Genomic DNA, 112,499 nt, shown 5'->3' with positions numbered 1-112,499 from the left:
GCCACCGGCACGCGAAGAACGGCGTTGGTGCCCGTGTTTTCCAGCGCGATCAACTGGTTGCGGATGCCGGCGGGGTCCCACGGCCCGTGCTCGCCATCGATCAGGCACCAGTCGAAGCCGGCGCGTCCGGCGATTTCGGCCGTCAGCGGGCTGTCGAGATTCAGCCAAAGGCCGCGTTGCAACTGGCCCGCCGCAAGCGCGCCTTTCAAGTCGTTTCTGGGTGCCGGCATATGTCCCTCCCTGCCCGTTTCCTACAATGCGCCGCCCGTGACGTCGCGATACCAGGCACGGATCGCGGCGCGTTCCTCGTCCTCGATGAAGGACAGGTTGCCGGGCGGCATGGCGTGGGTCACGCCCGCCTGCAGGTAGATGTCGCGGGCATGGGACGCGATCCGGGCCTCGCTGTCCAGCATGACGCCGCGCGGGGCCACCGCGATGCCGGGCCAAAAGACCTCCTCGGCGTGGCACATCGAACAGCGGCTTAGCACGATATCGGCCACCTGGGTGAACCCGTCATGCGCGGCGAAGCGTTCAAAGGCGGGGCTCAAGGCGGCCTCGTCCTCCGCCCGATCGGCCAGGGGCAGAACCGACAGCCACACGATCACGGCAAAGATCGCCGCCGTCGCCCCCCAGGTCCACCACCGATAGCCGCCGCGGGCGTGCATCGTGTTGAAGAAATGCCGGATCGTCACGCCCATCAGGAACACCAGCGACGCGATCAGCCAGTTGAACTCCGACGCGAAGGCCAGCGGATAGTGATTTGACAACATAAGGAAAATCACCGGCAGCGTCAGGTAGTTGTTATGTGTGCTGCGCAGCTTGGCGATCTTGCCGTATTTCGGGTCCGGCGTGCGCCCGGCCCTGAGGTCGGCGACGACGATCTTCTGGTTCGGGATGATGATCATGGCCACGTTGGCGGTCATGATGGTCGCCGTGAAGGCCCCCAGATGCAGCAAGGCCGCCCGCCCCGAGAAGACCTGCGTGTAGCCCCAGGCCATCGCGACCAACAGCGCGAACAGCAAAAGCATCAGGATTGTCGGGCTGTCCCCGAGCTTCGATTTGCACAGCAGGTCATAGATGATCCAGCCGATGGTCAGCGACAGGGCCGAGATCAGGATCGCCTGCCATGGTGCAAGCTCCCTCACCGTCCAGTCGATGAGGTAAAGCTCGGCCCCGACCCAGTAGAGCAACACCAGCAGCGCAAAACCGGACAGCCATGTCCAGTAGCTCTCCCATTTGAACCAGGTCAGGTGCTCGGGCATCTGCGACGGGGCGACCATGTATTTCTGGATGTGGTAGAACCCGCCGCCATGGACCTGCCATTCCTCGCCATCGGCGCCGCTGGTCGGTTTCGGATCCCGTCTCAGCCCAAGGTCGAGCGCGATGAAATAGAAACTCGACCCGATCCAGGCGATCGCAGTGATGACATGCAGCCAGCGGACCGCGAATTCGGCCCAGTGCAGCAGGATGGTGGTGTCCATAACTGTCCCTTCGCCCCGCACCTCGGGCACGGGTTTGTTCGTTTTAGAGGCATTTCGGACAAAAGCCGGGCGCTCTGCAAGGCCATGAGCGATGGAAACCGACGGCGCCCCTTGCCCTTTTCATGAAAACGGGCTTATTCGGCGGGCATCTGCTTCAATCGCGGGCACTTGACGCATCGGCGCGCGCCCGGGGCTTTTTCGCTCCGATGACGCCCCTGCGCTTGCCCCTTGCGCCAACCGGACCCGACATGACCAGCATCGAGAGCCTGAACCCCGACATCCCGCTTTTCGCCCGTACCGGGATCAACCTTGCCTCGGCGGGCCTTGGCGCGCGGGCGATCTGGGCCACGAACCAGTTCTTCGCCCCGCTGGAGCGCATGTTGCAGGACAGCGATCCGGTCTTCGTCGAGGGCAAGTTCGACGATCACGGCAAATGGATGGATGGCTGGGAAACGCAGCGCCGCCGCGACGGGGGCCATGACATGGCCATCGTCAAGCTGGCCGGTGCGGGACGGATCATCGGCTTTGACGTGGACACGAGCCATTTCACCGGCAACTACGCGCCCGCCTGCAAGGTCGAGGCCTGTTCCTTCAAGGGCGAGAGGCCGCCGGAAGACCAGCGTTGGGTGACGATCCTGCCGCACAAGCCGCTCGGCGCCTCGGCGCATCACTTTTTCAAATGCGACAATTTCGAAAGCTGGACCCATCTGCGCGTGCATATCTATCCCGATGGCGGCATCGCGCGGCTGCGGGTCTACGGCGTGCCGGAACTGGACCATGCCAACGCCAAGGGCGAGATCGACCTCGCCGCGGCCCTGAATGGCGGCCGCATCCTCGGGTTTTCGGACGCCCATTACGGCGATTACAACCGCCTGCTGGCCCCGGGGCGTGGCATCAACATGGGCGATGGCTGGGAAACGCGCCGCCGGCGCGAGCCTGGATATGACTGGATGATCATCGCCCTTGGTGCGCGTGGCGTGGTTGAGAAATGCGTCATCGACACCGCGCATTTCAAAGGCAACTACCCCGACAGTGCGTCCATTCAGGCCGCCGACCTGCGCAGTTTCGGCGACGGGCTGACCGACGCGTTGATCACCGACTCGATGTTCTGGAAAGATCTTCTGCCGCAACAGAAACTCGGCCCCGACGCCGAGCACGCCTATCGCCACGAACTGATCAACCTGGGTCCCGTGACCCATATCCGCTTCAACCTTTTCCCCGATGGCGGTGTATCGCGCCTGCGTTTGTTTGGCACCACCGCCCCGTGATGGGCAGCGCGAGGCATACAACCCAAAGGCGAAAGCCGGGACCAGTCGGTCAGATTTTCTGACCGAAACCCCGGATTCGCCCTTGGCATGGGCAGATTGCCGCGTCTAACCTCTGCGCAAGCGGCCCCGACGTTCAATGGGTCGTGTTCTGTGGGAGGAACATCAATGAAGCATCTGACGACAACCGCCATCGGGGCGGTTCTTTCCGTGTCTTTCGTCGGCGAAGCGCTCGCCACTGAATGGAATGTGTCGGTCTGGGGCCAGCGCCGCGCCTTTACCGAGCATATCCATTACCTCGCCGATGCCGTGGCCGAGGCCACCGATGGCGAGTTCACCATGAACATCAGCTATGGCGGCCTGTCGAACAACCGCGAGAACCTCGACGGGATCTCGATCGGCGCGTTCGAGATGGCCCAGTTCTGCGCCGGTTACCACCCGGACAAGAACCGCGCGATCACCGTCCTTGAGCTGCCCTTCATGGACGTGCGCAACCTCGACGAAGAGGTCGCGGTCAGCCATGCCGTCTATGCCCACCCCGCCGTGGCCGAGGAAATGGCCCAGTGGAACGCGCGCATGCTGATGACCAGCCCGATGCCGCAATACAACCTTGTCGGCACCGGCGAGCCGCGCGACGAGATCGCCGAGATGGACGGCATGCGCGTGCGCGCCACCGGCGGCCTGGGCGAACTGTTCTCGGCCATGGGCGCAGTGCCGACCTCCGTGACCTCGTCCGAGGCCTACAGCGCGATGGAAGGCGGCACGGTCGACACCGTGGCCTTCGCCCAGCACGCGCACCTGTCCTTCCGCACCATCGACATTGCCGATTGGTGGACGGAAAACCTCAACCCCGGTACGGTGAACTGCCCGGTCGTGGTGAACATCGACGCCTACGAGGCGCTGTCGGACGAGCATCGCGAGATCCTCGACGCCGCCGTGGATGACGCGATCGACTATTACCTCGAGAACTATGGCGAGCTGCTCGCCCGTTGGGACGCGGTTCTCGAAGAGCGCGGCGTCGAGCGCATCACCATCGCAGATGAGCAACTGGCCCAGATGGCCGAGGCCGCCGCGCCGATCCATCAGGCCTGGATCGAAGAGATGAATGCCGCCGGCCTTCCGGCGCAGGAACTCTACGACCTTGTCGGCGCGACCCTGCAAGAGGTGCGGTCGGGCAACTGAGCCCTGCCCCTTCCCTGACCAAACCCACGGCCCGGAGCGTGCCTCCGGGCCGTGGCCCAAATGAACCGGGCGGTCCCTTATGTCTTCTTCGAATGTCCTCAGCGATGACAGCCTGCTGTCACGGATCGACCGCGCCGTGCTGCGCGTCGAGGCCGCGCTGAACCTGATCGGCGGTGCCACGATCATCATGCTGGTGCTGCTGGCGGTCTGGAACGTGGTGGGGCGCAAGCTCTTCAACGCGCCGGTGCCGGGCTATGTCGACTGGATCTCGCAATTCATGATCCTGTTCGCCTTTCTCGGCTTGTCCTACTGCCAGCGCGAGGGCGGGCATATCCGCATGGATATCGTCGTGATGCGGCTCAAGGGGCGGCCATTGTGGTTCGCCGAATTCCTTTCGGTCCTGTTCATGCTGATCCTGACGACCGGCCTGATCTACGGCAGTTGGCACCATTTCCTGCGCAGCTTCGACTGGGACATGGCGCTGTATTCGCGCGACAGTTCGATCGACATCGGCCTGCCGCTCTGGCCCGCGAAACTGGTGGTTCCGGCGGCCTTTACCCTGCTCTGGGTGCGGCTTGTGCTGCAACTCTGGGGCTATGGACGCGGGCTGGTCCAGGGCGGCGATGCCCCGGTCGCGGTCCCGCTGCCCGAAGACCCGATGGAACAGGCCCTTCACGAGGCCGAAACCGTCAGCGGACACGACGAAAGGTAAGGCGTCATGGATGAGTATATCGACATGCGCGCCCTGCTCGACGGCGTGGACATCTTCGACGTCTCGCTTTGGCTGTGCGGGCTGCTTCTGATCCTCGTGCTGATCGGTGTGCGCGTGGCCTTTGCCGCGGCCTTCGTCGGCATCGTCGGGCTGTGCGTCTTCTTCATGCAGCGGCAGGGCTTTGACCGGGGCCTTGTGACCGCGCTGAAACTGGCGGGCCAGGTTCCGCATTCGAAATCTTCGGGCTACGCGCTCAGCCTGATCCCGACCTTCATCGTCATCGGCTATCTCGCCTATTACGCGGGCCTAACCCGGACGCTGTTCGAGGCTGCGAAACGCTGGGTCGGCTGGGTGCCGGGCGGCCTCGGTGTCTCGACGGTCTTTGCCACCGCCGGCTTCGCCGCGGTTTCGGGCGCCTCGGTCGCCACCTCGGCCGTTTTCGCGCGCATCGCCATCCCCGAGATGCTGCGCCTGAATTACGACAAGGCCTTTGCCGCGGGCGTGGTCGCGGCGGGCGGCACCCTGGCCAGCCTCATTCCGCCCTCGGCCATCCTCGTGATCTACGCGATCATCGTCGAGGAGTCTGTGGGCAAACTCCTGCTCGCGGGCTTCCTGCCCGGCTTCGTCTCGGCGCTGATCTACGCCGCACTGGTGATCGGCTTGGCCAAGTGGAAAAAGAACCTTGGTCCACCCGTCACGGGCTACACCTGGGGCGAGCGTTTTGCCTCGCTGCCCGGCGCGATGCCGATCATGTTCGTGATCTTCATCATCATCTTCTCGATCTACTATCGCGGCGAGGACGGGGCATGGGCCACGCCGACCGAGGCGGGCGCGCTTGGGGCCTTCGTGGTGCTGGTCATGGCGCTGTGGAAGGGCATGAAGTGGCGCGAGCTGAAAGGCGCGCTGATGGAGGCCGCCAAGCTCACCGCCATGATCTTCGCGATGATCTGGGGCGTGCTGATCTTCGTGCGTTTCCTGGGCTTTGCACAACTGCCGGATGTCTTTGCCAACTTCATCGGCGGGCTGGAGTATTCGCCCTACCTGATCCTGCTGGCCATCCTTCTGGTCTACGTGGTGCTGGGCATGTTCATGGACGCGATCGGGATGCTGATCCTGACGCTGCCCGTGACCTTCCCGGCGATCATCGCGCTGAACGGCGGGCCGGACGTCACGCGCGAGGCCTCGGCCTTTGGCATGACCGCCGAGGAATGCGCGATCTGGTTCGGGATCATCGTGGTCAAAATGGCCGAGCTTTGCCTGATCACGCCGCCCATTGGCCTCAACTGCTTCGTCGTCGCGGGCGTCGCCAAGGACAGCAAACTGCCCATCTCGGTACAGGACGTTTTCCGGGGCGCATCGCCGTTTTTCGTCGCCGACGTGGTGACCGTTGCGGTCCTGATCGCCTTCCCCGGCATCGTGCTGTGGCTGCCCTCGCTGATCTAGGCAAATGCCTCTTTTCACCGAAATTGCGCGTGGTAGTGTTCGCGCGCAACGATCCGAATGTCCATTAGGGAGACATCAGATGAAAAAGATCCTTCTCGCCTCGGCCGCGACCATGGCCATGACCGGCGGCGCGTTTGCCGAGGCCCATGGCGGCGGCGAAGTGCCGCTCGGCATCCTGCTCAGCTTCACCGGCCCGATCGAAAGCCTCGTGCCGCCGATCGCGGGCGGTGCCGAACTGGCCATCGCCGAAGTCAACGAGTCGGGCGCCTTCATGGACGGGATGACCGTGACCGCGGTGCGCGCCGACACGTTCTGTTCGGATGCCGCAGGCGCCACCGCCAACGCCGAGCGCGTGATCACCACCGAGGGCGTCGTCGGCATCATGGGCTCGGACTGCTCGGGCATGTCCTCCGCGATCCTTGCCAACGTGGCCGTGCCGAACGGTGTTCCGATGATCTCGCCCGCCTCGACCAGCCCCGCGCTGTCGAGCGCCGAGGATAACGGCCTGTTCTTCCGCACCGCTCCGTCCGACGCGCGCCAGGGCGAGGTGCTGGCCGGCCTGTTGCTGGAGCGTGGCATCGAATCGATTGCCATCACCTACACCAACAACGACTACGGCCAGGGCTTTGCCGACGCATTGCAGGCGGCCTATGAAGAGGCGGGCGGCGAAGTGACGCTGGTGGCCGCCCACGAGGATGGTCGCGCCGACTATTCGGCAGAGGTCGGCGCCCTTGCCTCGGCCGGCGGCGACGTGCTGGTGGTGCTGGGTTACGTCGACCAGGGCGGTTCGGGTGTCGTGCAGGCGGCGCTTGATACCGGCGCGTTCGACACCTTCGCCTTCGGCGACGGCATGGTCGGCGACACGCTGGCCGAGATCTTCGGCGGCGACATCGACGGCAGCTTTGGCACCGCGCCCGGCGCACAGGGCGATGGCGTCGCAATGTACCAGGCAGCAGCAGAAGGCGCCGATTTCGATAATACTTCGGTTTTTTCGGCCGAAGCCTATGACGCCGCCGCGCTGCTGATGCTGGCCATGCAGGCCGCAGGCTCGACCGTGGGCACCGAATACGCGCCCTCCATCATGGACGTGGCCAACGCCCCCGGTGAGCCGATCATGCCCGGCGAGTTGGGCCGCGCGCTGGAGATCCTCGCCGAGGGTGGCGAGATCGACTACCAGGGTGCCACCGGTGTCGAGATGATCGGCGCGGGCGAGGCCGCGGGTTCCTACCGCGTCGTCGAGATGCAGGACGGCGTGCTGGAAACGGTCGAATATCGCTAAGATCCCGGCCCATTGGGCTTGAGATCAGGTCGCAGCCCGGTTAATCGCCGGGCTGCTTCGTTTATGGGGGTGAGCCGCACATGATCTCGGTCGAGAACCTGCACAAGCACTTCAGCGGCTTCCATGCCGTGGACGGCGCCAGCCTGACCATCGAAACCGGGTCGATCACCGGGCTGATCGGTCCGAATGGCGCGGGCAAGTCGACCTTGTTCAATGTCATCGCCGGTGTCCTGCCGCCCACCTCGGGGCGTGTCGTGATGGATGGGGAAGATATCACCGGCCTCCCGCCCCATACGCTGTTTCACAAGGGTCTTTTGCGGACATTCCAGATCGCGCACGAGTTTTCCTCGATGAGCTGCCGCGAGAACCTGATGATGGTGCCCGCCGGCCAGTCGGGCGAAAGCCTGTGGAACACGTGGTTCGGCCGCAAACGCATCGCCGACGAGGAACGCGCGCTCAAGGCCAAGGCCGACGAGGTGCTGGAGTTCCTGACAATCGAACATCTCGCCGATCACCCCGCGGGCATGGTCTCGGGCGGGCAGAAGAAGCTGTTGGAACTGGGCCGCACGATGATGGTGGACGCCAAGATCGTCTTCCTCGACGAGGTCGGCGCGGGCGTGAACCGGACCCTTCTGAACACCATCGGCGACGCGATCCTGCGCCTGAACCAGGAACGCGGCTACACCTTCTGCGTGATCGAGCACGACATGGATTTCATCGGCCGCCTTTGCGACCCGGTCATCTGCATGGCCGAGGGCCGCGTGCTGGCCGAGGGGTCGATCGCCGAGATCAAGGCCAACGACCAGGTGATCGAGGCCTACCTGGGCACGGGCCTCAAGAACAAGGACAAGCTGGAGGCGGGGGTATGAGCGGCGGAAGCGGCTACGAGGATCGCGGCAACAACGACCGTTCCGTCACCGGCGAGCCGGTGGATCACATGGGCGACCCGGTGCCCGCCGGTGGCCATGCCGAACGGGTCGAGGGTGCCGACGCCTTCCTGATCGGCGAGGCCATGACCGGCGGCTATGGCGGCGGCGCCGACATCCTGCATGACTGCACCATCGCGGTGAACCCCGGCGAGATCGCCGTGATCGTCGGCCCGAACGGTGCCGGCAAATCCACCGCGATGAAGGCGGTCTTCGGCATGCTGAACCTGCGCAAGGGGCGCGTGGTTCTCGATGGCGAGGATATCACCCACCTCACCCCGCAGGCGCGCGTGCAGAAAGGCATGGGCTTCGTGCCGCAGACGTCGAACATCTTCACCTCGATGACGGTGCAGGAAAACCTGGAGATGGGGGCCTTCACGCGCCGCGACGATTTCCGCGAGACGATGGAGCAGGTCTATGACCTGTTTCCCATCCTGCGCGAGAAACGCGACCAGGCGGCGGGCGAATTGTCGGGTGGTCAGCGCCAGCAGGTCGCCGTGGGGCGCGCGCTGATGACAAAGCCCAAGGTGCTGATGCTGGACGAACCCACCGCGGGCGTCTCGCCCATCGTGATGGACGAGCTTTTTGACCGGATCATCGAAGTCAGCCGCACCGGCATTCCCATCCTGATGGTGGAGCAGAACGCCCGCCAGGCGCTTGAGATCGCCGACCGGGGCTATGTGCTGGTGCAGGGCGCGAATGCCCATACCGGCACCGGCAAGGACCTGCTGGCAGATCCCGACGTGCGCCAGAGCTTCCTCGGGGGCTGACCGGAATGCACGCCCCTGCCCTCGCCCTGTCGATCCTGCTCGCCGCGCCGCCTGCGCTGGCGCAGCCCGTTGCCTGCGCCTTCACGCTGGTCTGCGCGCCCGAGATCGACTGCGAGGCGCATGAGGGCATTCCGTTCGACCTGTCCCATGCCGATGGCACCTACAGTTTCGAAGCCGACGGCACCGTCCTGACGGGCCAACCGCTGGACGGGTTCGATCCGCGCGGCCTCGCCCTTGCGTTCCAAACCGACACTGAAACGATGCTCTTCACCCTGACACCGGGCGATGAAGGCGTTCTGACCCGTCACAGGATCGGGCCGGGCGGTCGCCTCAGCGTTGCCAGTTTCATCGGCCCCTGCGTGAGAGGATACCCATGACCCGCCTGTTTCTTGCCGCCGCCCTCTCCGCCCTGTCGGTTGCGCCCGTTTCCGCGCAGGAGCCGGGCCAGGAGATCACCTGCGATCTGTCCGTGATCTGCCTTGGCGTCGCGCCATGCCAGGATTGGGAACAAACCATCACCGTCGTCACGCCCGAGGACGAGGCGGGCGATTGGACCGTCGACTGGGCCGGCGAGCGCCGCGCCGGCTATGCGCTGGTGGCGGATATCCCCGCCCCCGAAGGCTCGCTGCGTCCGGCGCGCATTCGAACGCTGGTCCATGCCGCCGACGATACGCAAGCGGTGCAGATCGTGACCCTGTCCGATATCGGCCATATCGCCGTGACGTTGCACCAGCCGCACCTGACGCCGCCGTCCGTCACCGCCGGGGGCGTGTGCCCCGCGCTGATCCCCGAGGGGGCCGATCAATGAAACCCGTCGCCCTGCCCTTCGCCCTTGCGCTTTGCGCGGCAACGGCGCAGGCCGAGCCGTGGGACTGCGAGTTGACGGTGTCCTGTGGCATCGGTGCGGCCTGTGAAGCGACGGCGCTGCGCCTTGCGCTTCTGCCCGCCGATCACGCGGGCGATCTGTTCGTGACGGGCCTTGGCGCGGATATCCCGGTCGCCCGGCTGTCGGCTGGCCCCTCTGCGCCGCGCCACTATGCGGGGCATGGCGGGGAGATCGCCCTGCTTTTGACAATCGAGGCTGACACGCGCACGCGCCTGACCCTGCATGGCGGGGACGAGCGCGGCGCGGCGACCAGCTACTTCGGAACCTGCGAGGAGTTGACCTGAATGGATTTCCTCAACGCCCTGGTGGCGCTTGCCAATTTCGTCCTCATCCCCGCCACCGCCTATGGCGCGCAACTGGCGCTTGGGGCGCTCGGGGTGACGCTGATCTACGGCATCCTGCGGTTTTCCAACTTTGCCCATGGCGACACGATGGCCTTCGGCACGATGGTGGTGATCCTCGTGACCTGGTGGTTGCAATCGCTGGGGGTCTCGTTGGGGCCGCTTCCCACCGCGCTGCTGGCCCTGCCCGTCGGGATCGCGGTGACGGGCCTTCTGCTGATCGGCACGGACAAGGTGGTCTACCGCTTCTACCGCCAGCAAAAGGCTAAGCCGATCATCTACGTCATCGCGTCGCTCGGCGTGATGTTCGTGATGAACGGGATCGTGCGCTTCATCATCGGCGTGGATGACCAACGCTTTGCCGATGGTGAGCGCTTCATCATCTCGGCCCGCGATTTCCGCGAGATGACCGGCCTCGACGAAGGGCTGGCCTTTCGCACCAGCCAGGGGCTGACCATCGTCGTGGCGATCATCGCCGTGGCGCTGCTGTTCTGGTTCCTCAACCGTACGCGGACGGGCAAATCCATGCGGGCCTTCTCGGATAACGAGGACCTGGCGCTGCTGTCGGGGATCAACCCCGAACGCGTCGTGCTGATCACCTGGCTGATCGTGGCGGCGCTGGCGACGACGGCGGGGGTCCTTTACGGCCTCGACAAGAGCTTCAAGCCCTTCACCTATTTCCAGCTGCTGCTGCCGATCTTCGCCTCGGCGATCGTGGGCGGCCTGGGCAACCCGCTTGGCGCGATCCTCGGCGGGTTCGTCATCGCCTATTCCGAGGTCGCCGTCACCTACGCCTTCCGCAAGGTGGTGGGCTATCTCCTGCCCGAAAGCCTGGAGCCCGAGGGGCTGCTGCAACTCCTGTCCACCGACTACAAGTTCGCGGTCAGCTTCGGCATCCTGCTGATCGTTCTCTTATTCAGACCAACCGGCATCATGAAGGGGAAATCGGTATGAGCGGAGCCGTGAACATCCGGGCCGTCGCCCTCTTTGCCCTTGTCGCCATCCTGTTCATCGGGACCGGTGTCGTGCAGTCGTGGAATACCTCGCTTACGATCCTGAACATGGGCCTGATCAGCGCGATCATGGCGCTTGGCGTGAATATCCAGTGGGGCTATGCGGGCCTGTTCAACGTCGGCGTCATGGGCTTTCTGGCGCTTGGGGGGCTGGCCACGGTGCTGGTGTCGATGGACCCGGTGGGCGAGGCCTGGTCCGCAGGTGGCCTGGGTGTCATCCTCGGGCTGATCCTGGGGGCCGCGACGATCATCGCGGCGATCCTGACGTATCAGAAGATGCCCGCTGGCCGGATGCGCGGCATCGCCTTGCTGGTGATCCTTGTCGGTGGGTTCTTCCTCTTCCGGGGTGTCTTCGATGCGGGCGTCGAGGCGGTTGAATCCGTCGATCCCTCGGTCAGCGGCTACCTGGGGGGGCTTGGCCTGCCGGTGCTGGTCGCCTGGCCTGTCGGCGGCCTGCTCGCGGCCGGGGCGGCCTGGATCATCGGCAAGACGGCGCTCGGGCTGCGGTCCGACTACCTGGCCATCGCGACCCTCGGCATCGCCGAGATCATCATCGCCGTTCTCAAGAACGAGGACTGGCTGGCGCGGGGTGTGAAGAACGTGATCGGCATTCCGCGTCCTGTTCCTTACGAGGTCGATCTGCAAGCCTCCGAAAGCTTCCGGAACTTCGCCGCCTCGATGGGCTCGGACCCGGTGGGCGCCTCGACGATCACTGTGAAACTGCTCTATGCCGCGTTGTTCGTGACGGTCCTCCTGATCCTGATCTGGCTGAGCCAGAAGGCGCTGAACTCGCCCTGGGGCCGGATGATGCGCGCCATCCGCGACAACGAGGTCGCCGCCGAGGCGATGGGCAAGGACGTCACCCGACGCCACTTGCAGGTCTTCATCCTGGGCTCGGCCGTGATCGGCGTCGCAGGCGCGATGATGACCACACTCGACAGCCAGCTCGTGCCATCCACCTACCAGCCGCTGCGCTTCACCTTCCTGATCTGGGTCATGGTGATCGTAGGCGGGTCCGGCAACAACTGGGGGGCCGTGCTGGGCGGGTTCCTGATCTGGTGGCTGTGGGTGATGGTGGAGCCGATGGGCTTCTTCGTGATGGAAACCATCACCGCGGGCATGGACGAGGGCTCGGCCCTGCGCGAGCATCTCCTCGGGTCGGCGGCGCATATGCGCCTGATGACGATGGGCATCATCCTGCTGCTGGTTCTGCGGTTCAGCCCCAAGGGCCTGATCCCCGAGCGTTGAGCACACCAAACAGTCAAACGCAAAGGGCCGCCCCGAAAGGCGGCCCTTTTTCTATCCGGGGCGTGGCTGTGTCAGCGCCCCTCGAATTTCGCCTCGCGCTTGTCAAGGAAGGCCAGAACCCCTTCCTTGAAGTCGCGCGTCTTGCCGCATTGGCCCTGCAATTGCCCTTCCAGCAACAGCTGTTCCTCCAGCGTGTTGCCGAAACTGGCCTTCATCGCCGCTTTCACGCGCTTGAGCGCCTCGGTCGGGCCATTGGCCAGATACGCCGCGCGGGCACGCCAGTGCGCTTCGAACGCCTCGTCCGGGACCGCCTCCCAGATCATGCCCCAGTCGCTGGCCTGCTGCGCGCTGATCTTGTCGGCAAAGAGCGCCGCCCCCATCGCCTTGGCCAGACCCACCTGCCGTGGCAAGGCCCAGGTGCCCCCCGCATCGGGGATCAGGCCGATCCGCGTGAACGCCTGGATGAAGCTGGCGGACTCGGAGGCGATCACCACGTCGCACACCAGCGCAAGGTTCGCCCCCGCCCCGGCCGCCGTGCCATTGACCGCCGCGATCACAGGCACCGGGCACTCCACGATGGCCATCAGCATGGGGATATATTCGTCGCGCAGGGTCCGCTCGATATTGAGGTTCGCGATGTTGGCCCGGTCGCCAAGATCCTGCCCCGAGCAAAAGGCCCGCCCTTCGCCGGTCAGAACCACCACCCGCGCCTCCTGCGCGGCATGGCTGACGGCGTGGGTCAGTTCGGCCCGCATCTGCGTGTTGAGCGCGTTCATCACCTCCGGGCGGCGGAAGGTAATGGTGGCGATCCCATCCGCATCCTCGCGGGTGATCGTTTCGTAGTGCATGGGCCGGTGCCTCCCCTGATCCTGTCGGGGCGGAGACTAGACAGGCCCGGGCGGCTGCGAAAGCTGAAACGCCACGTCACGCAAGGCGCGGCATGGGCGTCAGTCGCCCATGATTTCCTTCAGACGGGCCTCTTCCTCGGCGCTGAGTGCGCTCTCGGTCGGGGCCTCGGCGCGCGACCGGCGGCGCAGATAGCCAATCGCCAAGCCAAGCCCGATCAGCAGGAGCAGCGGCCCGGCCCACCAAAGCAGGATATTCGCGCCGCCAAACGTGGGCCGCAGAAGCACGTATTCGCCGTAGCGATCCACGACATAGGCCATGACCTCTTCGTCCGTGTCGCCCTCGACCAGCCGTTCGCGCACCAGAAGGCGCAGGTCACGGGCCACGGTGGCGTTCGACTCGTCGATGGATTCGCCACGGCAGACCACGCAGCGCAGGTTCGCGCTGATGTCGCGGGCCCGCTCTTCCAGCACCGGGTCATCCAGAACCTCGTCGGCCTGCACGGCCAGCACAGGCGTGGCCGCGACCATCATCAGGACGACCAGATGCGGCAGGCCCCGCCGCAAAAGCGCGCGGGCGCCATGAACAAGGCGGGCGAGGAAACGCGACAGGCAAATCATTCCGCGGGCACCCCCTCGCTCGGCGTGCGGCGCTGCTTGGCCGCGCCGGCGGCCACGCGATAGCGGCGGTCGCTCAGGCTGAACAGCCCGCCAAGCGCCATGATGATCGTGCCGCCCCAAATCCAGTTCGCGAAGGGTTTGATCCATGTCCGCACGGCCCACCCGCCATTGTCCTGCGGATCGCCGAGCGTGACGTAGACATCGCGGGTGAAGCCGTTGTTGATCCCCGCCTCGGTGGTGGGCATGCCCGCCACCGGGTAGACCCGCCGCTCGGGGTTGAGGACCGAGATCAGCCGCCCGCTATCGGCCTCGCGCACGGCGATGGTGGCCATCGTGGACAGGTAGTTCGGGCCGCGCATATTCTCGTCCACGCCCTGCAACTCGATCTCGTAGGCGCCGACCGTGTACGGCTCTCCGATCTGCGCGACGCGGATATCCTCGCGCTCGTAGCCGGTCAGGGTCGCGATCCCGAACAGCGTGATGCCAACGCCGGCATGGGCCAGCGTCTTGCCCCAGTCGGCCCGCGGCAACCGCGTCAGGCGCGACAGGCGGCTGCCGACCGAACCACGCCCCGTGCGCGACCACAGGTCCACGAAGGCGCCCGCCACCAGCCAGACGGCCAGCGCCACGCCGATGGGCGCAAGGATGGAGTGACCGGTGTAGATCGTGAAGGCCAGCAGACCCACGGCAATCGCCAGGATCATTGCGGGAAGCAGGGTTTTCACCACGCGCCCGATCCGCGCCCGTTTCCACGGCAGCATGGCCCCGATGGGCAGCACCGCCGCCAGACCGAAGCCGAAGGGCGTCACCGCCGCGTTGAAGAAGGGCGCGCCCACCGACAGCGTTCGCTCGAAGAACAACTCGGCCAGCAGCGGCCAGATCGTCCCGATGAACACGACGAAGGTCGACACCGCCAGCAGCAGGTTGTTCACGACAAGCCCGGACTCGCGGCTGACCAGCCCGAAGACCCCCTTGGCCTCCATCGCGCTGGCGCGCAGCGCGAACAACAGCAGCGACCCGCCCATGAAGAAGGCGAGGATCAGCAGGATGAACACCCCGCGTTCTGGGTCATTGGCGAAGGCGTGGACCGATGTGATAATGCCCGAGCGCACGATGAAGGTCCCGATCAGCGAGAAGCCGAAGGCAAGGATCGCAAGCAGGATCGTCCAGCTTTTCAGCGCCTCGCGCTTCTCGACAACGATGGCCGAGTGCAGCAGCGCCGCCGAGATCAGCCACGGCATGAGAGAGGCGTTCTCGACCGGGTCCCAGAACCAGAAACCGCCCCAGCCCAGTTCGTAATAGGCCCACCAGCTGCCCAGGCCGATGCCGATGGTCAGGAAGACCCAGGCCGCCAGCGTCCAGGGGCGCACCCAGCGGCCCCACGCGGCGTCGACGCGCCCTTCGATCAAGGCGGCCACCGCGAAAGAGAACGCCATGCTCAGGCCGACATAGCCGAGGTAGAGGAACGGTGGGTGGAACGCGAGGCCCGGATCCTGCAGGAGCGGGTTCAGATCCTGCCCGTCAAAGGGCGGTACGGCGAGCCGGATGAACGGGTTCGACGTGAAAAGGATGAAGGCGAAAAAGGCCGCCGAGACCGAGCTTTGGACCGCCAGAACGCGCGCCTTGAGGGTCGGCGGCAGGTTGGCCCCGAACCACGCCGCGCAGGCTCCGAACAGGGTCAGGATCAGCACCCACAGCAACAGCGAGCCTTCGTGGTTCCCCCAAACGCCACTGATCTTGTAGAGAAGCGGCTTCAGCGTGTGCGAGTTCGACACGACAAGGCTGAGCGAGAAATCCGAGGTGACGAAGGCGTATGTCAGCGCCCCGAAGGAAAAGGCGGTCAGCAGAAACTGCGTCGTGGCTGCCGGTTCGGCCACGGCCATCCAGCCGGGAAGCCCGCGGGCTGCGCCGATCATCGGCACGATCATCTGGAAGATCGACACCATGAAGGCGAGGATCAGGGCGAAATGTCCGAGTTCTACGATCATGGGGATGCCTTTTGGTCTGTAGACCGGACCATAAGCCGACCGGCTCCGCAGGCCAAGTGGATGCGTCAGTGCGGCGCATCGGATTTGCCTAAGAAAACCGCTGCAATCGCGGGTTCGTGATCACGCGGCCAGCCTAGCGTCCCCGGAACAGCCCGCCCAGGATCCCGCGGACAACCGCCCGGCCGCTTTGGGTGCCCAACTGGCGCGCGAAACTTTTGGCGAAGGCGGTGCCGACCGAATCCGACCGCGACGACCGGCTGCGGCTGGAGATGCTGCGCGAACTTGACCGCGAGACGCGCGCCCCCGAATAGCGCCGCGCCGAGCGATACTCGCGTTCTGCCATCTCTGCCTCTTCCTCGGCGCGTTCGGCCTCCTCCGCCTCGGCGGCGGCCTGGGCCGCCCGCGCCTGAAGGATCTCGAAGGCGCTTTCCCGGTCCACGGTCCGATCGTACTTGCCCGCCACCGGGGAGCCCGCGATCAGCGCCGCGCGCGTGCCCTCGTCAATCGGCCCCAATTGGCTGGACGGGGGGCGGATCAGGGTGCGTTCGGCCATGCCGGGGATGCCCTTGCGCTCCAGCATCGAGGTCACGGCCTCGCCCACGCCGACCTCGCGGATCGCATCCTCGATGACGAAGCGCGGATTGTCGCGGTAGTTCTCGGCCGCATGGCGCAGGTCGCGCCGGTCCTTAGCGGTAAAGGCCCGAAGCGCGTGCTGCACCCGGTTGCCCAACTGGCCGAGAATGTCGTCCGGCACATCCGCCGGGTTCTGGGTGATGAAATAGACCCCCACCCCCTTGGAGCGGATCAGGCGCGCCACCTGTTCGACCTTGTCGACCAGCGCCTTGGGGGCATCCTCGAACAGCAGATGGGCCTCGTCGAAGAAGAAGACCAGCTTCGGCTTGTCGGGGTCGCCCACCTCGGGCAGTTCCTCGAACAGTTCCGACAGCAGCCATAGCAGGAAGGTCGCGTAAAGGCGCGGGCTCTGCATCAGGGTGTCGGCGGCAAGGATGTTGATCCGTCCCAGCCCTGCGTCATCGGTCAGGAACAGGTCGTGCAGTTCCAGCGCCGGTTCCCCGAACAGCTTGTCACCGCCCTGCCCTTCCAGCACCAGGAGCCGCCGCTGGATCGCACCGATCGAGGCAGTGGATACGTTGCCATAGCGCAGCGACAGATCCTTGCGGTTCTCACCCACCCAGACCAGCAGGGCCTGCAAATCCTTCAGATCCAGAAGCGCCATGCCCTGTTCGTCGGCCACACGGAAGGCGATGTTGAGGATCCCTTCCTGCGCTTCGGTCAGTTCCAGAAGCCGCGCCAGCAGAAGCGGCCCCATCTCGGCCACGGTCGTGCGCACCGGGTGGCCCTTTTGGCCGAACAGGTCCCAGAAAGTCACCGGAAAGGACCGGTAGGCATAGTCGGAGAACCCGATCCTGCCCGCCCGGTCCATGAATGCATCATGGAGCTTGAACCCCTCGCTCCCGGACTGGCCGAGGCCCGCCAGATCGCCCTTCACATCGGCAAGGATGACGGGCACGCCCCGCGCCGAAAAGCTTTCAGCGAGGATCTGGAGGGTGACGGTCTTGCCCGTGCCGGTGGCCCCGGCGATCAACCCGTGACGGTTGGCGTAATTCAGCAGCAGATGCTGCGGCTCGGCATAGTCCGCGCCGCCGCCGCCAATGAAAATACCGTTCTCCATCAGGCCCCTGCCCCCGTGTCGATCATTCTTCGCCGGTCACAATACAAACTTAACCACGCCATGCCAGCATGAACCCGGTCCCAAGGACCATTCGGTCGTTGGGCACCGTCCTTCCTGTCCACTGGCCGCGCCTTCGGGCGCGTTTTTTTCGGCCTCGCGCCCGGCGAGTCCGACGAATCCCAAAGCGTTTTGAAAAGGGGTTGCAAACCTTTGCAACAAAAGCCCGCATTGCCCTGTTGACGGCTGGGAAACTCTGGCATAGCGTCCTGCCCACAAAGTCGGCCAGTCCGACAGGGAGAGAAAAATGCAAAGGGTCCGTTCGTCGGACCCTTTCGCTATTGCGACCGATCGAGGGGCCGCTTCAGCCCCAGCCGGACCGCGCCCAAACGCGCTTCGCAATCACGATGGCGGCACTCCGCTTGGCAGGTCAAAAACGCCCTGACAGTTGGCGAACTTCGTGCTAGCGAACAGCCGAGGTTGCCGGACGGCAACGGGCAAACGCCAACAAGAAGGGACATCGCATGATCCAGATCCGCACCATTTCCCGCTTGATCGCCGCAGCCGGGCTGCTTGCGGTCACCAGCCCCGCCGCGATCGCGCAAGAGCGGTCCGAAGTCGAACCCGGAGAAGCCTATGTTGCGGCCGAGCACAGCGATTGGGATGTTCGCTGCATCCGCTCCGCCGAGGATGCCATCCCGGAACGCTGCGAAATGTTCCAGCTGCTGCGCGATCCCGAAGGCAATGCGGTGGCCGTGTTCCGGGTCAACGCCCCGCTGAACCCGACCGAGGGCCACGTTGCCAGCGCCATGTTCATGACGCCGATCGAAACCTTCCTGCCCCCCGGGCTGCGTCTGCGGGTGGATGACGGTGAACCGGGCGCGGTTCCCTTCGCCATGTGCGATGCATCCGGCTGTATGGCGCGTGTCCAGATGGACCAGGAAACGGTCGACATGTTCCAGGCCGGTGGCGACGCGACGATCCAGCTATTCGCACTGATCCGGGACGGTTCGGGTGATATCGCCGGAGCCCCGGTTGAACTGACCGCATCGCTCCGCGGCTTCACGGCGGCCTATGACGACATGCAAGCCAGCCACGAGATCCTGATGTCCTTCATCCGGGAGCGGCAGGCAGAAGCGGCCGGCGAAGGCGAAAGCGACCAGTAACGCCGGTTTCGAGTGATTGCAGAAGTGGCCCGCCGGTTCGGCGGGCCTTTTCTTTGATCAAGGCGCCTTGCGCAGCGCCAGCACGGCGTTCAGGCCACCGAAGGCAAAGGCGTTCGACAGTACGGCGGACACCTCCGCCTCGCGCGCCTCGTTCGGCACCACGTCGAGCGCGCATTCCGGGTCCGGTTCCTCGTAGCCGATGGTGGGCGCGATCACCCCGTCCTTCAGGGCCATGATGCAGGCCAGAAGCTCCACCGCGCCGGTGCCGCCGATCAGGTGGCCGTGCATCGACTTGGTCGAGGAAATCATCAACTCGTCGGCATGGTGGCCGAACGCATCGGCGACAGCGGCGCATTCGACCTTGTCATTGGCCGCCGTGCCGGTGCCATGCGCGTTGATGTAACCGACTTCTTCAGGGTTCAGCTTGCCGTCGGCCAAGGCCCCGGCAATGGCTCGCGCCGCCCCCTGTTTCGAAGGCATGACGATATCGGCCGCGTCCGAAGTCATGTTGAACCCGACGACCTCGGCCAGGATCTCGGCGCCGCGCTTTTTCGCGTGCTCGTATTCCTCGAAGATGAAAACCGCAGCCCCTTCGCCCTGCACCATGCCGTTGCGGTTGGCACTGAACGGGCGGCAGGCATCCTTGGACATGACGCGCAAGCCTTCCCAGGCCTTCACGCCGCCGAAACTCAGCATCGCCTCGGAGCCGCCCGTCACCATCACGTCGCAAGCCCCCGAGCGCAGGCATTGAAACGCCAGCCCCATCGCGTGGTTGGACGAGGCACAGGCCGTCGCCACCGAGAAACTCGGCCCCTTGAGGTTCCACTCCATCGAGACATGGCTTGCGGCGGCATTGTTCATCAGCTTGGGCACGACGAAGGGATGAACGCGGTTCTTTCCTTCCTCGTAGACCGAACGGTAATTCTCGTCCCAGGTGTTCACCCCACCCCCGGCGGTCCCGAACACCACGCCCGAGCGTGTCGCGAGATCGCCGGTGAAGCTCAGGCCCGAGCCGTCCAGGGCCTGGTGCGCGGCGATCAGCGTGAATTGCGTGAAACGATCGTAAAGCGCGATCTGCTGGCGGTTGAACAAGGCCTCGGGATCGTATCCCTTGACCTGCCCGCCGATCTTGACCGACAGGCGCTCGACATCGCGCAACTCCAGCGGGCCGATCCCGCAGCGGCCTTCGCGCATCGCCTCCAGCGTCGAGGGCACGTCATGCCCAAGTGCGTTGATCGTGCCCTGCCCGGTAATGACGACGCGGCGCATGATGGCTCAGTCGCCCTTCTGCTCGGCGACCAACCCTTCGACCGCACCGACGATGGCGGCGACCGAGGAGATATCGAAATCGCTCTGCTCGGGTTCGTTGGCGTTGAACGGCACCTGGATGTCGAAGGCCTCCTCGATGGCGAAGATCGACTCGACCAGCCCGAGGCTGTCGATTCCCAGATCTTCCAGCGAGGCGTCCATCTTGACGTCCCCCACCTCCAGAACCGCCTGTTCCGCGATGATCTTGATCACCTTGTCGCGCACGTTCTCGGTCATTGGCCCTTCCTCGATGCCGCCTTCGCGCGTCGTTTACGGCGTCCCGCCGGACTTGAAAACGGCTTTCTGCAACTCTGCGACGGTCTTGGCCAGGCGCGGCAATCGGCGCAGGGCTTTGTACATCTCGACATGGGTGTCCATCTTGACCGCCGGGCTGCCCATCAGCATGCGGCCCGCGGGCACGTTGGAATAGATCTTGGTGGCGCCTGCCGCGACCACGTCCGATCCGATCTCGATATTGTCGGACACGCCGCATTGCCCGCCCAGGACCACGCGATCCCCCAGCGTTGCAGACCCGGCAAACCCCACTTGCCCGCATAGCAGGCAATCGCGCCCGATGCGGCAGTTATGGCCGATATGGACAAGGTTATCGACCTTGGTGCCATCCCCGATCACCGTGTCGGCCACCGTGCCACGGTCGATGGCGGCATTCGCGCCGATCTCGACATCGTCGCCGATCCGAAGGCCGCCGAGCGAATGGATACGGGTCCAGCTTTGCGCCTCGATCTCCTCGGCGCTGGCCTTGCCGAGGCTTTCGCGCGTCGCCTCGACACGGCTTTTCTCGGGCGTGACGAAGGAAAACCCGTCGCCGCCCAGAACCGCGCCCGGCTGCACGATCACCCGATGGCCGATATGCACCCGCGCCGCGATCCGCACCCCGGCATGGAGCAGCGCATCATCGCCGATCACCGTGCCCTCTGCGATGCTGACATGGGAGGCGATCCGCGCGTTGCGCCCGATCACCACGCCTGCGCCGATCACCACGAAGGGTCCGATCGCCGCGCCAAGGTCAATGCTGGCCGAGGGGTCAACAACGGCGGTCGGATGAATGCCCGGCGCGATCTGCGGTCCGGGGTCGAGGGCCGAGGTCAGATGCGCCATCGCGTAGCGTGGGCGCGGCGCGACGATGGCGGCCTCAAGCCCGAGCGCCTGCCAATCCATGCCCGGTCCGATCACCGCGGCCCGCGCCGCCCCTTCCGCCAAGCCCGCGGCGTATCTCTCGCTCATCGCCAGGGCCAGGTCGCCCGGGCCGGCCTTGGCCGGTTCCGCCACGCCGGTGATGGAAATGTCAGCGGCGCCCAAGGCTTCCGCCCCGAGCGCCGCCGCGATGTCCTTGATCCTATGGGCCATGCCGGCCGCTCCCCGCGCCTCGAACTGCGGGGACAGCCTTAGCTTGCCGTGTCGGGCATGACCACCCCCAGGCTCCGGATCGCCTGGCTCAGCCGCGCGTTGCGTCCATAGACGTCGTCGCGGAAGTTGAGCGTGCCGTCATCATCGACCCACGAGGTCCAGTAGACGAGGTGGACGGGGATATGTTCCTCCAGATCGACCTGCGTTTCCTGGCCCGTGTTCAGGATGCGGTTGAACAGGCCCTCGGGATCGTCCGTCTGGCGCGCCAGCAGGTGATAGGCGAAATCGAACGGATCGTCGAGGCGGATACAGCCCGACGAGAAGGTGCGCACTTCACGCTCCATCAGGTATTGCTCGGGCGTGTCATGCAGGTAGATCGCGTGACGGTTCGGGAACATGAACTTCACCCGGCCAAGCGCGTTGCGCGGCCCCGGCGGCTGGCGCAGGTCGAACGGGAAGCTCGACACCGAGTAGCGGCTCATGTCCACGGCGGCGGGGTTGATGACCCGACCGTTCGACAGAACCTGCATGTAGGTCGATCCGCCCGCCAGGATGTTCGGGATGTAGCTGCGCATCGCGATCGAGCGCGGCACGTACCAGCTTGGGTTGATGACCATGTGCTCCATCTCGTCCGAGAACTCGGGCGTCTGGCGGTCCCGGGCCCCCACGACCGAGCGGGTGACGAAGGTCGTCTCGCCATCGTCGATCACGCGGACGTGGAAATCGGTCAGGTTCACGAAGATCATGCGCTCGGGCACGTCGCCGCCGGTGTTCAGCCAGCGGTGGCGTTCCATCCCCAGAACAACCTCGTTCCAATGATCCTCGACCGAGCGGTTGACCGCGCGGATCGTGTCGCCCCCGGCCACACCGTCGGGGGTGATGCCGTTATCCATCTGGAATTCGACCACCGCGCTCTGCAACAGCGCGTCATAGGTCGCCGTGACCGAGCGGTCGAGATAGCCCATGGCCATCAGGCGGTCGCGCAGCGCGATCACGGCAGCACCCGTATCGCCCGGACGCAGGGAACCGGCCTGCACCGTCGGCCCGTAGCCACCTTCCCGCGCCAGTTGCTCAAGGCGCAGCTTCACGCGCATCAGGCGGGTATAGCCCGGATCCTGCGGCGCCAGGTGGGCGATGAACGAATAGGGGTTCGACTCGACCAGTTCGGTCATCAGCTCGTTCGGGTCGGGACGCGGCAATTCCTGAAAGATGTCCGAGATGATGTCGCCGGGTTCGAGGAAACCGGAATGCACGTCGCTGGCGTATTGCAGGAACATGCGCGACGCCATCACGTCGGCCTGACCGCGCGCATAGGGGTTGTCGGCCGCGCGGAAGGTCTCGATCAGGGCGTCGATGTCATAGCGATCCGTGGGCAGGCCATGATTGCCCGCTTCCTGCAGGGCCGCGATCAGGGCGTTGCGACGATCTATGGCCTCGGAACTGGTCCAGACCGGCTGAAAATCGCGTTCCCGGTAAAAGGCCGCCAGCCCCTCGATCTCCGAGGATGCCTCGGCGATGGCCTGACGCTGCGCCGAAAAGGCCTGTGCCTGGGCAGGTGCGGCCCCCAGCGTGACCGTCAGCCCGCCTGCAACAGGCGCGGCCAACGGCAGGGCCGCCAACGCCAAGGCGAAGAGCGGTCGTGTCGCGAATGTCATTGCCATAGTGTCAAACCTCGTCCTGTAAGAATGCGCGCCGTCAATTCTGCATGTTCCCTCAACACACTACAGAATCATTTTCTTCGCGAGTCGATTCACAATTTAGCAAGTTTTGTCCTGTACACCGGGGGACACAATGGGGGTTTCCCGCCAGACCTTGACCAGACCGCCGCACAAGCGACCCTGCCGGACAGCGACAAGATCGACCGGCCGTGAGCGTGCGATCCGCGTCAAACAGCCGGCGATTCCCTGCCAAATGGGCGAAATCCCGCCTAAATTCGGAATGATCAACAGGAGGCGCCGTTCGGCACTTTAAGAAAGATTTCGATTGTGTCATTCATCCCACACAGCCTGCGGGGAAGGCACTGACAAGTAACAAGGTCGCGACAACAGCGGCCAGTGCTGATGGAACGGGCAAACAAGGGGCAAACGAACTCATGACGGACATGACTTTTTCGCGACGCGCAGTCTTGCGCGCCTTCGCCGCGAGCACTGTTGCCGCGGCACCTGTGATGGCAAACGCGACGGGGTTCTTGCGCGGCGCGGGCGATATCCGCCGGATCCGCATGTACAACGGTCGCGCGGGCGAAAGCCTGAACATGATTTACTGGATCGAGGGCGAATACGTCGCCCCGGCCCTGGAAGAGATCAACTACTTCATGCGCGACTGGCGCAACGATCAGGTGCACACGATCGACGCGCGCACCATCGACATTCTGGCAGCAGCGCACAGCCTGATGGACACGTCCGAGCCTTATACGCTCCTGTCGGGCTACCGCAGCCCGGAAACCAACGCGATGCTGCGCCGCCGGTCCTCCGGTGTCGCGCGCAACTCGCTCCACATCCAGGGTCAGGCCGCCGACATCCAGCTGCAATCGCGCTCGGTCGGGCAGATCTATCAGGCCGGTCGTGCCTGCAACGCCGGTGGCGTCGGGCGGTATTCGGGCTCCAACTTCGTGCACATGGATTGCGGCCCGGTCCGCAGCTGGGGGTCCTGAACGGACTCACTCGAAGGAAGGCCACCGTCAGGCCCGCCCATCAAGACCCATGACGTTCCTTTCGAGCCTCGGCACCCTGCCGGGGCTTTTTTCATACCAGTGCGCCGAGACGTGATCGTCGCGCGCTTGGACAATCACCCGCCGTCCCCCATATTTCGGGGGAACGGAGGAAAGGACGACACGCGCATGTCACGCTACACGAAAGACCCCGACGCCATTGCCGCGCTGGACCCGGAGGAATACCGCGTCACCCAGCAAAACGGCACCGAACGCCCCGGAACGGGCAAGTATCTCGACAACAAGGAACCTGGCATCTACGTCGACATCGTCTCGGGCGAGCCGCTCTTCGCGTCGTCGGACAAGTACGAGTCCGGCTGCGGCTGGCCCAGCTTCACCAAGCCCATCGAACCGGCCCATGTCACCGAACTGCGCGACCTCAGCCACGGCATGATCCGCACCGAGGTCCGCTCGACCCATGGCGACAGCCACCTGGGCCATGTCTTTCCCGACGGTCCGCGGGATCGGGGCGGGCTGCGGTACTGCATCAACTCGGCCTCCTTGCGGTTCGTTCATCGTGACGACATGGAGGCGGAAGGATATGGCGACTATCTCGACCAGGTGGAGGACATCGCATGAGCACCCAACTTGAACGCGCGGTTCTGGCGGGCGGCTGCTTCTGGGGTATGCAGGATCTGATCCGGCGCATGCCCGGCGTGGAAAAGACCCGCGTGGGCTATACCGGCGGCGATGTGCCCAACGCCACCTACGGCAATCACGGCACCCACGCTGAAGCCATCGAGATCTGGTTGGATCCCGCCAAGACCAGCTACCGCCGTCTCCTGGAGTTTTTCTTCCAGATCCACGACCCGACCACCAGGAACCGGCAAGGCAACGATATGGGCATGAGCTATCGCTCGGCGATCTACTACGTCGACGAGGATCAGCGCCAATGCGCCCTCGACACGATTGCCGATGTCAACGCGTCCGGCCTCTGGCCCGGCAAGGTCGTGACCGAGGTCGAACCGGTCGGCGATTTCTGGGAGGCCGAGGATTACCACCAGGATTACCTGGAGCGGGTTCCGAACGGCTATACCTGCCACTTCCCCCGGCCCGACTGGGTTCTGCCCAAGCGCGACGCGGCGGAATAGGCGCGCGTCACACAGGCCGCGCGGCGCAGAGCGGCAGAAGCCGTTCATAAACCGCGCGGTCGCAAAGCTCTGTCGCCTCGGTGGTGACGGCGGAACTGGCCGCCGCGACACCACATTGCAACACCTCCGGCAGGGGGTGCCCCCGCGACAGCGCGAGCACGGCCCCGGCGACGAAACTGTCCCCTGCCCCGGTCACCGAGGCGACGGGCACATCGGCGGCCGGGGCGAACCAGCGCCCCTCTTTCGAGACCAGGACCGAGCCTTCGGCCCCGCGTGCGAGAATGACGATCTCGGCCGCGCCGTCCTGCACGAGGCCTTCGGCCATCTTCGCGCTGTCCAGAGGATGCGGCAGGTCCCGCGACAGCAGCTCCTCGGCCTCGGCGCTGTCCATGCGCAGCATGGCGAGGTTCAACCGTGCCGAGGCCAAGGCGGTCAGCGCCGGACCGGACGTGTCGGCGATCACGCGCACGCCACGCGCGGTCAAGACGCGCGCCAGTTCGACCAGCACACCCGCTTCGACCCCCGGCGGCAGCGATCCCGACAGCACCACGTAATCGCCCGCAAGGGCCAGGCCCGGCAGGGCGACCATCAGCCGGTCGACATCGCTTGCCGACCACTCGGGACCGGGGAAGATGAAGCGGAATTGCTGGCCTGTTTCGGTTTCGATCACCGACAGGTTCTGCCGGGTTTCGCCCGGGGCGGGCAGATGGTGCACCCGGATTCCCTGCTTCTCCAATCGCTGGACGAGCCCCTGCCCGACCGGGCCGGCCAAGGCGATTGCCGCATCCGCTTGCCCGCCAAGGATCGCGATCCCGCGCGCCACGTTGATCCCGCCGCCGCCCGGATCACGACGCGGCGCGGCACAGCGCAATTTGCGCCCCGGCACGAGACGCGGGGTTTCGGTTTCAAGATCCAGCGCGGGGTTGAGCGTGATGGTCAGGATAGTCATGCTGCCCTTCTAGGGGGAAATCCGCCCGCGCAAAACCGCCTTTCTTTTCTGGCTTCAAAGCGATTGCAACGACCGGCGGAAGGGTCGGCGGATCAGCCCGGCGTCTTGCGCAGCAAATAGGTATCCATGATCCAGCCATGCCGCGCGCGCGCCTCGGCCCGTGTGGCGATGATGCGCGGGCCGGCCTCGGCCAGTGGACCGGACTGGAGCACCTGCTCGGCCATGCCAAGGAACCCGCCCCACCAGATATGCAACCCCTCGGGCGGCAGGTGCTGGAAACTGCATTCCCCGTCCAGCATCACCACGACCGTCTCGGCACCTGCGGGCCAGCCATGGTCACGCAGCCGCCGCCCGGTGGTGACCGTCACCGTCCCGTTGACCGTGTTGAACGGGATCGCATGCGCCGCCGTCAGCGCTTGCAAGGCGGTGATCCCCGGCACAACGCGGAGAGTGGGCCGGGGCGACAGCCGGTCCGCGATCCGCAGGGTCGAGTCGTACAGCCCCGGATCGCCCCACACCAGCAGCGCAACGGGGCCATCCGGCTGGTTGGCGGCGATGGTGTCGGCCCAGATGCGCGCGATCTCGTCGTGCCAGCGCGTGACCCGGTCTGCATAGGGCAGGCTTTCGTCACGCACCGGCATGTCGAACTCGGCCACCGGTGCGGTACTGCCGCTCTCGGAAAGAATCTTGTGCCGGAGATCCGCGAGATCGGCCTTGCCCGGCCCCTTGCGCGGCACCAGCACCAAGCCCGCATCCCGCAACGCGGCCCGCCCCTCCAGCGTCACATGAGCCGGGTTGCCGGTGCCGATCCCGATCAGCCAGAGGTCAATCACGGTCATAGCCCTCGGCCAGCGCGCCGTAGAAGATCAGCGCGGGCTTGTCGCTGCGCCCGGCGGCCAGTTGCCTGGCCAGGGTCGCCAGCGTGCTGCGGCTATAGGCGGCGTCGGGCGTGCCCACGGCCTCGGCCAGCATGGCGGGTGTGTCGGGGGACATGCCATGCGCCATCAGCATGTCGGCCAGCAGCGGAAAGGTGCGTTTGCCCATGAAGACCACGGTGCAGGCCATGGGGTCGGCCAGCGCCGCGAGGTTCAGATCCTTGGGCAAGCCGCCGGAGACATCGTGCCCGGTGATGAACTGCACCCGCCGGGCGCTCATCCGCCGGGTCAGGGGGATCGCGGCGGCGGCGGCGGCCGCGAAGGGAGAGGCCACGCCGGGCACGATCTCGAAGGGGATGTCCGCGGCGCGCAGCGCGATCAGCTCTTCTTCCAGCCGCCCGAACAGGGCGCTGTCGCCGGATTTCAGGCGCACGACCCGCCCCCCGGCAAGCGCATGATCCACCAGCAACTGGCTGACATGCTCCTGCTTGGGCGATGGCCGCCCGGCCCGCTTGCCGACAGGCACAAGCTCCGCATCCGGCCTTGCATGCGACAGGATCGGACCGGCAGACAGGTCGTCATACAGGATCGCGTCCGCGCGCTTCAGCCGGTCCAGCGCCTTCAGCGTCAGAAGCTCCGGATCGCCCGGACCGGACCCAACGAAACTGACGAACCCGGTCATGCGGTCCCTCCTGCGGTCAGGTGAGGTCTGAGCGCCGTGGCCATGACGGTAAAGCGCACCGTTTCGGGGGCCAAATCCACCCGGCCCGGACGAAAGTGACTGTCAGTCATCTCCATCGCTCCATCCTGCCCATGGGCTGTCGGCCGATTGCGGACGGTAGCGGCGGTCGTAATCCGGCGCGTAGAGACGGCTTTCGGCAAATCCCGTTGCCCCGATCGCCCGCCCCACGAGGATCAGTGCGGTGCGCTCGATCCCGTCGGGCATCGCGTCTTCGATGGTCGAAAGCGTCCCGCGCACGATCCGCTCGTCCGGCCAGCTTGCACGCCAGATGACGGCGATGGGACACTCCGCGCCGTAATGCGGGGTCAACTCGGCCACCACGCGGCCCAGGTTCTGGATCGACAGATGGATGGCCAGCGTCGCGCCCGTGGCGCCGAAAGCGGCCAGCGTCTCTCCCTCGGGCATCGAGGAGGCGCGGCCTTGCGTGCGGGTCAGGACCACCGATTGCGCGATGCCCGGCAGCGTCAGTTCCGCGCCAAGGGCGGCTGCGGCGGCCGAGAAGGACGGCACGCCGGGCGTGACGGTATAGGGGATCTGCATGGCGTCGAGGCGGCGCAACTGTTCCCCCATCGCGGACCAGACCGACAGGTCGCCGGAATGCAGCCGCGCGATATTCTGCCCCGCGTCATGGGCGGCCGCGATCTCGGCCATGATCGCGTCGAGGTCCATCGCCGCCGTGTTCACGATCCGCGCCCCCTCGGGGCAATGGGACAGCACGGCCTCGGGCACCAGCGACCCGGCATAGAGGCAGACCGGGCATTGCGCGATCAGGTCACGACCCCGGAGTGTCAGAAGATCGGCAGCGCCCGGCCCGGCGCCGATGAAATGCACGGTCATGTCTCGTCCCTTTTCGCCAGAGCGCAGGTCGCAAGGCCATCCTGCGACACCACGCGCGGGGCCAGCAGGCGCGCGCCCGGCCCCGCTGCAGCCAGCGCCGCCGCTTCGGCCACGCTGCCGGTTCCGCGCGCCGCGCGCGACGGCTTGGATTGCGTGCGCGTCTCCTGCCGCGAGAGGGTGGCCGCGTCAACCGCATGGACCGGCAGGCCGAGCTCCGTCGCGAAACTGGTGAAGGCCGCCGTTTGCGCCTTGTCCTCGGCGGTGGCGAGAGCCGACAGGCCGGTCTGGCCACCCGCCCGGCTCAGCGCATCCGCGAGGCTGTCGCGGGTGGCAGACGCCCGAAATCCGAACCCCGCGACGATCACAGTACGACCTGCCATTGCACCACCGGATAGGCCGATTTCCAGCCGCGCTTCGGCCCAAGGGGCGCGGCCTCGGACAGCGCGATGCGCAGGAGCGTTCCGCCCAGGCGGCCCGACCACCCCGTCAGCAGCGCCTCGGACTCCAGCGTGACCGCATGGGCCACAAGGCGCGTGCCCGGCGCGAGCCGGGTGGTCAGGTCGATGAGGAGATCGTTGGACAAGCCGCCCCCGATGAACACCGCCTGCGGCAAGGGAAGGCCGTCCAGCGCCGTCGGGGCCTCCCCTTCGACGATCTGCAGACGGTCCACGCCCAATCGGTCGGCATTGTTGCGGATGCGCGCGGCACGGTCGGAGCGTGCCTCGATGCTGATGGCCTCGGTCGTCGGATGCGACAGCAGCCATTCGATGGCGACAGAGCCCGACCCGCCGCCGATATCCCAAAGCGTTTCGAACGGACGCGGCGCCAGCGCCGACAGGGCCAGCGCGCGGACCGGGCGCTTGGTGATCTGGCCATCGCTGTCGAAGACATCGTCCGCGAGTCCGGAGGCGCAGGGCAGCGGTGCGCCCTCGCCGGCCACCTCGACCGCAACGGCAACCGGGTGGACGAACCCGGCATCCGTCAAGGTCTCGGCCTTGGCCTCGGTCAGGCGTTCGCGCGGGCCGCCCAAGGCCTCCATGACCGTCAGGTCGCTTGCCCCGAACCCTTCTTCCGCCAGGTAGCGGGCGAGGTCCATGACGCTCTCGCCATCCCGCAGCAGGACAATCGCGCGCACACCCGGCGCGAGATGCGGCTTCAGCCGGGAGAGCGGCGCGGCATGCAGGCCAAGGCAAAACGTGCGCTCCAACGGCCAGCCGAGGCGCGCGGCGGCCAGCGAAAAACTCGAAGGCCCCGGCACGGCGCGCCACTCGTCGCGATCCAGCTTGCGCGCGATGACGGCGCCTGCGCCGAACCAGAACGGATCACCCGAGGCCAAAACGACCACGCGCCGCCCTCGCAAGCGCATCAGGATGGGCAGGCCATCGGCAAAGGGCACCGGCCACTCGATCGTCTCGGCGGCCAGATCGCCCAGCAGTGCAAGATGCCGCCTTGCGCCCATGACCACCTCTGCCGCATCCAGCGCGCGACGGCTTGCGGGCGGCAACCCGTCCGGGCCATCTTCGCCCAGACCCACGATGGTAAGCCACGGAGCCTCAGCCATGACGCAGACCCTCCTGATCCTTGCCGGCACGAGCGAGGCCACCGCGCTCGCCCGCGCCGTGGCGGAGCGTGGCATGGTCGGCACGGTCTCCTTCGCGGGCCGGGTAGAGCGCCCCTTGCGCCAGCCTCTGCCGCAGCGCGTCGGCGGGTTCGGCGGGGCCGAGGGGCTGGCGCGTTACCTTGCCGAGGCGGGGATCACCCATGTCATCGACGCGACCCACCCGTTCGCGGTGCAGATGAGCCGCAATGCCGTCGAGGCCTGCGCGATGGCCGATGTTCCGCTTCTTGCGCTGACACGGCCCGAGTGGCAGCCCATGCCCGGCGACCGCTGGCAGCGCGTGCCTGATATCGCGGGCGCGGTGGCGACGCTCGACCGGCCCCGGATGACCGTCATGCTGGCCGTGGGACGGATGCACCTGGCCGAGTTCGCGCCCAACCCGCAGCATCGCTACCTGCTGCGGCTGGTCGATCCGCCCAGCCACCCCCTGCCCTTTCCCGAGGCCGAGGTCATCGTCGATCGCGGCCCCTTCGACGAGGCAGCGGACCGCGCCCTGATGGAACGCTACGGCGTTGACCTTGTCGTGTCGAAAAACGCGGGGGGAACGGGCGCCTATGCCAAGATCGCCGCGGCCCGTGCGCTGGACCTGCCCGTGCTGATGATCGACCGGCCGCCCCAGCCGGAGCGGCACGAGGCCCATGACGTGGAGGAGGTCTTGGGCTGGCTGGCTCATTCCGGCACCGACCTCGGGGTATAGACGAAGGGCGTGCCGTCGCGGTCGATGATCCGCGTCGCGGAGGAGCCGATCAGGACCACGGTGCGCATGTCCGCCATCTCCGGCGCGGCATCTTTCAGGCGGACAACGCGCAACTGTTCCTCCGGTGTCGACACGGCCCGGGCGAACACCAGAACGCGCGACGGCTCGCAAACCTCTCGCAACAGGTCGAGCGCGCGGCCCATGCCCTCGGGCCGGGCCTTGGAGCGCGGATTGTAAAGCGCGATGGCGAAATCCGCCTCGACGGCGAGCCGAAGGCGCTTTTCGATCAGCGCCTGCGGTTTGAGGTTGTCGCTGAGGTTGATGGCGCAGAAATCATGGCCCATCGGCGCCCCGATCCGCGCGGACGCGGCCAGCATCGCGGTGATGCCGGGCAAGACCCGGATGTCGAGGGCGCGCCAGCGGTCTGGCCCGGTCTCGACCGCCTCGAACACGGCGGAGGCCATTGCGAAAACACCCGGGTCGCCCGAACTGACGACGACGACGCGCCGGCCGTCTTCGGCCATCTGCAGCGCGTGGCGCGCCCGGTCCAGCTCCTCGCGATTGTCGGTCTCGTGGCGCGTCAGGCCGGGGCGGGCCGGCACACGCCGCACATAGGGAATGTAACCCACGATATCCGTCGCCTCGGACAGGGCTTGCCGCACCTCCGGCGTGACCAGGTCTTCGTCGCCCGGCCCCAGACCCGCGATGACGACCCAGCCGCTCATGGCCGCCGCCCCTGGCCATGGACGATGACGATGGAGAAATAGGGCGCCGCACGGTTGCCCGCCTCGACCAGCGGAACGGCGGTTTCGTCATCCATGCTGGCGCATTCCACCAGCCAGGCGCGGTCGAGCTTCCCCGCCGTTTCCAGCGCGGCGCGCACCTTGGGCAGGTTGCGCCCGACCTTCATGACCACGATGGCGTCGGAATCTCCCATGCGCCGCGCAAGCTCTGCCTCGGGCATGGTGCCGAGCAGAACCGTCAGCACGTCGTCGCCCCAGGTCACGGGAATCCCCGTCGCCGTCCAGGCCGCCGACATGCCGGTGATGGCAGGCACGACCGTGACCGGAACGTCATCCTTCAGCCGCGTGTAGAGGTGCATGAACGAGCCGTAGAAAAACGGATCGCCTTCGCACAGAACCACGACATCCTCGCCCGCCAGTGCGATGTCGCGCAGCCGGGCCGCGACATGTTCATAGAACTCGGACAGGCAGGCGGCATAGGCCGGATCGTCCAAGGGGATTTCGGTCGTGACCGGGTATTCCATCGCGATTTCGGAGGCATCGGCACGCAGCATCCCCTCGACGATGGCGCGGGCGCGCCCCGCCCGTCCGGCCTTGCGGAAGAACGCCACATGGGCGGCCCCGCGCACAAGGCGGTCGGCGCGAACGCTCATCAACTCCGGATCGCCGGGGCCAAGCCCGACGCCATGGATCGTGCCGATTTTCCGTCCCACGCTCATTCCGCGCGGCTCGCGATGGCGTTGATGGCGGCGACGGTAATCGCGCTGCCCCCCAGGCGCCCCTCGATGATCAGACAGGGCGCGGGCTGAGCGGCCCAAAGGGCATCCTTCGACTCCGCCGCCCCGACGAACCCCACCGGGCAGCCGATGATCGCGGCGGGGCGCGGGCACTCGGGGTCCTCCAGCATCTCGAGCAGGTGGAACAGCGCCGTGGGGGCATTGCCGATGGCCACGACGCTGCCCGCCAGATGCGGCCGCCACAGCTCCAGCGCCGCCGCCGACCGGGTGGTGCCAAGGCGCGCGGCCAGATCCGGCACCTGCGGGTCGTGCAGCGTGCAGATCACCTCGTTGGCGGCTGGCAGGCGTTTTCGCGTCACGCCCTCGCTGACCATGCGCGCGTCGCACAGGATCGGCGCGCCTGCCTCCAGCGCATCTCGGGCCGCTGCGACCATGCCGGGCGAGAACCGGGCGTGCTTTTCCAGCCCCACCATCCCGGCGGCGTGGATCATCCGGACGGCGACCTGCTCTTCGTCCCTGTCGAAGCGCGCCAGATCGGCCTCGGCACGGATGGTCGCGAAGCTTTCGGCATAGATCGCCGCGCCGTCTGTTTCGTAGCTGTAGGGCATGGGTCCGCCGCCGATGAGGTCTGTCACGCGCCGCGGGGCGATGCCACGGCGCATGGGGTCATCCCATGGCACGCCGGTGGTGACAAGATCAAAGCGCCCATCCCGGCCCACCTATGTCAGATTAAATGGACAGCCATGCGCAGAATGCGCGGAGCAGTCGCAGAAAACGCAACGCCCATTGTGGAGTCCTGTCGCATTCTCCTATGTCCTGCGTCATGACAGCGACCAGGGCGCCCCGCATCGGGCACTTGTGAGATATCGGCAATCCAGAGGCACCAAGGTGGGCAGCGAACCGAAAGCATTCGACAGAACCTGGCCGCAGCGCGGGTTTCTTGCGGCGGCGGCCCGGCCCATGTTCCTGCTCGCCGCGCTCTGGGCAGCGGGTGCGGTGGCGCTTTGGCAATGGGCGCCGTCGGTCATCGCGCGCCTGCCCGATCCGCTGTCGTGGCACATTCACGAGATGACCTTCGGGTTCGGCGGCGCGGCGCTTGCGGGCTACCTGTGCAGCGCGATCAGCAGCTGGACCGCCCGCGCCCCGATCCAGGGCCTGCCCGTGGCCCTGCTCGCCCTGCTCTGGGTCGGCGCGCGCGTCGCGCTCCTGCTCCCGGCCTTGCCCGCATGGATTGCCGCGCTGTGCTCGGTCGCGTTCTTCTGGAGCGTGGCGGCCCTTCTTTTCATCGAGGCTAGGCGGGCGGGCAAGGGCTGGCAACCCATCTTCATCGCCGTTGCCATGGTTGGCGGCGCGATTTCCGGCACCTGGATTCTGTTCATGGCAACCGGCGCGTTTCATCCCGCCTTTCCCGCCATCGCCGTTCTCGGCTTTGCCGCCATGCTGATCCATATCGGCGGGCGCATGGTGCCGGCCTTTCTCGACTACGCCGCGAAATGGGAGGGACGCACGGTGCGCGCCGTTCCCGCCCTGCCGCGCCGCCTTACCCTTGTCGCGGTCGCGGCGGCGGCGGCCTCGCTTTCCTATGGCGCGATCGACGCTGCCTCCTTCGCCCTTATCGCTGCGGGGCTTTTGATGCTCCTCTACATCGCCACGTGGCCCTTGGCCCCGGCGGGCCGGGACGTGCTCCTCGCGATCCTGACGATTGCCTGCGTCTGGGTGCCCGTGGGCCTTGTCCTCTGGGGCCTCTCGCTGCTTGGCATCGGCCTTGCGCCAGCCGAGGCACAGCATGCCCTCGTCCTCGGGGCGATGGGGGGGCATTTCATGGGGCTGGGCGCGCGGGTCTTCGCCCACCGCACCGCGGAAGGGTTGAAGGCGCGCGCAGGCGTTGGCATGGCCTATCTGCTGATCCTTTGCGCCGTACCGGCCCGCATGGCTGGCCTGCTCGACCTGTCCGCGGCGCTCTGGTGCCTCGGCTGGCTGGGCTTTGCACTGGTCATGGCCCCGCATCTGACCAGCCCGTTGCCGCGCCCCGTCTTCAGCGGATCGCGCCTCTGACGGTGATTGCGCGACGCAAGGGCCGCGCTATGTTCCACCCGGCACGACCAGCCATGCCGAAGGAGCTGGGAATGACCGACCGCAGCAGCCACATCGCCACGACGCAGATCCGCGCCCGCGACGGGGCTGCGCAATGACGCTCGAGGCCCGGCGTCCACCAACCACCCCCTGTCTCGGGGTTTGTGTCTTCGACGCGGCGGTCGGGCGTTGCATCGGCTGCGCCCGCACGCTGGACGAGATCGCGGAATGGGGCCGCGCCAGCGACGCTTATCGCGAAAGCGTCTGGGCCGAATTGCCCGGGCGTGCGGCCGAAATGGGTCTGACCGTCCGACGCCTCGACTGGCAGGGCGAGCGCCTTCTGGACGAGGTGGCGGCCCGGTTCGCTGCCGCCGAGGGCCGCTTCGCGGTCGGCGTCCATGGCGCGGTGGCCGAGGTCCTGCGCGCCCCGGACGAGCCGTTCGAGACGGATCGCGCCGCCTCTGTCCTGACGGTGAAAACGCCCCGCGCGGCCCTGCGCGTCAAGGCGGCGACTTACCTGACCGCGTTCGAGATCCAGCGCCCCGAGGACGCGCCGGTGATTGCCCTGGCCGTGCCCAAAGGGCGCGCCGGGCAGCGCGGCCCGGCGGAACTAACCGACCTGGGGCCGGACGCGGAGAGCCTTCTGGCGCGTGACGCAGGCGGGCGTCGCTTCGATCTTGGCCTCGGGCGGCGTGTCGCCCGGTTCACCCTGCGCTGCTCGGCGGAGCTGTCCGACGCCATCGCGCCCCAGTGCGGGACGCCCTGGCCGGATTGCCTTGAGCGCATCGGACCAGCGGTGCTGTCGGCCAGCCCCGTGCGGGTGGTCGAGGCCCCTTGCCTGCGCGCCGAGGTCGACACGCCCATGTCGCCGCCCGGCACCACCCCGCCCGAAGGGCCGCACACGGGGCTTCTCCCTGCGCAGATCGCGCAGGGCCGTAGCATGCCGCCAAACCTGTCCTTGCCCGACGACTACGTTCTGTCTGCCCTGTTCTACCCGTCCTGACCCGTCCGACCCTTCGCCATGTCGTCGGCTTGCCCGACGGCGTGATAAATGCCTTTCGTCAGGTCACAAGCAGCGCCCTCCAAGGGCTGTTAGAGACGGCACAACAGGCTGGACCGGAGAGCCTTGGATCTCAGAAAATCATGGCTTGGAGTCGGGTGGCAGGAATGGCATCTCCGACACAACACCGACGCAGCGTTCCACCGAGTGGGGAGAAACCGATTTGAGCCAGATCATCCTTGTCACCGGCGGCGCGCGCTCGGGCAAAAGCAGCCATGCCGAGGCCCGCACACGGTCGTTTCCGGGCGAGCGCATCTATATCGCCACCTCCCGCGTCTATGACGACGAGATGCGCGATCGGATCGACCGCCATATCGCCGATCGCGGCGACGGCTGGACCACGATCGAAGAGCCGGTGAACCTTGCCGAGGTACTGGATCAGACCGACGGCCGCGGCCCGAGGCTTGTCGATTGCATGACGCTCTGGCTGTCGAACCTGATGCTGGATGGGCGGGAGTGGGAACCGGCAGCCAAGACCCTGATCGAGACCCTGTCGCGCCAGACCAGCCCGGTGATCCTTGTCAGCAACGAGGTGGGCATGGGCATCGTGCCGGAAAACGCGCTGGCCCGCGCGTTCCGCGATGCGCAGGGCTGGTTGAACCAGCGCGTGGCGGTCGTGGCGGACGAGGTGCAGTTCGTCGTCGCGGGGTTGCCCTTGCAGATCAAAGGCCCCGCGTCCGATTGACGTCGCCTTGCCAAGGCCTGCCGCGCTAGCGCGCAAGGGCCAGCAAGGCGTCGAGGTCGAGATCGGCGGCGATCTCGTCCGCGAAATCATCCAGCGCCTGATCGAGCCGCGCGCGATGCCCCGCGCCCGAGGCCTGCCCGCCCATTTGCGTCAGCCAATGCTGTCGGAAAGAGTCCGACGCGAACAGCCCGTGCAGGTAGCACCCTGACACGAGGCCATCGCCCGACACAGCGCCTTCATCCCGGCCCTCCAGCCTGAGCCATGGCTTGGTCAGGCCCGGCCCCTCCGTCCGGCCCATATGCATCTCGTAGCCGGTGACGCGCGTGCCGCTGATGCTGTCCTGCGCTTCGACCTCGACCAACCGTTTCTCGGCGGCGATCGTGGTCTCGATCTCCAGCAGGCCCAGGCCCGGGGTATCGCCCGGCGCGCCCTCGATCCCGTCCGGGTCGCGCACCACCTGGCCCAGCATCTGGTACCCGGCGCAAAGCCCCGCCACCCGGCCACCACGCCGCAGATGCGCGCGCAGGTCGATGTCCCACCCCTCGGCCCGGAAGGCCTCAAGCGCGGGGCGCGTGGTCTTGGACCCCAAGAGCAGGACCACGTCGGCATCGCCGGGGATCGCTTGCCCGGGTTTGACCCAACGCAGATCGACACCCGGCTCGGCGATCAGCGGGTCCAGATCGTCGAAATTCGCCATCCGCGACAGTTCGGGCACGGCGATGACAAAGCCGCCCCCTGCCCCCGTCTTGCGCCCGTAGCCAAGCGAATCCTCCTCGGGCAGCGCGCGGGCGGCTTGCGACCAGCGCAGCAGGCCAAGGACGGGCCAGCCGGTCTCGGCCAGGATGTCCGCCGCCGCTGGGGCAAAGATCGACGGATCGCCGCGAAACTTGTTCACGATCACGCCACGCACGCGCGCGCGGTCCTCGGCGCTCCACAGGCGGTGGTGCCCGATGGCCGCTGCCGTGACCCCGCCGCGCGACTCGTCGCCCAGCAGAACGGCGGGCAGATCGGCGGCTTCGGCCAGCCCCATGTTCGAGATATCCTGCGGGCGCAGGTAGCGTTCCGCGGCGCAGCCCGCCCCCTCGACCAGCACGAGGTCATGCTGCGCCGACAGCCGGTCGAGGCTGTCGCGGACGGTCGCGCGCAACTCGGGCTTCAACCGCTGGTAGGCGCTGGCGGAGTAGCGGCCAAGGACGCGGCCCTGCACCACCACCTGCGCATCGACATCCGTCTCGGGTTTCAGAAGGACGGGGTTCATATGCACGCTGAGCGGCACCCCGGCGGCATGGGCCTGCAAGGCCTGGGCGCGCCCGATCTCTCCGCCATCGGCGGTCACGGCAGCATTGTTCGACATGTTCTGCGCCTTGAACGGCGCCACGCTCAGACCCTTGCGCGCATAGGCGCGGCAGAGGCCCGCGACCAGCAGGCTCTTGCCCACGTCCGACCCGGTGCCGAGCACCATCAGCCGCCGACCAGTCATCGCGCGAGCGCCAGCAACGCGTCGAGATCCATGTCGTCTTCGAGTTGATCGGCCAGCGCATCGAGCGTCGCTTCGATCTGCGCCTCGTGATCGAGCCCCGAGGCCCGCCCGCCCATCGCCTCCAGCCAATGGCCGCGATACTCGACCGTTCCGAAGATCCCGTGGATATAGGTCCCCATGACGCGGCCATCAGGCGACACCGCGCCTTGGTCCTGCCCATCGAGGCGCAGCCAGGGACGCGACAGGCCCGGGCCGTCCGTCCGGCCCATATGCATCTCGTAGCCCGTGACGCGCGCCCCGCTTTCGGTGTCGACGGCATCCACCTCGACCAGGCGCTTGTCGTCGGTGATCGTGGTCTCGACATCCAGCAGGCCGAGGCCCGGCGTCTCGCCCGGCGCGCCTTCGATCCCGGCGGGATCGCGTACAACGCGGCCCAGCATCTGGAACCCGGCGCAGATGCCGACAACCCGACCGCCGCGCCGCACATGGGACAGGATGTCGATATCCCAACCCTGCTTGCGCAACGCTTCCAGCGCCGGGCGCGTCGTCTTGGACCCCGGAAGAAGCACGACATCGGCATCCACGGGGATCGTCTGGCCCGGCTTCACCCAGACAAGGTCCACCCCCGGCTCGGAGGAAAGCGGGTCGAGATCGTCGAAATTCGCCACCCGGTCGATCTGCGGCACCGCGATTTTCAGGGCACCCCCGGCAGAACGTGACGGCCGTTCGAGCGCCAGCGCGTCCTCGGCGGGCAAAAGCGCCGCCCCCTCGAACCAGCGCGCCACGCCAAGGAAGGGCCAGCCAGTCATCTCGGTGATTGTTTGGCAGGCCGGTTCGTAAAGCGAGAAATAGCCCCGGAACTTGTTCACGAGATAGCCCACGATCCGCGCGCGCTCCTCCTCGGTGTGGAGCATCCAACTCCCGACCATCGCGGCAAGCGCGCCGCCCCGGTCATTGTCGGTCAGCAGGACCACGGGCAGATCGACGGCCTCGGCAAAGCGCATGTTCGCAATGTCGGAGCGTCGCAAATGCGTTTCCGTGGCGGCCCCGGCGCCTTCGACCAGCACAAGATCAGCCTCGGCCGCGGTGCGGTTGTAGCTGTCGACCACGGCGGGCATCAGCATTGGCTTGAGATTATGGTAATGCCGCGCGGGCCAGTTGCCGAGGGCGCGGCCCCGCAGCACCACCTGCGAGCCCACCATGGCCTGCGGCTTCAACAGGATCGGGTTCATGTGGATCGAGGCGGGCCGTCCTGCCGCGCGCGCCTGCAACGCCTGCGCGCGCCCGATCTCGCCGCGCGGCACGGTGCCGTCCGGTCCGGGCGGCAGATCGCCATCGGCCGCGACGGCGGCGTTGTTCGACATGTTCTGTGCCTTGAAGGGCGCGACCGTCAGGCCCCGGCGCGCATAAGCCCGGCAGAGGCCCGCGACCAGCATGCTCTTGCCCACGTCCGAACTGGTGCCCTGGATCATCAGCGACCGGGCCCGTCGCGGCGGCGCGGGGTCGAGAATGGGCACGTTGATGTCGGGCATCGGCGGCGGTGCATCGTCGGGCGGCAGGTCGTAAGTCATGGCACCTCGCAGAACGGTTGGGCACAGGGTGATGTGCCTGTGGCGCAGAGCTTGTCAAGCGGCGGCGCGGGCGGTCGGCCCGCGCGGCGATGCGGAGCACCGGGGTTTCCAACGCCGGCCTGTGGTTCTATCTGTTTCACAACACCCTGCCGCGCTTTGACCTCGAAAAGGAAAATCCGAAATGACCACCGAGACCCCATCGACCGCTCCAACCCTCGTGGTCACCCGCACGGGCGACTCCGGCGAAACGGATATCGGCACGGGCCGCGTGCTGAAATCCGCGCCGCGGATCGAAGCCTACGGCACCGTCGACGAGGCCAATGCCGTGATCGGCGTTCTGCGCACCGCCGCACGCGATGACAGCGACCTCGACGGGTGGCTGCGCGAAATCCAGACCGATCTGCTGAATATCGGAACCGATCTTCACATGGCGGGAGAGGCCAACGAGGCGCAGCGGTTCAAATCCGCGCCCACCGAGCGGATCGAAGGGTTGCTGGAATCTCTGAACGCAAGCCAGCCGCCGCTGACGAGTTTCGTTCTGCCGACCGGGGTGAATGCCGCCGGGGCCTACGCCCATCTGGCGCGAACCGTCGTGCGCCGGGCCGAGCGCCGCGTTGTGGCGCTTTCGCAGGTGGAGGCGGTGAACCCGGAGGTTCAGGCCTATCTCAACCGCCTTGCGGATTTCCTGTTCGTGGTCAGTCGCGCGCTGAACGAGCATGGCACCAAGGACGACGTCTGGGCGTCGTAAGAGACTTCTGACAAGGCAGGGCGCCCGGCAAGTGCCGGGCGCCCCCCTTTTTTCAACGGGTCAGGCGTGCCGCGTCTCAGCGCAGCGCCGCTGCCTGTTCCTCTTCGTCCATTTGCGGGTTGCCGGCCACCTGGCTCGGGTTCGTCGTGGCGGCATGGACCCGCGACAGCGCCGCATCCATCTCCGCTTCGGACATCTGCTGATCCCCGCCGCCGCCGCAGGCCGCCGCGGCCAGGGCTTTCTCGCGGGCCCGCAGATCGGCCACCACCTCGGCGCGCTCATCCTCGGACAGGGGCTGCTTGACCGCGCCATTGGCCGAGGCCTTGGCCGCGCCATTGCTCAGGCCCAGACCTTCCTCGGCGGCCTTCATGCGCGCCTCGGCTTCTTCTTCCTTCCGCTTGGTGCGCGCCTTCCAGGCGTTCACGTCGCCGAAATCGACCTTTTCTTCCAGCTTCTTGGTGCTGTCGAAGTTCCACTTGAGCTTCTTGATGGTCTGCGGTCCCCAGTAGCCGAACTTGCCGAGGTCATAGAACTTGCGTTCCAGCGCACTCTTGATGAAGGCCTTGAGACAGCCCATCAGGTAGCGGCGCTTCAGCGGGTCCTTCTGCCACGGGTAGTGGAACAGCGACCGGCGCATGTAGAACCGGCGATAGTTGTTCATCACCGCGTCCAGCAACTCGCCCCGATCCATGTTCTTGGGCTTCATGATCGGTGTCACGAAGTTGTATTTCTCGAAGTCGAAGACTTCGACCTGGTCCTCCATCTCGCGGTAGAGGTCGGAATAGGGCCAGGGCGTGAACATCGACCAGTTCGCCATGTCGGCGCCCCAGTCCATGACCATCTCGTAAGTTTCGTTGATGGTTTCCGGCGTCTCGCTGTCGATGCCCATGATGAACTGGGCCTCGGTGACGATGCCGTTTTCCCGCAGAAGCCGGATCGCCTTCTTGTTCTCGGCGACCGAGGTTTCCTTGTTGAACAGGTCGAGGTTGAGCTGTGCCGCCGCCTCGGTCCCCAGCGAGATGTGGATCAGGCCGGCCTTGCGATAGAAGGGCAGATCCTCTTCATCGCGCAGGATGTCGGAGACGCGGGTGTTGATGCCCCAGTGGATGCCGAGGTCGCGGTCGATCAATTCCTGGCAGAAAGCGACGAAGGCCTTCTTGTTGATAGTCGGCTCCTCGTCGGCGAGGATGAAGAAGCCAACATCGTGCTCCTTCATCAGGTGCTCGATCTCGTCGACCACCAGCTTGGGATCGCGCACGCGGTAGTCGCGCCAGAATTTCCACTGCGAGCAGAAAGAGCAGGTGAACGGGCAGCCGCGCGACATGGTCGGCGTGGCCACGCGCACGTTCAGCGGGATGTAGATGTATTTCGGCCAGTCCAGCACCGACCAGTCGGCCACGATCGAGTCGACATTCTTGATCGGCGGCTCCGGCTTGGTCGCGATCACCTTCTCGCCTTCGCGATAGGCGATGCCGTTGATCTGGCCGCGATCGTTGGGCCAGCGGCCGGCATGCACGGATTCGACAAGGTTCAGCATGACCGCTTCGCCCTCGCCGCGCACCACGGCGTCGATCCAGGGGGCTTCCTTCAGCACCTGGTTGTACATGAAGGTGCCGTGGATGCCGCCAAGGACGCAGACGGCCTCGGGGTGCATTTCCTTGGCGATCTCAAGCGCGCGTTCGGCCTTGTAGATCGAGGGCGTCATGGCGGTGCAGCCGATGACGTCGATGTGGTCTTCCTTGGCCAGTTCGGCGCGGAGCTGATCTTCGGTCAGGTCATCGGTCATCGCGTCGATGAACCGGATATCGGTATATCCACCCGACTTCAGAAAGCCGGCAAGATAGGCGACCCAAGCGGGCGACCACTTGCCCGCGATCTCGGCCCCGCCGGAGTGATAGTTCGGATGAATCAAGACAATGCGCATCGGCGGTTCCTCCACGGCGCGGTCCAGAGGCGCCGGTCAATGTTCACGCAGATAGTTGTCAGGCAAACTTGACAGATCGATGCGTCGGAGGAATTGACATGAATCAAGCGCGAGCGCGCTGTCGCCTCAATTCATCGCCATTCCGCCGTCGATATTGAGGGTTTGGCCGGTGATGTAGCCAGCTTCCCATCCCAGCAGGAACCGAATCGCGGGAGCGACCTCTTCCGGGGCGCCGAAGCGACCGAGGGGAATATCGGCGAGCAGGCGATCCTTGGACTCGGTCACCAAGGGCACCGACATATCCGTCATGATGACGCCCGGCGCGATGGCGTTGACGGTCGCGCGGCGGCGCAGACGGCGGGCCAGCGCGCGCGTCATCCCGACAAGCCCGGCCTTGGCCGCCGAGTAGGCCACGTAATCCCTGGCCCCGCGCCGGTACGCGACAGAGGAGGCGAAAACCATGCGCCCCATGCGACCGGGCGGCAGGCGGTCTTCCATCGCGGTGGCGAAGTCATAGGCATTCGCGAGGTTGTCGGCCATCGTCCGCTCCCACACGCCGGGCGTGTCGGCAAGTTCGCGGTCCGGGGTAAATGTGCCCGCCAGGTGCACCAGCCCGTAGATCGGCCCCTCGACGGAGGCGAGGGCGGCGCGGGCGGCCTCGACCCCGTCCGCTTCGAGCGGAAAGATGGGCGATTCGAGCGGGGTGGCCATATCCTCAAGCGCCGATCCGGGGCGGTCGATCAACAGCAGGTCATACCCGGCGGAGCGCAAGGTTTTCGCCGTGACGCGCCCGATCCCACCAGCCGCCCCCGTGATTGCGATCCGATCCGCCATGCCCGATCTCCTTCTTGCTTCCGTGACCGCGCCTTTCTGCACCGCATCCATCCGGGAAGGAACCCCTCTGGCCCCGCCGATGCCCTTGACACCCTTGGCCCGGCCAAACCAAGTGGGCCGGATGCCAGGCAAGAGGGGCGCAATGACCGAGTCACACAGATCCGGCGAAGGACCAGCGGCGGTGCCGGGACATGACCCGTCCCGGTCAACCATGCCGCCGGGCCTCGTGATCGCGGCCCCGGCCTCGGGCATCGGCAAGACCACCGTGACCCTCGGCCTTCTCCGGGCGCTCCGCGACAGCGGACTGACAGTGCAGGCCTTCAAGAACGGGCCCGACTATATCGACCCCGGCTTTCACGCGGCGGCCGGGGGGCGGCCCTCGTTCAACCTCGACCTCTGGGCAATGGACGCGCCGCTGCTGGACGCAATCCTGGGCATGTCGCAGGGGGCCGACCTGGTCATTTCCGAGGGCGCGATGGGCCTTTATGACGGCAGCGCCGCGCCGGGCGTCAGTGGCCGCGGCTCCAGCGCCGAGGTGTCGCAGCGGTTCGGCTGGCCCGTCGTCCTGGTCCTCAACGTCGCGGCCCAGGCCCAGACGGCGGCGGCGATTGCCTATGGTCTGTCCAAGCACCCCAATGCACCGCCGCTGGCGGGCGTGATCCTCAATCACATCGCGGGCGCCCGCCACGAAATGATGATCCGCGAGGAGATGGCGACGCTCGGCATCACGGTGTTCGGCGCCCTGCCCCGCCGCAGCGACCTGGAGCTGCCCTCTCGGCACCTCGGCCTCGTGCAGGCCGAAGAGCAGCCCGACATCGAACGGGTGATCGCGCGGCTCGGGGCCTTCCTGCGCGACCATGTCGATATCGCGGGCCTGACCGCCGCCGCGCGCCCTGGCGCGTCAAAGGACAAGGGCACCTGGCCCAAGCCGCCGGCGCAACGGATCGCCTTCGCCCGCGACGCGGCCTTCTCCTTCGCCTACCCGCACCTCCTCGAGGCGTGGCGCGCCGCGGGCGCCGAGATCCTGCCCTTCTCGCCCCTGGCCGACGAACCGCCCGATGCCACGGCTGACCTCGCGTGGCTCCCCGGAGGATACCCCGAACTGCATGCCGGCCACCTTGCCACCTGCGCGGGCTTCCGCGACGGCTTGATCCGCTTTGCCGAAACCAGGCCGGTCCACGGCGAATGCGGCGGCTACATGGTTCTGGGCGAAACGCTGATCGATGCGGATGGTGTGGGACACCCGATGGTCGGCCTGCTGCGCCACACCACGAGCTTCCGCCAGCCCCGCCTGCACCTCGGCTACCGTCGGGCCGAGTTGCACGCCCCCTTGATGGGCCACACGCCGGGAACGGCCCTGGTCGGACACGAATTTCACTACGCGACCCTGTCCGACCAGCGCGATGCGCCACTGGCCAAGATCCATGACGCCCAGGGTAACCCGATGCCCGAGACGGGCTCTGTCCGCGGCACGGTCACAGGAAGCTTCTTTCACATGATTGCCACCACGGATTGATCTGGCCGCCGGCCCCGTCCGATGCGCGCCGAAGTCATGTCCCGGCGGACAATCCACTCGACGCGGGCGATCGGCAGTTTATCTTTCCGGTAGCCATTCAGGGACGCCACTCAGAAGAGCAGAGGGACACGAGCATGCAACCGAAGGACACCACCAACAACGAAGCCTTCAAGGGCTTTACCAATACGTCCTGCCCCTTCCTGCCCTGCCACAAGGGCGTGCAGCGCGAATTTAACTGCCTGTTCTGCTATTGCCCGCTGATCGCCTATGAATGCCCCGGCCCCTACGAGGTGTTCACCGACAAGAACGGGGTGAAGCGCAAGGATTGTTCGGCCTGCACCCTGCCCCATGACGGCTATCACCAGTCGTGGAATTTCATCCAGCGCTGGCTGGAATACCCCGTCCCGTGGTCCGCCAACGAGCAGACCGACCCGCCGACCCGCCGCCCGAAGCCGCCGGGGTCCGACGAGTTCGAGGACTGACCCTCACCGCATCGGTCCGCCTGCCCGGGTATCCTCAATCCGGGGCAAGCGGGTTTCGCGCAAGCTCATCTGCAATCGCGTCATCCAGGGGCGGCTCGAAGCTGTTCAGGATGAACCCGAGGGTCGTGTAGAACCCGACTGTGGCGATCAGGTCCATCATACCGTCCGTGCCGACAAGATCGACAAGGTCACTCTGCATCTCCGCGTCGAGGGTCTTGGCATCGAAGAGTTGATCAACGGCCCGCGCCAGGATCGCATCCTCCGGCGCCATCCCTTCGGTCGGCCCCTGCATCGCGCGAATGCGCGCATCGGTCAGGCCGCAGTTGCGCCCGCGCACGACATGCTGCGCCCATTCATAGCGACTGCCCAGCCGATAGCCCGCCCGAAGGATGACGATTTCGCTCCGCTGTAGCCCCAGCGCGGTGTCGAGGACCACGTGCTGACGCAACCCGGCCCATGCCTCCAGAAGCGCGGGATGATGCGCCATCACCCGGTAGACATTCAACGTGCCGGCAAAACCGGACCGCAGTGTCGCGATGCGGTCGGGCCAGTCGGCATCCGGGATCGGCGGGAGGTGTACGGTCTGGGTCAAACGCGGCGGCCTTTTCTGGTTTTGCCGCAAACTCGGCGATCAGCGCACCAAAGACAATGCCGGACGTTGGTTTGTCCGCGGTTTGACCGATCCGCCGGGCCTGGACCGGCCGCGCTGAGAAGCCGCACCGACAAACCAGCCGCAGAGGGCGTCGGAAAAACCGAGCGCCAGCAGCTCGAAAACGACAGGAGTGAAGTGGCGCACCCGATAGGATTCGAACCTATGGCCTCTGCCTTCGGAGGGCAGCGCTCTATCCAGCTGAGCTACGGGTGCCGCGCCAAGGCCGTATAGGCGATTGGAGAAATCGCTGCAATGGGCCTTGAGGCGAAAACCGGGCACTTCAAGCCCTCTTGCGCTGGCCCGCGTGGTGGTCTTGCATGCCGTCGCGAACGGGGAGGACCAAACACCATGACACGTGCGACACCGCTTTGGTTGCTGGTGCTGCTTCAGGGCGGCATCTCGGCGGCTTCCCTCGTGGTCGAGATCGTGGCCGGGCGGATGCTGGCGCCGCATGTGGGCATGTCGCTCTACACCTGGACGTCGGTCATCGCGGTGGTGCTGGCGGGCTTCTCGGCGGGCCATTGGTGGGGCGGGCGCCTGGCCGAAAGGCCCGCGGCCTCGGCGCTGGCCTGGACCGGCGGGGCGCTGCTGGCCGGGGCAGTGACGACGGCGGGTGCTGTCCTGATCCTGCCGGCGGTGGCGGGGCCGGTCCTGGCGGCGCTGCAAGACCCGGTCAGCGGGATCACGGCGCTGACCATGGCCGCGTTCTTCCTGCCGTCGTTCTTCGCCGGGGTCCCTGCCCCGGTTCTGGCCCAGATCGCGGTGACGACGGCCAGCCGCTCGGGCCCGGCACTTGGCGCGATGTTCGCCTCGGGCGCGGTGGGGGCGATCGCGGGCACGCTGCTGGCCGGGTTCTTCTTCATCTCGTGGCTGGGGTCGGCAGCGACCCTCGTCGTGGTGACGATTGTCTACGTCCTGTCCGGCCTGTTGTTCTTCTGGCTCGCGCGCTCTCGCGGCCTGCCCATCGCCTTGATCGCCGGGGCCGCCGCCGCCGGGCTTGGCGGCCTCGCGCTCGCCGCGCCCGATCCCTGCGACGTGGAAAGCCGCTATTTCTGCATCCGGGTCGATGACCTTTCGGCCAACCCCGAACGCCCCGTCCACCTGATGGTGATCGACCATCTCGCCCACGGCATCAGCGCGCGTGACCTGCCGGAGGTGCAATTCACCGAACACGCCGCCATGCTGGCAGAGCTTTCCGAGCGGCGCGCGCCGCGACCGGATTTCACCAGCTACCATATCGGCGGCGGCACCTATTCCGTCCCCCGCGCCTTCGCCGCGGGCGAGGCCGGAGAGATCACGGTCGCCGAAATCGATCCCGCCGTGACCGCGTTCGCCGAGCGGGAATTCTGGTTCGACCCGGCCAGCGCCACGATCCTGCACGAAGATGCCCGCCGCGCGCTGCTGACCCGCCCCGAACGGCACTATGACGTCATCATTGGCGACGCTTTCACCGACGTGGTGGTGCCCGTGCACCTTGTCACGCAGGAGTTCTTTCAACTCGCCGCCGACCGACTGACTCCCGGCGGCAGCTACCTGATGAACGTGATCGATTACGAGGATCGCCTCTATGCGCTCTCCTCGATCGTGGCGACGATGCAGACCGTCTTTCCGGTGGTCGAGGTCTGGACGCATCTGACCCAGCCCGCGCCGGGGGCCCGGATGGTCTTTGTCGTCGTGGGGGGCGACAGACCGACCGCCGTGGGGGATTTCTCGGTGCCCGCCCCCGACCTGATGCGCTTCGGCGCCCTGGCCGATGGCATGGTCGCCCAACTGGCCGAGGCGCGCGGCCAGGTCCTGACCGACGATTACGCCCCCATCGACCGCCTGATCGGGCGGCCCGACTAGGAAAAAGTCCAGTCAGGCGGGCTTGCGCGCCTCGGCCAGCATGGTCATTTCGGGGATCATCTCGGAGACGGCGACCCCTTCGAAGCCCGCGCGTTCCAGTGACGACAGCAACCAGCCTTCGTCCAGCGACCGCGCCCTCGGGGTAAAGGCGGTGTGCTGCAACTGCCAGAGCGCGGCCAGTTTCGGCCCCGTCCGGTCGGAATGTACCACGAAGTCATGGACCAGGAACAGGCCACCGGGGTTCAGACGCTCCATCGCCGCGCGGATCAGCCCATCATGCGTGACGCCCGGCACGCCCGAAAACAGGTAGGACATCAGGATCACGTCCTGCCCGCCGGGCCAGTCGGTTTCCAGCGCGTTCCCCTCGATATAGGTGATGCGGTCCGACAGGCCGGCCTTTTCGACATAGGACCGGCCAAGCGCCGCGACATTGGGGAAATCGACGATGGTCGCGGAAAGCTCGGGGTTGGCCTTGCACATCGTGATGGCGAACGCCCCCGTGCCGCCGCCCACGTCGAGCAGGTGTTTCGCGCCCGACAGGTCCAGCCGTTTCACCAGTTGCCGCGCGGGGCCGAGCGACCCCGCATGCTGGCTTTCGGAATAGAGCCGCGCCTCGTCCGCGTCCGCGAACCACTCGGCATAGGACGCCGTCGCCTCCTCGGGCAATTTGCCGGTCAGGGCCTCGTCGATCTGGTCCAGAAGGCCGTACATCTGGCGCCCGACCTGAAGGCGCAGGTAATCGCCGAAATCATATTTCGCGCCTTTCACCAGAAAGGCCTCGGCGGCCGGGGAATTCGCGTAGAGCCCCTGCCCCTGCGGTTCGACCAGCCCCAACCCCGCCAGCGCCGTCAGCAGGGTTTCCGCCCTGTCCGTATCAAGCGCACTGGCCTTTGCCACCGCCCCGGCATCCGCCGACCCGCCCGCAAGCGTCGTGAACACCCCATGCTCCAGCGCGGCGAACAGCGCCTTCGATCCCATGAATCCAAAGGCAATCTCGGAAATCTCGTCGGCACTGGTCAAAACGGTCATGACTATCCCCTCGCTCCTGCTGATGCAGCGGGGATAGCAGCCGGCGGAGGGATGTTCCACCAGCGACATGGGTCATGTCGTTTTCAGACCGCGTGAATGCTTAAAACTCAGGCAAAAAGCTCGTGACAGAGTTCCAGCGCATCAACCAGCGCATCGATCTCGGCCTCGGTGTTGTACATCCCGAAACTGGCGCGGCAGGTGGCGTTGACGCCCATATGCTCCATCAACGGCCCGGCACAGTGCTGGCCCGCGCGCACCGCGATGCCGCGCTTGTCAAGCACGGTCGAGATGTCATGCGGATGCCCCGCCCCGTCGATGGTGAAGGAGAAGATCGCGCCTTTCGACGCAGATTTCCCCTGCACCTGAAGCCAGTTCAACCCATCGAGCCGCTGCCGCGCATATTGCGTCAGGTGGCGTTCATGGGCGGCGATATTCTCCATCCCGACGCCCATCATGTAGTCCAGCGCGACGCCAAGGCCGATCTGCTGGACGATACCGGGCGTGCCCGCCTCGAACTTCATCGGCGGGTCGTTGTAGATCACGGTGTCTTTCGTCACCTCGCGGATCATGTCGCCACCGCCGAGGAAGGGGCGCATCTCGTCCATCACCTCGCGGCGGATGTGGATCGCGCCGGACCCGGACGGCCCGTAAAGCTTGTGGCCCGTGATGGCGTAGAAATCCGCGCCAAGCGCGTCGAGGTTCACCGGCATGTGCACCGCGGCCTGCGAGCCGTCGATCAGCACGCGGATACCCCGCGCATGGGCGGCGTCGATCACCGGTTTGACGTCGAACACGGTGCCCAGAACGTTCGACATATGCGACAGAGCGACCAGCTTGGTGCGCGGCCCCATCGCATCGATCACCGCCTGCGGGTCGAGATCGCCATTGGCGTCCACGTCCACCCATTTCAGCACCACGCCCTGCCGTTCGCGCAGGAAATGCCAGGGCACGATATTGGCATGATGCTCGGCCACGCTCAGGATGATCTCGTCCCCGGCCTGAAGATGCGGCATGGCCCAGCCATAAGCGACAAGGTTGATCCCCTCGGTCGTGCCCGAGGTGAAGACGATCTCTTCCTCGTCCTTGACCCCGAGGAACCGCGCGATCGTGCCGCGCACCGCCTCGTATTTCTCGGTCGCGAGGTTCGACAGGTGATGCAACCCGCGATGGACGTTCGCATATTCCATCGAATAGGCCTGCGTGATCGCGTCGATCACCACCTGCGGCTTCTGCGCCGAGGCCCCGCTGTCTAGGTAGACCAGCGGCTTGCCGTTCACCTCGCGGGAAAGGATCGGGAAATCGGCCCGGATGGCGTCGATATTATAGGTCATGTCGGACCTCCTGTCGGCACGGTCGCAAGGCCCAGCATGGTCAGGATCAGGCTGAGCGCGAAAAGGATGGCAAAGCCCGAAACGACGGTCATGGCAAAGACCAGCCCGAGCGAGGTGAAGCCGTGCAGCACGCTGACGAAATTCACTAGCAGCCAGAAGAACAGAGCGATGGCGAGGATGGTGATCAGGCCCGCGACGGGCGGAATGATCAACAGCGCACCGATCTGCACCAATTGCAGAAGGTTGAAGATGAACTGCAGCCAGATGACCAGCAAAAGCGCCTCTTCGAAACGGCCATTGCCGCCAAAGACGCGCCCGATCCGGTGCATCGCGTGGGCCATGATGAACAGGAACGCCGCCTGGACCAGACCCAGCGAGATGACCGAGTTCTGCAATGGCCCGGTCAGGGGACCGTTCCCCGGCAGCTCGGCCAGCAGTGCCACGACCTCGCCCAGCAAGAGCGAGATCACGACGACAATGGCAAACATCAGCCACAGCACCTGCGTCGTCGGCGCAAAGGACAACACGGTCACTGCCCCCTCGCGCGGGTTCGAGATCGTGTCGCGCGCAAGGCGCAACAAGCGGCCGAGATTGGCCAGATCGCTCATTGCGGTTGCTCCACCCCGGTGTAGGTTTCGGCCTCGCGCAGGGCGATCGTCCAGAACCCCAGGAACACCACGGCCAGGATCGCGCCCGTTGCCGTCTGCGCCGGACCCGGCCCGATGAAGCCCGAGACAAGCCCGTAAAGCAGCCAGGCGGGCGTCGCGCAGAGCATGCTCCAGAACAGCGCCAGCCGTGCAGAATACCACGAGCCCTTGCCACCGAACGGCATGGCCAGAAGATGGCTGATGGCCGCAAGGATATAGGCGAAGATCGGCATCCACAGGATCCACGCGAACAGCGCGCCTCCGATCCGCGCCTCCAGCGGCACGGACGGGTCGAGAAAGGCCTGCCGCGACAGGACCGGCCATTGCGACACGAAGATCAATCCGCACGCCAGCATGAGAAAGAACAGCGCGCGGTCTTCGCGCTGTCCCATGTCCAGAAGCTTGCGCATCACCCGCCGTGGCCTGCGCCACGTTGCGGCGATATCGCCTGTCAGGCTCATCGCATCACCCCTGCCGCCGCCGCTCCAGCCAGTTTTCCAACCGGGTGCGGATGTCGTCCTGTAGACGTTCGTCCTCGATTTCCTCGATCGCCTCGGCGAGGAAGGCCAGGACCAGCAGGTCGGTCGCCCGGCGTTCCGGCACCCCGCGCGAGCGCAGGTAGAACAACGCCGTCTCGTCGAGCGCCCCGGTCGTGGACCCGTGCGAGCACTGCACGTCGTCGGCATAGATCTCCAGCTCGGGCTTGCCCTGGAACGAGCTGTCCTCGTCCAGAAGCAGCGCCTGGCTGATCTGGTAGCCATCGGTTTTCTGGGCGTCCGGCTTCACCAGGATCTTGCCCTGGAACACGCCCTCGGCCCCGTTGCGAAGCACCTTCTTGAACACCTGCCGGCTTTCGCAGCGCTGTGCATCATGGGTGATGAACACCGTGTCGTCGTGGTGAAAATCGCCCGAGGCGCCATCGCCCATCGCCGCGCCCGCTACATGGGCTGCGGCATCGTCGCCGGTCATCTCGATGACATGCTCGTTGCGCGTCATCACGCCATTGGCGGTCAGGGTGAAGGATTTGTAGGTCGACTCCTGCCCGAGGCGCGAGAACACATGCGTCGCGGCGCGGCGTTCATGGTCGCGGCCCTGCGTGCGGACATGGTGGAAACGGCCGGTATCGGCCACTTCGACCTCCATGCACTTGTTGAACCGCGCGGCGGCGGGGCCGCTTTCCAGCACGGTCACCTCGGCCCCCTCTTCGACCTTCACCAGGTGGTGCAGGATCGCGTCCGAGGTCTCATCCTCGTGCAGGTAGATCAGGTTAATGGGCTTGGCGGCCTTGCCGGTTGCCCGGATCGCAATACCATCGGTCGCGAAAGCCGTGTTCAGCGCGGCCAGCGGGCGGGCCACGGGCGTCTGTCCCCGGGTCTCGAGCACGCCATAGAGGTCGCGCACCCAGTGGATGTCCTTGGCCATCGCGTCGGACAGGCGCGTGATCTCGACACCCTCCATCGCCAGATCATCCGACTGCGCGGGGTCGAACACCCCATCGACGAACACGATCCTGAGCCGCTCGATCTGATCGAAGGCCGGGGCTTCATCCTCGTATTTGAAGATCGCCGCACGCGGCGCGGCCGGCTGGGTCAGGCTTTCGGGGTTGGTGAATTTCCAATACTCGTCCCGCCGCCCCGGCAGCCCCATACCGCGCACACGCGCCAAAGCGTCGGCGCGCGCCTCGGCGGCCCATCCGGCCTCACCCTCGGGCAGGGTCAGGGCGTCGAGCCGTGCATCGGTCGTGTTCTGCTTGACTTGCGCCAGCGCCATCAGGCCACCTCCCCGAGGATATCGGCATAGCCGTTGTTCTCGACTTCGAGAGCCAACTCCGGGCCGCCCGTCTTTACAATGCGACCATCGGCCATGATGTGCACCACGTCGGGTTTGATGTGATCCAGCAGGCGCTGGTAATGGGTGATGACAAGGAAGGCGCGGCCCTCGTCGCGCAGCGCGTTCACACCCTCGGACACAAGCTTCATCGCGTCCACGTCGAGGCCCGAGTCGGTCTCGTCGAGAATGCACATGGACGGCTCCAGCATCGCCATCTGCAGGATTTCGTTGCGCTTTTTCTCACCACCCGAGAAGCCGACATTCACCGGGCGCTTCAGCATGTCCGCGTCGATCTTCAGCGTCTTGGCCTTTTCCCGCACCAGCTTGAGGAAATCGCCGGCGCTGATCTCGTCTTCGCCGCGCGCCTTGCGCTGCGCGTTCAATGCGGTGCGCAGGAAGGTCATGTTGCCCACGCCGGGGATCTCGACCGGGTATTGGAACGCCAGGAACAGGCCCGCTGCCGCGCGCGCTTCCGGCTCCATCTCCAGGATGTCCTCGCCGTCGAGCGTCGCTTCGCCCTCGGTGACCTCGTAGCCGTCGCGGCCCGACAGGACGTAGCTGAGGGTCGACTTGCCCGACCCGTTCGGCCCCATGATCGCGTGCACCTTGCCCGCCTCGACGGTCAGGTCCACACCCTTGAGGATCTGCTTGTCCTCGTCTTCCAGTTTCACGTGCAGGTTCTTGATCTCGAGCATCTTTTTCTCCTCGTCTGCCGCGCTCCCGGCGCGGACTGGACATGATCTTTGACGTTTGACGCGGTCTCAGCCGCGCCGGTCGGATGAGTTTGCCGCGCGATTGCGCGTTGGGGTGGCGGGATCGCCGCCGCGGGTCATCGGGCTGTTGGCGCGTCGGCCCAGAACCGCGCGCACGCGGCCCGAGTCAAAGCTCAGGTCCATGCGCCGGACCAGTTCGCGCACATGCTCGGCGATCTGGGGGTCGGACACCCGCGTCTTGCGCAGCGTTTCATTCCTCATGGCAGGATCCTCGGGTTTGTCAGGCCAGAACGACGGCCGTGCCGCTGGCGGACACCATCAGCATGTTGTTGATCACCTCGTAATCGAGATCGACGCCCACCACGGCAGTGCCGCCGATGTCGCGGGCGCGATCTTCCATCTCGCGCAGGGCGGTTTCACGCGCGCGGCCCAGTTCCTGTTCATACGCGCCGGAACGGCCGCCGATGATATCGGTAATCCCGGCAAAGAGGTCGCGGAACACGTTCGCGCCCAGGATGGCCTCGCCCACGACGATGCCCTTGTATTCGGCGATCTGGTGCCCTTCGACACTATGCGTTGTGGTGGTGATCATATCGGCAACTCCTCAAACTCAATCGGCCCGCACGTCATCCGGCAGGCGGTCGGCATAGGCCTCGGGGGTGCTTTCGGGCACGCAGCCCCGTTCGACGAGCCGGTCCAGCAGCGCCAAGGCAAGGCTGTGGCTGTGATAGACCGCGCCGGCTAGCACGCATTGATGCATCAGCGCCTCGTCCGAATACGTGTCGAGCCGCGTGATATCACGCAGGTAGACGCCATCCCCGTCGATCAGCTGGTCATTCGCCCGCCGCTTGCGCAAGCGGTGCGCCTGCGAGTTGGGGATCGGGCGGGCCTTGTTGAACAGGAACTTGTGCAGGCCAAACCCCATTTCCATCAGGGCACTGTCCACCCCGCCCAGCATCGGCTCGCCCTCGTAAAGCCGCAGGTAGCGCAGCTCGGTGATCACCGCGAGCGCCGCGCCCAGAACCTTTTGCGCGCCTTGAAAAACCGCGACCTCGCCGCCCTGAATGTCGATCTTGAGCAGATCGACCGGGCCGAGATCCTCGAAATCATCGAGGCGCATGGTCTGCATCGGGATCTCGCGGGCGACCGCACCCCAGCGTTCCCGCTGCATCAGCTTGCCGGTCGGCGTGTAAGGCGGATGCACCGAGGAAAACCCGCTGGAGCGATAAAGCCGGAAGGTGCAATCCTCTCCGTCACCCACGGCATTGGGGTAGTAGATCTCATGCGCGCTGGCATTGGCCTTCAACTGGGCGAGCGCCTCTTCGTTCGGCTCGAACCCGATCACCTCGCAGCCGCCCATGGACAGCAACGCGGCATAGGGCGCCTCGTTGATGCCGTTGGCCCCGACATCGGCGATGCGGGTCAGGCGCGACAGCGGCAACGCGTCGAGAAGGAAGGCGGCCAGCGCCGCCTCCCCTGTCTGCGTTTCACCCGACGGTGCAGATGCCGCCAGCTTGACCATCAGCCAACGCTGCCTTCCAGCGAAATGGCGACCAGTTGCTGCGCTTCCATCGCGAATTCCATCGGCAGCGCCTGCAACACCTCGCGGGCGAAGCCGTTGACGATCAGGGCCACGGCCTCTTCCTCGTCCATGCCGCGCTGGCGGCAATAGAACATCTGGTCGTCATCCACCTTGGAGGTGGTCGCCTCGTGCTCTACCCGGCTCGAGTTGTTCTTGACCTCGATATAGGGGACCGTGTGCGCCCCGCATTTATCGCCGATCAGAAGACTGTCGCACTGGGTATAGTTGCGGCTGTTCGTGGCCTTGGGATGCATCGAGACAAGACCGCGATAGGTGTTCTGCGCCTTGCCCGCGCTGATCCCCTTGGAGACGATGCGCGACTTGGTGTTCTTGCCCAGGTGCACCATTTTCGTGCCGGTGTCGGCCTGCTGCATGTTGTTAGCGATGGCGATCGAATAGAACTCGCCCTGGCTGTCATCGCCGCGCAGGATGCAGGACGGGTATTTCCACGTCACGGCGGAGCCGGTTTCGACCTGAGTCCACATCACCTTGGAGCGATCGCCCCGGCAATCGGCGCGCTTGGTGACGAAGTTGTAGATGCCGCCCTTGCCGTTCTCGTCGCCCGGATACCAGTTCTGGACGGTCGAATACTTGATCTCGGCATCTTCCAAGGCGACCAGTTCCACGACCGCCGCGTGCAGCTGGTGCGTGTCGCGCATCGGTGCGGTGCAGCCTTCGAGGTAGCTGACATAGCTGCCCTTGTCGGCGATGATCAGCGTGCGCTCGAACTGGCCGGTGTTTTCCGCGTTGATGCGGAAATAGGTGCTCAGTTCCATCGGGCAGCGGACGCCCGGCGGCACGTAGACGAAGGACCCGTCGGAAAACACGGCGCTGTTGAGCGTGGCAAAAAAATTGTCCGAGATCGGAACGACCGAGCCGAGGTATTTCTTCACAAGCTCGGGGTGGTTCTTGATCGCCTCGGAGATCGAGCAGAAGATCACGCCGGCCTGTTCCAGTTCCTTCTGGAAGGTCGTGCCGACCGACACGCTGTCGAACACCGCGTCCACGGCGACTTTGCGGCCCTCGGCGGGCGCATCCTCGGCGCCCTCGACCCCGGCGAGGATCATCTGTTCCTTCAGCGGGATGCCAAGCTTTTCATAGGTCCGCAGCAGCTCGGGATCGACCTCGTCCAGCGATTTCGGCTTTTCCGCGAAGGACTTGGGCGAGGCGTAGTAATACTGGTTCTGGTAGTCGATGGGCGGGTAGTTGACCATCGCCCAGTCGGGCTCGTCCATCTTCTTCCACCGCTTGAACGCCTGAAGCCGCCAATCGGTCATCCACTCCGGCTCACCGTTCTTGTCCGAGATGAGGCGGACGATGTCCTCGTTCACGCCCTTGGGCGCGTAATCCATCTCGATGTCGGTTTCCCAGCCGTACTTGTACTTGCCACCAAGGGCCTGCACGGCCTCGACGGTTTCGCGCTCGACGCCTTCTTTGACTTCGGTTTCAAGTGCGGTCATCGCCACCTCCGATGGGCCGGCGGATTGCCGGCCAGACTGTTCATTCATGCCGGCCCCGGACCGCCTCGTTTCCTCAGGGTGCGCATGACGCGCCCCTGCCCTGATCGGCGGCCCTCGGGCCTTTTGCAACGCGGCAAACTACCTGCCCCGCGCACGGAAACGGTCATATGCCGCCCCCCAGGCTTCGGCGAAGGCCAGGACCTCCGCCTCGGTCGTGTCGGGCCCGAGAGAGACGCGGATCGCGCAATTCGCCTCGCCATCGGTCAGTCCCATCGCGCGCAACACGTTGCTCGACCGGACCTTGCCCGAGGAACAGGCCGATCCCGCCGAAACGGCGAAGCCGGCCAAGTCCATCTGCATCACCTGCGTCTCGCCTTTCCACCCCGGCGTCACGATGCACGAGGTGTTGGGCAGGCGCTGGCTGCCTTTCCCGACAAAAATAGTATCTTTTGTCCGAAGGTCCAGAGCACTTTCTAGAATATTTCTAAGTTTGTCCAGCCGCTCGGCACGCCCGGTCTCCAGACCTTGTTGTGTAGCTTGGGCCGCCGCCCCAAATCCGGCAATGCCGATCAGGTTTTCCGTGCCGCTTCGGCGGCCCATTTCCTGCCCGCCCCCGCGAATCCGCGCCTCCACATCCAGCCCGCGCTTGAGGATCAGCGCGCCGATTCCCTTCGGCCCGCCGATCTTGTGGGCCGAGATCAGCGCCATCTCGACACCCGACCAATCGAAGGCCAGGGGGATCTTGCCAAAGGCCTGTGTCCAGTCGCTGACGGCCAGCCCCTCGGGCAGATCCTGCAAGATCCCCGTTTCGGAATTCGCCACCTGAAGCGTGCTGCGCGCCGGGTCCGTGACCGTGACCCTTCCCTCGGCATTGACCGGCAGATCTTCGGTGATCCACGACCGCACCGCGTCATGTTCGATCGCCGCGCCATGCAAGCCCCGCCCCGCCAGGGCCAGCGCGGCGGCCTCGGTCGCGCCGGAGACGAAAACGATGTCAGCGGCCTGCGCGCCAATCGCCTCGGCGATCTGGCCGCGCGCGCGTTCCATCAGCCCCTTGGCGGCCCGCCCCTCGGCATGGACCGAGCTTGGATTGCCGACGAGATCCATCGCCTCGATCATCGCCGCGCGCGCCTCGGGGCGCAGCGGCATGGTCGCATTGTGATCCAGATAGACGCGGGCCATCGGCGCTCCCTTGCAACGGGCACCACGGCGCCCCAGACACATCTAGGAAATGTCCCCGCGCCCTTCCAGCGGGGCCGCGCGGCTTGGCACGCTTACTCCTCGTCGACGACCTGGAACAGGTTCGGCACCGCCGGGCAAGGCGTCAGATCGTTGCGCACGACGTCGGACAGGCGCGTCTGGTGGAGGAACACGTACACATGCGCGCTCAACCCCTCCCACAGGCGGTTCGTCATGCTTTGCGCCCGCGACCCCGACACGCCCCCCGAGGCCCCGGCCCCGGTGTGCAGCGCGCTGACCGTTTCATCGACGGCGGCAAAGATATCGACCGCGCGGATTTCGGACGGCGGATGCGCCAGGCGATACCCCCCGCCCGGACCGCGCACCGATTGCACGAGCCCCGCCCGGCGCAGCTTGACGAAAAGCTGTTCGAGATAAGGCAGCGAGATATCCTGCCGCTTCGAGATGTCCGACAGCGGGCTGAGTTGCCCTTCCGGCTGAAGCGCAAGGTCGACCATCGCGACCATCGCGTAGCGGCCCTTGGTGGATAGTTTCATGTCCTGCCCCCCGCATGACTGGGGCGCGACAAACGCCCCTGAACTGCCCGCGATGATTGACCTTTCGGCCCGTCACGCTTAACTGCCATGACACCGGATCGCGGCGAGGAGTGCCGTATGCCGGAATTGCTGTGGTTTAAGGGAGCGGCAGCGACCCCGTCAAGACGACGGCAGGCCGCGCGCCCCGCACGAGGGAGAACTTGATGCCCGAGGTGATTTTCCCCGGCCCCGAAGGCCGGCTTGAAGGCCGTTATCATCCTCAGAAGGTCAAGGACGCCCCGATCGCCATCATCCTGCACCCGCACCCTCAGTTCGGCGGCACGATGAACAACCGGGTCGTCTACAACCTGCATTACGCGTTCCACGAGATCGGCTTCACCGTCCTGCGCTTCAACTTCCGCGGCGTGGGCCGCAGCCAGGGCGAATACGACCAGGGCGTGGGCGAATTGTCCGATGCCGCCTCGGCGCTGGATTACCTGCAGTCCATGAACCCCAATGCCAAGCATTGCTGGGTCGCGGGCTTCTCGTTCGGCGCATGGATCGGCATGCAGCTTCTGATGCGGCGTCCCGAGATCACCGGCTTCATCAGTGTCTCGCCCCCGGCGAACATGTACGACTTCTCGTTCCTCGCGCCGTGCCCGTCCTCGGGCCTGATCATCAACGGCTCGGCCGACCGTTTCGCCAAGCCGCAGGATACCCGCATCCTCGTGGACAAGCTGCACGAGCAGAAGGGCATCACCATCACCCATGAAGAGATGGAAGGCGCCGGTCACTTCTTCGAGGATCCCTACATGGACCCGATGATCGAGACCGTGCAGACCTATGTGAAGCGCCGCCTGACCGAGACGACGCGCTGAAGGACCCCCGCCGATGAGTGTCATCACCGAGAACCTTGCCGACAAGCTGGCGCAGGACGTCATCAAGGCGAGCGAGGAAACCGGGGATGAGCAACTGATTGACGAGATCGCCCGCGCGCTCGGCACCTCCTCCCCCACGACCGAGGAGATGTTCCGCACCTTCGTCCGGGTGCGGCTGGCCGAGCAGCGCGCGCGCCGCCTGCTGGCGCAGAAACTGGCCAAGCATCAGGCCAGCACGGCCCCCGATCCGCAAAGCTGACGCCCGTTTCTCGGCGGAGCCCCTCAGCGGCGCTGCGCTGAGCGCATAATTGGTATGCAACGGCATACATAGCTTTCCTCCCCCGCGATCATCGGCTACAGACGGCGCGACTCCCTAGCACCGGACGAGGCACAAGATGACCAAGATCAAGGTCGAAAACCCCATCGTCGAAATGGACGGCGACGAGATGACCCGCATCATGTGGGCCTTCATCAAGGACAAGCTGATCCTGCCCTACCTGGACGTGGATCTGCTCTACTACGATCTGGGCATGGAATCGCGCGATGCGACGAATGACCAGATCACCATCGACGCCGCCGAGAAAACCAAAGAGGTCGGCGTTGCCGTCAAATGCGCGACCATCACCCCCGACGAGGCCCGCGTCGAGGAATTCGGCCTCAAGAAGATGTGGCGCAGCCCCAATGGCACGATCCGCAACATCCTGGGCGGCGTGGTTTTCCGCGCCCCGATCATCTGCCGCAACGTGCCCCGCCTCGTGCCCGGCTGGACCAGGCCCATCGTGATCGGCCGCCACGCCTTCGGCGACCAGTATCGTGCGACCGACATGAAATTCCCCGGCCCCGGCAAGCTGTCGATGAAGTTCGTCGGCGAAGACGGCACCGTGATCGAGGAAGAGGTCTATGACGCCCCGTCCTCGGGCGTGTTCATGGGGATGTACAACCTCGACGACTCGATCCGCGATTTCGCCCGCGCCTCGATGAATTACGCGCTGAACATGGGCTGGCCGCTCTATCTGTCGACCAAGAACACGATCCTCAAGCAATATGACGGGCAGTTCCTGCACCTCTTCCAGCAGGTCTTCGAAGAGGAGTTCGAGGACAAGTTCAAGGAAGCGGGCACCTGGTACGAACACCGCCTGATCGATGACATGGTCGCCTGCGCGATGAAATGGAACGGCGGCTTCGTCTGGGCCTGCAAGAACTACGATGGCGACGTGCAGTCCGACACCGTGGCCCAGGGCTTCGGCTCGCTCGGGCTGATGACCAGCCAGCTGATGACCCCCGATGGCAAGATCGTCGAGGCCGAGGCGGCCCATGGCACCGTCACCCGCCACTACCGCCAGCACCAGGAGGGCAAGGCGACCTCGACCAACTCCATCGCGTCGATCTACGCCTGGACCGGCGGGCTGAAGCATCGCGCGAAACTGGACGGCAATGCCCAGCTCAAGACCTTCGCCGAGACGCTGGAACGTGTCGTGGTCGAAACGGTCGAGGCCGGCGACATGACCAAGGACCTCGCGCTTCTGGTCGGCCCCGACCAGAAATGGCTGACGACCACCGGGTTCCTCGAGAAAATCGACGAGAACCTCAACAAGGCGCTCGCCGGCTGATCGACCGAGGGGGCGGGGTTTCCTGCCCTGCCCCTGTGGCGCGGCGTTGACCACCTGCCGTCCTGGCCCCACACCCCGCCGAGCAACCCTTCCTTGGGTTCTTCATGCCCGGCGCGGTCGACCGGGCATTCAGCTTCTCCTCGGGCGGTCCGGGATAGGCCAGCACACCATTTGGCCCTTGCGCTTTCGCTGCATCGCGGAAAAAAGCACCCCATGGCCGAACCACACCATTCCCTGACCCATTCACTGCTGGAGGATGCGCAAGCCTTCCTCCTCGGCACCGCCATGTGCGCGCTCGGGCTGCAGTTTCTCACCCATCTGGGCCTCGTCACCGGCCAGACCGCGGGGCTTGCCGTGCTGGTCAGCTACCTGACCGACTGGTCCTTCGGCGCGGTCTTCTTCGTTGTGAACCTGCCCTTCTACGTCCTCGCGGTCCTGCGCATGGGCTGGCGCTTCACGCTCAAGACGGTGATCGCCGTGGCCCTCGTCTCCACGCTGTCCGAGATCTTCCCGGCGCTCATCTCCTTCGACCGGCTCGAGCCGGCCCTCGGCGCGATGCTTGCGGGCGGCACGATCGGGCTCGGCCTCATCGTCCTCTTCCGCCACGGGGCGTCCTTGGGCGGGATCGGCATCCTCGCTCTCTTCCTGCAGGATCGCGTGGGCATCCAGGCCGGATGGGTGCAGCTGGGCTTCGACGCGGCCCTGTTCGCGACCGCCGCCTTCGCACTCGACCCCGTCCTGGTCGGCTGGTCGCTTCTCGGCGCCGTGGTGACCAACCTGATCGTCGCCACCAACCACCGCAAGGACCGCTATATCGGGCGCTGACCCGCCCCTTCATCTTGGCCGAAAAACTCCCGCCGGAGGCACCAGCGCCTCGGGGGGCTCAAGGCCCCCCGAGGCGCTCGCCCGGGCGACGTCCCAGACGGCGCAAACCCTCAGTCAGCGCCTTCCACCAAGACAAGGTCCCGCTCGGACGCGCCCTTGGCATGGCTCAGCGCCTCCTGGTAGGTCGCGCTCTCGTAGCAGGCATTGGCCGCTTCAAGGCTCGGGAACCGCGCGACCACGTTGCGCGGATGGGCGCGGCCTTCCTTCTGGATGGCCTCGCCGCCCCGGGCGAGGAATTCTCCGCCATGCGCGGCAATCGCCTTCGTCGCCAGCGCGGCGTAGCGGCCATAGGCCTCTTCGTCACTGACGGTCACATGGGCTATCCAATAGGCACAGGGCATCTCAGGCCTCCTTCAAAACGGTTTCCGCGGCCGCGATGGCCTCGTCCGAGGCGCCGGCATCCTTGCCGCCGCCCTGCGCGAAATCGGGCCGGCCGCCACCGCCCTTGCCGCCCAGCTTCTCGACGGCCGCGCGCACCAGGTCCACGGCCGAGACGCGCTCGACCAGATCGCCCGTCACGCCCGCGGCCACGGCGGCCTTGCCACCGGTATCGGCGATCAGCAGGACCGCGCCGGTCCCCATCCGGTTCTTGTGCTCGTCGATGATCCCGGCAAGATCCTTGCCCGTCACCCCCGACAAGACCTGCGCGTGGAAGGCGATGCCGTTCACTTCGCGCGCCTGCGGCGCTTCGGACGCCCCGCCACCGACCATGGCCAGCTGCCGGCGCAGCTGCGCCACCTCGTTTTCCAGCTTGCGCCGCTCGTCCTTCAGACTCTGGACCCGGTCCAGCACGTCGCCGGGCTGCACGTTCAACTCGGCGGCCAGCGCGCCCATGCGGCGGTCCTGTTCGCTCAGGTAGTCGAACGCCGCCTCGCCGGTCAGCGCCTCGATCCGGCGCACCCCGGCGCTCGAGGCCGAGTCGCCAAGCGCCACGAAGACGCCGATATCGCCGGTCTGGCGCACATGCGTGCCGCCGCACAGCTCGATCGAATAGGTCTTGCCATCCGCGCCCTTGCCCGAGCCCGCCAGTTGGCCCATCGAGACAACGCGCACCTCGTCGCCGTATTTCTCGCCGAAAAGCGCCTGCGCGCCGATCCCGCGCGCATCGTCGGGCGTCATGATCCGCGTCTCGACGGGCGCGTTTTGGCGGATGAAGGCGTTCACCTCCTCCTCGACCCGCTCGATCTCTTCGGCGCTCAGCGCCTTGCCGTGGCTGAAATCAAACCGCAGCCGGTCCGGCGCGTTGAGCGAGCCGCGCTGCGCGACGTGGTCGCCAAGCGCGCGGCGCAGCGCCTCGTGCAACAGGTGCGTGGCCGAGTGGTTGGCCCGGATCGTCGAGCGGCGGGCATGTTCCACCTCCAGCTCGGCGCCCTGCCCCGGCGCGATCTCGCCCTCCGCGACCTCGGCCATGTGCAGGAAGACGCCGGCCACCTTCTTGGTGTCGGTGATCCTTGCGCGGCCCGTCTCGGTCTTGAGCGTGCCGGTATCGCCGACCTGGCCCCCGGCCTCGGCATAGAACGGCGTCTGGTTCACCACGATGGCGATCGTGTCGCCCGTCGCGGCGCGCTCGACCGTCTCGCCATCCTTGACCAGCGCCAGCACCACGCCCTCGGCCTTCTCGGTGTCGTAGCCGAGGAATTCCGTCGCGCCGTGCTCTTCGGCGAGGTCGTACCAGATCGCGGCATCGGACTGCTCGCCCGTGCCGGACCAGGCCGCGCGGGCCTTGGCCTTCTGCTCGGCCATGGCGGCGTCGAAGCCCTCTGTATCGACCGTGCGGCCCTGTTCGCGCAGCGCGTCCTGCGTCAGGTCCAGCGGGAAGCCGTAGGTATCGTACAGCTTGAACGCCGCCTCGCCCGGCAGGGCCGCGCCCTCGGGCAGGTTTTCCAACTCGTCATCCAGCAAGCGCAAGCCGCGGTCGAGGGTCTGGCGGAAGCGTTCTTCTTCCAGCTTGAGCGTCTCGGTGATCAGTGCCTGCGCGCGGCCAAGCTCGGGATAGGCCTGCCCCATCTGGCTGACCAGCGCGGGCACCAGGCGATACATCAGCGGGTCCTTCGCGCCCAACAGGTGCGCATGCCGCATCGCGCGGCGCATGATCCGGCGCAGGACATAGCCGCGCCCGTCATTGGAGGGCATCACCCCGTCCGCGATCAGGAACGAGGTCGAGCGCAAATGGTCCGCGATCACGCGGTGATGCACGTTCTTCGGCCCGTCGGGATCGACGCTGGTGGCGTTTGCGCTCGCCTCGATCAGGGAGCGCATCAGGTCGGTGTCGTAATTGTCGTGCTTGCCCTGCAAGAGCGCGCCGATCCGTTCCAGCCCCATGCCGGTGTCGATCGACTGCATGTCGAGCGCGCGCATCGAGCCATCCTCGAACTGCTCGTTCTGCATGAAAACGATGTTCCAGATCTCGATGAAGCGGTCGCCGTCTTCCTCCGGGCTGCCCGGCGGGCCGCCCCAGATCTGCTCGCCATGGTCGAAGAAAATCTCGGTGCAGGGACCGCAGGGGCCGGTCGGCCCCATCTGCCAGAAATTGTCCGAGGTCGGGATGCGGATGATCCGTTCGTCCGGCAGGCCCGCGACCTTTTTCCAGATCTCGGCGGCCTCGTCATCGGTGTGGTAGACCGTGACCAGGAGTTTGTCGGCCGGGATGTCGAAATCCTTGGTCAGCAATTCCCACGCGTAAGGAATCGCCTGCTCCTTGAAGTAATCCCCGAACGAGAAATTCCCCAGCATCTCGAAGAAGGTGTGGTGCCGCGCCGTGTAGCCCACATTGTCGAGGTCATTGTGCTTGCCCCCGGCGCGCACGCATTTCTGGCTGGTGGCCGCGCGCTGGTAGTCGCGGTGTTCGACCCCGGTAAAGAGGTTCTTGAACTGCACCATCCCCGAGTTGGTGAACATCAAGGTCGGGTCGTTGCGCGGCACAAGCGGAGAGCTGTCGACGATCTCGTGGCCGTTGCGGCGGAAATAGTCGAGGAATGTGGAGCGGATATCGTTCAGGCTGGCCATGTCGGGCGGTCACTTCCGGGCAGGTTTCGGCACGTCCGGGCTGATGTAACCCCGCCCATGCGTGCTGTCCATGGGGCGGGTGGGGTGAAGCGAAAAGGGCGGCCCGCCGGACCGCCCCTCGTTTAGTCGGATCACGCGGCGGTCAGCCGTCGTCGACCATGTCCGGGTCATCCTCGGCCATGTGGAAATCGAGGCCATGGGCGGCGCGGATCTTGTCCTCGATCGCCAGCGCGACGTCCTTGTTTTCCTTGAGGAAGGTCTTGGCGTTCTCGCGGCCCTGGCCGATGCGTTCGTCGCCGTAGGAGAACCAGCTGCCCGATTTCTCGACCACGCCGGCCTTGACGCCAAGGTCCAACAATTCGCCCATTTTCGAGATGCCTTCGCCATACATGATGTCGAATTCCACCTGCTTGAAGGGCGGTGCGACCTTGTTCTTGACGACCTTGACGCGGGTGGCGTTGCCCACGACCTCGTCACGGTCCTTGATCGAACCGATGCGGCGGATGTCGAGGCGCACCGACGAGTAGAACTTGAGCGCGTTGCCGCCCGTGGTCGTTTCGGGGCTGCCGAACATGACGCCGATCTTCATCCGGATCTGGTTGATGAAGATCACCATGCAGTTCGAGCGCGCGATGGAGCCGGTCAGCTTGCGCATGGCCTGGCTCATCAGGCGGGCGTGCACGCCGACGCTGCTGTCGCCCATGTCGCCCTCGAGCTCGGATTTCGGGGTCAGGGCCGCGACCGAATCGACCACCACGAGGCTGACCGCGCCCGAGCGGACCAGCGTATCGGTGATCTCGAGCGCCTGTTCGCCGGTGTCGGGCTGCGAGATCAGCAACTCGTCCAGATCGACGCCCAGCTTCTTGGCGTATTGCGGGTCGAGCGCGTGTTCGGCGTCGACAAAGGCGCAAACGCCGCCCTTTTTCTGTTCCTCGGCCACGACATGCAGCGTCAGCGTCGTCTTGCCCGAGCTTTCGGGGCCGTAGATCTCGATGATGCGGCCCTTGGGCAGCCCGCCGATGCCGAGCGCGATGTCGAGCCCCAGCGAGCCGGTCGAGGTCGCCTCGATATCCGGAATGGCGTTGTCGCCGCCCAGCTTCATGATCGAGCCCTTGCCGAACTGGCGTTCGATCTGGGCCAGCGCGCTGTCGAGCGCCTTTTGCTTGTCGGCAGATTTGCGGTCGGTCATGTCGAGAAGGTTCGCCGTTGCCATTGGAGTTGACCCCTTATGTCATGCAGCCGCCGGGGCGGCAATGCGGTGCTCGTGTTCACCTCTTGTTCTGCAAATCAATATCAAACAAAACGCGAACATTTCAAGTTGAATTTTCCTTGTGCCCAAGATGGCGTGGAGGCGTTAAGAAAGGGTTAGCGGTACGAAATTTTTCCCAAGGGGCCGGAAATGCTGATCTTCTGGAAGGCGCGGCTGGCTCTGATGGCGGTGCCCAAGACCGGGACGACGGCGCTGGAAGAGGCGCTGTTGCCCTTCGCCGACAGCGCCATCCTGAACCCGCCCGCGATGAAGCATTGCACGGTGCGGCGCTACCGCAACCAGCTAGCCCCGTTTTTCGAGCAGCGCCGGTCGCGCCCGATGGAGCTTGTGGCGGTGATGCGCGAGCCGATCGGCTGGCTGTCGAGCTGGTACCGGTACCGCGCGCGCCCGGCAATCGCCGGTCAGCCGGCCTCGACCGCCGGGATGAGCTTCGACGCGTTCGTGGCGGACTGGCTAAGCGACGATCCGGGCGAACCCGCGCAGGTGGGGCGGCAGTCCCGCTTCCTCGACTATGCGGGCGGCGCGGTCGGGGTACATCACCTGTTCCGCCATGACCGGATGGGGGATCTCGTGCGCTTCCTCGAAACCCGCCTGTCGGTCGATCTGGACCTGCCCGCGCGCAACGTCTCACCCGAGGGCGACACCGGGCTGAGCCACGAGATGGAGGCGCGACTGCGCCGTGACGCGCCGCAGGAATTCGCCTTGTGGGACGCGCTTTGCGACGGGAGCCTGCGCCTCGGCGGTTAGTGCAACTGCCGCCGGACGGTCTCGGTCAGTTCAGACAGGGTAAAGGGCTTGGGCAGGAAGACCGAGTTCGGAATGCCCCTCGACATCTCGTCGATCGCGTCCTCGGAATAGCCCGAGACGAAGACCACTTTCACGTCCGGGTGGGTGCCGAGCGCCTCGCGCACCCAGGACGGGCCGTCCTTGCCCGGCATCACGACATCGGTGACGAAGAGATCGATGGCCTGGTCCGCGCGGTCGAGCACCGACAGGGCATCCTCGGCGCTTGCGGCCTCGAGCACGGTGTAGCCGCGCAGCCGCAGCGCGCGGGAGGCGAAGGCACGCACCGGGGCCTCGTCCTCGACCAAAAGCACGACGCGCGCCCGGTCGTCTTCTTCGGACCCGTGGACTGGCGCGGCCGGCCGCAGGCTTTGGTCCTTGTCCGCTCCATCGACCCTCGCCTTGGAAAGGTCGGGCCCGGCAGCGGGCGGCGCGGCCGCCCGCCTTGCCGTTTGCGGCCTTGCGGCAGCGGCCTGTTCCGCGATCAGCCGGTCATTGATCTGCTGTCCGGACGACACGCCACCTGCGCCCGTTTCGGCGGGAAGGACCCCATCGGTTTCGGGCAGGTCATGGGTGGGAATGTAAATCGTAAAGGTCGTTCCGGCATCGACCACGCTGTCGACGAAGATATAGCCGCCGGTCTGCTTGATGATGCCGTAGGCCATCGACAGACCCAGGCCCGTCCCCTCGCCGACCCCCTTGGTGGTGAAGAAGGGCTCGAAAATCCGGTTCAGCTTGTCGGGCGGGATACCATGGCCATGGTCGCGGACGCGGATGGTGACGTATTGGCCGACGGGCACCACGGCCTGGTCACGGTGCAGCGGTTCGGACAGGCGCACGACGCGGGTTTCGACACGCACCTCGCCGCCATCGGGCATGGCGTCGCGGGCATTCACGACGAGGTTCATGATGACCTGGTCCAGTTGACGGCGATCGACCCGGATCGGCAGAAGGCCCGGATCGTGGCTGAGCATCAGGGTGATCTTCTCGCCCACCAGGCGGTTCAGCAGATGGGTCAACTCGCCCATCGTATCGCGCAGGTCCAGCACCTCGGGTTCCAGCGTCTGCTTGCGCGAAAAGGCCAGCAACTGCCCCACCAGGCTGGCGGCGCGATTGGCGTTCTGGTTGATCTGCACCAGATCGCCATAGTCGGGATCGCCATGGTCATGGCGCAGCAGAAGCAGGTCGCAATAGCCGGTGATCGCGGTCAACAGGTTGTTGAAATCATGGGCGATTCCACCCGCCAACTCGCCAATGGCCTGCATCTTCTGGCTCTGGACGAATTGCTGTTCCAGCGTCTTGAGCTCGGTCGCGTCGTGCAGCACGGCCAGGAGCGACGGCCCGGTCGCATCCGTGATCCGCGACAGCGAGATCTGCAAGAAGCATTCATCCTTGCGTTTGCGGGCGCGCACCACCTCGGGGTGAGAGGCCACGCGTTGCGTCAGGTTGTCGGCCACCCAGTCGTTCACCGGGCGGCCCAGCCCTTCGACGAATTGCGACAGCATCCCTGTTTCCTCGGGCGCGACGCCCAAAAGCTTCTGCGCCGGACGGTTCGAGGCCAGCACCTGCCCGTCCGCCCCGATATGGAGGAGCGCCACCGGAAGCGCCTCGAACGCGCGGGCCGCAACGGAGGCAGCCGGCGGTTCGGCCAGCCCTGGCACCGCGTAGACCTCACGCCGGCCATCGGGCGAATTGACGATGATCGGGATGACCTCGATCATGCCTTCGGCGGTCTTCATCTTGGTGCGCCGCCCCGCCACAAGGGGCAGGTCGGGGAACATGTCGCCCATCGCGGTGACGCGCCGGCCAAGCACATCGCGCATCGCGTCGTTCATGGACAGGATCGTGTTGTTCCGGCTGACGATCATCATCGGCAGGCCGATCGCCCCGCCCGGCCGCTGGACCTGATCGGCGAGGTCGTCGATGCGCCACAACACACCGCCGCTCAGGCGCTGGGCCGTCAGCCGCACCGAGCCGCGCGGTGTGACGATCGTTTCCGAGGTGGCGGGTCTGCGGGCCAGTGCGGATTCCTGCCGGAAAACCACGGTGCCGGCACTGGGCAACAGGCCCGCGATCGCGCGCGCCACGGGCTGGCCCGTACGGTCGCCGAAGCGCCGGGTCGCGGCCTTGTTGCACGCGAAGATCGCGCCGGTCGCATCGGTCACGAAGCTGGCCGCCGGATCGTGGTCGCAGAACCGAAGCGCTGACACGAGATCCCGCCGTCGCCGAACGAAGCCGCGCAGATCGCGCAAGGCCAGCAAGAGCGCGGCCGAGAACAGCCCCCCGGTCGCGGCAAGAAGGCCGAACTGCGCAAGGTCCGACGGGACCATCCACGCCGCTGCGGCGCACAGAAGGCCAAGCACGAGGATCATGACGGGGCGGAACTGCCCCCCCTGCCCCAGCTCGGCGAACCGATGGCCAAGCAGGTCGCGGTCGACCTCGGCGGTCGCGTGATCTTCGCACAGCCCGTCGCTCAAGCTTTTCGTCCTCTCGTTTTCGCGGTCGAACACGCGCCAACCCGCGCCGATGCGCCATTCGAGCGCGAAATCGTTAAACGAAACTTAAAATGCCGAAAATTTTCTGCGCGGGCGGCGAATTCTTGCCGGATCAAGCCGGGAATGTCGCCCGCTCACCCGTCGCGCGACAGGCTTGCGCAGAAAAACCCGTCCGAGGCGGTCAACGGCGTGTCGCGCCCCTGATGCTCCAGCCGCCAGCCGGGATGGCGGGCGAGGAACGCGTCGATCCTGTCTTCGTTCTCGACCCGCAACAGCGAACAGGTCATGTAGACGAGGCGCCCCTGCGCCCCCACCAGCCGCGCGGCGGCCACGAGGATCGCGTCCTGCGTGGCGCAAAGCTTGTCGAGACGCGCAGGCGTCAGCCGCCATTTCGCCTCGGGGTCGCGCCGCCACGTGCCCGAGCCGGAACAGGGCACGTCGCAGAGCACCGCATCGAACGGCGCGTGGCCCTCCAGCCCTGCCGTCGCAACCTGCCGGATCGACACGCCGGCCCGCGCGGCGCGCGGCCCCAGATCGGCCATGCGCCCCGGGTTGGCGTCATGGGCGAAGATCGCCGCGTCGGACCGGTCGGCAAGGGCCAGCGCCTTGCCCCCGCCCCCGGCACAATAGTCGAGGATCCGGCCCTGTCCGGGCCAGTCCACGCGGTCGAGGGCGCGCTGAACGGAAAGGTCCTGCGGCTCGACCACCCCGTCGAGATAGGCGGCGGCGCGGCGCAGGGCGCGTTCGCCCTCGGTCACCTCGAGCGCCGTGGTGCAGAGGGGCGTGGTGCGGGCCGTCACGCCATCGGCGGCGAGGGACGCGACGACCGCCTCGGGCGTGGCGCGCCGCAGGTTCACGCGCAGCCAAAGGGGGGCGCGATGCGCGAAACTGGCAAAAAGCGCCTCGGGATCATCCACCTGGTCCGAGACCGGCGCGCGGAGCCAATCGGGGATATCGCATTCGGGAGAGGGAGCCTGCGACGGGGCCTCTGCCTGGGCCGCGGACAGCGGGGCGGGGGCATGGCCGTCGCCGGTGAAAAGCTCGGCCGGATCGCGCCCTTGCAGGCGCAGCAGACCCAGCATCATGGCCCGCCCATCCCGTCCGCCGCCCATCTGCGCGCAGCTTTCGGCGCGGCGCAGCGCGTCATAGACATGGTCGCGCACCGCTGCGCGATCCTTGGACCCGGCATAGCGCGCGCCGCGCGCCCAACGGGTCAGCGCTTGCTCGACAGGGGTGCCGCCGCGCCAGTCATCCAGCACGGCAATCGCCGCGGAGATCCGCGCGCCCGGCGTCAATGCATCACCTTAAGGTCGAACCGCAAGGCATTCAGCCTCCACGGTAATTCGGGCTTTCCCGCGTGATCTGAACATCGTGGACGTGGGATTCCTTGAGGCCCGCGCCAGTGATCCGCACGAATCGGCAATTGCCGCGCATCTCGTCCACGGTGGCGCAGCCGGTGTAGCCCATGGCCGCCCGCAAACCGCCGATCATCTGGTGGATGACGGCGCCCGCCGCGCCCTTGTAGGGCACCTGCCCCTCGATCCCTTCCGGCACCAGCTTGTCGCTGGCCGCATCCTTCTGGAAATAGCGATCGGCCGAGCCGCGCGCCATCGCCCCAAGGCTGCCCATGCCGCGATAGGATTTGAAGGAACGGCCCTGGTAAAGGATAACCTCGCCGGGCGATTCATCCGTGCCGGCGATCATGCTGCCCACCATGGCGCAATGGGCCCCCGCCGCGATGGCCTTGGCGAAATCGCCCGAGAACTTGATGCCGCCATCGGCGATGATCGGCGTGTCGCTGTCGGCGGCGGCCCTGGCGCAATCCATGATCGCGGTGAGCTGCGGCACGCCCACGCCCGCCACGACCCGCGTGGTGCAGATGGAACCCGGGCCGATCCCGACCTTCACGGCATCCGCGCCCGCGTCGATCAGCGCGCGCGTGGCGTCATAGGTGGCGACGTTCCCCGCGACGACCTGCACGGCGTTCGACAGGCTCTTGACCCGCTCGACCGCCTTGCCCACCCCCTCGGAATGGCCGTGCGCCGTGTCGATCACGATCAGGTCGCAACCCGCGTCGATCAGGGCCTCGGACCGTGCGAAGCCCGCATCGCCCACGGTGGTGGCGGCAGCGACGCGCAGGCGGCCCAACTCGTCCTTGCAGGCCTGCGGGTTCAGCACCGCCTGCTCGGTATCCTTGAGCGTCAGCAGCCCGGTCAGCTTGCCCGCCCCGTCCACGACCAGCAGCTTCTCGATCCGGCGCGCCTTCATCAGGCTTTTCGCCTCTTCCAGGTCCGCCGGTTCGCGCAGCATGGCGAGGTCGTTCGAGGTCATCATCACCTTGACCGGCGTGTCGTCCGAGGTGGCGAAGCGCATGTCGCGGTTGGTGACGATCCCGACCACGTGGCCTTTCTCGTCCACCACCGGGAACCCGGTGAAGTTGTAGCGTTCGATCAGCGCCTTGGCATCGGCCAGCGTCTGGTCGGGGCGCAGGGTCACGGGGTTGTAGACGACACCGGATTCGAAGCGTTTGACGCGGCGCACCTCGCGGGCCTGGGTCTCGACATCGAGGTTGCGGTGGATCACCCCCATGCCGCCCGCCTGCGCCATGGCGATCGCCATGCGGCTTTCGGTGACCGTGTCCATCGCCGAGGACAGGAGCGGGATGTTGAGCTTGATCGCCTTGGTCACGCGGGTGCGCGTATCGGCGTCGGAGGGCAGGACAGAGCTTGCCCCCGGAACCAGCAGAACGTCATCGAAGGTCAGAGCCTCGCGAATCTCCATCGGGCGTCTCCTTGGAGGGTTCGTGTTGGCACGTCCCTATCTCATGTGGCGGACCCGAGGGAAAGGGCGAAATCTTGGGTGCGACGCTTGGGGGGCGAGGTCAGCGGTTGCGCCATGCTGCGCATGTCGCCCGGTCGAAGCGCCGCAAGGGGCATCGAGCCCCTTGCGGCGCTTGTGCCTCCGGCGGGCATTTTCAGGGGATAAAGATGGAAAGGGGCACCAAACGGACTAGCCCCGGAACCCAGTGGCAACGACGAATTTCTCGGAACTGTCCGACCGGCTGGCGGCAGGTTTGACATTGGCGACCTTGTCGAAGCGCTGCTTGAGCAGGGTCTGAAGCCCCCCTTCCGCGCCCCCGGCCAGGACCTTGGCAACGAAGGTGCCGCCCTCTTCCAGCACGTCGAAAGCCAGCTCGGCCGCCGCCTCGCAGAGCGCAACGATGCGCAGGTGGTCGGTCTGCTTGTGACCCGAGGCCGAGGCCGCCATGTCGCTCATCACGACATCGGCCTTGCCGCCAAGCCAGTCCTTGACCTTGTCGTCCGCGCCCTCCTCCATGAAGTCGAGCACGTGCAGTTCCGCGCCGGGGATCGGTTCCACCTCCTTCAGGTCGAGGCCGATGATCCGGCCCACCGCCTTGCCCGGCTTCTCCCCAAGCGCGTTGATCCGCGGCACGGCCACCTGGCACCAGCCCCCCGGCGCACAGCCGAGGTCGACCACCCGCGCCCCGGGCACGAGGAAACGATACCTGTCGTCCAGTTCCTGGATCTTGAAGGCCGCCCGCCCGCGATAGCCCTCGCGCTTGGCGCGCGCGACGTAAGGGTCGTTCAACTGCCGCTCCAGCCAGCGGGTGGAGGACAGCTTGCGCCCGCGCGCCGTCTTCACCTTCACCCGCAAATCGCGCTGCCCGCGCCCGCTCGTGTTCTTCTTCGGCATGCCGTTGCCCTTTCCCGCGATGCGCCCTGCCGGGCGCATCCCCAGTTCCAATCTTTATCCAATAAATATGCCCGCGCGGAGCGCGCAAGCGCCGGAAGGGGCTCGATGCCCCTTTCGGCGCTTCCCCGGGCGACGCCAGAGGCGGCGCAACCCCTCAGATGTCAGAACGGACCGTCCTCCAACACGCCATCGGCCGACATCTGCGCATAAAGCAGCCCCTCGCGCAGACCACGGTCAGCCACGCTCAGCCGGTCGGTGGGCCAGGCCCGAAGCAGCGCCTGCAAGATCGCGGCGCCCGACATGATGAGGGTCTGCCGGTCGCGTCCGATGCGCGGGTCGCGGCGGCGGCCTTCGGGGCCAAGGGCGAGATACTGGTTGATCACCATGTCGATCTGGTCGGACGTCATGCGCAGCCCGTCCACCTTGTTGCGGTCGTAGCGGCGCAGCCCGAGGTGGCTGGCAGCAACGGTCGTGACGGTCCCCGAGGTGCCGATGATCTGGAACCCCTCGCGCGCCTGGTCGGCAGCATCGTCATAGGGCGAGAACTCGGCCAGTTGCTCTTCGAAGAACCAGCTCATCAACGCAAACCGCGCGCCGTCATCGGCCACGTCGGAATACATGTCCTTGAGCGTCGCGACCCCCAGCGGGATCGAGATCCAGTCCACCACCTTGGCGCGGGGAAAGATCGTGTCCTCGTGATCGAACCCCTGGTGCAGGCGCATGATGGCGCGCGGGCGTTCCAGCTTGGGCACGCGGCTGAGGTCGATCCAGACCAACTCGGTCGAGCCGCCGCCGATATCCACGACCAGCAGCTGTTCCGTTTTCGTCGAGACCAGCGGCGCGCAGGAGACCACGGCCAGCCGCGCCTCTTCCTCGGGTTCGATGATCTCCAGCGACAGGCCGGTATCACGGCGCACGAGGTCGATGAACTCCGCCGCGTTCGAGGCGCGGCGGCAGGCCTCGGTCGCGACCAGGCGCATGCGCTCCACGCGATGTTTCGACAGTTTCTTCTGGCAGATCTTCAGCGCGCCCACGGCCCGCGCCATCGAGGCGCGACCAAGCCGGCCAGAGGCCTCCAGCCCCTGCCCCAGTTGCACGCTCTTGGAAAAGCTGTCGACCACATGGAGCTGGTTGCCCTTGGGCTGGGCGATCAGCATGCGGCAGGAATTGGTGCCGAGATCGAGCGCGGCATAAAGATCCGCCGGGTCCGGGCGGGGTGCGGGTGCAGGTCGACGTTCGACAGGCGGGGTCGCGGGCGGCACGACCGTCGCGACAGGTCTGGGGAACGGGCCGGCACCTCGGGATCGCTTGCGCGACATGGGGCGCCTCCGGAATTCAATGGTTGGATCGAATGTATCCACAAGACGGCCACGACACAACATGTCGCAGTGCCGATCGCACAGGCAATTTTTCGAATGCCTTGAAATCATGCCGGTTTATACGACACGCGCGCGGCGGCGACCGCATCGCGGCAAATCGACGGTGCAGACCCAGCGCGGCCCCGGTCCGGCATACAAAAGAACACCAGAAAGTCGGATCTTGGTCGCTCCCGCGCGGCGTCATGTCGAAATTGACACGGGGAGGGCCTCGCATCGATCCTATGGTGGCGCGGAACAGCAGGACCGCCGCGCGCGAACAGGAGATCTGAATGCCGACCGTCACCCTTGTCTATTGGCGCGACATCCCCGCCCAGGTGATCGTGGGCAAGGGCCGCCGCGGGGCCAAAGCCCCCCTGCCCGAACGGTTCGAGCAGGCCATCGACCGGGTTGCCATGAAGATCGGCGCGCGGGACGAGGACGCCTATCTGCGCGAATGGCACAAGGTCGAGATCGGCGAGGTCGAGGGCGACCCGTCCGAGATCGCCGGCCAGACCGCCGCGCGGCTCGACACAGAGTATGACGACGCGCGGCTCAAGCGCCTGATCGATACCGAAGGGGTGGATGACACCACCCCGGCCACCTGACCGACCTTGCCTTCATTCCGGGAGACACTCATGGCCCTTCTGTCCTTCCGCAGCCCCGCTGCACGCGCCCGCCCGGTCGAGCCCGGAGCCGTCTCGCTCGAAGCATTGCTTGAGGGCTACTCCATCGAGGTGATGCCGCGCACCGCGGACAAGGTCGAGGATTTTCGTGCCCTTCTGCCGGTCGGCACGCGCGTCTACATCGCCCATATCGACGGCACCCCGATCGAGGACATGGTGCATACCGCGCGCCGCCTCGCCCGTGACGGGTTCGAGGTGATGCCGCATTTCCCCGCCCGTTCGATCCCCGATGCGCAGACGCTCGCGGACTGGATCGCGCGTTACCAGGACGAGGCCAACGTGACCGAGGGGCTGATCCTGGCCGGGGGCATCCCCGAACCGCGCGGGGCTTTCCATTGCTCGATGCAACTGCTTGAGACGGGGCTTTTCGACAAGGCCGGGTTCAAGCGGCTGCACGTGGCCGGCCACCCGGAGGGCAACCGCGACATCGACCCCAAAGGCGGTGACGCATCCGTCATGGAGGCGCTGCGCTGGAAACAGGCTTTCGCCGAGCGGACGGATGCGAAGATGGCGCTGGCCACGCAGTTTGCCTTTGATGCAGGCCCTGTCATCGCCTGGGCCGACCGCCTGAAGGCAGCGGGCATCAACCTGCCGATCCATCTGGGCGTCGCGGGGCCGGCGAAGCTGCAAACCCTGATCAAGTTTGCCATCGCCTGCGGTGTCGGCCCCTCGCTGGGCGTGTTGCAGCGCCGCGCGCGGGACGTGTCGAAACTGGTCAAGCCGATGGAGCCGACGGAGATCCTGCGCGCGCTGGCGCGGCACAAGGCCGAAAACCCCGACAGCCTGATCGAGCGCATCCATTTCTTCCCGCTCGGCGGGATCAAGACCAATGCCGAATGGGCCATCGCCAATGGCGGCGCCTCGGCCAAACCTGCAAACGCCCACTGAGAAAGCACCGCCTGACATGACCCGCACCGTTCTGGAATCCGCGACCAAGACCGTCGTCATCGGCTTTGACGAGCCGTTCTGCGTCATCGGCGAGCGCATCAACCCCACCGGCCGCAAGAAACTCGCTGCCGAGCTGGAGATGGACGATTTCTCGACCGTCGAGAAGGACGCGCTGGAGCAGGTCGCCTGCGGGGCGATGGTTCTCGACGTGAACTCGGGCGCGGTCTTCACCAACAAGATGGCCGAGGACCCGCGTTACGCCGACAACAATTTCGTCGAACCGATGCTGATGAAGGCGTTGATCGAAAAGGTGCAGGCGCTGGTTGACGTGCCGCTCTGCATCGACAGCTCGGTGCCGGGCGCGCTGGAAAACGGGTTGGAGACGGCCAATGGCCGCCCGCTCCTGAACTCGGTCACAGGCGAGGAAGAGCGGCTGGAGACGATCCTGCCGCTGGTCAAGAAATACAACGTGCCGGTGGTGGCGATCTCGAACGACGACACCGGGATTTCCGAGGACCCGGACGTGCGCTTCGCCGTGGCGAAGAAGATCGTCGAACGCGCCGCCGATTTCGGCATCCCGGCCCATGACATCGTGGTGGACCCGCTGGTGATGCCCATCGGCGCGATGGCGACGGCGGGCCAGCAGGTTTTCGCGCTGGTGCGCCGGTTGCGCGACGAGTTGGGCGTCAACACCACCTGCGGGGCCTCGAATATCAGTTTCGGCCTGCCCAACCGCCACGGGATCAACGCGGCCTTCCTGCCCATGGCCATTGGCGCGGGCATGACCAGCGCGATCATGAACCCCGTCCGCTCGGTCGAGATGGAGGCGGTGAACGCCGCGAATTTCCTGATGAACCACGACCCCAATGGCGGAAAGTGGATCAATTTCGCCCGTGTTCTGGACGCGGTGAAAGAGGGCGCCACCTTCCCCGACGCGGCCAAGGCCGCACAGGCCAGCGGTGGCGGGCGCGGCGGGCGTCGCGGCGGGCGGCGGCGCGCGGGCTAAGCTTTTGTTAACCGGGATGGGGCAAGCTCGGGTCCATGACCTGCCTGCGCCCCCTCTCTGCCAATGACCAGTGGATGAGCCAGATCTTCTCGGCCCGATCCGCACAAACGGGGGGCGTCGTCCGGCGCAGCGTTGCAGATGTGGAACGGAAGACCGGACGCGAGGCGCTGGAGCTGGAGGTGCGCCGCCGCGGCTTTCACCTGCTGGAGGCGGGCGGGCAGTTCATCATCATCTGCACCCGGTCGGATCTGCGCGTCATCGTCTGACGCGAAAAATCTTCACGAAGATTATTCGGGCCGAAGAATTTTCGGGAAAATTCTTCTCCTCCGACGGTGCGCGCTCTATCTGCGCGACAACGCGAAAAGGTTGGCATGACACAAGATCCCCTCGTCATCTTCACCCCGTCCGGCAAGCGGGGGCGCTTTCCGGTCGGCACGCCGGTTCTGACGGCGGCCCGGCAGTTGGGCGTCGATCTGGATTCGGTCTGTGGCGGGCGCGGGATCTGCTCGAAATGCCAGGTCGCGCCGTCCTACGGCGATTTCCCGAAGCATGGCGTCACCGTGCACGAGGGCGCGCTGAGCGACTGGAACGCGGTCGAGGACCGCTATGACCGTGTGCGCGGCCTGAAGCCCGGCCGGCGGCTTGGCTGCCAGGCGACGGTGCAGGGCGATATCGTCATCGATGTGCCCCCCGAAAGCCAGGTGCATCGGCAGGTCGTGCGCAAGGCGGCCTCGACCAAGCCAATCACCATGGACCCGGCCACGCGGCTTGTCATGGTCGAGGTGCAAGAGCCTGACATGCACGAGCCCTCGGGCGATTTCGAGCGTCTGGCCAAGGCCCTGAAAGAGCAATGGCAGATCGAGGGCGTCACGGCGCCGCTATCGGTCCTGCAAAAGCTGCAACCGGCGCTGCGCAAGGGCCATTGGCAGGTCAGCGTCGCGCTGCATCAGCCCGCCGGGCAGGATGGGATGCGGGTGCTCGACATCTGGCCGGGGCTGCATGAGGGCGGGCTTTACGGGCTGGCCATTGACCTCGGCTCGACCACCATCGCGGCGCATCTGTGCGACCTGGGCGACGGGCGGGTTCTGGCCTCCTCCGGGCTGATGAACCCGCAGATCCGCTTTGGCGAAGACCTGATGAGCCGGGTCTCCTACGCGATGATGAACCCCGGCGGCGATGCCGAGATGACCCGCGCGGTGCGCGAGGCCATGGCAACGCTCGCCGCCGAGATCGCGGCCGAGGGCGGGATCGACCCGGCGCTGATCTTCGAGGTGGTCGTCGTCTGCAACCCGGTGATGCATCACCTGCTGCTTGGCATCGACCCCGTGGAACTGGGCCAGGCGCCCTTCGCGCTGGCGACCTCGGGCAGTGTCACCCTGCCCGCCGCCGAGTTGGAGCTGACGAGCATCGCGCCCACGGCGCAGGCCTACCTGCTGCCCTGCATCGCGGGTCATGTGGGCGCCGATGCCGCCGCCGTTGCACTGGCCGAGGAACCGGACCGCGCCGAGGACCTGACCCTGATCGTGGACGTGGGCACCAATGCCGAGATCCTTCTGGGCGACACGAAAGGCGTTCTGGCCTGTTCCTCGCCCACAGGTCCCGCCTTCGAGGGCGCGCAGATCAGCGCCGGGCAGCGCGCCGCGCCGGGCGCGATCGAACGGGTGGAGATCGACCCCGAGACGAAAGAGCCGCGCTTCAAGGTCATCGGCTGCGATCTGTGGTCGACCGACCCCGGTTTTGCCGAGGCCACCAGGGATACGGGCGTCACCGGCATTTGCGGCTCGGGCATCATCGAGGCGGTGGCCGAGATGCGCATGGCAGGCCTTCTCGATCCCTCGGGCCTGATCGGCGGGCCGGAGGCGACGGGCAGCTCGCGCTGCGAGGCGCAGGGACGGACCTTTGCCTATCTGCTCCACGATGCGACGTCGGCAGGCGGGCCGCGCATCCTTGTCACGCAGGGCGATATCCGCGCGATCCAACTGGCGAAATCGGCGCTTTACGCGGGCGCGCGCCTGCTGATGGACCAGCGCGGCGTCGACAAGGTGGACCGGGTCATCCTTGCCGGGGCCTTCGGGGCGCATATCAGCCCGAAACACGCGATGGTTCTGGGCATGATCCCCGATGCGCCGCTGGACAAGGTCACGAGCGCCGGGAACGCCGCCGGGCATGGCGCGCGCATCGCGCTGTGCAACCGCGCGGCGCGGAGCCGGATCGAGCAGACCGTGCGCAAGATCCACAAGGTCGAAACGGCGGTCGAGCCGCGCTTCCAGGAGCATTTCGTGAACGCGAACGCCATTCCGCACGCGACCGACCCCTTCCCGGAACTGGCCAAGGTCGCTGCCCTGCCCCAGATCCATTTCGGCGCAAGCTCGGGCGGTGGGGATGGCACAGGGCGCAGGCGGCGTCGCCGGGGGTAAACAGCCACCAACGGCCCTTGACGACGCCCTCGGATCGGCAGTATCTCAGCCGTCCAGAGCGCGGGTATGGTGAAAAGGTATCACGCGAGCTTCCCAAGCTTAAGTTACGGGTTCGATTCCCGTTACCCGCTCCAAATTCTCCGAAAAGCCAATGTTCGCGGCCTATTCAGCCGGTTCGCAGACAGGATGCCTATCGCGCAGGCGCAGGCCCTCCGGGTCGAAGGGCGGCTTTGACAGCACCTTGGCTTCGTGCGGCTGACCGAGGATCGCGACCGTCACCTCGGTTCCCGGAGTTGCGTAATCGGTCTTGAGATAGGCGATAGCCAGCGAGGCTCCGACGGAATAGCCGTAAGCGCCGGAACTGACCTGACCAACCGGCGTGCCGTCCGGCAAAAAGATCGGCTCGCCCCCGGTCGCGTCGGCGATGGTCGCGTCGATCTCCAGCATCACCATGCGCTCGCGCGCAGGTTTGTCCTTGATCGCCAGCCACGCGTCCTTGTTCAGAAAGTCCTTGTCTGCGCGGATCAGCCCGTCGAGCCCGCTTTCCTGCGGCCAGTATTCGGGGGAATAGTCGCGCCCCCAGCTGCCATAGCCCTTTTCGACGCGCAGGCTCATCAAGGCGCGGCTGCCAACGGGGCCGATCCCCATGCCCTGCCCGGCCTCGATCAGCGCGGTGTAGAGGGCAAGCTGGTCGGCCTCGGCGCAATGCAATTCCCACCCAAGATCGCCGGTGAAACTGACGCGGATGGCGACGCAGCCGATGCCTGCGACGGTGATACGGCGGGAGCGGAAGAAGGGAAACGTCTCGTTGGAGAGGTCGGCATCCGTCAGCGTTTCGAGCAGCGCGCGCGATTGCGGCCCGGCCAGGTTGAAGCCGCAGACGGCCTCGGTCAAGCTGTCGAAACGCGTGCTCTCGGGCAGCGGCACGGCACGGAAGAAGCGCTGGTGATAACGTTCCGCCATGCCCGAGCCGAGGACCCAGAACTCCTCTTCCCCCAATCGGGTGACGGTGAAATCCCCGGCGATGCCGCCGCGTTTGCCGATCAGCGGCGTCAGGCAGGATCGGCCCACGGCGCGCGGCATGCGGTTGGCGAAAAGCGCGTTGAGCCAATCCTCCGCCCCCGGCCCGACCACGCGGTATTTCGCGAAATTCGAGATGTCGATGATGCCGCCGGTCTCGCGCAGGGCGCGCGCCTCGCGGCCCACGCTGTCCCACCACGGCTGTCGGGTGAAGCCCGCGCTGTCGGGCGTGTCGGCGTCGAAATAAAGCGGATGTTCCCAGCCGTAGTTGAGGCCAAAGACGGCCCCCATACTGCTTTGCATTTCGTAGACGGGACGGGTGCGGACGGGGCGACCGGCCTCCCGCTCCTCGCCGGGGAAATGGATCTTGAACCGGTGGGCATATTGGTCGCCCACCCGCGCCTTGGTGAAATCCTTGCCCGCCCAGGCCCCGAAGCGCGCAAGGTCCCAGCCGAACATGTCGAGCGACGGCTCGCCCTCGACCATCCATTCGGCCGCAAGGCGGCCCAGCCCGCCCGATTGCGAAAAGCCCGGGATGATCCCGTTGCAGCAGAAATAACCGGGCAATTCCGGCACCGGTCCCATCAGGGCGGCACTGTCGGGCGACCAGATCATGGGGCCGTTGATAACACGCTTGATGCCCGCCGTGCCGATCACCGGCACCCGGTCGATCGCGCGCATGACATTGTCCTCGATCCGGTCGAGATCGTCGGGGAAGAGCTCATGCCCGAAACCCTGCGGTGTGCCGTCCTCGGCCCAGAAGCGCACGTCGCGTTCATAAGCGCCGACGAGCAAGCCCTGCCCCTCCTGCCGCAGGTAATACTCGCCATCCCGGTCCGCGACCGAGGGCAAACGGCACTCCATCCCGGCGATCTCGGCGATGGTCTCGGTGACGAAATACTGGTGTTCGGTCGGGATCAGCGGCAGGTCCAACCCGGCCAGCGCCGCCACCTCGCGCCCCCAAAGGCCGGCCGCGTTCACCACCCAGGGCGTGCGGATATCGCCCTTGGGCGTGCGCACGATCCATGTGCCGTCGGGCTGCGCCTCGGTCGCGGTGACGGGGGTGAAGCGGTGGATCTCGGCCCCGCGCTGGCGCGCGCCGACCGCGTAGGCATTGGTCACGCCCGAGGGGTCCACGTTGCCGCCGTCAGGCTCGTACATGATGCAGCGGATGCCGGTGAAATCGACCAGCGGGTGCAGGCGCTCGGCCTCGTCGCGGCTGACCTCGTGGAAATTCATGCCGTAGCGCCGCGCCTTGGCCTCTTGCAGGCGCAGCTGATATTCGCGCGCCTCGGTCTGCGCGAGGTAGAGAGAGCCGGGCTGGAACACGCCGCAGGACTGGCCGGTTTCGGCCTCCAATTCCTTGTAGAGGGTCATCGTGTAGTGCTGGAGGCGGCTGATATTCGTGCTGTCATGCAGCCCGTGGATATTGGCCGCCGCGTGCCAGGTGGAGCCGCTCGTCAACTCGTCGCGTTCCAGAAGCACGACCTCGGACCAACCCAGCTTGGCTAGGTGATACAGGATCGAGCAGCCGATGACGCCGCCCCCGATGACGACGGCCTGGGCATGGGTGCGCATGAAACATCTCCGGTTCGCGTTTCCGCCCATGCTGGCGGGCGCGCGCGGCGTGCTCTGGTCAATCCGCGACACCACGGGGATGAAAAGCGCAAATCGACTTGCCAGTCGCCCCCGCGCGCGGCAGATCAGGGCCATGTTGCGCTATCACACACCGCTTGACGCCCCGACGCTGCGCGCGCTTGGCATCCCCGCACCCTGGAGTTTCGGCATGGCCGACCGCGTCCGCTTCGGCGAGATCGACGCGCTGGGGCACGTGAACAACACCGCCTATCTGCGCTGGTTCGAGAGCTTTCGCCTGCCGTATCTTGAGGCGCGGAAGGTCACCGATTACGGGCCGGACAGCCCCCGCCTGGTCTTGAAACGCGCAAGTTGCGACTACCTGGCCGAGATGTTCTCGGGCATGGATTATGTCGTGACCGGACGCACGCGGGCGTTCCGCAGGACGTCCTTCACCATGGAGTTCGGCGTCTGGCTCCCGTCGGAGGACGGCGAGGCCAGATGCACGGCGACTGGCGAGGCGATCATCGTCTTGCTCAATCGCGATGCGCCGGGGCGGCACCCGATCCCGGAGGCAGGCAAGCAGGCCTTCATCTCAGAAGATGGCGCCGTTTCCGAAGCTTAGGCCCCATTCCTGACGCTTTGCGCGAAGGCCACCAGCGCGCGGGTCGAGCCATCCTTGTCCGCTCCGTCCGCGTCGCCGGACAGAACCGGCTCCAACGCCTTGGCCAGTTCCTTGCCCAGTTCCACGCCCCATTGGTCGAAGGAGTTGATGCCGAGGATCACGCCCTCGACGAACACCCGGTGTTCGTAAAGCGCGATGACCTGGCCCAGAACGAAGGGCGTTAGCTTGCGATACATCAGCGTGGTCGAGGGGCGATTGCCCGGGAAAACACGGTGGCGCGCCTGCCGGTCCAGCTCTGCGCCGTCCAGCCCCTTGGCCGCCATGATCGCGCGGGCCTCCTCAAGGCTGCGGCCGCGCATCAGCGCCTCGGACTGGGCAAGGCAATTGGCCAGAAGCAGGCGGTGATGATGGGCAAGGCCCGGCTCGTGCCCCTCGGCCGCGACGAGGAATTCACAGGGCACGACGCGCGTGCCCTGGTGGATCAGCTGGTAAAAGGCGTGCTGGCCGTTTGTTCCCGGCTCCCCCCAGACGATGGGGCCGCTATCGGTGGCCAGATCGCTGCCATCCATCGCGACGCGCTTGCCGTTGCTCTCCATCTCAAGCTGCTGAAGATAGGCCGGCAGGCGTGACAGGCGCTGGTCATAGGGCAGAACGGCGCGGGTGGCGTGGCCTTCCACCTGGTTGTGCCATATGCCGACAAGGGCCAGCAGAACCGGCAGGTTGTCGGCCAGATCGGCCTCGCGGAAATGCGTGTCCATCGCGTGGCCGCCCGACAGGAACTCGGCAAAATTCTCGGGCCCGACCGCGATCATCAGGCCCAGACCGATGGGACCCCAGAGCGAATAGCGCCCGCCGACCCAATCCTCGAAGCCGAAAACGCGCGACGGGTCGATCCCGAAAGCGGCGGTTTTGTCGGTCGCGCTGGACAGCGCCGCGAAGTGGCTGGCCGGGTTGGCGACCTCGGCCGCCATCCATGCGCGCGCCGTTTCGGCATTGGTCATGGTCTCGATCGTGGTGAAGGTTTTGGAAGCGACGATCACCAATGTCGTTTTCGGATCAAGCCCTTGCAGCGTGTCGTTGATGTGTGCGCCATCGACGTTCGAGACATAATGCAGGCGCGGCCCGTCGTGATACGGCGCCAGGGCCAGCGTCGCCATCGCCGGCCCGAGATCGGAGCCGCCGATGCCGATATTGACCACGTCCGTGTAGCGCCCGCCGCTGCCGGCAATCTCGCCCGACCGGATGGCCTGAGCGAATTGCGCCATGCGGGTGCGCGTCTCCAGCACGCCGGGGATGACGTTCTGCCCATCGACGCGCACATCGCCGCCGGGCGCCCGCAATGCCGTGTGAAGGACGGCGCGGCCTTCGGTTTCATTGATCTTGTCGCCCGTGAACATGGCCTCGCGCCGCGCCTCGACCCCGCTCACACGCGCCAGTTCCAGCAGAAGCGACAGCGCGCCCTCGTCGATCCGTGTTTTCGAGAAATCGAAGAGCAGTCCATCCGACTGGCGGGAAAACGCCTCGGCCCGCCCCGGTGCTTCGAAGAGGGACAGGATCGAGCGCCCCGATTTCGCCGCGTGATGCGCCTTGAGATCTGACCAGATATCCATGTCGTCCTTCCCGGATGAGTGATGTCAGTCGGCCCAGTGGACGACAGCGCGCCCCAGAACCGCGCGGATCGGTGCCTCCCGCACGGGCAGATGCGCTGCGTTTTCCAGCACCTCGCGCTTTTCAGGGCCGGTGATGAGGATATGCGTGCGCATCGCCCCCTTGAGAACCGGCGCGGTCAGGGTGATCCGCGGCTCGCCCGCGCCCTCGGCCCGCATCGCCATCAAGGGCGGCGCACGGTCATCCAGCGCGGCAGCGAGGTTGTCGGCGCCGGGAAACAGGCTTGCCGTGTGCATGTCCGTGCCCATGCCCAAAAGCAGAACCGAGATCGGCAGATGCGGCTTCAGCCCCTCTGCCAACCCGTCGAGCGCGTCCTCCGGGCACTCGGCCGGCGCGTAGAGGGGGATCAACGTCGCCTCGGATGCCTTTGATGTCAGAAGCCTTTTCTTCAGCAGCGCCGTGTTCGAGCGGGGGCTGTCCTCGGCCACCCAGCGTTCATCGTTCAAGACCACCGAGATGCGCGACCAATCCAGCGCAAGTTCCGACAGCACGTCGAAAACCGGCCCCGGCGTGGTGCCGCCCGGCACCGACAGGGTTGCACGATCCTCGTGCAACAGCGTTTCGGACAATTCGCCGGCGATGCGGTCGGCGAGGTCCAGCATCATCGCCTCGCGATCGGGATAGGAGATGAACTCGTACATCATCCCACCTCCCGCCAGCGGCGACTGTCGCGATGCATCAGGATGGCGCTGTCCTCAGGCCCGGCGCTGCCCGGCTCGTAGGGGACGGGGCGGTCGCCCCGCTCGGTCCACGCCTCGATCAGCGGATCGGTCCAGGCCCAGGCGGCCTCGACCTCGTCGCCGCGCATGAAGAGCGTCTGGTTGCCCCGGATCACGTCCATGATGAGCCGTTCATAGGCATCGGGCACATCCGCCGCCTCGGGCCCCAGCGCATCGGCAAAGCTCATGTCCAGCGGCACGTCGATCAGGCGCATGCCCCCCGGCCCCGGTTCCTTGATGGTGACGCTCAGGTCGATCCCTTCATCGGGCTGCAAGCGGATCGACAGGATATTGGGCCGGCTGCCCGCATCCTCGTCGAAGATGGAATGGGGCGGTTCCTTGAAATGCACGACGATCTCGGATTTGCGGGTCTTCAGCCGTTTGCCGGTGCGCAGGTAAAAGGGCGTGCCGTTCCAGCGCCAGTTCGCGATATGCAGCTTCATGGCGATGAAACTTTCGGTGCGGCTGTCGGGTTCCTCGACATCGTCGAGATAGGACGGGTTATCCCCCGCCTTGTATTGCCCGCGTACGATATCCTTCAGCGGGGGCGATTGCAGGGCGCGGATCACCTTGAGTTTCTCGTCCCGCACCGCGTCGGGTTCGAACCGGCTGGGCGGCTCCATCGCGGTCAGGCACAACAGCTGCATCAGGTGGTTCTGCACCATGTCCCGCATCGCGCCCGACTTGTCGTAATAGGAGCCGCGACCGCCCACGCCCACGGATTCGGCCACGGTGATCTGGACATGATCCACGTATTGCGCGTTCCACAGCGGCTCGAACAGGACATTGCCGAAACGCACCGCCATCAGGTTCTGGACCGTCTCTTTCCCAAGGTAATGGTCGATCCGATAGATCTGGCTTTCGTCGAAATGTTCCGCCAGCGTCGCATTGAGCGATCTCGCGGTGCCCAGATCACGCCCGAAGGGTTTTTCGACGACGATCCGCGCCCCCTCATGCGCGATCCCGTAATGGTGCAATCGCTCGGCCAGATCCCCGAACAGCGCCGGGGCGACCGAGAAATAGAAGGCCTGCACGACATTGGCGCGCATCTTCGATTTCAGGTCGGACCAGCCGCCTTCGCCCTTGGCGTCGACGGGAAGGTAATCCACCCGGTCGAGGAATCCGGCCATCGCGTCGGGGTCGGCCGCCGATCTCGGCGCGAATTCCTTCAGCCCCTCCGCGACCCAGTCGCGATACTCTTGCGGAGATTGCTCGGTCCGGGCCGCGCCGATGATGCGCGCTTCCCTGGGCATCTGCTCATCACAGAACCGCCGATAGAGCGCGGGCAGGATCTTGCGCCGGGCCAGGTCGCCCGTGCCGCCGAAAATCACGAGGTCGAACGGATCGACCGGGATGACGCGCGAAACCATGGGTGTCTCCAACTTCGCCGTGTTAGCGCTAACGGGCGCAATTTCCCCCGAGATACACCGCGTTTCGGATGGAGTCTACCAGATGCGCAAACGGCCTCAACCGGGCAAGCGGGCGCGTCATGGTTGCATCGCGCAGATCAGTTCAAACAGCACCGACACACCCAGCCACGAGGTATTGCCGGACGGATCGAAGGGCGGCGACACCTCGACCAGATCGGTGCCGATGATATCCAGCCCCCGCAGCGCGCGCACGCATTGGATCGCCTCGAAACTGGTGGGGCCGCCGACCTCGGGCGTGCCGGTCCCCGGCGCATAGGCCGGGTCGATGAAATCGATGTCGAAGCTGACATAGACCGGTCCGCCGCCCGCGACCGCGCGCGCCTCGTCCATCACCGAGGACCAGCCGCGCTCCATGCAGGTTTCGATGGGAAGGATATGCACGCCCTTCTCGCGCCCGTAATCGAAATCCGACGTGTTGTAGGAGGTGCCGCGCATCCCCGCCATGAAGGTGCGGTGCGGGTCGATGCAGCCTTCTTCGATGGCCTGCCGGAACGGGTTGCCATGGGTCAGGGTCTTGCCGCCGAAATAGGGCGGATAGAGGTCGGTATGACTGTCCAGCAAGATCAGGCCGAACGCCTCGCCGCGATGCTTGCGCAGCGCCCGCAGCACCGTCAGGGTGCACAGGTGGTCGCCCCCCACCATGACGGGCCGGATATCGTTGGACAGCATCGAGGCGACGGTGGCCTCGGCGGCCTCCAGTGCCTCGTCCTGGTCGACCGGGCTCATCGCGACATCGCCCATGTCGGCGCAGCGCGCGGCCGAAAACGGAAGCTGGCCGGTCGAGCGGTTCATCTCGCGGATCATGGTCGAGGCATCGCGCAGGCCCCGCGGCCCGTGGCGCGCGCCGGGGCGGTTCGACGTGGCCCCGTCCCACGGCATCCCGATCAGGCCGATCTCGACCTCGGGCGCGCGCGGATCGTCCGGCGCGATCTGCGGCAGGCGCATGAAGCTGGGAACGCCGGCATAACGCGGCAACACGGCGCCAGAGATCGGGGTCCAGTCGATATCACTCATGTCAGGGCCTTTCGCGGTGGGGTCAGCGGCACGCTAGCCCCCGTTTGGCCCCGTGTCACGCCTCCAACTCGGCGTCCCAGTAGAGGAAATCGAGCCAGCTTTCATGCAGGTGATTTGGCGGGAACTTGCGGCCCATGTTGCGCAATTCCTCGGCACCCGGCTGACGCGGCGCCTTGCGCAGCGCCATGCTCGACTCGCGCAAGCTCTTGGAGCCCTTGCGCAGGTTGCACCTCGAACACGCCGCGACGACATTCTCCCAACTGGTGATGCCGCCCCGCGCCCGTGGCACGACATGGTCGAAGGTCAGGTCCCCTTTCGCGCCGCAATACTGGCAGGAGAATTCGTCCCTCAGAAAAAGATTGAAGCGCGTGAAGGCCACGCGCTTCTGCGGTTTGATGAAATCCTTGAGAACGACGACCGAGGGTATTCGGATCTGCGTCGAGGGCGAGCGCACCACCGTGTCGTATTCGGCCACGATCTGCACCCGGTCGAGCCAGACCGCCTTGACGGCCTCCTGCCATGGCCAGAGCGACAGGGGATAGTAGCTTAAGGGCCGGTAATCGGCATTCAGCACCAAGGCCGGATGATCCTTGAGCGCGCCCGGCTCCCGCACGAAATGGGTTCTGAACTCGGTATCGGCCGCAACTTGCATGGGTGACTCCGCCTCCGCCCTGACTGCCCGTCTTTTTGGCACCAGAGCGGGAGCACCCGCCCCAGCTATGCCTCCACTATATCTAGGCTTAACCATCGGGCAAGCAAAACTAGATGCTGTGTGTGGCGCGGACTGCTTAACGCACAAGCCTGACAGTTTCGTGACGGTTTTTCAGGCAGAGACGGAACGCTGCGGATCTAGTCGATGCCCAGCTTTTCGCGCAGGAAGGCCAGGGCAACCGACAACCCGTCGGGCGCGATGCCATGGGCCGTGCCCTTCATGATATGGGCATAAACCTCGTCCCAGCCCGCTTTCTGCAACGCCTCGGCAGCTTCGGGCAGCGATTGGGGCGGCACGACATCGTCCTGGTCGCCGTGGATCAACAGGACCGGCGGGCGCACGACCGTTTCCTCGGCCAACGCCTCCGGCTCCAGCAAGCGGCCCGAAAAACCGACGACACCGGCGAACCGCGCGGGCCGGCGCGGGGCGACATGCAGGCTCATCATCGTACCCTGGGAAAAGCCCACCAGCGCGACCCGCTCGGGCGCGATGCCTTCCTCGTCCATGAGCGTGTCGAGAAACGCGTTCAAATCCTCCACCGCGCGTGCCATGCCTTCGGCGGCCTGCTCCTCGGAGGAGCCGTCGATCCAGGGGATCGGGAACCACTGGAACCCCATCGGGTTCATCACCGAGCGTTCCGGCGCATCGGGCGCGACGAAGACCGTGTCGGGCATATGCGGCGCCAGCGGATCGGCCAGCCCCAGAAGGTCCTTCCCATCCGCGCCATAACCATGCAGGAAGATCACGAGGCTTTTCGCCTGCCCCGAGGCGGCGGGCTTGCGGCCATATTCCAATACGCGTGTCACAGGGCACCCTCCCGATCGGTTTCCCAGCGGTAGTAGACCCAGAGCGCGCGGGCGGCAACCGCGCGCACGGGTGCCCAGCCCTCGGCCATGTCGCGCAGGTTGCGTTCCGAGGGGCGATCAGGCAGATCGAACAGCCGTTTTGCCGCCTCCTGCAAGGCCAGGTCGCCCGCCGCGAAGACATCCATGTGGCCGAGCGCAAACTTCGCGTAAATCTCCGCCGTCCAGCGCCCGATCCCGGGCAAGGCCACCAGCGTTTCGATCACCTCCTCGGTCTTTGCCGCGCGCAAGCCGTCCCAATCGACGCCCGCCCCGGCCAGGGCACGGATGTAGCGCAGTTTTGGCCGACTCAGGCCGCAGCCGCGCAACGCCTCGTCCGACGCGGCACGCACGGCCCCCTCTTGCGTCAGGCCCGCCGCCTCCAGCCGCCCCCAGATGGCCGCGGCGCTGGCGGTCGAAACCTGTTGCCCCACGATGGCCTGCGCCAACGCGGCAAACCCGTCCTGCCGCCGCCGCAAGGGCAAGGGTCCGGCCGCCACAACCGGGCCGAAGCGCGGCTCCAGCGCCACCAGTACGACGGCCCCGGCAGCAAGGTCGGCCTCCGTTTCGATCCTGTCGGGAAGTCGCACCACCCCTGCCCCTTCATCTTGGCCAAAAAACTCTCCGGGGAGCGCGAGGGGTGGAAAACCCCTCGCTGGCCGGGCCTCAAACCCGTTGACCACGTCACGTTCCTCTGGACCGTTCCCGCGCCATCCTATACCCGTCGCCCCATGACCGACGCCACCCTGACCCCGGAAGAGATCGAAGGCGACCGCCGCGCCAAGCGCAACGTCGCCGTCCTCGTCATGGCACAAGCCATCCTCGGCAGCCAGATGCCCATGATTTTCACCGTGGGCGGGCTTGCGGGGCTGATGATCGCGCCCAACCCGGCCTTGGCCACGATCCCGATCTCGCTGATCGTCTTTGGCTCGATGACAACCGCGCTCTGGCTCTCGCCGCTGATGCAGCATTTCGGGCGGCGCGCGGGCTTTTTCATCGGGGCCGCGGGCGGTGCAACCGGGGCAGCCGTCTCGGCCTGGGGGCTGTGGACCGACAGTTTCGCGCTGTTCCTGGTCGGCGCCTATATCACCGGCATCTACATGTCGGCGCAGGGGTTCTACCGCTTCGCCGCGGCCGACACCGCGTCGGAGAAATTCCGCCCCAAGGCAATTTCCTACGTCATGGCAGGCGGCCTGATCTCGGCCCTGATCGGGCCGCAGATGGTCAAGTTCACCACCGACGCGACGGTGATCCCCTTCGTGGGCACCTATGCCTTCGTCGTCTTGATCAACCTCGTCGGGATGGCGCTGTTCCTGTTTCTCGACCTGCCCAAACCCACCGCGCACACGCGCGCCGCGGCCAAGGCCAATCGCGGCCGCACCCATGCGGAGCTTTTGAAGGATCCGCGCATTTCCGTCGCGATCATCTGCGGCATGGTCTCCTACGCGCTGATGAACCTGATGATGACCTCGACGCCATTGGCCGTGGTGGGCTGCGGGTTCACGACCGGATCGGCGGCGGATGTCGTCTCGGCCCATGTCGTGGCCATGTTCGCCCCGTCCTTCGTGACCGGCCACCTGATCGCGCGGTTCGGGGCGATGCGGATCGTCGCGCTGGGGTTGTTCCTGCTGGCCCTTGCCGGGGGCGTCGCCCTGACGGGGGTGGAGCTTTACCAGTTCTTCGGCGCGCTGGTGCTGCTGGGCGTGGGGTGGAATTTCGGCTTCATCGGCGCGACGGCCATGCTGACCCAGGCGCATGAACCGCATGAGCGCGGGCGCGTGCAGGGCATGAACGATTTCCTCGTCTTCGGCTGCGTCACCATCGCCTCGCTGGCCTCGGGCTTTTTGATGAGTTCGGGCGCGGATACGCAAGCGGGCTGGACGGCGGTCAATATCGCCATGGTGCCCTTCCTCGCGCTGGCGGGCGGGGCGCTGATCTGGCTCGCGATGCGTCCCAAGGACCTCTACGCGTAAGGGGCGGCTACCAGCGCCCGGTCAAGGCGACGCGGGCCAGCCGAAAGCGCGAGGCCGCTTCGCCCATGCCCAACCGGCCCTCGGCCACACGGGTCGGCTCGGCCACCGCCTGCCGCAGGATCGGGTCGGCCTGCCACCCGGCATAAAGCGCGGGCGCAGCCGCCTTGGGCACCGCACGCCGCCGCGCGCGGGCCGCGGCCAGCCGCTCCAACCCACGCTGCGCCAGGTCCCGCACCGCCTCGGGCCGTCCATCGACCAGCGGCACCCGGCCCCGCCGTTCCAGTTCCGGCACGGCGCGCAGGAAATTCGCCAGCGCGGCGGCCCAGGCATGGTCGCGCACGGCCTGTTCCGCCCCGGGACCAGCCCCAAGGGCGCGGGCGGCCACCCAGGCGAGGTTTGCGCCGGTCGCATCGAGATAGTCCTCGAAATGCGCCGCATCCTCGAAGGCGTCGCGGTAGATGTCCCAGCGGCGCGCCGCGACCAGACGGTCGAGCAGCGGCGCATCCTCGGGGCGCACGGCCTCCGACAACGGGGCGGCGACCTCATGCGCGCGCGGTGCCGCGCCCTGCGCGATCTCCTCGGCCACGTCGCGCCAGAATTGCAGGCGCATCTCGGCGATCATGGTCTCTTCCGTCACCCAGGGGGCGCGGCTGACCTCGATGTTGAACGCATAGAGCGGGAACAGGATCGCGCGCGCAGGCACCGGCGCGGCCATGGCGGCGCGGAAGCGGTCGGGGTCGCCCCGTTCGACCAGCGCGGCACAGGCCGCAACCCCGTCCGGCCTCATGAGGCCGGCGCCCCGTCGCGCACGAGCTTCCACAGGATCGCATCCAGCAGCGCCTCGAACGAGGCGTCGACGATATTGGCGCTGACACCCACGGTGGACCAGCGCCGCCCGGTCGCGTCCTCGCTGTCGATGACGACGCGGGTGACGGCCTCGGTCCCGCCCTGGGTGATGCGCACCTTGAAGTCGACCAGCCGGATATCGTCGATATAGCCTTGATACGGCCCCAGGTCCTTGCCGAGCGCCTTGGCCAGCGCGTTCACCGGGCCGCGGTCGCTGCCGCTTTCGTCCATGGATTCCGAGACCGACAACATCTTCTGATCGCCGATCTTCACCACGACAACCGCCTCGGACAGGCTGACCATCTGGTCATACTTGTTCTTCCGGCGTTCAACCGTCACGCGGTAGCGCTTGACCTCGAAGAAGCGCGGCATGATCCCGAGCGCGCGGCGCGCCAGCAGCTCGAAACTCGCCTGCGCGGTGTCGTAGGAATAGCCCTCGTCCTCGCGCGCCTTGATCTCGGTCAGGATCTCGGCCAGCGCGGGGTGGCCCTTGTCCACCTCGATCCCGGCTTCGGACAGGCGGCGGCGCAGGTTCGACTGGCCGGCCTGGTTCGACATCGGGATGATGCGCGCGTTCCCGACCAGGGCGGGGTCGATATGCTCGTAGGTCGAGGGGTTCTTGACGATGGCGCTGGCATGCAGCCCCGCCTTATGCGCAAAGGCCGACGACCCGACATAGGGCGCCTGCCGTGTCGGCACCCGGTTCAGGATGTCGTCGAGCATGCGGCTGAGGCGGGTCAGATCCTTCAGCGCATCTTGCGTGATCCCGGTTTCGAACCGGCTGGCCCACGGCTCTTTCAGCAGCAGCGTCGGGATCAGCGTCGTAAGGTTCGCATTGCCGCAGCGTTCACCCAGACCGTTCAGCGTGCCCTGGATCTGCCGTGCCCCGGCCTCGACCGCTGCAAGGCTGCCCGCCACGGCGGTTTCCGTGTCGTTATGGGTGTGGATGCCCAGCCGATCGCCCGGAATGCCCGCATCGATCACCTCGGCCACGATGCGCCCGATCTCGCCCGGCAGCGTGCCGCCATTGGTATCGCACAGCACGATCCAGCGCGCGCCCGCCTCCAGCGCGGCGCGGCAACAGGACAGCGCGTAATCGGGGTTCGCCTTGTAGCCGTCGAAGAAATGCTCGGCATCGAACAGCGCCTCGCGCCCTTGGGCCACCAGATGAGCGACCGAGGCGCGGATGTTTTCGAGGTTCTCGCCCAGCGTGATGCCAAGCGCCTCGGTGACGTGGAAATCATGCGCCTTGCCCACAAGGCAGACCGAGCCCGTGCCCGCGTTCATCACCGCCGCCAGCACGTCGTCATTCGCGGCCGAGCGCCCGGCGCGCTTGGTCATGCCGAAAGCGGTGAGCGTGGCGCGGGTTTTCGGCGCGGCCTCGAAAAAGGCGCTGTCGGTGGGGTTGGCCCCGGGCCATCCGCCCTCGATATAGTCCAGCCCGAGCGCATCCAGCGCCCCGGCAATGCGCTGTTTCTCGGGGGTGGAGAACTGGACGCCCTGGGTCTGCTGCCCATCGCGCAGCGTCGTGTCATAGAGGTAGAGGCGATCCATCAGCGCGACCCTCCGCAGGGCGGGACGTGTCCCGCCATCCCCCGGCGCGGCGGAACAGGTCCCGCCCTACGGCATGCCCTTCCGTTCACAGCACGCCCTCCAGCTTGGCCGCGTCGAAGCCCGGTCCGGGGACCAGCTCGACCCCGTCCTTCGACATGCGCACCTCGACCCCCGCAGCGACCAGCGCCGCCTTGAGACGGTCCACTTCGGAGAAGTCCTTCGTTTTCATTGCGTCGGCGCGCCGTGATGCGAGATCGTTTGCAAGCTTCTGAAGTGGATCGGCGCTTGATGAGTTAGTAGTCTGCACAGACGGTGCATAACCTTGGACGCGAACCACTCCCGATCCTGGAAAGGCTGTGGCAGAACGCCAATCCCAGTTCGAGAGTTCCACGGTCAACAACCCGATCAGCATTGCATCCGCCTTGAGCTGCTCCGCTTTTCCCGAATTAGCCCAAGTGTGCAGGACTGTTATTGCGCCGTGCGTGTTCAAATCGTTTGCAAGCGCTTGAATAATCTCTGCTGAGGGTGCGTAGGCAGGCACAACGCCCTGTGTCATCGCGTGCCACTTGCGCAGCGTCTTCTCCGCCTCCTCCGCTTTCTTCGCCGTCCAATCCATCGGCTTGGAATAATGCGTGGACAGGAACACGAAGCGGATTACCTCGCCCGGCACGCCCTGTTCCAGCAATTCGTGCACGGTGAAGAAGTTGCCCAGGGACTTGGACATCTTCTTGCCTTCGACCTGCAGCATCTCGTTATGCATCCAGACATTGGCGAAGCCGCCCTCGGGATGGGCGCAGCAGCTTTGCGCGATCTCGTTCTCGTGGTGCGGGAACATCAGGTCGTTGCCGCCGCCATGGATGTCAAAGCTTTCCCCCAAAAGCTCGTAGCTCATGGCCGAGCATTCGATATGCCAGCCGGGCCGCCCACGTCCCCACGGGCTGTCCCAGCCCGGCAGATCGTCGGTGGAGGGTTTCCACAGCACGAAATCCATCGGGTCGCGTTTGTACGGGGCAACCTCGACCCGGGCACCGGCGATCATGTCCTCGACCGAGCGGCCCGAGAGCTTGCCATAATCCGGGTAGCTCGCCACCGAGAAGAGCACATGCCCATCGGCGGCATAGGCATGGCCGCTGTCGATCAGGCCCTCGATCATCTCGATCATCTGGGCGATATACTGGGTCGCACGCGGCATCTTCGTCGGCTCAAGCACGCCGAGCGCGCCCATGTCCGACAGGTACCAGCCGATGGTTTCCTCGGTGATCTCGGAGATCGGGCGGCCCGTCTCGGCGGCGCGCGCGTTGATCTTGTCATCCACGTCGGTGAAGTTGCGCACATAGGTGACGTGATCCGGGCCGTAGACATGGCGCATCAGGCGAAAAAGCACGTCGAAGACCACGGCGGGGCGCGCGTTGCCCAGATGCGCGCGCTCGTACACGGTCGGGCCGCAGACATAGATCCGCACGTTCTCGGGGTCGATCGGGGTGAATGTCTCGACCTTGCGGGTCCTGGAATTTCGCAGCCGGATCTCGACCATGTCTGGGGCCTTTCTTGTCATGCGCGCGAAACCATCAGCGTCATGCGCCGGCGGGCGTAGCAGGTTCAAGATGGCATTGGAACCATGATGTGACCGACCCGCCGACGACGTCAGCGGGGAATACAGATCTCGCGAATTGCGGCGGTCAGGTTCATGATCGGCATGCATACCGGGTTTTTCGAAATCCGCAAGGAATGGGTGTAAATCCGTTTCGATCCCCGTTATTTTCCCCTCATGCGCGAACGTTTCGTCGACACTCATTGTCAGCGTCTGCCTGGCGCGGAGCGGACCGAACCCTTTGGCCCGGGCACCGTTGTCTGGAAGGTCGAAGGCCACATGTTCGCGGCCTATTCGATCGGCGGTCATGGCCTTTCCCTGCGGATGATGGACGCCAAGGCCACGACTCGGATGGTCGAGCAAGGACGCGCCGCGCCGCATTTCCTGGAAGACGAAGGCGGCTGGGTCCTTTTGCCGTGGGAGACTCATCCCGACGAACTGCGCGCGCATCTGGAACTCAGTTACCGGCTGGTCCTTTTCGACGGCAACCGCGCCTGAGCGGGGTTGCCCCCGTCCTGTCTCCGTGGCTAGGTCCGCGCGCCTGTCCTTGTTTGCGGAGATCGCCATGCCCCGTCCGTCCCTTCAGATTTCCGGGCTGACCGGCTCGGGTGACGATGGCTGGTCGCTGTTCTACCGCGCCCGCGCGATGAAGGCTGCGGGCCAGCCGGTTCTGGAACTCACCATCGGTGAGCATGACATCGGCACCGATCAGGCGATCCTCGATGAAATGCACCGCGCCGCGACGGCGGGCCATACCGGCTATGCCATGGTGCCGGGGATCCCGTCCCTGCGCCGTGCCGTGGCCGAGCGGATGAGTGCCGCCACCGGCCATCCTTATGACATCGAGAACATCCTGATCACGCCGGGCGGTCAGGCGGGCCTTTTCGCGGCGCATCACGCGGCCTGCGATCCCGGCGACCGGGCTTTGCTGATCGATCCCTACTACGCCACCTATCCCGGAACGATCCGTGCCGTCGGGGCGATCCCGGTGCCGGTCGCCACCCGCCCCGAAGCCGGGTTCCAACCCGAGGAAGCCGCCCTGACCGCCGCCGCGCCCGGCGCGAAAAGCCTGCTCATCAACTCGCCGAACAATCCCACGGGCGCGGTCTATGGGATGGAAACGCTGCGCGGCATCGCACGCGTGGCCGAGGCCCATGACCTCTGGGTGATCTCGGACGAGGTCTATGACAGCCAGGTCTGGGAGGGGCGCCATGTTCCCTTCGCCGCCCTGCCGGGCATGGCAGACCGCACGCTGACCGTCGGATCGCTTTCCAAGAGCCACGCCATGACCGGCTCGCGCCTTGGCTGGATTGCCGCCCCGGCCGAGGTGATTGAGCGGCTGATCACGCTGGCGACCCACACCACCTATGGCGTGCCCGGCTACATCCAGGAGGCGGGCCTGTTCGCCCTGACGCGCGGGCCCGAGGCAGAGGCCGCCGTCGCCGCGCCCTTCCTGCGGCGGCGCCAGATGGTGTTGGAGCGCTTGGACCGGCAGCAGGTGCTCTCCGCCGTCCCGCCGAGCGGGGCGATGTATGTCATGCTGGACGTGCGCCGCACGGGCCTAAGCGGCGCGGCCTTCGCGGACGCCCTGCTGGATGAATGCCGTGTCGCCGTGATGCCCGGAGAAAGCTTCGGGACGGCAGCGGCGGGCCATGTGCGCGTGGCCCTGACCCTGCCCGATGACCGCTTTGCCGAGGCGCTGGACCGGCTGTTTCAATTCGCAACGGCGCGGGCCTGCGCGGCGTGATCGCATGCCGGCTGTAGCCGGTGGGACGATCTGCAACAACCCGGAGGGAGTCGTAGCCGCAGAAGGCCGTGGAGGTGCAATTCACCGCCGCCGAGCAGACCGCCTGGGACTGATCCCTCATAAAATAGGTCCGCCCCCGCTGTGCGAGGGCGGACCTGCTTCAAAACGGCTTGCGTGAGATCAGAAGCGCAGGGCCGCGTTGATGCCGAAGGTGGTGGCACCGGCGTCAATGCCCGTCCCGTCGAAATCTTCGAACTCGTGGCGAAGCAGCTCGGCACCGACGGTGACGGTATCGGTCACGGCGTAGTCCATGCCGACGCCGTAGTAGTAACCGTCATCCTCAAGGGTGCCGCCGCCGAGCGCGTCGATGGAGGCATAGGCCGCACCGGCGGTCGCGTAGATCAGCGCGGGGCCTGCATCGTAGCCGGCCTCGACACCGAGGCGATAGACGGACTCGAGCGTACCGACATTGTCGATGTCGATATCGGCGGCGTTCACGTCAAGCTCGGCGCCGAGAACGTAGCTGCCGAAGTCATAGCGGTAGCCCGCGAAGACACCGCCAAGCATGCCGTTCTCTTCCTCGTCGAGGCCAGCGCCCTCGGCATCGGCCATGCCGTATTCCAGCTGACCACCGGCGTAGAAGCCAGTCCAATCGGCGCTGACCGGCGCCGGGGCCGGAGTCGGCACATAGGCGGGCTCAGGGGCGGGTTCGGCCAGGCCACCCGCCAGCGCCGGGAGGGCGACGAGGCTCAGCGCGGCGATGCCTGCGGGAAGTGCGAATTTCATTGTTTCGTCCTTTCATTTGCTCGAACGGTCCGTGCGCTGCCGGGGTGGCGGCGCAGGATGCATCACGCGATATGGGCATGGCTGCAAAAGATGCCAATCACGGCTGCGTGTTCGGCAACTCTTTGCTGGAAAGGCAAAATTTCCCCGGCATCATCCCGCCACGTGACGCAAGGTCAGCGAAATTTTCCGGCGTAGGCAGGGAACAAATCCCGGTTCAGGCCAGTGCGGCGGCCTCATGCGCCAGCCGCTTGATGAGGTCCCAGTTCCCCTCCGCAACAGCTTCCTTGGGCGCCACCCAGGAGCCACCGGCACACAGGACGTTGGGCAGGGACAGGTAGTCGCCCGCATTGGCGATGGAAACGCCGCCGGTCGGACAGAAGGCGACTTGCGGGATCGGGCCGCCGATGGACTTGAGCGCGGGCGCACCGCCCGCCGCTTCCGCCGGGAAAAACTTGAGCATGTCATAGCCGCGCTCGAACAGCGCCATGACCTCGCTTGCCGTCGCGGCACCGGGCAACAGCGGCAGGTCCTCGGCGATGCACGCCTCGATCAGTCGATCCGTTGCACCGGGCGAGACGCCGAATTTCGCCCCCGCCGCCTTGGCGTTGCGCACGTCCTCGGGCGTCAGCAAGGTGCCCGCGCCGACCACGCCGCCCGGCACATCCGCCATCGCGCGGATCGCATCGAGCGCGGCGGGCGTGCGCAAGGTCACCTCCAGCGCGGGCAGACCGCCCGCCACGAGGGCCTCCGCCAGGGGGCGGGCGTGGCTTGCGTCTTCGATTACCAGGACCGGGATGATCGGGGCAAGATGGGCGATGTCGCGCGCGATGCGGGACTGGTCGGCGGGGGTCATCTCGTGTCTCCTGATGCGGTCATCGGGTTGGCAGCAAGAACTCTGGGTGGATCATATCACAACGCCCGCGCCTTCGGTTGCGGGGCCAGCGGTTTGACGGAACATTTCGAACAGCTCGCGACCGACGCCATGGGCATTGGCCGACAGGTCGGGCTGGGCCGAGGGGCGATCTGCAACGCCCTCGGTCAGCACCTCGAGCGTGCCCTTGGTCGCATCGACCCGGATCAGGTCGCCATCGGCCAGCTTGCCGATCATCCCGCCATCCAGGGCTTCGGGCGCGACATGGATCGCGGCGGGCACCTTGCCCGAGGCCCCCGACATGCGCCCGTCGGTGACCAGTGCCACCTTGTGGCCCCTGTCCTGCAACACGGCCAGCACCGGCGTCAGCGCGTGAAGCTCCGGCATCCCGTTCGATTTCGGCCCCTGGAAGCGGACGACAACGACCACGTCGCGGTTCAACCCCCCGGCGCGGAAGGCGGCCTTCACATCCTCCTGGTCATGGAAGATGGCCGCGGGCGCCTCGATCACGTGACGCTCCGGCGCAACGGCGGAGGCCTTCATCACCCCGCGCCCGAGATTGCCCGAGAGCTCGACCAACCCACCCGTCGCCTGGAACGGGTCGCGTGCGGGACGCAGGATCTTGTCGTTCAGGCTTTTGCGCGCGCCATCCTCCCAGAACAAGGCGCCGTCCTTCAGCTTCGGCTCTTGCGTGTAAAGGCCCAGACCCTTCCCCGCGACGGTCAGCGTGTCGTCATGCAGAAGGCCCGCCTCCAGCAGTTCGGCGATCATGTATTGCAACCCGCCCGCCGCGTGGAAATGGTTCACGTCGGCCAAGCCATTGGGATAGACCCGCGCCATCAGCGGCGTGGCGGAGGAAATGTCCGAGAAATCGGCCGGATCGAGGATCACGCCCGCCGCCCGCGCCATGGCGACAAGGTGCAGGACGAGGTTCGTCGACCCGCCCGTGGCCATCAGCCCCACGATCCCGTTCACGAAGGCCTTTTCATCTAGGATATCGCAAACCGGCGTATAGGCATTGCCCAGCCCGGTGATCGAGGCGGCCCGCTCGGCGGCGGCCTCGGTCAGCTTGTCGCGCAGATCGGTGTTCGGGTTCACGAAGCTGGCCCCGGGCAGGTGCAGCCCCATGAACTCCATCAGCATCTGGTTCGAGTTCGCCGTGCCGTAGAAGGTGCAGGTGCCCGGCCCGTGATACGAGGCCATCTCGGCCTCCATCAGCTTGTCGCGCCCCACCTCTCCGGTGGCGAATAGCTGGCGGATGCGGGATTTCTCGTCATTCGGCAGGCCGCTGGTCATGGGACCGGCGGGCACGAAGATGCCGGGAAGATAGCCAAAGGTCGCCGCCGCGATGATCAGCCCCGGCACGATCTTGTCGCAGACCCCGAGGTAAAGGACCGAGTCGAAGGTGTTGTGGGACAATGCCACGCCGGTCGCCAGCGCGATCACGTCGCGTGAAAACAGGCTCAACTCCATGCCCACCTGCCCTTGAGTGACGCCGTCGCACATGGCGGGCACGCCGCCCGCGACCTGCGCGGTGGCGCCGGCGCGGCGCGCGGCCTCCTTGATCCGGGCGGGGAAGGTCTCGAACGGCTGATGCGCCGAGAGCATGTCGTTATAGGCGGTGACGATCCCGATATTCGGCGTGCGGCCTTCGACCAGCGCGTCCTTGTCGCCGCCCATCGCGGCATAGGCATGGGCCTGGTTGCCGCAGGTCAGATGCGCACGGCGCGGCCCGTCCTCGGCCAGTTTGCGCATCCGGTCGAGATAGGTGCCGCGCGGCCCGCGCGAGCGGTCGATGATACGGTCGGTGACGGCTGCGATCCGGTCGTCGAGTGGCATGACGCTTCCCTCCAGTCGGTGTCACCGGGAGAGATAATCCGTTAGCGCTAACAATTCCACCCCCGAATCGCGGGGCGCGTTCAGGCCGGCAAGCGAAGCCCCCCGTCGATGCGGATGGTCTCGCCATTCAAATAGGGCGACGCGATCAGGAAGGCGGCAAGCCGCGCGAATTCCTCGGGCTTGCCAAGGCGCTTGGGAAAGACCACGTCGCGCGCCAGTTCGGCCATCATCTCCTCGCCCAGGCTTTCCAGCATCGGCGTCAGGAACAGGCCCGGCGCGATGGCGTTGCAGCGGATGCCAAGGCTGGCAAGGTCGCGCGCGATGGGCAGGGTCATGCCGGCGATCCCGGCCTTCGAGGCGGTATAGGCCGCCTGCCCTTTCTGCCCCTCGAAGGCCGCGATGGAGGCCGTGTTGACGATCACGCCGCGTTCGCCGTCTTCGTTCGGCGCGTTCCCGGCCATCTCGGCGGCAGCCAGCCGCGCGACGTTGAAGGAGCCGACAAGGTTGATGTCGATGGTCCGCTGGAACGCCGAGAGGTCGAACGGGCCGGATTTTCCGACGGTCTTGGCCCCGGTCACGATGCCCGCGCAGTTCACAACGGCATTGAGACCGCCCATGGCCTCTTTCGCGGCGGCAATGCCCTTGGTCACGGCCTCTTCCGAGGTCACGTCGACCTCGTGAAATGAGACGCCCGGCACCTCGCCCGCCAGCGCAGCCCCCGCATCGCCCCCGATATCGAAAATCGCAACCTTGGCGCCTTGTTCGGCCAGATGCCGCACCGTTGCACCGCCCAAGCCGCGCGCCCCGCCTGTCACGATGGCCTTGACCGTTGAGAGTTCCATGTCGCGCTCCTCCGCCGCTTAATGAACACTTGTTCAATTAACAGCGTCGGGGCGGCGGCGTCAATTTCCCACGCCCGCCCAGGCCTACCGCAAACGCCACGCAAGATCGCGCGCCGACAGGGCCCGCGACCCGCCACCCGGCGTCGCCTCGACATAGCCGACCAGGCCAAAGGGAATATCCCCGGTCAGGGCGCTGGCAACGATCGCATCGATCAGGATGGTTTCGCGCCCATAGGCCGTGCTGCGCGGCAGGTCGGCCGCCGGGTACATCAGCGAGATCAACTCGGCGCAGAACAGCTGCGACGGGTCGGCCGAGTCGAAGCGCATATCGAAGGGCACGCCCATGCGGGCCAGGCCCCGGCGCAGGATCGCGGCGCGGTTCTGACCCTCGGGCCGCAGCAGCACGACCGCGTCTGTGTCCAGCACGATCTCGGGCGGGGCAAGCCGCACGCCGCCATCCACCGCTTCGAGAAAGATGCGACCCTCACGGATCTGATCGTGATACGGCGCAAGCTCCGGCATGTGCCAAAGACCCGCCGCGCGCAATTGCGCCTCGGTGCCGATATGGATGGCGCCATGGGTGAATTGCCCCGGGATCAGATGCCCCGACATGCGGTTTTCGGAATGCACGAAGATCACGTCCAAGGGCTGCAACGCCTCGAGGATGATCCCCGTCGCCTCGACCTGACGCGTCATCCGTCCCGGTCGCAACTGGATCTGCCCGAAGTCACGCAGCATTTCGACATTGGCGTCGGCGATCCGGATCACCCAGTCGGGATAGGTCTCGTCCGCCCGGCAACATCCCTCGACCAGGGCCGCAACCGGCTCGGGGCCGCGTGCGGGCAGATCGGGAATAGGCGGCGCGCCGCAGGCCGTCAGGCCTGCGACCACGACCGCACCGATCAGGCTTCGCAGGGCGAGAAGAAGCGCGCGCATGGCGCCGCATAACACGGGAACGGCCAACCCGCCTAGTGCGGCTGAACGCCCGGCAGGAAGACGTCCTCGTCGCGATGCAGGAGCGAGATGCCATCCCTGAAGACATGCACCTTTTCCGGTTTGGCGGTCAGGTGCACCTCTTGCCCGCGCTTGTCCTTGTGGATGCCCGTCAGCTTGGCGATCACCGGGTCATGATCGGGCGCGGATTTCTCGAAATAAAGCAGCGTGACCTCGCCAAGCGCCTCAGTGATGTCGACCTTGCCGGAATAGGCATACTCGGCCCCATCGGTGGCGATCATGTCTTCGGGACGGATTCCGACCTTGACCTCGGCGCCCTCGTCCTCGGGACGCGAGGGGTAATGCGAGGTGATCGTGCCCGCGCCTTCGTCCAGTTGCAGGGTGGTCTGATCCCCCGTCCCCACGATCCGCCCGCCCAGAAGGTTCATTGCCGGGCTGCCGATGAATTGCGCGACGAAGGTGGAATTGGGTTTCTCGTACAGATCCAGCGGGCTGCCCACCTGCGCGATCCCGCCGCCTGCCAGCACGACGATGCGGCTGGCCAGCGTCATCGCCTCGACCTGGTCATGGGTGACGTAGATCATCGTCGAGTCGGGCATCTGTTCTTTCAGCTGCGCGATCTCGATCCGCGTGGCGACGCGCAGCGCCGCGTCGAGGTTCGACAGCGGCTCGTCGAACAGGTAAACCTTGGGGTCGCGCACGATGGACCGCCCGATGGCGACCCGCTGGCGCTGACCGCCCGACAGCGCCTTGGGCAGGCGATCGAGGAAATTGGTCAGTTGCAGCTTGTCGGCGGCGGCGCGCACGGCCGCGTCGATCTCGGCCTTCGACTTGCCCGCGATCTTCAGGGCGAAGGCCATGTTATCGTAGACCGTCATGTGCGGATAAAGCGCGTAGGATTGGAACACCATGGCGATGCCGCGCTCGGACGGGGGCACGTCGTTGACCACCATGCCGTCGATCTCCAGCGTCCCGCCGGTGATCTTTTCCAGCCCCGCGATCATCCGCAGAAGCGTGGATTTCCCGCAGCCCGAGGGGCCAACGAAAACGATCAACTCGCCCGTCTCGATCTCGAGGTCGATGTCGCGCAGCACCTGCACGGTGCCGCCATAGGTCTTCTCGACATCCTTGAGCTTTAGGTCTGCCATTCTCCCCGTCTCCCTCCGGAACTGTGATGCGCGCGCCGGCCCGCTCCCCCGGGCGACGCGCGGCCAAATCGTCAGGCCTCGATCCTAGCCTCGTCATCCTTCACGCCGAAAAACGCCTGGTAGGGCGGCAAGGTCACCTCCTCCTCGCGCATGACGGCGGTGAAGGGCACGCCCAGATCCTGCCGCCAGTTGCCCTGGGGCAAAGCGACCGGCTGGCCCGCATTGGTCAGGTTGAAGGCGCAGAACAGGCGCTGCCCGTCGTATTCGCGGATGAAGGCCACGACCCCGTCCGCGGCGCGGATCAACTCCATGCTGCCCTTGGCCAGCGCCGGGTAGCCGTGCCGGAACGCGACCATCGCCTGGTAGAAGGCCAGTGTGCTGTCCGTCTTGGACTGCTGATCGCTGACCGAGCGTTGAAGATGCTCGACCGCCACCGGCAACCACGGCTTTGCGTCCGAGAACCCGCCATTCTGGTTGTCCGAAATCCACGGGATCGGGGTGCGGCATCCATCGCGGCCCTTGAACTTGGGCCAGAAGCGGATGCCGTACGGGTCCTGCAAATCCTCGTAGGAGACATAGGCCTCGGTCAGGCCCAGTTCCTCACCCTGGTAGAGGCAGACCGACCCGCGCAGGCTGAGCAGAAGCGCTGCGTAAAGGCGACGCGCCTCTTCGCCGAGGTTCCAGCGGCTGGCGTGGCGCACCACGTCATGGTTCGAGAACGCCCAGCACGCCCAGCCATCCCCGATCGTCTTCTCGTACTCGGTGATGACCTCGCCCACGCGCTCGGCCGTCGGCGGGATCGCGGCCAGGAAGTCGAACGAGTAGGCCATATGCACCTTGTCGCCGCCGCCGGTATATTCCGCCTGGATCTGCATGCCGTATTGCGCGTCGCCCACCTCGCCGACGCTGGTCGCGGCCGGGTATTCATCGAGCAACGCGCGGAAGCGGCGCAGGAAGTCCAGGTTCTCGGGCTGGTTCTTGTCGTAAAGGTGCTCCTGCCAGTTATAGGGGTTCACTTCGGGCGCGATGGTGGCGTTGCGCCGCGCCGGGTCGAGCGCGGGGTTGTCGCGCAATTGCTGGTCGTGGAAGTAGAAATTGATCGTGTCGAGGCGGAAGCCATCCACCCCGCGATCCAGCCAGAAGCGCACGATGCTCAGCAATTCTTCCTGCACCTGCGGGTTGTGCAGGTTCAGGTCCGGCTGCTCTTTCAGGAAATTGTGCAGGTAGTACTGCATCCGGTCGCCCGACCATTCCCAGGCAGAACCGCCGAAGATCGACAGCCAGTTGTTGGGCGGGCTGCCATCGGGCTTGGCATCGGCCCAGACATACCAGTCGGCCTTGGGATTGTCGCGGCTGGACTGGCTTTCGTGGAACCACGGGTGCTGGTTCGAGCTGTGCGACAGCACGAGGTCGATCAGCACCTTCAAGCCCAACTCATGCGCCCGCGTCACCAGCGCGTCGAAATCGCCAAGCGTGCCGAACATCGGGTCGACATCGCGGTAGTCGCTGACATCATAGCCGAAATCGAGCATGGGCGAGCGGAAGAACGGGCTGATCCAGATCGCATCGACGCCCAGTTCGGCCACGTGCTGAAGCCGGTGAATGATCCCCGCGAGGTCCCCGATCCCGTCATGGTTCGAGTCCTGGAAGCTGCGGGGATAGATTTGATAGATCACGGCACCGCGCCACCAATCCTTGTCGGTGGCGATGATCTGCTCTTGCGGGAGGTCCTGCATCAGGTTCATGGGCCCGGTCGTCCTTTATTCTCTTACTTCACCGACCCTGCGAGCAGGCCGCGCACGAGGTAACGCTGCATGGTGAAGAACACCAGAAGCGGCACCGCGATGGACACGAAGGCAGCCGTGGCAAGAATGCCCCAGTCCCCCCCTCGACTGCCCAACAGATCATCGGCGATTTTCACGGTCATGACCTGAGCCTCCCCGGCCGAAGGCAGAAACACCTTGGCCACCAACAGGTCATTCCACGTCCACAGGAACTGGAAAATGGCGAAAGACGCAAGCGCCGGAAAGCTCAGCGGCAGGATGATCCGCACGAAAATCTGGAAATCCGTCGCGCCGTCGACCTTGGCGCTTTCGATGATGTCGCGCGGCAGGCCGGCCATGTAGTTCCTGAGCAGGTAAACGGCGAGCGGCAGGCCGAAGCCGGTATGCGCCAGCCAGATCCCGAGAAAGCTTTGCCCGATTCCGATCGTGTTGTGCAGGTTCAGAAGCGGCACCAGCGCCAGTTGCAGGGGCACCACCAACAGCCCCACCACCGCCGCGATCAAAAGCGCCCGGCCCGGAAACTCCATCCAGGCCAGCGCGTAGGCGGCGAAGGCCGCGATCAGGATCGGGATGATCGTGGCCGGAATCGTCACCGTCAGCGTGTTGATAAAGGCGCGATCCATGTTGTCGGCGGTCAGCACCGTTCGGTAATTGTCGAGCGTGAAATCGGGCGGCGTGTCGGCCACGAAATAGACGCGCGGGCCGCGTTCATCGGGTTCGGTCGCGGTGTAGACGTAGGAGCCGTCGGCATTCACCGTGATCGTGCCACCATCGCGGTTCTCGACCTCTGCGCCGGCCTCGAACGCGCCCGGCTCACGCCCGCGCAGACCGAAGGCCGCGATGCTGCTTTCGCCGCTTTCGAAGCTCTCGCGTACCTCCGCCGTTTCGAAGATATTGCCCTCGTAGATCCACAGATCGCCCTCCTGGCGCGGCTCGGCATCGGCGCGGGTGCGGTAGGTCAACTCCACCGAGAACGGCGCCACCCACCATCCCGAGGCCGAGATCTGGTCGCGGTCGCGGAAGGACGACACGAACAGGCCCACGGTCGGGATCAGCCACAGCAGCACCAGCAGCAGGACCGAAAGGTTCGTGGCCCAAACGAGCGCGGGTTTCTTGCCGGCGATATTGTCCATGTCTCTCCCCTCCCCGGCTCAGCGCATCTCGGCGCGCGACTGGCGGATGTTCCAGATCATCACCGGCAGAACGGTGACCATGATGACGAAGGCCACCGCCGTCGCCAGCCCGTCGTCGCGGAACATGAAATCCATCATGTAGCTGGGCAGGATCTCGGTATCGAAATTGCCGCCGGTCATCGTGTAGACGATGTCGAACACCTTGAGCACAAGCACCGTGATCGTGGTCCAGACCACCATGATGGTCGACTTGATCTGCGGCACCTTGATCTTGAAGAAGATCTGGAACGGGTTGGCCCCGTCGATGATCGCGGCCTCGACCGTTTCCTCGGGGATGCCGCGCAGCGCGGCCGACAGGATCACCATGGCAAAGCCGGTCTGGATCCAGATCAGGATCACCATCAGGAAGAAGTTGTTCCAGAACGGGATCTGCAGCGGGTCCAGCGGATCGGCGCCAAGGGCCGCCCGGATCGCGTTGATGATCCCGATATCGGGGTCTTGCGCGTAGACGAATTTCCAGATCAGCGACGCGCCCACGAAGCTGATCGCCATCGGCATGAAGATCAGCGATTTCGCGATGTTGCCCCATTTCAGACGGTCGGTCAGTTGCGCCGACAACAGCCCGAGGAAGGTCGCGGCGGCGGGCACGAAAATCACCCACAGAATATTGTTGAAAAAGGCGACCCGGAAATCCTCGGAGGCGAGCAGTTGGGCGTAATTGCCAAAGCCGATGAACTCGTCGCCCGCGCGGTTGTAGAGCGAGCGCATGAAGCTGCCCACCACCGGATAGACGAGGTAGAGCCCCAGCGCGAACATCGCCGGAAACAGGAAGATCCACGGCCGCACGGCATTGGCGCGGTTGATGTTGCGCCCCGCCTTCTCGCCGCGTGCGGGGAAGATGACCTTATCGAGGACGAGATTGGCGAAGTAGAAATAGGCCACGCATCCGCCCACCCCGATGATGATGGTGATGATGCCCTGGATGATCGGCGACAATGGCGTGCCCTCCCTTCGCAAAACGACCCGGGGCTCCGGGCCGGACGCTGGCCGATTTGGCTCGGCTCTGGCTGCGTGCCCGGCCCGCCGAGGGGCGGACCGGGCGGTTGTCAGGTCTTACCGAGGCATGTGCCTCAGTTGAGCGTTTCCCACCGCTCCTGGATCGAGGTGGCGACCGCCTCGGCCTCTTCGCCGGTGACGTAATCGACCATGCCGGTCCAGAACGCGCCCGCGCCGATCTCACCCGGCATCAGGTCCGAGGCGTCGAAGCGGAAGGTGGTGGCGTTCAGCAGGATCTCGTTCATGTTGCGCAGGTCGTCGCTGGCGAACACGTCGGGGTTCACCCCGCCATAGGGGGTCAGGAAGCCCGACTGCGCCATCCACACCTCATGCGCGATGGGCGTTTGCAGGAACTCGATCAGGCCATGGGCCACCGGCGCATCATCGGTGATCGCAAAGAGCGTCCCCGCACCGAGGACGGGGCTGCCGAGATCCCCTTCGGCATAGGCCGGGAAGTAGAAGAAATCGCTATCCGCATCCTCCGGGAAGAAGGTCGGGATGAACGACGCCTGGCGGTGCATGTAGCATTCCGGCGGGAAGGTGAAGAGGCCCGCCGGGCTGTCGCGGAAGTCGGTCGAGGCCACGGCCTCGGCCCCGCCGTTGACGAAATCGTCATTGCGGGCGAACCAGCCGAATTCCTCGATCGCGCCGACCACGGCCGGGTCGTTGAACGGCATCTCGTTGGCGACCCACTGGTCATAGACCTCGGGCGGCTGGGTGCGCAGCATCATGTCCTCGACCCAGTCCGTCGCCGGCCAGCCGGTTGCCGCGCCCGAGCCCAGGCCGATGCACCAGGGCGTCTCGCCATCCTCGACGATCTGTTCGGTCAGCGCGCGCAGGTCTTCCATCGTTTCCGGCACGTCATAGCCTGCCTCGTCGAACTGCTCGGGGCTGTACCAGACCAGCGATTTCAGATCGACCTTGTAGAAGAAGCCGTAAAGCGCCTCCTCCCCGTCGGGCCCGGCATAGGAGCCGAGATCGACCCAGGACTGACCGGCGGCGTAGTTTTCCGTCACCCAATCCGCGGTGCCATCCGCCAGCGGGGTCAGGAAGCCGCGCGCGGCCATGTCCGAGGCGAGGCCCGGCTGCGGGAACACGGCGATGTTGGGGGCCGAGTCGGCCTGGGCCGCGATGACGATATCCTGTTCGAAGCTGTCCGAACCGGAATACTGAACCTCGGCGCCGGTGGCCGCGGAGAAGTAGGCGAGAACCGAGTTGACCAGTTCCGCGTCCGCGCCGGTCCAAGGCCCGGTGATGGTCAGTGTTTCCCCGGAATAGTCATGGCCTTCGGCAAAGGCCTCGTAGCTGTCCCAGTTGAAGGCGCCCTCGCCCACCGGGAACATCAGGCCGCCATGGGCCTCGGCCAGTGCACCACCGGCCGACAGCGCAAGAATGGCTGCGCTTGTGAAAAGACGGGTCTTCATCATGGAATACCTCCCAGGAATTGCACCGGGCCAAGACCCGGTTGTCACTTTTTCCCAAGCGATCTGGATAGGTGCATGCAGCAGTAACCCGCCCGCCCCTCCAAAGCGCTTTGGGTTGCGGCCACCCTTTCGGAACACTCCGAGTCTGTCAATGTGCGAATGGCAACACGCGGAAATTAGGGAGTTCTTTCGCAGGTGCAGCATGGCGGGACTTGGTGGAATGCTTTGACATCTCCCATGCCGGCCCGATAGCGTGCCGTGAAAATCCGAAGCGCTTTGGAAACGCATTCGCCATGAATCTCAGGCAGTTGGCCGACTCGCTCGGCCTGTCCATGACAACGGTCAGCCGGGCGCTGAACGGCTACCCCGAGGTTCGGGAAGAAACCCGTGCGCGCGTTCTTGCCGCGGCCAAGGCCGCCAATTACACGCCCAATGCCCGCGCCCGGCGCCTTGCCACGGGACGCGCAATGACCATCGGGCATGTCGTGCCGCTGACCGGGCGGGAAGAAACAGTAAACCCGATCTTCGCGGATTTCCTGGCCGGCGCGGGCGAGATCTATGCCCGGGAGGGCTATGACCTGCTCTTGTCGATGGTGGGCGCAGAGGAAACGGCCACCACCTATCGCAACCTCGCGGCCACCGGATCGGTGGATGGGGTGATGGTGCAATCCCCCCGCATCGTGGACGATCGCATCCCGCTGTTGCAGGAGTTGAAGATACCCTTCCTCGTCCATGGCCGCACGGGCGAGTACACGACCTATAGCTGGTTCGACGTGGCCAATATCCGGGCCTTCCGCCGCGCCACCGACTTCTTGCTGGATCTCGGCCACCGCCGGATCGCCCTGATCAATGGGCAGGAAACCCTCGATTTCGCCGCGCGGCGCCGCAAGGGCGTGGAAGACGCGTTACAGGACCGCGGCCTGTCCCCGCGGCACGAGTGGATGCACCAGGGCGTGATGACCGAGCAATATGGCTACACGACCACCCATGCGATGCTGGCGATGGACCCGGCCCCGACCGCGATCCTGTGTTCGTCGATCATTCCCGCCATGGGCGCGCGGCGCGCCATCGCCGAGGCCGGTCTGACGCTGGGACGGGACGTTTCGGTGATCTGCCACGACGATGCGCTCTCCTACCTCGGCAACGACGCGCTGACCTCGCCGCAGGGGCCGCCGTTCACCGCGACACGCTCGCCCATCCGGGCGGCGGGGCGGCGCTGTGCCGAGATGCTGATCGCCCTGATCCGCGAGCCCGACCAGCCCCCCCTGCAAGAGCTGTGGGAAACCGAACTGACGGTTGGCCGCTCGACCGGGCCCGCCCCCGCAACCTGAAGGACCTAAGATGGATCACACCCGCAGCGATTTCCCCGACGGCTTCCTCTTCGGGGTGGCCACCTCGGCCTACCAGATCGAAGGACGCCAATTCGGCGGCGCCGGTCCCTGCCACTGGGACAGTTTCGCCGCGACGCCCGGCAATGTCGTCCGGGCAGAGGACGGCGCGCTGGCCTGCGATCATTATCACCGTTGGGAAGAGGACCTCGACCTGATCGCGGGGCTTGGGGCCGAGGTGTATCGCTTCTCGACCTCCTGGGCGCGGGTGCTGCCCGACGGGGTCGGTCAGCCCAATGTCGAGGGGCTGGATTTCTATGACCGGCTTGTGGACGGGATGCTGGCGCGCGGGATCAAGCCCGCCGCGACGCTCTACCATTGGGAGTTGCCGCAGCCGCTGGCCGACAGGGGCGGCTGGCGCAATGCGGACATGCCCGAATGGTTCGCCGAGTTCACCGAAACCGTCATGCGCCGCATCGGCGATCGCGTGTGGTCCGCCGCCCCCATCAACGAGCCGTGGTGCGTCGGCTGGCTGTCGCATTTCGATGGCGCCCACGCGCCGGGCCTGCGCGATATCCGGGCGACGGCGCGCGCCATGCATCACATCCTGAAAAGCCACGGCCGGTCCATCGAGGTGATGCGGGGGCTGGGCATGAAAAATCTTGGCGCGGTCTGCAATTTCGAATGGGCCGAACCCGCCAGCGACGCGCCCGAGGATCAGGCCGCCGCCCGCCGCTACGACGCGATCTACAACCGGTTCTTCCTTGGCGGGCTGTTCAAGGGGCAATACCCGGCGGAGGTGCTGGAAGGGTTGGAGCCGCATCTGCCCGACGGCTGGCAGGACGATTTTTCCTTGATCGGGCAGCCGCTCGACTGGTTGGGCGTGAACTATTACACACGCCAGCGCATTCGCCACAAGGACGGGGCTTGGCCGAATTACGAACCGGCCGGGCCGCTTCTGCCCCTGACCCAGATGGGGTGGGAGATCTATCCAGATGGATTGCGCGATTTCCTGATCCGCAATGCCCGCGACTACTCCGGCGATCTGCCGATCTACGTCACCGAAAACGGCATGGCCAACGCGGACACGCCGGACCAACCCGACAGCGCGCGCATCGACTACCTCAACGCCCATCTTCACGCGGTCCGACAGGCCGTGGACGCGGGGGCGCCCGTGGCGGGCTATTTCGTGTGGTCGCTGATGGACAATTACGAATGGTCGCTCGGCTACGAGAAACGCTTCGGCCTGATCCATGTCGACTTCGACAGCTTGGCAAGAACCCCGAAAGCGTCCTATGACGCGCTGGCCCGCTGGTGGCGCGACACCCCGGCCTGACACGCGAAACGGATGCGACCCTCATGACGCAAGAAAGCGGCCTGTCCCTCGTTGCCGATATCGGTGGCACCAACACGCGTGTGGCCCTGGCCCATGGGCCGCAGGTCGATGCCGACAGCATCTGCCGCTTCCGCAATGCCGAACACGGCGGCATCGACGCCGTGATCCAGGCCTATCTTGGGCAATGCGCCATCACCCCGACCCAGATCACCGGCGTTTGCGTGGCCGCGGCCGGGCCGGTGCGCGACGGGGTGGCGCAATTGACCAACCTCGACTGGCGCATCGACCGCGAGGTTCTGGGCCGCGCCCTGGCCGCCGACAAGGTGGCCGTCCTGAATGACCTTCAGGCGCAAGGTCATGCGATCGGCCACATCAGCGCGGACAACCTGAACCAGGTCCTGCCGCAGCCGCCGCACACGGCCCACGCCGCGAAACTGGTCGTGGGCATCGGGACCGGGTTCAACGCCTGCCCGGTCTTCGACACCGCCGCCGGGCGCTTCGTCCCGCCCTCCGAGGCCGGCCACGTCTCCCTGCCCGCGTCGGAGCCGACGCTGCTGCCGCTGTTGGACAAGCTCGACGATGGGCATGGCCACCCCTCGGTCGAAGAGGTCCTGTCGGGGCGCGGGGTCAGCCGCCTGCACAAGGCGCTGCACGGGCGCGATGCCGCGCCGAACGAAATCCTCGACGCCATGTCCACGCGCGACGAGCGAGCCTTGGAAACAGGGCGCCTTTACGTCCGGATGATGGGAGTCGTGATCGGTGACCTGGCCCTGTCCCACCTGCCCTTCGGCGGCATCTACCTTGTGGGCGGCGTGACCCGGCACTTCCTGCCCTGGCTGGAGGAGTTGGGCCTCGTCGAGGCGTTTCGCGACAAGGGCCGTTTCTCGGGGTTCATGGAACAGTTCGGCATCGCCGTCGTCACCGACGATTACGCCGCGCTGACCGGGTGCGCCTCACACCTGTCGAAGCTCTGAGCCAAAGCGCGGCAGCAAAACCCGGGTTTTCCTGCCGGAAATCTCAAGATTTCCTGCGCCCCCCTCAAAGCGCGGCGTCCTTCACGGCCTGCATCGACACGTGGGTCGAGGTCGATGACAGGTACGGCAGGTTCGACACGACCTCGGCCAGGATATCGCGGTAGGCGCGCATGTCCCGGCAGCGGATCTTCAACAGGTAGTCGAACTGTCCCGCGATCAGGTGGCATTGCTCGATCTCGGGCGCGGCGCGCACCGCCGCGTTGAAGGCGGACAAGGCCGCCTCGCGCGTGTCGGTCAGGCGCACCTCGACAAAGGCCACATGCTCGCGGTCGAGCTTGGCCGGGTCCAGAAGCGCGCGGTAGCCGAGGATATAGCCCTCGCGCTCAAGCCGCCGGACCCGGGCTTGCGTGGGGCTTTTCGACAGCCCGACCTCGCGCGCGATCTCGGTGATCGGCAGGCGCCCATCCCGGCTGAGCACGGCAAGGATCTTGCGGTCGAAAAGATCGAGAGCGGCACCATCAGACATCGGCCTTCCTTTCATTTGGCTTAATCAAAGGAAAAACGCCCTCGTTTTTCACAAGTCAAGGAAAACCGCCTGCATGCATGGGTGTACGATGGTGCATCACACCGGACCTGCCTTTGCAAAGGTGACGCCATGCCCCTCGACCAGCCCAGAACACCCCAAGCCATCGCCGAAATCCGGGCCCGCATCCGGGCCGCGCAGTACGGCGACGAGGATACGATCCTGCGCGATCTCATGGCAGCGCACGCCCCCGATGCCGCCACGCGCGCGGCCACCACCAAGCGGGCCACAAGGCTGATCGAGGCGCTGCGCGCGGACAAGACGCCGGGCATGATGGAGCTGTTCCTCGCCGAGTATGGCCTCAGCACGCGTGAGGGCGTGGCCCTCATGTGCCTGGCAGAGGCGTTGTTGCGCGTGCCGGATGCCGCCACCATCGACGCCCTGATCGAGGACAAGATCGCGCCCTCGGAATGGGGGGCGCATC

At 66.1% G+C, this 112,499-nt stretch carries 108 protein-coding genes and 2 tRNA genes (2 of these 110 cut by a window edge); 43 read left to right on the top strand and 67 right to left on the bottom strand.

Annotated features, from left to right (window positions below):
* Both ABD923_RS05595 and ABD923_RS05590 read right to left on the bottom strand, forming a co-directional pair.
* Window positions 1–230 carry the beginning of an HpcH/HpaI aldolase family protein gene (locus ABD923_RS05595; RefSeq protein ID WP_259546209.1) on the bottom strand. It extends 532 nt beyond the left edge of the window, so 230 of the gene's 762 nt are visible here — the first part of the coding sequence; the start codon lies at window positions 228–230; its stop codon lies off the left edge, out of view.
* A 21-nt stretch (window positions 231–251) separates the two neighbouring features.
* Window positions 252–1,481: a urate hydroxylase PuuD gene (locus ABD923_RS05590; protein ID WP_259546210.1), complete on the bottom strand. Its 1,230-nt coding sequence runs from the start codon at window positions 1,479–1,481 to the stop codon at window positions 252–254.
* A gap of 248 nt (window positions 1,482–1,729) precedes the next feature.
* On the opposite strand from ABD923_RS05590, the gene alc reads away from it, so the two are divergent.
* The 12 genes from alc to ABD923_RS05530 all read left to right on the top strand — a co-directional run bounded on the left by alc (window position 1,730) and on the right by ABD923_RS05530 (window position 12,546).
* Window positions 1,730–2,749 (top strand): allantoicase, encoded by a 1,020-nt coding sequence (alc, locus tag ABD923_RS05585; protein WP_259546211.1) that lies wholly within the window; start codon window positions 1,730–1,732, stop codon window positions 2,747–2,749.
* A gap of 165 nt (window positions 2,750–2,914) precedes the next feature.
* A complete protein-coding gene (gene dctP / locus ABD923_RS05580) occupies window positions 2,915–3,928 on the top strand; it encodes a TRAP transporter substrate-binding protein DctP (RefSeq protein ID WP_259546212.1) in 1,014 nt (337 codons plus the stop codon).
* A gap of 79 nt (window positions 3,929–4,007) precedes the next feature.
* Window positions 4,008–4,640, top strand: coding sequence for a TRAP transporter small permease subunit (locus ABD923_RS05575; protein ID WP_222187431.1), 633 nt, complete (start codon window positions 4,008–4,010; stop codon window positions 4,638–4,640).
* 6 nt (window positions 4,641–4,646) lie between these two features.
* Window positions 4,647–6,083, top strand: coding sequence for a TRAP transporter large permease (locus tag ABD923_RS05570; RefSeq protein ID WP_405048267.1), 1,437 nt, complete (start codon window positions 4,647–4,649; stop codon window positions 6,081–6,083).
* A 79-nt stretch (window positions 6,084–6,162) separates the two neighbouring features.
* Window positions 6,163–7,362, top strand: a complete 1,200-nt coding sequence (locus tag ABD923_RS05565; RefSeq protein WP_259546213.1) for an ABC transporter substrate-binding protein — start codon at window positions 6,163–6,165, stop codon at window positions 7,360–7,362.
* An 80-nt stretch (window positions 7,363–7,442) separates the two neighbouring features.
* Window positions 7,443–8,231, top strand: a complete 789-nt coding sequence (locus ABD923_RS05560; protein WP_259546214.1) for an ABC transporter ATP-binding protein — start codon at window positions 7,443–7,445, stop codon at window positions 8,229–8,231.
* Window positions 8,228–9,058, top strand: coding sequence for an ABC transporter ATP-binding protein (locus ABD923_RS05555; RefSeq protein ID WP_405048268.1), 831 nt, complete (start codon window positions 8,228–8,230; stop codon window positions 9,056–9,058). The genes ABD923_RS05560 and ABD923_RS05555 overlap by 4 nt, the downstream gene beginning before the upstream one ends.
* Window positions 9,059–9,063: 5 nt before the next feature.
* On the top strand, window positions 9,064–9,435 hold the full coding sequence (locus ABD923_RS05550) for a hypothetical protein (RefSeq protein WP_259546215.1): 372 nt from the start codon (window positions 9,064–9,066) through the stop codon (window positions 9,433–9,435).
* Window positions 9,432–9,866: a hypothetical protein gene (locus tag ABD923_RS05545; protein WP_259546216.1), complete on the top strand. Its 435-nt coding sequence runs from the start codon at window positions 9,432–9,434 to the stop codon at window positions 9,864–9,866. The genes ABD923_RS05550 and ABD923_RS05545 overlap by 4 nt, the downstream gene beginning before the upstream one ends.
* Window positions 9,863–10,228, top strand: a complete 366-nt coding sequence (locus ABD923_RS05540; protein ID WP_259546217.1) for a hypothetical protein — start codon at window positions 9,863–9,865, stop codon at window positions 10,226–10,228. Before ABD923_RS05545 ends, ABD923_RS05540 begins: the two co-directional genes overlap by 4 nt.
* Window positions 10,229–11,239: a branched-chain amino acid ABC transporter permease gene (locus ABD923_RS05535; protein WP_259546218.1), complete on the top strand. Its 1,011-nt coding sequence runs from the start codon at window positions 10,229–10,231 to the stop codon at window positions 11,237–11,239.
* Window positions 11,236–12,546, top strand: coding sequence for a branched-chain amino acid ABC transporter permease (locus tag ABD923_RS05530; RefSeq protein WP_259546219.1), 1,311 nt, complete (start codon window positions 11,236–11,238; stop codon window positions 12,544–12,546). Before ABD923_RS05535 ends, ABD923_RS05530 begins: the two co-directional genes overlap by 4 nt.
* Before the next feature lie 71 nt (window positions 12,547–12,617).
* On the opposite strand, the gene ABD923_RS05525 is transcribed toward ABD923_RS05530, so the two are convergent.
* The 4 genes from ABD923_RS05525 to ABD923_RS05510 form a co-directional block, all read right to left on the bottom strand.
* Window positions 12,618–13,394, bottom strand: coding sequence for an enoyl-CoA hydratase-related protein (locus ABD923_RS05525; RefSeq protein ID WP_259546221.1), 777 nt, complete (start codon window positions 13,392–13,394; stop codon window positions 12,618–12,620).
* A gap of 99 nt (window positions 13,395–13,493) precedes the next feature.
* The gene (locus ABD923_RS05520) at window positions 13,494–13,925 is read right to left on the bottom strand and encodes a cytochrome c-type biogenesis protein (protein ID WP_259547400.1); all 432 of its coding nucleotides are present in this window, start codon (window positions 13,923–13,925) and stop codon (window positions 13,494–13,496) included.
* A gap of 83 nt (window positions 13,926–14,008) precedes the next feature.
* Window positions 14,009–16,000, bottom strand: a complete 1,992-nt coding sequence (locus ABD923_RS05515) for a heme lyase CcmF/NrfE family subunit (protein WP_259546222.1) — start codon at window positions 15,998–16,000, stop codon at window positions 14,009–14,011.
* Window positions 16,001–16,133: 133 nt separating this feature from the next.
* Entirely contained in the window at window positions 16,134–17,693 is a 1,560-nt protein-coding gene (locus ABD923_RS05510) for a DUF853 domain-containing protein (protein ID WP_259546223.1), read from the bottom strand.
* A 521-nt stretch (window positions 17,694–18,214) separates the two neighbouring features.
* Between ABD923_RS05510 and ABD923_RS05505 the strand changes: the two genes are divergently transcribed.
* Entirely contained in the window at window positions 18,215–18,856 is a 642-nt protein-coding gene (locus ABD923_RS05505) for an invasion associated locus B family protein (RefSeq protein ID WP_259546225.1), read from the top strand.
* A gap of 57 nt (window positions 18,857–18,913) precedes the next feature.
* On the opposite strand, the gene ABD923_RS05500 is transcribed toward ABD923_RS05505, so the two are convergent.
* Genes ABD923_RS05500 through ABD923_RS05485 form a run of 4 tightly spaced genes read right to left on the bottom strand, consistent with a single transcriptional unit; the run spans window position 18,914 to window position 23,193 of the window.
* Window positions 18,914–20,125, bottom strand: coding sequence for a beta-ketoacyl-[acyl-carrier-protein] synthase family protein (locus ABD923_RS05500; protein WP_259546227.1), 1,212 nt, complete (start codon window positions 20,123–20,125; stop codon window positions 18,914–18,916).
* Between the two features lie 6 nt (window positions 20,126–20,131).
* Window positions 20,132–20,401 (bottom strand): acyl carrier protein, encoded by a 270-nt coding sequence (locus tag ABD923_RS05495; RefSeq protein WP_259546228.1) that lies wholly within the window; start codon window positions 20,399–20,401, stop codon window positions 20,132–20,134.
* 33 nt (window positions 20,402–20,434) lie between these two features.
* Window positions 20,435–21,532, bottom strand: a complete 1,098-nt coding sequence (locus ABD923_RS05490; protein WP_259546229.1) for a UDP-3-O-(3-hydroxymyristoyl)glucosamine N-acyltransferase — start codon at window positions 21,530–21,532, stop codon at window positions 20,435–20,437.
* 38 nt (window positions 21,533–21,570) lie between these two features.
* Window positions 21,571–23,193, bottom strand: a complete 1,623-nt coding sequence (locus tag ABD923_RS05485; RefSeq protein WP_345229431.1) for a L,D-transpeptidase family protein — start codon at window positions 23,191–23,193, stop codon at window positions 21,571–21,573.
* 431 nt (window positions 23,194–23,624) lie between these two features.
* Here ABD923_RS05485 and mepK point away from each other — a divergent pair, with 431 nt between their 5' ends.
* The 3 genes from mepK to msrA all read left to right on the top strand — a co-directional run bounded on the left by mepK (window position 23,625) and on the right by msrA (window position 25,333).
* On the top strand, window positions 23,625–24,185 hold the full coding sequence (gene mepK, locus ABD923_RS05480; protein WP_259546232.1) for a peptidoglycan L,D-endopeptidase MepK: 561 nt from the start codon (window positions 23,625–23,627) through the stop codon (window positions 24,183–24,185).
* Between the two features lie 186 nt (window positions 24,186–24,371).
* The gene (gene msrB, locus ABD923_RS05475; RefSeq protein ID WP_222187465.1) at window positions 24,372–24,821 is read left to right on the top strand and encodes a peptide-methionine (R)-S-oxide reductase MsrB; all 450 of its coding nucleotides are present in this window, start codon (window positions 24,372–24,374) and stop codon (window positions 24,819–24,821) included.
* Complete coding sequence (gene msrA, locus ABD923_RS05470; protein WP_259546233.1) at window positions 24,818–25,333, top strand: peptide-methionine (S)-S-oxide reductase MsrA; 516 nt, start codon at window positions 24,818–24,820, stop codon at window positions 25,331–25,333. The genes msrB and msrA overlap by 4 nt, the downstream gene beginning before the upstream one ends.
* 7 nt (window positions 25,334–25,340) lie before the next feature.
* Here the strand turns inward: msrA and ABD923_RS05465 are convergent, their stop codons facing one another.
* The 6 genes from ABD923_RS05465 to cbiE all read right to left on the bottom strand — a co-directional run bounded on the left by ABD923_RS05465 (window position 25,341) and on the right by cbiE (window position 30,297).
* Window positions 25,341–26,282 carry a 1-phosphofructokinase family hexose kinase gene (locus ABD923_RS05465; RefSeq protein ID WP_259546235.1) on the bottom strand — a complete coding sequence of 314 codons (942 nt, stop codon included), beginning with the start codon at window positions 26,280–26,282 and terminating at the stop codon, window positions 25,341–25,343.
* A gap of 92 nt (window positions 26,283–26,374) precedes the next feature.
* A complete protein-coding gene (gene cobF, locus ABD923_RS05460; RefSeq protein WP_259546237.1) occupies window positions 26,375–27,121 on the bottom strand; it encodes a precorrin-6A synthase (deacetylating) in 747 nt (248 codons plus the stop codon).
* Window positions 27,108–27,839, bottom strand: coding sequence for a uroporphyrinogen-III C-methyltransferase (gene cobA, locus ABD923_RS05455; RefSeq protein WP_259546238.1), 732 nt, complete (start codon window positions 27,837–27,839; stop codon window positions 27,108–27,110). The genes cobF and cobA overlap by 14 nt, the downstream gene beginning before the upstream one ends.
* 102 nt (window positions 27,840–27,941) lie before the next feature.
* A complete protein-coding gene (cobM, locus tag ABD923_RS05450; protein WP_259546239.1) occupies window positions 27,942–28,736 on the bottom strand; it encodes a precorrin-4 C(11)-methyltransferase in 795 nt (264 codons plus the stop codon).
* A complete protein-coding gene (locus ABD923_RS05445) occupies window positions 28,733–29,101 on the bottom strand; it encodes a cobalamin biosynthesis protein (protein ID WP_259547401.1) in 369 nt (122 codons plus the stop codon). Before ABD923_RS05445 ends, cobM begins: the two co-directional genes overlap by 4 nt.
* Entirely contained in the window at window positions 29,098–30,297 is a 1,200-nt protein-coding gene (gene cbiE, locus ABD923_RS05440) for a precorrin-6y C5,15-methyltransferase (decarboxylating) subunit CbiE (RefSeq protein WP_259546240.1), read from the bottom strand. The genes ABD923_RS05445 and cbiE overlap by 4 nt, the downstream gene beginning before the upstream one ends.
* On the opposite strand from cbiE, the gene ABD923_RS05435 reads away from it, so the two are divergent.
* On the top strand, window positions 30,296–31,051 hold the full coding sequence (locus ABD923_RS05435; protein ID WP_259546242.1) for a cobalt-precorrin-6A reductase: 756 nt from the start codon (window positions 30,296–30,298) through the stop codon (window positions 31,049–31,051). The two genes, cbiE and ABD923_RS05435, sit on opposite strands and share 2 nt — an antisense overlap.
* On the opposite strand, the gene cobJ is transcribed toward ABD923_RS05435, so the two are convergent.
* Genes cobJ through ABD923_RS05420 form a run of 3 tightly spaced genes read right to left on the bottom strand, consistent with a single transcriptional unit; the run spans window position 31,024 to window position 33,139 of the window.
* A complete protein-coding gene (gene cobJ / locus ABD923_RS05430; protein ID WP_259546243.1) occupies window positions 31,024–31,776 on the bottom strand; it encodes a precorrin-3B C(17)-methyltransferase in 753 nt (250 codons plus the stop codon). The genes ABD923_RS05435 and cobJ overlap by 28 nt on opposite strands.
* Window positions 31,773–32,513, bottom strand: a complete 741-nt coding sequence (locus ABD923_RS05425) for a precorrin-2 C(20)-methyltransferase (RefSeq protein WP_259546244.1) — start codon at window positions 32,511–32,513, stop codon at window positions 31,773–31,775. The genes cobJ and ABD923_RS05425 overlap by 4 nt, the downstream gene beginning before the upstream one ends.
* A complete protein-coding gene (locus tag ABD923_RS05420; protein ID WP_259547403.1) occupies window positions 32,510–33,139 on the bottom strand; it encodes a precorrin-8X methylmutase in 630 nt (209 codons plus the stop codon). Before ABD923_RS05420 ends, ABD923_RS05425 begins: the two co-directional genes overlap by 4 nt.
* Between ABD923_RS05420 and ABD923_RS05415 the strand changes: the two genes are divergently transcribed.
* The 3 genes from ABD923_RS05415 to cobU all read left to right on the top strand — a co-directional run bounded on the left by ABD923_RS05415 (window position 33,138) and on the right by cobU (window position 36,349).
* Window positions 33,138–34,586 (top strand): NnrS family protein, encoded by a 1,449-nt coding sequence (locus ABD923_RS05415; RefSeq protein WP_345229430.1) that lies wholly within the window; start codon window positions 33,138–33,140, stop codon window positions 34,584–34,586. The genes ABD923_RS05420 and ABD923_RS05415 overlap by 2 nt on opposite strands.
* A gap of 133 nt (window positions 34,587–34,719) precedes the next feature.
* On the top strand, window positions 34,720–35,607 hold the full coding sequence (locus ABD923_RS05410; protein WP_259546247.1) for a DUF1289 domain-containing protein: 888 nt from the start codon (window positions 34,720–34,722) through the stop codon (window positions 35,605–35,607).
* 220 nt (window positions 35,608–35,827) lie between these two features.
* On the top strand, window positions 35,828–36,349 hold the full coding sequence (gene cobU, locus ABD923_RS05405; RefSeq protein ID WP_259546248.1) for a bifunctional adenosylcobinamide kinase/adenosylcobinamide-phosphate guanylyltransferase: 522 nt from the start codon (window positions 35,828–35,830) through the stop codon (window positions 36,347–36,349).
* Between the two features lie 25 nt (window positions 36,350–36,374).
* Here the strand turns inward: cobU and ABD923_RS05400 are convergent, their stop codons facing one another.
* Together ABD923_RS05400 and ABD923_RS05395 are read right to left on the bottom strand one after the other, a co-directional pair.
* On the bottom strand, window positions 36,375–37,829 hold the full coding sequence (locus ABD923_RS05400; protein WP_259546249.1) for a cobyric acid synthase: 1,455 nt from the start codon (window positions 37,827–37,829) through the stop codon (window positions 36,375–36,377).
* The gene (locus tag ABD923_RS05395) at window positions 37,826–39,361 is read right to left on the bottom strand and encodes a cobyric acid synthase (RefSeq protein ID WP_259547405.1); all 1,536 of its coding nucleotides are present in this window, start codon (window positions 39,359–39,361) and stop codon (window positions 37,826–37,828) included. Before ABD923_RS05395 ends, ABD923_RS05400 begins: the two co-directional genes overlap by 4 nt.
* A 220-nt stretch (window positions 39,362–39,581) precedes the next feature.
* Between ABD923_RS05395 and ABD923_RS05390 the strand changes: the two genes are divergently transcribed.
* Window positions 39,582–40,148, top strand: coding sequence for a cob(I)yrinic acid a,c-diamide adenosyltransferase (locus tag ABD923_RS05390; protein ID WP_259546250.1), 567 nt, complete (start codon window positions 39,582–39,584; stop codon window positions 40,146–40,148).
* A 76-nt stretch (window positions 40,149–40,224) separates the two neighbouring features.
* Here the strand turns inward: ABD923_RS05390 and bchE are convergent, their stop codons facing one another.
* Together bchE and ABD923_RS05380 are read right to left on the bottom strand one after the other, a co-directional pair.
* A complete protein-coding gene (gene bchE, locus ABD923_RS05385; RefSeq protein WP_259546251.1) occupies window positions 40,225–42,072 on the bottom strand; it encodes a magnesium-protoporphyrin IX monomethyl ester anaerobic oxidative cyclase in 1,848 nt (615 codons plus the stop codon).
* Window positions 42,073–42,198: 126 nt separating this feature from the next.
* Window positions 42,199–42,906, bottom strand: a complete 708-nt coding sequence (locus ABD923_RS05380) for an SDR family NAD(P)-dependent oxidoreductase (RefSeq protein WP_259546253.1) — start codon at window positions 42,904–42,906, stop codon at window positions 42,199–42,201.
* A gap of 211 nt (window positions 42,907–43,117) precedes the next feature.
* Here ABD923_RS05380 and ABD923_RS05375 point away from each other — a divergent pair, with 211 nt between their 5' ends.
* Together ABD923_RS05375 and ABD923_RS05370 are read left to right on the top strand one after the other, a co-directional pair.
* Window positions 43,118–44,422 (top strand): cobyrinic acid a,c-diamide synthase CobB, encoded by a 1,305-nt coding sequence (locus ABD923_RS05375; RefSeq protein WP_259547407.1) that lies wholly within the window; start codon window positions 43,118–43,120, stop codon window positions 44,420–44,422.
* Between the two features lie 134 nt (window positions 44,423–44,556).
* Window positions 44,557–44,904 carry a cysteine-rich small domain-containing protein gene (locus ABD923_RS05370; protein WP_259546254.1) on the top strand — a complete coding sequence of 116 codons (348 nt, stop codon included), beginning with the start codon at window positions 44,557–44,559 and terminating at the stop codon, window positions 44,902–44,904.
* 34 nt (window positions 44,905–44,938) lie between these two features.
* Here ABD923_RS05370 and ABD923_RS05365 read toward each other — a convergent pair whose 3' ends face one another.
* Together ABD923_RS05365 and ABD923_RS05360 are read right to left on the bottom strand one after the other, a co-directional pair.
* A complete protein-coding gene (locus ABD923_RS05365; protein ID WP_259546255.1) occupies window positions 44,939–45,496 on the bottom strand; it encodes a carboxymuconolactone decarboxylase family protein in 558 nt (185 codons plus the stop codon).
* Window positions 45,497–45,692: 196 nt separating this feature from the next.
* A tRNA-Arg gene (locus tag ABD923_RS05360) sits at window positions 45,693–45,769 on the bottom strand.
* Window positions 45,770–45,904: 135 nt separating this feature from the next.
* On the opposite strand from ABD923_RS05360, the gene ABD923_RS05355 reads away from it, so the two are divergent.
* Window positions 45,905–47,401 carry a fused MFS/spermidine synthase gene (locus tag ABD923_RS05355; RefSeq protein WP_259546256.1) on the top strand — a complete coding sequence of 499 codons (1,497 nt, stop codon included), beginning with the start codon at window positions 45,905–45,907 and terminating at the stop codon, window positions 47,399–47,401.
* A 12-nt stretch (window positions 47,402–47,413) separates the two neighbouring features.
* Here ABD923_RS05355 and ABD923_RS05350 read toward each other — a convergent pair whose 3' ends face one another.
* From ABD923_RS05350 to iscR, 12 genes are all read right to left on the bottom strand, one after another.
* A complete protein-coding gene (locus tag ABD923_RS05350) occupies window positions 47,414–48,430 on the bottom strand; it encodes a class I SAM-dependent methyltransferase (protein WP_259546257.1) in 1,017 nt (338 codons plus the stop codon).
* A gap of 107 nt (window positions 48,431–48,537) precedes the next feature.
* Window positions 48,538–49,761, bottom strand: a complete 1,224-nt coding sequence (locus ABD923_RS05345; protein WP_259546258.1) for a cysteine desulfurase — start codon at window positions 49,759–49,761, stop codon at window positions 48,538–48,540.
* On the bottom strand, window positions 49,758–50,369 hold the full coding sequence (locus tag ABD923_RS05340) for a Yip1 family protein (protein WP_222187507.1): 612 nt from the start codon (window positions 50,367–50,369) through the stop codon (window positions 49,758–49,760). Before ABD923_RS05340 ends, ABD923_RS05345 begins: the two co-directional genes overlap by 4 nt.
* The gene (locus ABD923_RS05335) at window positions 50,366–50,869 is read right to left on the bottom strand and encodes a YIP1 family protein (protein WP_259546260.1); all 504 of its coding nucleotides are present in this window, start codon (window positions 50,867–50,869) and stop codon (window positions 50,366–50,368) included. The genes ABD923_RS05340 and ABD923_RS05335 overlap by 4 nt, the downstream gene beginning before the upstream one ends.
* 4 nt (window positions 50,870–50,873) lie before the next feature.
* Entirely contained in the window at window positions 50,874–52,178 is a 1,305-nt protein-coding gene (gene sufD, locus ABD923_RS05330) for a Fe-S cluster assembly protein SufD (protein ID WP_259546261.1), read from the bottom strand.
* Window positions 52,178–52,933, bottom strand: a complete 756-nt coding sequence (sufC, locus tag ABD923_RS05325; protein ID WP_259546263.1) for a Fe-S cluster assembly ATPase SufC — start codon at window positions 52,931–52,933, stop codon at window positions 52,178–52,180. Before sufC ends, sufD begins: the two co-directional genes overlap by 1 nt.
* Before the next feature lie 66 nt (window positions 52,934–52,999).
* Window positions 53,000–53,212, bottom strand: coding sequence for a hypothetical protein (locus ABD923_RS05320; protein ID WP_259546265.1), 213 nt, complete (start codon window positions 53,210–53,212; stop codon window positions 53,000–53,002).
* Between the two features lie 19 nt (window positions 53,213–53,231).
* The gene (locus ABD923_RS05315) at window positions 53,232–53,543 is read right to left on the bottom strand and encodes a heavy metal-binding domain-containing protein (protein WP_222187514.1); all 312 of its coding nucleotides are present in this window, start codon (window positions 53,541–53,543) and stop codon (window positions 53,232–53,234) included.
* 18 nt (window positions 53,544–53,561) lie between these two features.
* The gene (locus ABD923_RS05310) at window positions 53,562–54,473 is read right to left on the bottom strand and encodes an FkbM family methyltransferase (RefSeq protein ID WP_259546266.1); all 912 of its coding nucleotides are present in this window, start codon (window positions 54,471–54,473) and stop codon (window positions 53,562–53,564) included.
* Complete coding sequence (sufB, locus tag ABD923_RS05305) at window positions 54,473–55,993, bottom strand: Fe-S cluster assembly protein SufB (protein WP_259546267.1); 1,521 nt, start codon at window positions 55,991–55,993, stop codon at window positions 54,473–54,475. The genes ABD923_RS05310 and sufB overlap by 1 nt, the downstream gene beginning before the upstream one ends.
* Window positions 55,994–56,131: 138 nt before the next feature.
* Window positions 56,132–57,175 (bottom strand): cysteine desulfurase family protein, encoded by a 1,044-nt coding sequence (locus tag ABD923_RS05300; protein WP_259546268.1) that lies wholly within the window; start codon window positions 57,173–57,175, stop codon window positions 56,132–56,134.
* 92 nt (window positions 57,176–57,267) lie between these two features.
* On the bottom strand, window positions 57,268–57,729 hold the full coding sequence (gene iscR, locus ABD923_RS05295) for a Fe-S cluster assembly transcriptional regulator IscR (protein ID WP_259546269.1): 462 nt from the start codon (window positions 57,727–57,729) through the stop codon (window positions 57,268–57,270).
* Between the two features lie 203 nt (window positions 57,730–57,932).
* On the opposite strand from iscR, the gene ABD923_RS05290 reads away from it, so the two are divergent.
* The 4 genes from ABD923_RS05290 to ABD923_RS05275 all read left to right on the top strand — a co-directional run bounded on the left by ABD923_RS05290 (window position 57,933) and on the right by ABD923_RS05275 (window position 61,021).
* Window positions 57,933–58,586 (top strand): alpha/beta hydrolase, encoded by a 654-nt coding sequence (locus ABD923_RS05290; RefSeq protein WP_222187528.1) that lies wholly within the window; start codon window positions 57,933–57,935, stop codon window positions 58,584–58,586.
* Between the two features lie 13 nt (window positions 58,587–58,599).
* Window positions 58,600–58,845: a hypothetical protein gene (locus ABD923_RS05285; RefSeq protein ID WP_259546270.1), complete on the top strand. Its 246-nt coding sequence runs from the start codon at window positions 58,600–58,602 to the stop codon at window positions 58,843–58,845.
* A gap of 136 nt (window positions 58,846–58,981) precedes the next feature.
* A complete protein-coding gene (locus ABD923_RS05280) occupies window positions 58,982–60,196 on the top strand; it encodes an NADP-dependent isocitrate dehydrogenase (protein ID WP_259546271.1) in 1,215 nt (404 codons plus the stop codon).
* 213 nt (window positions 60,197–60,409) lie between these two features.
* Window positions 60,410–61,021, top strand: coding sequence for a YitT family protein (locus ABD923_RS05275; protein ID WP_259546272.1), 612 nt, complete (start codon window positions 60,410–60,412; stop codon window positions 61,019–61,021).
* A gap of 110 nt (window positions 61,022–61,131) precedes the next feature.
* On the opposite strand, the gene ABD923_RS05270 is transcribed toward ABD923_RS05275, so the two are convergent.
* The 3 genes from ABD923_RS05270 to recA all read right to left on the bottom strand — a co-directional run bounded on the left by ABD923_RS05270 (window position 61,132) and on the right by recA (window position 65,300).
* Window positions 61,132–61,422: a DUF1330 domain-containing protein gene (locus ABD923_RS05270; RefSeq protein ID WP_259546273.1), complete on the bottom strand. Its 291-nt coding sequence runs from the start codon at window positions 61,420–61,422 to the stop codon at window positions 61,132–61,134.
* A 1-nt stretch (window position 61,423) separates the two neighbouring features.
* Window positions 61,424–64,087 carry an alanine--tRNA ligase gene (gene alaS / locus ABD923_RS05265; protein ID WP_259546274.1) on the bottom strand — a complete coding sequence of 888 codons (2,664 nt, stop codon included), beginning with the start codon at window positions 64,085–64,087 and terminating at the stop codon, window positions 61,424–61,426.
* 142 nt (window positions 64,088–64,229) lie between these two features.
* Window positions 64,230–65,300 (bottom strand): recombinase RecA, encoded by a 1,071-nt coding sequence (recA, locus tag ABD923_RS05260; protein ID WP_310796366.1) that lies wholly within the window; start codon window positions 65,298–65,300, stop codon window positions 64,230–64,232.
* Window positions 65,301–65,486: 186 nt separating this feature from the next.
* On the opposite strand from recA, the gene ABD923_RS05255 reads away from it, so the two are divergent.
* Window positions 65,487–66,104: a gamma-glutamyl kinase gene (locus tag ABD923_RS05255; protein ID WP_259546276.1), complete on the top strand. Its 618-nt coding sequence runs from the start codon at window positions 65,487–65,489 to the stop codon at window positions 66,102–66,104.
* Here the strand turns inward: ABD923_RS05255 and ABD923_RS05250 are convergent.
* From ABD923_RS05250 to ABD923_RS05230, 5 genes are all read right to left on the bottom strand, one after another.
* Window positions 66,101–68,512, bottom strand: a complete 2,412-nt coding sequence (locus tag ABD923_RS05250) for an ATP-binding response regulator (protein ID WP_425584018.1) — start codon at window positions 68,510–68,512, stop codon at window positions 66,101–66,103. The genes ABD923_RS05255 and ABD923_RS05250 overlap by 4 nt on opposite strands.
* A 257-nt stretch (window positions 68,513–68,769) precedes the next feature.
* Window positions 68,770–69,930, bottom strand: coding sequence for an RsmB/NOP family class I SAM-dependent RNA methyltransferase (locus ABD923_RS05245; RefSeq protein WP_259546280.1), 1,161 nt, complete (start codon window positions 69,928–69,930; stop codon window positions 68,770–68,772).
* Window positions 69,931–69,961: 31 nt separating this feature from the next.
* Complete coding sequence (gene guaB / locus ABD923_RS05240) at window positions 69,962–71,416, bottom strand: IMP dehydrogenase (protein ID WP_259546281.1); 1,455 nt, start codon at window positions 71,414–71,416, stop codon at window positions 69,962–69,964.
* Between the two features lie 228 nt (window positions 71,417–71,644).
* Window positions 71,645–72,349, bottom strand: a complete 705-nt coding sequence (locus ABD923_RS05235; RefSeq protein WP_222187550.1) for an RlmE family RNA methyltransferase — start codon at window positions 72,347–72,349, stop codon at window positions 71,645–71,647.
* Window positions 72,350–72,510: 161 nt separating this feature from the next.
* Entirely contained in the window at window positions 72,511–73,668 is a 1,158-nt protein-coding gene (locus ABD923_RS05230; protein WP_259546283.1) for a Ppx/GppA phosphatase family protein, read from the bottom strand.
* 329 nt (window positions 73,669–73,997) lie between these two features.
* Between ABD923_RS05230 and ABD923_RS05225 the strand changes: the two genes are divergently transcribed.
* The 6 genes from ABD923_RS05225 (at window position 73,998) to ABD923_RS05200 (ending at window position 78,835) form a co-directional block, all read left to right on the top strand.
* A complete protein-coding gene (locus ABD923_RS05225) occupies window positions 73,998–74,312 on the top strand; it encodes a virulence factor (RefSeq protein WP_259546284.1) in 315 nt (104 codons plus the stop codon).
* Window positions 74,313–74,342: 30 nt separating this feature from the next.
* On the top strand, window positions 74,343–75,278 hold the full coding sequence (locus tag ABD923_RS05220) for a methylenetetrahydrofolate reductase (protein WP_259546286.1): 936 nt from the start codon (window positions 74,343–74,345) through the stop codon (window positions 75,276–75,278).
* Window positions 75,279–75,294: 16 nt separating this feature from the next.
* Window positions 75,295–76,284, top strand: coding sequence for a methyltetrahydrofolate cobalamin methyltransferase (locus tag ABD923_RS05215; RefSeq protein ID WP_259546287.1), 990 nt, complete (start codon window positions 75,295–75,297; stop codon window positions 76,282–76,284).
* A gap of 35 nt (window positions 76,285–76,319) precedes the next feature.
* Entirely contained in the window at window positions 76,320–76,550 is a 231-nt protein-coding gene (locus ABD923_RS05210; RefSeq protein WP_259546288.1) for an N-(5'-phosphoribosyl)anthranilate isomerase, read from the top strand.
* Between the two features lie 105 nt (window positions 76,551–76,655).
* Window positions 76,656–78,701, top strand: coding sequence for an ASKHA domain-containing protein (locus tag ABD923_RS05205; RefSeq protein ID WP_259546289.1), 2,046 nt, complete (start codon window positions 76,656–76,658; stop codon window positions 78,699–78,701).
* A gap of 60 nt (window positions 78,702–78,761) precedes the next feature.
* A tRNA-Gly gene (locus ABD923_RS05200) sits at window positions 78,762–78,835 on the top strand.
* Window positions 78,836–78,863: 28 nt separating this feature from the next.
* On the opposite strand, the gene ABD923_RS05195 is transcribed toward ABD923_RS05200, so the two are convergent.
* Window positions 78,864–81,299 carry a GcvT family protein gene (locus tag ABD923_RS05195; protein ID WP_259546290.1) on the bottom strand — a complete coding sequence of 812 codons (2,436 nt, stop codon included), beginning with the start codon at window positions 81,297–81,299 and terminating at the stop codon, window positions 78,864–78,866.
* 133 nt (window positions 81,300–81,432) lie between these two features.
* Here ABD923_RS05195 and ABD923_RS05190 point away from each other — a divergent pair, with 133 nt between their 5' ends.
* The gene (locus ABD923_RS05190) at window positions 81,433–81,921 is read left to right on the top strand and encodes an acyl-CoA thioesterase (RefSeq protein ID WP_259546291.1); all 489 of its coding nucleotides are present in this window, start codon (window positions 81,433–81,435) and stop codon (window positions 81,919–81,921) included.
* On the opposite strand, the gene pgi is transcribed toward ABD923_RS05190, so the two are convergent.
* From pgi to ABD923_RS05155, 7 genes are all read right to left on the bottom strand, one after another.
* Entirely contained in the window at window positions 81,918–83,531 is a 1,614-nt protein-coding gene (gene pgi / locus ABD923_RS05185; RefSeq protein WP_259546292.1) for a glucose-6-phosphate isomerase, read from the bottom strand. The genes ABD923_RS05190 and pgi overlap by 4 nt on opposite strands.
* A gap of 24 nt (window positions 83,532–83,555) precedes the next feature.
* Entirely contained in the window at window positions 83,556–84,230 is a 675-nt protein-coding gene (gene pgl, locus ABD923_RS05180; RefSeq protein WP_259546293.1) for a 6-phosphogluconolactonase, read from the bottom strand.
* The gene (gene zwf / locus ABD923_RS05175) at window positions 84,230–85,678 is read right to left on the bottom strand and encodes a glucose-6-phosphate dehydrogenase (protein WP_259546294.1); all 1,449 of its coding nucleotides are present in this window, start codon (window positions 85,676–85,678) and stop codon (window positions 84,230–84,232) included. The genes pgl and zwf overlap by 1 nt, the downstream gene beginning before the upstream one ends.
* 117 nt (window positions 85,679–85,795) lie before the next feature.
* Complete coding sequence (speB, locus tag ABD923_RS05170) at window positions 85,796–86,752, bottom strand: agmatinase (RefSeq protein ID WP_259546295.1); 957 nt, start codon at window positions 86,750–86,752, stop codon at window positions 85,796–85,798.
* Between the two features lie 55 nt (window positions 86,753–86,807).
* A complete protein-coding gene (locus tag ABD923_RS05165; protein WP_222187583.1) occupies window positions 86,808–87,404 on the bottom strand; it encodes an HNH endonuclease in 597 nt (198 codons plus the stop codon).
* A gap of 197 nt (window positions 87,405–87,601) precedes the next feature.
* Complete coding sequence (locus ABD923_RS05160; protein WP_259546296.1) at window positions 87,602–88,270, bottom strand: alpha/beta hydrolase; 669 nt, start codon at window positions 88,268–88,270, stop codon at window positions 87,602–87,604.
* A complete protein-coding gene (locus tag ABD923_RS05155; RefSeq protein ID WP_259546297.1) occupies window positions 88,267–88,896 on the bottom strand; it encodes a DNA-3-methyladenine glycosylase family protein in 630 nt (209 codons plus the stop codon). The genes ABD923_RS05160 and ABD923_RS05155 overlap by 4 nt, the downstream gene beginning before the upstream one ends.
* Before the next feature lie 141 nt (window positions 88,897–89,037).
* On the opposite strand from ABD923_RS05155, the gene ABD923_RS05150 reads away from it, so the two are divergent.
* Complete coding sequence (locus ABD923_RS05150) at window positions 89,038–90,279, top strand: MFS transporter (protein WP_222187596.1); 1,242 nt, start codon at window positions 89,038–89,040, stop codon at window positions 90,277–90,279.
* 7 nt (window positions 90,280–90,286) lie between these two features.
* On the opposite strand, the gene ABD923_RS05145 is transcribed toward ABD923_RS05150, so the two are convergent.
* From ABD923_RS05145 to cysS, 3 genes are all read right to left on the bottom strand, one after another.
* Window positions 90,287–91,066: a squalene/phytoene synthase family protein gene (locus ABD923_RS05145; RefSeq protein ID WP_259546298.1), complete on the bottom strand. Its 780-nt coding sequence runs from the start codon at window positions 91,064–91,066 to the stop codon at window positions 90,287–90,289.
* A complete protein-coding gene (cimA, locus tag ABD923_RS05140) occupies window positions 91,063–92,679 on the bottom strand; it encodes a citramalate synthase (protein ID WP_259546299.1) in 1,617 nt (538 codons plus the stop codon). The genes ABD923_RS05145 and cimA overlap by 4 nt, the downstream gene beginning before the upstream one ends.
* 85 nt (window positions 92,680–92,764) lie before the next feature.
* The gene (gene cysS / locus ABD923_RS05135; RefSeq protein ID WP_259547411.1) at window positions 92,765–94,213 is read right to left on the bottom strand and encodes a cysteine--tRNA ligase; all 1,449 of its coding nucleotides are present in this window, start codon (window positions 94,211–94,213) and stop codon (window positions 92,765–92,767) included.
* A gap of 234 nt (window positions 94,214–94,447) precedes the next feature.
* Between cysS and ABD923_RS05130 the strand changes: the two genes are divergently transcribed.
* Both ABD923_RS05130 and ABD923_RS05125 read left to right on the top strand, forming a co-directional pair.
* The gene (locus ABD923_RS05130; RefSeq protein ID WP_259546300.1) at window positions 94,448–94,768 is read left to right on the top strand and encodes an MmcQ/YjbR family DNA-binding protein; all 321 of its coding nucleotides are present in this window, start codon (window positions 94,448–94,450) and stop codon (window positions 94,766–94,768) included.
* A gap of 67 nt (window positions 94,769–94,835) precedes the next feature.
* A complete protein-coding gene (locus ABD923_RS05125; RefSeq protein WP_259546302.1) occupies window positions 94,836–96,017 on the top strand; it encodes a pyridoxal phosphate-dependent aminotransferase in 1,182 nt (393 codons plus the stop codon).
* Between the two features lie 180 nt (window positions 96,018–96,197).
* Here ABD923_RS05125 and ABD923_RS05120 read toward each other — a convergent pair whose 3' ends face one another.
* The 10 genes from ABD923_RS05120 to ABD923_RS05075 form a co-directional block, all read right to left on the bottom strand.
* Window positions 96,198–96,803 carry an outer membrane protein gene (locus ABD923_RS05120; RefSeq protein WP_259546304.1) on the bottom strand — a complete coding sequence of 202 codons (606 nt, stop codon included), beginning with the start codon at window positions 96,801–96,803 and terminating at the stop codon, window positions 96,198–96,200.
* Window positions 96,804–97,017: 214 nt separating this feature from the next.
* Window positions 97,018–97,656, bottom strand: coding sequence for a bifunctional 4-hydroxy-2-oxoglutarate aldolase/2-dehydro-3-deoxy-phosphogluconate aldolase (gene eda, locus ABD923_RS05115; protein WP_259546306.1), 639 nt, complete (start codon window positions 97,654–97,656; stop codon window positions 97,018–97,020).
* Between the two features lie 51 nt (window positions 97,657–97,707).
* Entirely contained in the window at window positions 97,708–99,513 is a 1,806-nt protein-coding gene (gene edd, locus ABD923_RS05110) for a phosphogluconate dehydratase (protein ID WP_259546307.1), read from the bottom strand.
* A gap of 80 nt (window positions 99,514–99,593) precedes the next feature.
* Window positions 99,594–100,355, bottom strand: a complete 762-nt coding sequence (locus ABD923_RS05105; protein WP_259546309.1) for an SDR family oxidoreductase — start codon at window positions 100,353–100,355, stop codon at window positions 99,594–99,596.
* Window positions 100,356–100,439: 84 nt separating this feature from the next.
* Window positions 100,440–101,291 (bottom strand): YiiX/YebB-like N1pC/P60 family cysteine hydrolase, encoded by an 852-nt coding sequence (locus ABD923_RS05100; protein WP_259546311.1) that lies wholly within the window; start codon window positions 101,289–101,291, stop codon window positions 100,440–100,442.
* A gap of 32 nt (window positions 101,292–101,323) precedes the next feature.
* Window positions 101,324–102,457 carry an ABC transporter ATP-binding protein gene (locus tag ABD923_RS05095; protein WP_259546314.1) on the bottom strand — a complete coding sequence of 378 codons (1,134 nt, stop codon included), beginning with the start codon at window positions 102,455–102,457 and terminating at the stop codon, window positions 101,324–101,326.
* A 71-nt stretch (window positions 102,458–102,528) separates the two neighbouring features.
* Window positions 102,529–104,202 (bottom strand): alpha-glucosidase family protein, encoded by a 1,674-nt coding sequence (locus ABD923_RS05090; protein WP_259546315.1) that lies wholly within the window; start codon window positions 104,200–104,202, stop codon window positions 102,529–102,531.
* A gap of 23 nt (window positions 104,203–104,225) precedes the next feature.
* On the bottom strand, window positions 104,226–105,374 hold the full coding sequence (locus tag ABD923_RS05085; protein ID WP_259546316.1) for a carbohydrate ABC transporter permease: 1,149 nt from the start codon (window positions 105,372–105,374) through the stop codon (window positions 104,226–104,228).
* A gap of 18 nt (window positions 105,375–105,392) precedes the next feature.
* A complete protein-coding gene (locus ABD923_RS05080) occupies window positions 105,393–106,370 on the bottom strand; it encodes a carbohydrate ABC transporter permease (RefSeq protein WP_222187620.1) in 978 nt (325 codons plus the stop codon).
* A gap of 134 nt (window positions 106,371–106,504) precedes the next feature.
* Window positions 106,505–107,854 (bottom strand): ABC transporter substrate-binding protein, encoded by a 1,350-nt coding sequence (locus ABD923_RS05075; protein ID WP_259547413.1) that lies wholly within the window; start codon window positions 107,852–107,854, stop codon window positions 106,505–106,507.
* Between the two features lie 293 nt (window positions 107,855–108,147).
* Here ABD923_RS05075 and ABD923_RS05070 point away from each other — a divergent pair, with 293 nt between their 5' ends.
* From ABD923_RS05070 to ABD923_RS05060, 3 genes are read left to right on the top strand one after another with little or no spacing between them, the layout of a single operon-like run.
* A complete protein-coding gene (locus tag ABD923_RS05070; RefSeq protein WP_259546317.1) occupies window positions 108,148–109,185 on the top strand; it encodes a substrate-binding domain-containing protein in 1,038 nt (345 codons plus the stop codon).
* A gap of 10 nt (window positions 109,186–109,195) precedes the next feature.
* Window positions 109,196–110,518 (top strand): GH1 family beta-glucosidase, encoded by a 1,323-nt coding sequence (locus tag ABD923_RS05065; RefSeq protein ID WP_259546318.1) that lies wholly within the window; start codon window positions 109,196–109,198, stop codon window positions 110,516–110,518.
* A 23-nt stretch (window positions 110,519–110,541) separates the two neighbouring features.
* Entirely contained in the window at window positions 110,542–111,492 is a 951-nt protein-coding gene (locus ABD923_RS05060; protein WP_259546319.1) for a glucokinase, read from the top strand.
* 64 nt (window positions 111,493–111,556) lie between these two features.
* On the opposite strand, the gene ABD923_RS05055 is transcribed toward ABD923_RS05060, so the two are convergent.
* Window positions 111,557–112,018, bottom strand: coding sequence for an Lrp/AsnC family transcriptional regulator (locus ABD923_RS05055; protein WP_259546320.1), 462 nt, complete (start codon window positions 112,016–112,018; stop codon window positions 111,557–111,559).
* A gap of 129 nt (window positions 112,019–112,147) precedes the next feature.
* On the opposite strand from ABD923_RS05055, the gene putA reads away from it, so the two are divergent.
* Window positions 112,148–112,499, top strand: the 5' portion of a protein-coding gene (gene putA, locus ABD923_RS05050) for a bifunctional proline dehydrogenase/L-glutamate gamma-semialdehyde dehydrogenase PutA (protein ID WP_259546321.1). The gene runs 3,143 nt beyond the window's last position; the window shows 352 of its 3,495 coding nt (coding positions 1–352); its start codon is at window positions 112,148–112,150; its stop codon lies beyond the right edge, outside the window.

This window comes from [Roseibacterium] beibuensis, assembly GCF_039542305.1.
GTDB classification, from domain to species: Bacteria; Pseudomonadota; Alphaproteobacteria; order Rhodobacterales; family Rhodobacteraceae; genus Roseibacterium; species Roseibacterium beibuensis.
This window is presented reverse-complemented; position numbering and strand designations above follow the sequence as displayed.

Coding starts and splice junctions, on each gene's coding strand:
- zwf (WP_259546294.1), bottom strand. CDS start 85,678: ATGGTTTCGCGCGTCATCCCGGTCGATCCGTTCGACCTCGTGATTTTC.
- ABD923_RS05590 (WP_259546210.1), bottom strand. CDS start 1,481: ATGGACACCACCATCCTGCTGCACTGGGCCGAATTCGCGGTCCGCTGG.
- ABD923_RS05465 (WP_259546235.1), bottom strand. CDS start 26,282: ATGACTATCCTGACCATCACGCTCAACCCCGCGCTGGATCTTGAAACC.
- ABD923_RS05540 (WP_259546217.1), top strand. CDS start 9,863: ATGAAACCCGTCGCCCTGCCCTTCGCCCTTGCGCTTTGCGCGGCAACG.
- ABD923_RS05275 (WP_259546272.1), top strand. CDS start 60,410: ATGGCCGAACCACACCATTCCCTGACCCATTCACTGCTGGAGGATGCG.
- ABD923_RS05375 (WP_259547407.1), top strand. CDS start 43,118: ATGCCGCCGGGCCTCGTGATCGCGGCCCCGGCCTCGGGCATCGGCAAG.
- ABD923_RS05085 (WP_259546316.1), bottom strand. CDS start 105,374: ATGGACAATATCGCCGGCAAGAAACCCGCGCTCGTTTGGGCCACGAAC.
- ABD923_RS05120 (WP_259546304.1), bottom strand. CDS start 96,803: ATGAAATTCGCACTTCCCGCAGGCATCGCCGCGCTGAGCCTCGTCGCC.
- edd (WP_259546307.1), bottom strand. CDS start 99,513: ATGCCACTCGACGACCGGATCGCAGCCGTCACCGACCGTATCATCGAC.
- ABD923_RS05075 (WP_259547413.1), bottom strand. CDS start 107,854: ATGAAGACCCGTCTTTTCACAAGCGCAGCCATTCTTGCGCTGTCGGCC.
- recA (WP_310796366.1), bottom strand. CDS start 65,300: ATGGCAACGGCGAACCTTCTCGACATGACCGACCGCAAATCTGCCGAC.
- cimA (WP_259546299.1), bottom strand. CDS start 92,679: ATGGATCGCCTCTACCTCTATGACACGACGCTGCGCGATGGGCAGCAG.
- ABD923_RS05520 (WP_259547400.1), bottom strand. CDS start 13,925: ATGATGGTCGCGGCCACGCCTGTGCTGGCCGTGCAGGCCGACGAGGTT.
- pgl (WP_259546293.1), bottom strand. CDS start 84,230: ATGTACGAGTTCATCTCCTATCCCGATCGCGAGGCGATGATGCTGGAC.
- ABD923_RS05125 (WP_259546302.1), top strand. CDS start 94,836: ATGCCCCGTCCGTCCCTTCAGATTTCCGGGCTGACCGGCTCGGGTGAC.
- ABD923_RS05310 (WP_259546266.1), bottom strand. CDS start 54,473: ATGGTCAAGCTGGCGGCATCTGCACCGTCGGGTGAAACGCAGACAGGG.
- ABD923_RS05485 (WP_345229431.1), bottom strand. CDS start 23,193: ATGGCAATGACATTCGCGACACGACCGCTCTTCGCCTTGGCGTTGGCG.
- ABD923_RS05065 (WP_259546318.1), top strand. CDS start 109,196: ATGGATCACACCCGCAGCGATTTCCCCGACGGCTTCCTCTTCGGGGTG.
- ABD923_RS05270 (WP_259546273.1), bottom strand. CDS start 61,422: ATGCCCTGTGCCTATTGGATAGCCCATGTGACCGTCAGTGACGAAGAG.
- sufB (WP_259546267.1), bottom strand. CDS start 55,993: ATGACCGCACTTGAAACCGAAGTCAAAGAAGGCGTCGAGCGCGAAACC.
- ABD923_RS05190 (WP_259546291.1), top strand. CDS start 81,433: ATGTTGCGCTATCACACACCGCTTGACGCCCCGACGCTGCGCGCGCTT.
- alc (WP_259546211.1), top strand. CDS start 1,730: ATGACCAGCATCGAGAGCCTGAACCCCGACATCCCGCTTTTCGCCCGT.
- ABD923_RS05230 (WP_259546283.1), bottom strand. CDS start 73,668: ATGTCGCGCAAGCGATCCCGAGGTGCCGGCCCGTTCCCCAGACCTGTC.
- ABD923_RS05425 (WP_259546244.1), bottom strand. CDS start 32,513: ATGAGCGTGGGACGGAAAATCGGCACGATCCATGGCGTCGGGCTTGGC.
- sufC (WP_259546263.1), bottom strand. CDS start 52,933: ATGCTCGAGATCAAGAACCTGCACGTGAAACTGGAAGACGAGGACAAG.
- ABD923_RS05165 (WP_222187583.1), bottom strand. CDS start 87,404: ATGCAAGTTGCGGCCGATACCGAGTTCAGAACCCATTTCGTGCGGGAG.
- ABD923_RS05510 (WP_259546223.1), bottom strand. CDS start 17,693: ATGGAGAACGGTATTTTCATTGGCGGCGGCGGCGCGGACTATGCCGAG.
- ABD923_RS05100 (WP_259546311.1), bottom strand. CDS start 101,291: ATGCGCGCGCTTCTTCTCGCCCTGCGAAGCCTGATCGGTGCGGTCGTG.
- iscR (WP_259546269.1), bottom strand. CDS start 57,729: ATGAAACTATCCACCAAGGGCCGCTACGCGATGGTCGCGATGGTCGAC.
- ABD923_RS05130 (WP_259546300.1), top strand. CDS start 94,448: ATGCGCGAACGTTTCGTCGACACTCATTGTCAGCGTCTGCCTGGCGCG.
- ABD923_RS05500 (WP_259546227.1), bottom strand. CDS start 20,125: ATGCGCCGCGTCGTCATTACCGGGCAGGGCACGATCAACGCACTTGGG.
- ABD923_RS05060 (WP_259546319.1), top strand. CDS start 110,542: ATGACGCAAGAAAGCGGCCTGTCCCTCGTTGCCGATATCGGTGGCACC.
- ABD923_RS05255 (WP_259546276.1), top strand. CDS start 65,487: ATGCTGATCTTCTGGAAGGCGCGGCTGGCTCTGATGGCGGTGCCCAAG.
- ABD923_RS05435 (WP_259546242.1), top strand. CDS start 30,296: ATGACGCAGACCCTCCTGATCCTTGCCGGCACGAGCGAGGCCACCGCG.
- ABD923_RS05560 (WP_259546214.1), top strand. CDS start 7,443: ATGATCTCGGTCGAGAACCTGCACAAGCACTTCAGCGGCTTCCATGCC.
- ABD923_RS05400 (WP_259546249.1), bottom strand. CDS start 37,829: ATGACTGGTCGGCGGCTGATGGTGCTCGGCACCGGGTCGGACGTGGGC.
- guaB (WP_259546281.1), bottom strand. CDS start 71,416: ATGGAGATTCGCGAGGCTCTGACCTTCGATGACGTTCTGCTGGTTCCG.
- ABD923_RS05490 (WP_259546229.1), bottom strand. CDS start 21,532: ATGGCCCATAGGATCAAGGACATCGCGGCGGCGCTCGGGGCGGAAGCC.
- msrA (WP_259546233.1), top strand. CDS start 24,818: ATGAGCACCCAACTTGAACGCGCGGTTCTGGCGGGCGGCTGCTTCTGG.
- cobJ (WP_259546243.1), bottom strand. CDS start 31,776: ATGAGCGGCTGGGTCGTCATCGCGGGTCTGGGGCCGGGCGACGAAGAC.
- cbiE (WP_259546240.1), bottom strand. CDS start 30,297: ATGGCTGAGGCTCCGTGGCTTACCATCGTGGGTCTGGGCGAAGATGGC.
- ABD923_RS05070 (WP_259546317.1), top strand. CDS start 108,148: ATGAATCTCAGGCAGTTGGCCGACTCGCTCGGCCTGTCCATGACAACG.
- ABD923_RS05345 (WP_259546258.1), bottom strand. CDS start 49,761: ATGACCTATAATATCGACGCCATCCGGGCCGATTTCCCGATCCTTTCC.
- ABD923_RS05515 (WP_259546222.1), bottom strand. CDS start 16,000: ATGATCGTAGAACTCGGACATTTCGCCCTGATCCTCGCCTTCATGGTG.
- ABD923_RS05550 (WP_259546215.1), top strand. CDS start 9,064: ATGCACGCCCCTGCCCTCGCCCTGTCGATCCTGCTCGCCGCGCCGCCT.
- ABD923_RS05415 (WP_345229430.1), top strand. CDS start 33,138: ATGGGTCCGCCGCCGATGAGGTCTGTCACGCGCCGCGGGGCGATGCCA.
- ABD923_RS05280 (WP_259546271.1), top strand. CDS start 58,982: ATGACCAAGATCAAGGTCGAAAACCCCATCGTCGAAATGGACGGCGAC.
- ABD923_RS05105 (WP_259546309.1), bottom strand. CDS start 100,355: ATGGAACTCTCAACGGTCAAGGCCATCGTGACAGGCGGGGCGCGCGGC.
- ABD923_RS05390 (WP_259546250.1), top strand. CDS start 39,582: ATGACCACCGAGACCCCATCGACCGCTCCAACCCTCGTGGTCACCCGC.
- ABD923_RS05090 (WP_259546315.1), bottom strand. CDS start 104,202: ATGAACCTGATGCAGGACCTCCCGCAAGAGCAGATCATCGCCACCGAC.
- dctP (WP_259546212.1), top strand. CDS start 2,915: ATGAAGCATCTGACGACAACCGCCATCGGGGCGGTTCTTTCCGTGTCT.
- ABD923_RS05335 (WP_259546260.1), bottom strand. CDS start 50,869: ATGAGCCTGACAGGCGATATCGCCGCAACGTGGCGCAGGCCACGGCGG.
- sufD (WP_259546261.1), bottom strand. CDS start 52,178: ATGGCGCTGGCGCAAGTCAAGCAGAACACGACCGATGCACGGCTCGAC.
- ABD923_RS05495 (WP_259546228.1), bottom strand. CDS start 20,401: ATGACCGAGAACGTGCGCGACAAGGTGATCAAGATCATCGCGGAACAG.
- ABD923_RS05380 (WP_259546253.1), bottom strand. CDS start 42,906: ATGGCGGATCGGATCGCAATCACGGGGGCGGCTGGTGGGATCGGGCGC.
- ABD923_RS05315 (WP_222187514.1), bottom strand. CDS start 53,543: ATGATCACCACCACAACGCATAGTGTCGAAGGGCACCAGATCGCCGAA.
- ABD923_RS05320 (WP_259546265.1), bottom strand. CDS start 53,212: ATGAGGAATGAAACGCTGCGCAAGACGCGGGTGTCCGACCCCCAGATC.
- bchE (WP_259546251.1), bottom strand. CDS start 42,072: ATGCGCATTGTCTTGATTCATCCGAACTATCACTCCGGCGGGGCCGAG.
- ABD923_RS05145 (WP_259546298.1), bottom strand. CDS start 91,066: ATGAGGCCGGACGGGGTTGCGGCCTGTGCCGCGCTGGTCGAACGGGGC.
- ABD923_RS05210 (WP_259546288.1), top strand. CDS start 76,320: ATGACCTGCCTGCGCCCCCTCTCTGCCAATGACCAGTGGATGAGCCAG.
- ABD923_RS05565 (WP_259546213.1), top strand. CDS start 6,163: ATGAAAAAGATCCTTCTCGCCTCGGCCGCGACCATGGCCATGACCGGC.
- ABD923_RS05055 (WP_259546320.1), bottom strand. CDS start 112,018: ATGTCTGATGGTGCCGCTCTCGATCTTTTCGACCGCAAGATCCTTGCC.
- speB (WP_259546295.1), bottom strand. CDS start 86,752: ATGAGTGATATCGACTGGACCCCGATCTCTGGCGCCGTGTTGCCGCGT.
- msrB (WP_222187465.1), top strand. CDS start 24,372: ATGTCACGCTACACGAAAGACCCCGACGCCATTGCCGCGCTGGACCCG.
- ABD923_RS05420 (WP_259547403.1), bottom strand. CDS start 33,139: ATGCCCTACAGCTACGAAACAGACGGCGCGGCGATCTATGCCGAAAGC.
- ABD923_RS05525 (WP_259546221.1), bottom strand. CDS start 13,394: ATGCACTACGAAACGATCACCCGCGAGGATGCGGATGGGATCGCCACC.
- ABD923_RS05150 (WP_222187596.1), top strand. CDS start 89,038: ATGACCGACGCCACCCTGACCCCGGAAGAGATCGAAGGCGACCGCCGC.
- ABD923_RS05285 (WP_259546270.1), top strand. CDS start 58,600: ATGAGTGTCATCACCGAGAACCTTGCCGACAAGCTGGCGCAGGACGTC.
- mepK (WP_259546232.1), top strand. CDS start 23,625: ATGACGGACATGACTTTTTCGCGACGCGCAGTCTTGCGCGCCTTCGCC.
- ABD923_RS05205 (WP_259546289.1), top strand. CDS start 76,656: ATGACACAAGATCCCCTCGTCATCTTCACCCCGTCCGGCAAGCGGGGG.
- ABD923_RS05555 (WP_405048268.1), top strand. CDS start 8,228: ATGAGCGGCGGAAGCGGCTACGAGGATCGCGGCAACAACGACCGTTCC.
- ABD923_RS05530 (WP_259546219.1), top strand. CDS start 11,236: ATGAGCGGAGCCGTGAACATCCGGGCCGTCGCCCTCTTTGCCCTTGTC.
- ABD923_RS05505 (WP_259546225.1), top strand. CDS start 18,215: ATGATCCAGATCCGCACCATTTCCCGCTTGATCGCCGCAGCCGGGCTG.
- ABD923_RS05370 (WP_259546254.1), top strand. CDS start 44,557: ATGCAACCGAAGGACACCACCAACAACGAAGCCTTCAAGGGCTTTACC.
- ABD923_RS05395 (WP_259547405.1), bottom strand. CDS start 39,361: ATGCCCGACATCAACGTGCCCATTCTCGACCCCGCGCCGCCGCGACGG.
- alaS (WP_259546274.1), bottom strand. CDS start 64,087: ATGGCCAGCCTGAACGATATCCGCTCCACATTCCTCGACTATTTCCGC.
- ABD923_RS05350 (WP_259546257.1), bottom strand. CDS start 48,430: ATGACCGTTTTGACCAGTGCCGACGAGATTTCCGAGATTGCCTTTGGA.
- ABD923_RS05215 (WP_259546287.1), top strand. CDS start 75,295: ATGACCCGCACCGTTCTGGAATCCGCGACCAAGACCGTCGTCATCGGC.
- ABD923_RS05095 (WP_259546314.1), bottom strand. CDS start 102,457: ATGGCAGACCTAAAGCTCAAGGATGTCGAGAAGACCTATGGCGGCACC.
- ABD923_RS05355 (WP_259546256.1), top strand. CDS start 45,905: ATGACACGTGCGACACCGCTTTGGTTGCTGGTGCTGCTTCAGGGCGGC.
- ABD923_RS05570 (WP_405048267.1), top strand. CDS start 4,647: ATGGATGAGTATATCGACATGCGCGCCCTGCTCGACGGCGTGGACATC.
- cobA (WP_259546238.1), bottom strand. CDS start 27,839: ATGACCGGGTTCGTCAGTTTCGTTGGGTCCGGTCCGGGCGATCCGGAG.
- pgi (WP_259546292.1), bottom strand. CDS start 83,531: ATGGATATCTGGTCAGATCTCAAGGCGCATCACGCGGCGAAATCGGGG.
- ABD923_RS05195 (WP_259546290.1), bottom strand. CDS start 81,299: ATGCGCACCCATGCCCAGGCCGTCGTCATCGGGGGCGGCGTCATCGGC.
- ABD923_RS05290 (WP_222187528.1), top strand. CDS start 57,933: ATGCCCGAGGTGATTTTCCCCGGCCCCGAAGGCCGGCTTGAAGGCCGT.
- eda (WP_259546306.1), bottom strand. CDS start 97,656: ATGACCCCCGCCGACCAGTCCCGCATCGCGCGCGACATCGCCCATCTT.
- ABD923_RS05225 (WP_259546284.1), top strand. CDS start 73,998: ATGCCGACCGTCACCCTTGTCTATTGGCGCGACATCCCCGCCCAGGTG.
- ABD923_RS05535 (WP_259546218.1), top strand. CDS start 10,229: ATGGATTTCCTCAACGCCCTGGTGGCGCTTGCCAATTTCGTCCTCATC.
- ABD923_RS05235 (WP_222187550.1), bottom strand. CDS start 72,349: ATGCCGAAGAAGAACACGAGCGGGCGCGGGCAGCGCGATTTGCGGGTG.
- ABD923_RS05300 (WP_259546268.1), bottom strand. CDS start 57,175: ATGGCCCGCGTCTATCTGGATCACAATGCGACCATGCCGCTGCGCCCC.
- cobM (WP_259546239.1), bottom strand. CDS start 28,736: ATGACCGTGCATTTCATCGGCGCCGGGCCGGGCGCTGCCGATCTTCTG.
- ABD923_RS05250 (WP_425584018.1), bottom strand. CDS start 68,512: ATGATCCTCGTGCTTGGCCTTCTGTGCGCCGCAGCGGCGTGGATGGTC.
- cysS (WP_259547411.1), bottom strand. CDS start 94,213: ATGGTCGAGATCCGGCTGCGAAATTCCAGGACCCGCAAGGTCGAGACA.
- cobF (WP_259546237.1), bottom strand. CDS start 27,121: ATGACCGTGATTGACCTCTGGCTGATCGGGATCGGCACCGGCAACCCG.
- ABD923_RS05410 (WP_259546247.1), top strand. CDS start 34,720: ATGACGCTCGAGGCCCGGCGTCCACCAACCACCCCCTGTCTCGGGGTT.
- ABD923_RS05575 (WP_222187431.1), top strand. CDS start 4,008: ATGTCTTCTTCGAATGTCCTCAGCGATGACAGCCTGCTGTCACGGATC.
- ABD923_RS05220 (WP_259546286.1), top strand. CDS start 74,343: ATGGCCCTTCTGTCCTTCCGCAGCCCCGCTGCACGCGCCCGCCCGGTC.
- ABD923_RS05545 (WP_259546216.1), top strand. CDS start 9,432: ATGACCCGCCTGTTTCTTGCCGCCGCCCTCTCCGCCCTGTCGGTTGCG.
- ABD923_RS05340 (WP_222187507.1), bottom strand. CDS start 50,369: ATGAGCGATCTGGCCAATCTCGGCCGCTTGTTGCGCCTTGCGCGCGAC.